Origin of the sequence: Halomonas sp. LBP4, assembly GCF_003202205.1 — a bacterium.
Classification (GTDB): Bacteria; Pseudomonadota; Gammaproteobacteria; order Pseudomonadales; family Halomonadaceae; genus Halomonas; species Halomonas flagellata.
In genome coordinates this window covers 1-112715 of sequence record NZ_PDOG01000007.1, presented here as the reverse complement: position 1 = coordinate 112715, position 112715 = coordinate 1, and the positions used below count along the sequence as shown (strand labels likewise).

Sequence of the window (112715 nt, the reverse complement as noted above, 5' to 3'; positions counted from 1 at the left end):
GTCGTTGCCATCAGTACCAGCTCACCGTGCGTTCGGCTTCCTCGGTCAGGGCCACGAAGCCATCCACGTCGACCACCTGCACCGACGCCTCACAGCGCCCCTCGAGACCGCGTGCCACCAGGTCCTCGCGCAGCGCGAACAGCCGCCCCTGCAAGCCGTCGAAGTAGCGCACCAGTTGGGGCAGTGCCCCCTGGACCCCGTCCTCGATCAGCAGCAGTCGATCCTCCGGGGCCATGGACACCAGCGCCTGCTGGTAGACCCGGCTGGTGGCCGGGGAGCGATTCAGAATGTGCAGCAGCATGCGGGGATCCTCGGTACAGCGGATGGCATCGCCGGGAGCGCGGTCAGAAGGTCAGCACCAGGCGGTGGGCTCCCGGCTGGGCGGCGATGGCCTCGGCGGACAGCAGGCGCACGGGGAGCATCAGGTCCGCCGCGGTGAGGCCAAAGCGCTCGAGGGCGGCCTCTTCCACCAGCAGCGTCTCGATATCATACATCGCCAGCATCTCCAGGGTCGCGCTGGTGCCCTTCTGGCCGAGGGGGCCGACCTGCTGGTCCCGGAGCAAGGCGGTCACGCCCTCGCCCATGAACAGCAGCGAGACCCCGCGGCCGAAGGCGGCCGCGACCAGGGCCGCATCGAGCCCCTCGCGCAGCCAGTTCGTGCCGTGGGAACCGTGACGCAGGATCACCAGCAGGTCGGACGGGAATGGCGCGCTCATGGTCACTTCCTCGACTCGGTAGGGGCTCAGGGGCCGAAGGTGACCAGGCGGTCACAGCTCAGCCCGAGGTCGACCAGCTGGCCCAGCCCGGTCAGCTCGAAGGGGGCCTCGACGCTGTGGCCCTGCTTGCCATGACGCGCCGCCTCGCGCGCGTCGAGCAGCCCGCGGCGCAGGGCGGCGGCGATGCAGACCTGCAGCGCGGTGCCGTGCTCGGTGCTCAGCGCCACCCAGGCATCGACCAGATGGGGCTCGTCCTGGGGAGGGGCGGCCAGCCGGGCCGCGTTGTGCACGCCGTCATGGTAGAAGAACACCGTCTCGAGGCGGTGCCCCCTGTCCACCAGGGCGCGGGCGAAACGCAGCGCGGAGTGGGAGGCCTGGCAGCTGTACGGGGCGCCCAGCAGCAGGATGGCATAGCGCATGGAGGGTCTCCGGAAACGGTCTGGCCCCACCGGGAGGCGGGGCCAGCAGGATCCAGCCGAGCGGGTATCAGTCGCTGCTCATGATGCCGAGCAGGGACAGCAGGCTGACGAACAGGTTGTAGATCGACACATAGAGCGTGATGGTGGCGAGGATGTAGTTGGTCTCGCCCGCCCGGTGCACGATCTCGCTGGTCTGGTAGAGAATCGCCGCCGAAGCGAACAGCACGAAGCCGGCGGAGACCATCAGCATCAGGGTCGGGATCTGGAATACCAGCCCCGCCACCATGGCCAGGATCAGCACGATGGCACCGGCCAGCAGGAAGTTGCCCAGGAAGCTGAAGTCCTTCTTGGTCACCAGCGCCACGGCGGAGAGGCCGATGAAGGTCAGGCCGGTCATCGCCAGGGCGTTCATGATCAGCGCCGCGCCGTTGGGCAGGGCCAGATAGGCGCTGAGGATCGGCCCCAGGGTGAAGCCCATGAAGCCGGTGAAGGCGAAGGTGGAGAGCAGCCCCATCGCCGAGTTGGCGGTCTTGTGTACCAGGAACATCAGGCCGTAGGCGCCGATGAGGAACACCAGGATGTTCATCCGCTCGATGCCCATGGCCATGGCGGCACCGGCAGTCACAGCGGAGAACAGCAGTGTCATGGCCAACAGGCCGTAGGTGTTGCGCAGCACCTTGCTGGTGCTGATCGCCTGTGTCTGCTGCTGCGTCAGCTGAGTGTCTTGGTAAGCCATCGATCCAGAACTCCCTGAGTGTTGTTGATCTGGGCACGCGACCTAGCATGCCCACTCGACGTTCCCGGCGCAAGCCCTTGTCTATCCATGCCTCAACGGTGATTCCTCCCTTGCGCCGACGAGAACCCGCCGCGCCACCTCGGCGACCGTGCGGCAGACCTCGTCGCCGGCGGCCTCCAGCGCCGCCCGGTCCACCCAGTATAGCTCGCTGGCGTCGTCGGCCGCCGCCTCGTTCCCGCCCCGCCACGCCATGCGGATCACCACGACGACGTAATGAGCCCGTAGCCGCCCCTCCCGGTCATGGTCGAGGACATCGATGGCCGTGAGCACCTCGCGTGGCGTGGCCTGCACCCCGGTCTCCTCGCGCAACTCGCGAACGACCGCCTCCTGCAGGCTCTCGCCGGCTTCGACCTTGCCACCGGGCAGTGCCAGGCGACCGGCATTGGGCGGATTGCGCCGGCGGACCATCAGGAGTCGCCCCTCGCGCACCAGCGCCGCCGAGACGGCGGCAACGGGGCGGATGGGTGCTGAAGGGTCGCGGTTCATGCTGCCTCCCGGGGCTCGTTCACCTCATTCTGGCCCATATCGATCGGACCCGCTAACGCCTTGATCCCAAGGGGCTCTTGACCCGACCTCGAAAACTGGTAATATGCCCACCCGTGAGCCGGAGGGATGGCAGAGCGGTTGAATGCACCGGTCTTGAAAACCGGCGAAGGTGAGAGCCTTCCCTGGGTTCGAATCCCAGTCCCTCCGCCATTATGCTTCATGAATCAAGCGCCTACGGGCGCTTTTTTCATGGTACCCACACCCTGCCCCCTTTCACGTCAGCAGCTCGCGGGCATCGACCAGCGTCAGGCGTCCGGTGCAGAAGGCTCCGGTGTCGATGTAATGGACGTTGCCCAGGGTCAGCGGCCGCTCCACGATGGTGTGGCCGACGACGACGGCGTCGATGCCCGCCACCGGCGTCTCGTCGCCCCGCTGGATGCGGGAGCGCCCCCAGACCAGCGCTTCCGGGTCGGCCTCCTCGATACGCGACCAGTCGGCCGGTGGCTCGGCGTGAACCATGCCGACGCGCTCCCCGCCGATCGTGACCTCCCGCGCATGGGGCAGGTGGCGCAGCGCCGCCTCCAGGACCCTCCGCGCCTCGCTCGCGCCGCTCTCGACGACCCAGCCACCGCCATTGATCATCCACAGCGCCCAGGCGTTGCTGCCCTCGCCTTCCTGCAGCGCATTCCGGGCCAGCTCCTCATGATTGCCGCGCACGGCGTGAAACCACGGCTGGAAGACGAGCAGCAGGCAATCGAGCGAATCGGCACCGCGGTCGACGAGGTCGCCGACGGAGAACAGGCGGTCATCCGCCCTGCTGAAGGCGACACGCCGCAGCGCCTCCCCCAGCAACCGGTACTGACCGTGAATGTCACCCACGAAGAAATCGCGGCCCCGGGTGTTCGCTTCGTGCATCATCAGCATGACACGACCTCCTCGGAGCCTGTCAGACGTAACGCTGACCTACTGCGATACCCGGGCTTTCGGCCAATTTCATTCGATCTGATTCGTTAAATAGCCCGCTATTCGCCTCATCAGATCGATAAACTTGTCTCGAAATCCGTGTCTCTCGCGACGATCGGTCAAATCCGACAGGCCCCTTGCGACATTGTACACCGACCATCGGCGGCCGAGCCCCCATCCATCACCCCTCGATACCGCCGACTATGTCATCATGGCAGGCACTATTTTCCAGACGGTCGGGTGACGTAGACAGATGGCATTGAAGGCAATGATTCACAGGGTCCAGTTCCAGATCGCCGACATGGACCGGCATTACTATGCAGACCACACGCTGACCGTAGCTCGCCATCCCTCGGAAACCGATGAGCGCATGATGGTGCGACTGCTGGCATTTGCGCTCCACGCCGATGACTCCCTGGCCTTCGGCCGGGGAGTGAGCACCGATGACGAACCCGACCTGTGGCAGAAGAACCTGACCGGCGACATCGACCTCTGGATCCAGTTGGGGCAGCCCGACGAGAAGGCCATTCGCCGCGCCTGTGGCCGGGCCGGCCGCGTGATCCTCTACACCTACAGCGGCCACGGCGCCACGATCTGGTGGGAGCAGATCGCCGGCAAGTGTGCCACCCTCGACAACCTCGCGGTCGTCGACATTGCCCCGGCATCGGTGCAGGCCCTCGCATCGCTGGCGACGAAGAGCATGACGCTGAGCTGCACGGTGCAGGATGACGCCGTCTGGCTGACCAGCCCGGAAGCGTCGGTGGAGATCGAGCTCGCCGTACGCAAGCACCCGCGGACACCTCGTTGAAGGCGACCCGCAGCCTGCTGGCGCCGGCTCAGTAGAGGCGCAGCCCCACCCGGGTGATCCTGTCGCCCTCGACTTCGCTGACCACCCAGTGGATGCCGTGCCAGTCGACGTCGTCGCCCACCACCGGGTGACCACCGACCCGCAGCGAGATGAACTGGTCCAGGGTCATCTCCTTCTCGCCCGGGCTCAGGGTCAGGCCGTAGACATCGGCGATATCCTGCATCCGGGCGTCGCCGTCGAAGGTAAAGGTGCCGAAGAAGGCACGCTCCCGCTTGAGCTTGGCCTCGCCATTGAACAGCCGGTTGAGGGCCGGCAGGTCATCGGTGCGGCCGATCACGCAGATCACGTCGCCGAGCTGCAGCCGGGTGCTGCCCTTGGGGTGCAGCATGGCATGCTCGCGGAACAGCGCCGAGATCAGGGCCCCGGAAGGGAAGCGCAGCAGGCGGATCGGCACGTCCTCGAGGTCGGAATTCTCGACCTCGTAGACGAACATTTCGTAGTCGTTCTCCGGCAGCACGCCGAGCGGGCCGCGCAGGTTCGGCGTCACGCTGCGAGGCACCTCGACCTTCATCCAGCGGGCCATCCAGGACAGCGTCCCCCCCTGGATCAGCAGCGACATCAGCACCACCGCGAAGGCGACGTTGAAATAGAGCGAGGCATTCTCCACGCCCCCGATCACCGGGAAGATCGCCAGCACGATGGGCACCGCCCCGCGCAGCCCCACCCAGGCGATGAATCCCACCTCACGCCAGCGGAACTTGAAGAACGGCTTGATGGTGATCAGTACCGCCAGCGGGCGCGCCACGAAGATCAGTGCCAGGGCCACCAGCAAGGCCGGAAGGGCATACTCGAGCATCTCGCTGGGAGTGACCAGCAGGCCCAGCACCAGGAACAGGCCGATCTGGCTGAGCCAGGCCAGGCCGTCGTGCACCGGCAGGATGAAATTGAGGTGCCGCCCGGGCTGGTTGCCGATCATCAGGCCGGCGAGGTAGATCGCCAGGAAGCCGCTGCCGCCCAGCACACTGGTCAGGCCGAAGACGCAGAACCCCAGGGCCAGGGCCAGCAGCGAGTAGAGGCCGGGGGCCAGGTCGACCCAGCGCAGCAGCTTGGCGATCAACCAGCCGCCCCCCAGCCCGATGACCAACCCGAAGCCGAACTGCTGCACCAGGAACAGGCTGGTGCTCATCATGTCACCGATCTCCCCGACCAGCAGTTCGACCAGCATGATGGTCAGGAAGATGGCCATGGGATCGTTGGTGCCGGACTCGATCTCCAGGGTGGCACCGACGCGCTCGTTGAGGTTGATGCCGCGCCCACTGAGCATCGAGAACACGGCGGCGGCGTCGGTCGAGCCGACGATGGCCCCCACCAGCAGCCCCTGCACCAGGGTCAGGTCGAAGATCCACATCGCGATCGCCCCGACCACGGCGCTGGTGATGAACACCCCGAAGGTGGCCAGCGAGAGCGCCGGCCGGAAGCCGACCCGGAAGGTCTTCAGCCGGGTGCGCAGCCCGCCGTCGAGGAGGATCATGGCCAGTGCCAGGTGGCCGATCAGGAAGGCGAGCGAATAGTCGTCGAACTGGATGCCGAGCAGCCCCTCTTCTCCGGCCAGCATGCCGAGCCCCAGGAAGATCAACAGCAGCGGCAGCCCCACCAGGGTGGAGAGCCGGCTGGCGAGCACGCTCAAGGCAATCAGGAAACCGCTGAGCAGAAAGAGGGAATTGATGACATCCATGGCGTCCTGCCCTGATAACTGGAAGCGCGATTATCGCACGCCCCCCCGTTGCCCGTCGCGATGACGAGCCGTCGCGCCTCGAACTGGCCACGGCAAAGCGCCAGGGGCTAAACTGGCGCCGCGCCACGGGCGCACCTGTCGTGTCCAGCCGTTGGAGCCCCCTCAATGACCACTCGCGCTCGCCGCCTGCCGAGCTGGGGATTCGTCCTGCCATGCCTCGTGGCGCTGGCCCTGCTGTCCTCGCCGTCCGCCGGGGGCGGCGGCGAGCCATTGCCGGCTCCCCCCCTGGGCCATCCGCCCCTGGGCACCGAGGTGATGGTGCCCGTGCTGGGCGATGCCCCGCCGGCGCCGTCGGCGGAGACGGTCGGTGGCAGTAGCGAGGGCATGACGACGACCGGACCTGCCGCGCCGCCGCCTGAAGTGCGGCGTCGCGGGGCGGGAGAAGCGCCCATGGCGACACCGCCCGGACGGCTCGACGAGGATCCCGGTCCTCCGGTACCCAGCACCGCCCAGGCTCCGGCCGAGCCCATCGCGCCGCCGCCGGTCACGGAGCTGGACGTGATGCTCGACTGGTACCCGAGCCCCCAGCATGCCGCCCTGATCGTCGCACGCGACAAGGGCATGTTCGCGCGGCGTGGCCTCGAGGTAAGACTGTCGACACCGGCCGACCCCAACGTACCGACCAGGCTGCTCGCCGCCTCACGGGTGGATCTCGCCCTGACCCGCCAGCCACTGCTGCACCTGAAGGTCGATCAGGGCCTGCCGCTGATCCGGGTCGCGACCCTGGTCGACGGCTCACTGGCCGCGCTGGTCGTCCGTGACGGCCTGGGCATCGACTCGCCTGCCGACCTGGCGGGACGGCGCATCGGCCATGCCGACGAGGACAGCCGGGAAATCCTGCTCGCTATGCTGCTGCGTCCCCATGGCGTCAAGCGAGCCGAGGTGGAGATGCGTGACGTCAATTTCGGCCTGGCCCGTGCGATGAGCGAGGACCGGGTGGATGGCGTGATCGGCGCCATGCGCCATCTACTGCCCCGTCAGCTCGGCGACGAGGGAGTCGCCACCCGCCTGATGCGTGTGGAGGAGCACGGCGTGCCGTTGCACGATGGCCTGATCCTGCTCGCCAACCGCGATCGGCTCAACGGACAGCGCGAGGCCATCCGTCACCTGGTGGAAGCGCTGGAGGAAGCCACCGCCTGGATCCTGGAGCACCCCGCCGAGGCCTGGGCCCGGTTGCTGGCCACCGAGCCGGGACTGGAGACACCGGCCAACCTGGCGGCCTGGCCGGACATCCTGCTGCACCTCAGCGCAAGCCCTGCGGCCGTCGACCATGGCCGCTATGCGCGCTTCGAGAAGTTCCTGCACGAGGCCGGCCTGGTCGAGCACCTGACCCCGGTGGAGCGCCTGGTCCTCGACCCGGGTACCTTCTGAGGCCGGATCAGGCCGGTACGGCCAGGAAGTCGTCCACCGCCTGGCGAAACGCCTCGGGCTGCTCGGCATGCAGCCAATGCCCGGCGTCCAGGGTCACCACACGGGCCTCGGGCAACACCTCGCGAAGCTCGGGCAGCATCGCATCGGTGACGTAGGGCGAGTTCGCTCCCCGCAGCACCAGGGTCGGTCCGGTGTAGGCCCCTTCACCGGCCGGTGCTCCCATGATCGCCTCGTAGTCCTCCTGGATCTCGTCGAGCCCCAGACGCAGCTGCAGGCCGCCCTCCTCGGCCCGTTCGAGATTGGTGGCCAGGAAGAGTCGCACGCCGCGCTCCTCGACATGCTCGGCGAGCAGCTCATCGGCCTCGCGGCGATTGGCGGGCCGGCCCTCGGAGACCCGGCGCAGCGCGGCGAAGACGGCGTCGTGGTCATGGCCATAGGCGCGTGGCGCGATGTCGGCAACGATCAGCGAGGCCACCCGTTCCGGGGCGAGTCGTGCCAGGCTGATCGCTACCTTGCCGCCCATGGAGTGACCCAGCAGGTGGGCCCGCGCGATGCCGAGGCGGTCCAGCAGTGCGATCAGATCGGCGGCCATCGCGTCATAGCCCATGCCCACCGCATGGGGAGAACGGCCGTGGTTGCGCAGGTCCACCGTGATCACCCGGCGCCCCTCCTGCCATGCCTTCACGTGGGAGCGCCAGTTGTCGGCGCTGCCGAACAGGCCATGGACGACCACCAGCGGAATGCCCGCTCCTCCGGTATCCACATGATTGAGTGCGATGGGCATGGCAATCTCCTCGGCTGCGGTGGCTTCTGGGGCGAGCAGGGCGCGCATTATACGGCCTCGTGGCGCGCCTGGCCATGTCCGCGTCGGCCCCAGACGACCGCGCCGCCCTCCAGGGGCGGCGCGGGTCGCTCATCCGTTCCGACCGTCAGACCTGGCGGGCCTCGTGGGCCGCCCCCACCGAGCGCTCCTTCATCGCCTCGTGGACGTCCTGCAGGCTTGCCGGGTCATCGATGGTCGAGGGCACGCCGTACTCCTTCCCATCGGCGATGTTGCGCAGCAGCTTGCGCAGGATCTTGCCGGAGCGGGTCTTGGGCAGCCGGTCGACCACCAGCACCTGCTTGAAGCAGGCGATGGGGCCGATCTTCTCGCGTACCAGGGCGATCAGCGCTTCCTCCAGGGCCACCTCGTCACCGTCGAAACCATCCTTGGGGATCACCAGCCCCACCGGGATCTGCCCCTTGAGGGCATCATGGATGCCGATCACCGCGCACTCGGCGACCGCCGGGTGCGCGCCGACCACCTCCTCCATCTCGCCGGTGGAGAGGCGATGGCCGGCAATATTGATGACGTCATCGGTGCGCCCCATGATGAAGAGATAGCCGTCCTCGTCGAAGTAGCCGCCATCACCGGTGAGGTAGTAGCCCGGGAAGGCCGCCATGTAGGCGCTGTGGAAGCGCTGCGGGTCGCGCCATACCCCCACCAGGCAGCCCGGAGGCAAGGGTTGCTTGATCACCACGCTGCCCTGCTCCAAGGCCGCGGCCTGCTCGCCCTCGCGGTCGAGGATCTGCACGTCGAAGCCGGGTACCGGCACCGTGGCCGAACCGGCCTTGGTGGGCATGGGTTCGAGGCCGTGCAGATTGGCGGCGATGGGCCAGCCGGTCTCGGTCTGCCACCAGTGGTCGATCACCGGCACGTCGAGCAGGTCGTCGAGCCAGTGGAAGGTCGGCGGGTCGAGCCGCTCACCGGCGAGGAACAGCGCCTCGAGGCAGGAGATATCGTGCTGCGCTAGCCGCTTGCCGTCCGGGTCCTCCTTCTTGATGGCGCGGAAGGCGGTCGGCGCGGTGAAGAAGCTCTTCACCCGATACTCGCTGATCAAGCGCCAGAAGGCGCCGGCATCCGGGGTCTTCACCGGCTTGCCCTCGTAGACCACGGTGGTACAGCCGCGCAGCAACGGGGCATAGACGATGTAGGAGTGCCCGACCACCCAGCCCACGTCGGAGGCCGAGAAGAACACCTCCCCCGGGGCCATGTCGTAGATGGTCTCCATGGAGTAGTGCAGCGCCACCGCGTAGCCCGCGGTGTCGCGCACCACCCCCTTGGGTTTGCCGGTGGTGCCCGAGGTGTAGAGCACGTAGAGCGGGTCACCTCCCTTCACCGGCACACAGTCGGCCGGCGTGGCGGCGGCCACCAGTGCCTCCCAGTCATGATCACGCCCGGTCAGCTCGGCAGTCAGCTCTTCGCGCTGCAGTACCACGCAGGCCTCCGGCTTGTGGGCGCTCTGCTCGATGGCGGTGTCGATGATCGGCTTGTAGGGAATGACCCGGTCGACCTCGACGCCGCAGGAGGCGGCCACCACCACCCGGGGCTCGGCATCCTCGATGCGCACCGCCAGCTCGTGGGGGGCGAAGCCGCCGAACACCACCGAATGCACCGCACCGAGACGGGCACAGGCATACATCGCCACCAGGGCCTCGGGCACCATGGGCATGTAGATCACCACCCGGTCGCCCTTCTCCACACCGAGCCCCTTGAGCGCTCCGGCGAAGCGGGCCACCTGGTCGCGCATCTCGGCATAGGTGATCACCCGCTTGCCGGCGGTGACCGGCGAATCCCAGAAGATCGCCGGCTGGTCACCACGGCCCTGCTCCACATGGTGGTCCAGGGCCGCGTGGCAAATATTGATCTCGCCATCGACGAACCAGCGGGCATGTCCTGCCTCGTCGTACTCGAGGATGGTCGTGGGCGGCGTGAACCAGGGAAGCCGGCGAGCCTGTTCGGCCCAGAAGGCTTCGGGCTGCTCGATGGAGCGGTGGAATTCGCGATGATAGGTGCTCATGTGCGTCCTGTCTGCAATCGGATGACGGCGGGAATTGTTGACACTCTAGAGGAGTTTTTCGCTGACGCCCTCATACCATCGGCTAATCTGCGACAAAAGATGAAGATCTTCGCCCTTTATTGTCGACAACGAGTCAGGGGAAAGCACAAACTGTCGGCGTTGGCCATTGAACCATCGTGAAAACGGGGCCCTGCTCCGGCTTGCTGTGAGCTATGCTTGAGCAATGATTAAAATAGGAAATGCCTGGTTGCCGGGAAAGACCAGGGCGGAGTCAGTCAGGGAGGGCCGGGCAAACGTCAGCAACGCCTCAACTGCCGGCGACGGCCGGGTTGCAGGGCATAGAGCCGGGGCCACAGGGCCTGTCAACGCAGGGGGGATCACCATGAGCACCTCTAACAGCGTCGCCTCTCGCCTGCTCGATGGAGGAGATCCGGTCATCGACCAGGCAACCACACTGCTCAAGGCCATGGCCAATGACAATCGCTTGCGGATCCTGTGCCTGCTCGACGGCAATGAATTGTCGGTGACGGAGCTCAACCAACGGCTCAGCCTGAGCCAGTCGGCCCTCTCTCAGCACCTGGCGATCCTGCGCCGCGAGGGCCTGGTCAGCACCCGACGCGCCTCCCAGACCATCTACTACTCGCTGCACGGCGAGAGTGCCCGCACCGTGATCGAGGCACTCGGGCGGCTGGGCTTCGACACGACGCCATGAGGGGGCCCGTCAGCGCTTCTGCCAGCGACCGGCTTCCAGCACCTCGAGGCCGCGCTCGACCGCCCGCTCCACGCCGCGAGAGACCGCCAGGCCGAGGCGCTCGCTCAGCTTGCGCTTCGGCTCCAGTTTCAGGCTGATCACCCGGGCATCCTTCATCCGCTCGGCCAGATAGGCCTCGCTGGTGCCCAAGGCGTCGACCAGCCCCTGCTCGAGCGCCTCACTGCCATACCACACCTCGCCGGTGGCCACCGCCTCGATATCGAGATGCCGGCGGCGCTCGGCCACATGGCGCTTGAACAGGGAATGAATGGTCTCCAGGTCCTCGCGAAACTTCGCGCGCCCCTCCTCGGTATTCTCGCCGAAGACCGTCAGGGTGCGCTTGTAGCGTCCGGCGGTGAGCAGTTCCACGTCGATGTCGTGACGCTTGAGCAGGCGGTGGACATTGGGCAACTGGGCGACCACACCGATGGAGCCGAGCACCGCGAAGGGTGCCGCCCGCAGCTGATCGGCGGCGCAGGCCATCAGGTATCCGCCGCTGGCGGCCACCTTGTCGACGCAGACGGTGGTCCGCAACTTCGCCGCGCGCAGGCGGTCGAGCTCGGCGGCGGCCAGGCCATAGGCATGCACCAACCCCCCGGCCGACTCCAGGCGTATCACCACCTCGTCACCCTCCCCGGCGGTATCGAGCAGCGCCGAGACTTCCTCGCCGAGGCGCCCGGTCGCACTGGCCCGGATGTCACCATGAAAATCGAGTACCCACACCGTCTGCCGCGGCTCCCCTCGCCCCTTGCGACCACGCCGGCTGCGGAACTTGTCATCCCGGCGAAAGCCCTTGAGCAGGCGCTTGCGTTCGCCGGGCTCGCTGGCGGCCATGGCCAGGCGGCGGCGTCGGTATTCGCGGTTCGCGTTGAGTTCCTCGATGCGCAGCCGGGTGCGTTCACCCACTTCGCCACGGGCCTTCACGGCCACGGCCACCACCAGGCCGCCAATCACCACCAGGCTCAGCACCTGGGCCAGGAACATGCCGAAATCCGTCAACCACTCGTTCACCGGGCTCTCCTCGCGTCGCGGTTCTCGTCGTCTCCCAGCCAAGCATGAAGCGGGAACGGGAGCAATACTTGATTGAAACGATCGTTTTAAATATCCTCGGGCATCTCGACGACGGCGCCCGCGCCCTTCCCCCGATCCACGGCCCTACCGACCAAGGACCCGACATGACCCCTTCCACCCTCGACAAGCTGCAGACTCGTTTCGACCCCCAGGCCGCCAGCGGCATGGACGAGGTCTTCCAGTTCCACTTCAGCGATGCCGGCAGCCACTACCTGGTGGTGAAGGATGGCAGCCTCGCCGTCGAGGAGGGCGAGCACGACGCCCCTTCCGTGACCCTGAGCATGAGCACCGATACCCTCAAGGGGGTCATGAACGGCGAAATCAACGGCATGACCGCCTTCATGACCGGCAAGCTGAAGGCCACAGGGAACGTCATGCTGGCGACCCGGCTGGGCAGCCTCTTTCCCGCCGACTGAGCACCCCGCCGCACGGGCGGCCCATCGTCATGGCGCCACCCGTACCTCATTGAGGTGCGTCTCGATCAGCGCCCGCGAGATCGAGTAGAGCGGCGGCAACTGCGGGAGACGCCGCGGGCTGAACCAGGCCGCATCGGAGATCTCGACCCCGTCGATGCGGATGCGACGGCTCGCCGCCTCGGCAAAATAGCCCAGCATCAGCGCGTGGGGAAAGGGCCAGGCCTGGCTCTTGAAGTAGCGCACCCGCCCCACCGTCAGCCCCACCTCCTCGAAGATCTCGCGCCGCACCGCCTCCTCGGCGGACTCCCCCGGCTCGATGAAGCCGGCCAGGGTCGAGTATCGCCCGGGTGCAAACCGCGGGCTGCGGGCCAGTAGCAGCGATTCGCCGTGGGTGACCAGGGTGATGATGCAAGGCGAGATGCGCGGGTAGTTGCGGTGGCCACAGCGTTCGCAGTGCATGGCGAACTCGGCGTCCAGCCGGGCGGCAGGAGCTCCGCAGCGACCGCAGAAGCGGTGATCGCGCAACCAGGCCCCCACCTGCAGGGCCGTGGAGAGCAGGGCGAACCAGGATTCCGGCAGTCGGCCGAGCCAGTCACGCCCGTCGGGCCATGCCGGGTCCGCCCTGTCCTCGAGGCTGAGCGCGACCGGGGCGTCGTGCCAGTAGCAGAGCGGCTGCATCTCGGGGGTCCAGGGGCACGGTGGCTGCAGGATGCCCCCGTCCGGTGCCGGGGCGATGCGCCCCTCGGCGAGACGGATGACATGGCCGCTGCCGACGCCGGCAGGGAGGTCGCGACGCAGCATCAGCTCGCGTCCTCACCCTCGGCGAGCCGGTCCCAGCGGCACTCGCCGGCGGCCTCGCGGATACGCGCCAGCTTGGCCTGATGAGCCGCCAGCTCGGGTTCGCTCGGACGCAGCACCCGCAGCCGACCCGGCTCCAGGGCGAGGCGCCGGATGACCAGGCCCGTGCTGCCATTCGTCGTTCCCTCACCGCTGGCGGAGGCATCGAGCGAAAGCGCCGTCTGGCCACCGGTCATCGCCAGATAGACATCCGCGAGGATCTCGGCATCGAGCAGGGCGCCGTGGAGCACCCGGTGACCGTTGTCGATCTCGTAGCGCTTGCACAGCGCATCGAGGTTATTGCGCTGGCCGGGGTGCTTGTCCCGGGCCATCTGCAGGGTGTCGAGGATCCGGCAATGCTCGGCGACCGGACCCAGCCGCGGCTCGCCGCGCCGGCGGTTGAGCATCTCGAACTCGTGATCCATGAAGCCCACGTCGAAGGGGGCGTTGTGGATCACCAGTTCCGCCCCCTTGATGAAGGCCCAGAAATCGTCGGCGATCGCGGCGAAGATCGGCTCGTCGGCGACCCGCTCGTTGGTGATGCCGTGCACCGCCACGGCCTCGGCCTCGATCTCCCGCTCGGGGTTGATGTACTGGTGATAGCTGTTGCCGGTGAGGCGGCGGTTGACCATCTCGACCGCCCCTATCTCGACCAGCCGGTGACCGTCACGCGGGTCGATGCCGGTGGTCTCGGTATCCAGGATGATCTGGCGCATGGTGGGGTCTCGTCAGCTCGGCTTGCAAGGGTGTGAAAGGTGGTTCAGGCGCGCGCCCGGTGCCGGTCGATGGCCTCGTTGGCCAGGGCATCGGCGCGCTCGTTGCCCGGGTGGCCGCTGTGGCCCTTGACCCAGTGCCACTCGATCCGGTGGCGGTGGGTCTCCTCATGGAGCTCACGCCACAGCTCGGCATTCTTTACCGGCGTGCGGCTGGCGGTCTTCCAGCCGCGCTTGATCCAGCCGTGGATCCACTCGGTGATGCCGCGGCGCAGGTACTCGGAGTCGGTCCACAGCGCCACCTCGCAGGGACGCTTGAGCTCGCGCAGGGCCATGATCGCCGCCATCAGCTCCATGCGATTGTTGGTGGTGGTGGCCTCGAAGCCGTTGAGCACCTTCTCGTGGCTCCCGCTCACCAGCAGTGCGCCCCAGCCACCGGGACCCGGGTTGCCGCGGCAGGCACCGTCGGTATAGATGGTAACCCGTGGAAGTGCCTCGGTCTGGCGTGTTTCAGTCACCCTCGGTCATCCTTTCCTTTTGCTGCTCGAGCCGCGTGGCGCCGCCCAGTGCCGAACCGCCCAGCGGCCGGGCGAAGGTCAGGCGGGAGCCTTGGGCCTGGGCCAGGTGCGGCTTGCGGCGTGCGTGAATCATGTAACTGTCGCCCAATGGCAGGTTGTGACGCCGCCCGAGGGTCTCCAGCATGGCGTTGCTCGGCAGGCTGCCGGGCAGATGAAAGCCACAGTAGTCTACCCGCTCGATCTCGAAGTCGACAAATGTCAGCCAGTCCTTGAGTCGCCCCGGCGTGCGCCAGTGACCTCGCCAGGGCAACCGGCGCCGCTGCCCCGGCCAGACCCGGGATAGACCGGCCGGGCCGAGCGGTGCCCAGCCAAAGATGATCAATCGGCCGTCATCGGCGGTGACCCGGGCCGCCTCCTGCAGCATGTGATGGGGGTCGGGCAGCACCTCCAGCAGATGGTGGATCACCACCAGGCTGAGGCTGTCGTCGCGCAGCGGCAGGGCATCGGGCGGACAGACGAGGGTCGCCGCCTGCTCGGCCAGCTCCCGGGTCGGTGCCCAGCGCATGGCGTGTCGCACCGGACACATGTCGGCCAGGGCACTGGCCATGCCCAGCTCCAGACTATGCGCGCCGAACAGCCGCTCGCACACCGGCCCCAGGCAGGCGCGCTCGGCCTGCCAGACGGCCTGCCCGGCCGGGCTCACCCAATAGCGGCGGCCATCCCGTACCAGCCGGGCCAGGTCGGTAGCGGGTGACGAAGTTGACATGGTGTGCGCTTCCCTCCAAGATGCGTGGCTTTGCAACCCGTTCCGATTCACGGCAGCGTCTGACCATGACGAGAGCCGGCGAGGTTCTTGTGCGTCGCCCGGCGGGCGGCAGACCTGGTCGGCAGCGGTGAGTCATGTCCAGATCAGGACTCCATGCCCATGCTGAGCGTGACACCGATCCCCGCCTTTAGCGACAACTATATCTGGCTGTTGCGCCAGGATTCGACCCCGGAAGTCTGCGTGGTCGACCCGGGTGATGCGGCGCCCGTCATCGACCTGCTCGAGCGCGAGGGGCGGACTCTCTCCACGGTGCTGATCACCCATCACCACCATGATCATACCGGAGGTCTGCCCGAGCTGATCGAGCGCTATTCCCCCCGGGTGATCGGCCCGGACAACCCGAGCCTTGCCGGCATCGACGAGACCGTGGGCGACGGCGACGAGATCCGGGTCATGGGGCGGCTACTCGAGGTGCATGCCGTGCCCGGCCATACCCTGGATCATATCGCCTACTTCACCGCGGGGATTCCGCCACTGCTGTTCTGCGGCGACACCCTCTTCAGCGCCGGCTGCGGTCGGCTGTTCGAGGGCACGCCCGACCAGATGCATGCGTCGCTGGCACGCCTCGCCACCCTGCCCGACGACACCCTGGTGTTCGCCGCCCACGAGTACACCCTGGCCAACCTGAACTTCGCCCGGGCCGCCGATCCGGAGAACCCGGACGTGGAGCAGGCCGTGGAGGAGTGCCGCCGGGCCAGGGAGCTCGACCGCCCGACCCTGCCCAGCTCCCTGGGCCGGGAGAAACGCATCAATCCTTTCCTGCGCTGTGATGCCGACAGCGTTCGCCGAGCCGCCTCGGCCCATGGCGACACCGACACCAGCGAGGCGACCTTCGCCACCCTGCGTGCCTGGAAAGACCACTTCTGAACGACACGACACGCTACGGACGCCTGCCGAGGGCCCGGCCAACCGCCGGGCCCTCCTGCGACCAGGAGGCCACGGATAGATGACCTACCACACCACGCGCCGACGACTTCTCGGTTTGACCAGCACCCTTGCCCTGCTCGGCTCGCTGATAGCGGCCGGCACCGCCTCTCAGGCCTCGGCCCTCCCGGCTGCCAGTGGCGGGGGAAACGGCGGCTTCGTCGCCGGCGCGCCTTTCTGGGAGGCCCTGGCCCTCGAGCCGCGGGATGCCTGGAGCCGTCTGCGCGACAGCTTCCAGTGGCAGGACGAGCGCTACAACGAGCGGGTCCGGCACTGGATCGACCACTACCGTGCCAACCCCCGGAACATCATCGAGATCACCGAGCGCGCCCGCCCCTGGCTGGCCTGGATCACCGAGCAGATCGAGTCCCGCGGCCTGCCCGGCGAGATCGCCCTGATTCCCTTCGTCGAGAGCTCCTTCGACCCCCTGGCACGCAGCCATCGCGGCGCGGCCGGTCTCTGGCAGTTCATGCCCGGCACCGCCGACGCCCTGGGCCTGCGCCGCAACGGCACCTATGACGGCCGACTCGACGTGGTCAGCTCGACCAAGGCGGCACTGGACTACATCGAACTCCAGGCCGAGCAGTGGTACGACGGCGACATCGAGCTCTCGCTGGCCGCCTACAACGCCGGCGCCGGCACCGTGAACCGGGCCCGCAACGCCGCCCTCTCCCGTGGCGAGCGCGGTGACTACTGGAGCCTGCGGCTGCCCCGCGAGACCATGAACTACCTGCCCAAGCTCAAGGCCATCGCTGCGATCATCAACGATCCTGACGAGTACCAGGTCGCCCTTCCCGACATCGAGGACGCCCCGGCCTTCGCCAAAATTCCGCTGACCCGCTCGATGGACCTGACCGAAGCCGCTCGCCTCGCCGGCGTGAGCCGCGACGAATTGGCCGAGCTCAACCCGGGACTGATCAACGGCAGCGCCAATCCCCGCCATGCGCGGGTGCTGCTGGTCCCTGCCGATCGCGAGGAGGCAATGATCGCCCGGCTGGAGCGCCCTGCCGCGGCCCCCGACCCGAGCGGCCAGCCCGTCGGCGACGACCGCTACGTGGTGCGCAGCGGCGACAATCTCTCGGTCATCGCCTCGCGTCATGGACTCAGCGTCGGCGAGATCCGTCAGCACAACGGCCTGAACGGTGACGTCATTCACGCCGGCCAGGTGCTCGAGATGCCACAGCGCAGCCTGGCCGCCCGCTGAGCCGGCCAGGGGGGAATCTTCGCTGATCACGGAGGTTTACAAGATAACGGTAGCCTGACACCTTATTGATGAACCTGCCCCGGCCATCCGGGGAGTGGACCCGACCAAGGATGTCATCGATGTCGACCGTCGTACGCTGTCTCCTGCTCAGCGCCCTGGCCAGCGGCTGGCTGATAAGTTCGGCGGCGCTGGCTGCCGACGCCGAGGAAGTCCCCACCGTCCACGGCCTGGCGCTCTACGACGAGCCGGCCCTCGCCCCGGGCTTCGAGCACTTTCCCTACGTCGAACCCGATGCGCCCAAGGGCGGCACCATGACCCGTGCCGCCGTCGGCAGCAGTTTCGACTCCACCAATCCCTTCATCATCCGCGGCACGCCGGCCATCGGCCTGTCCCAGATCTACGACACCCTGCTCGAGGGCAATCCCGACGAGCCCTTCAGCGCCTATGGCCTGCTCGCCGAGGGCATCCGCCTCGACCCGGAGCGTCACTGGATCGAGTTCGACCTGCGCCCCGAGGCCCGCTTCCACGATGGCGAACCGGTGACCGCCGACGACGTGGCGTTCAGCTTCGAGCTGCTGACCGAACAGGGCAATCCCTTCTACGGCGCCTACTATGCCGCTGTCGAGAGCGTCGTGGCGCTCGACGCCCATACCGTTCGCTTCGAGTTCGCCAACAATCACTCCCGCGAACTGCCGCTGATCGTCGGTCAGCTGCCCGTCCTGCCACGCCACTATTGGCAGGAGCGCGACTTCACCGCCCCGACGCTGGACCGCCACCCTGGCTCCGGCCCCTACCGCATCGCCGAGGTGGAACCCGGGAGACGCATCGTCTACCAGCGGGTCGAGGACTACTGGGGGCGGGACCTGGCAGTCAATCGTGGCCGCCACAACATCGACCGGCTGGTCTACGACTACTACCGCGACCGCGACATCGCCTGGGAAGCCTTCAAGGCCGGCGTGATGGATTACCGCACCGATGCCCGGGCCGCCACCTGGGCCATCGGCTACGACTTCCCCGCCTACCACGACGGCCTGGTCGAGCGCATCACCGTACCCGACGGCCAACCCGCCCCCATGCAGGCCTTCGTCTTCAACCTGCGCCGCGACAAGTTCCAGGATCCGCGGGTCCGCGAGGCGCTCTCCCTGACCTTCGACTTTCCCTGGCTGAACGCCAACCTCTTCTACGACACCTACCGGCGTACCGAGAGCTTCTTCCAGAACTCCGAGATGGCCGCCCGGGGGCTGCCCAGCGAGGCGGAGCTCGAACTGCTCGAGCCCCACCGCGAGGCGCTGCCCGAGCGGGTCTTCGAGGCCGAGGTACCCATCGACCACCCGCAGGACCTGCGTGAGCGACTGCGCCTGGCGCTGGAGCTGCTGCGCGAGGCCGGCTACGAGGTCGAGGATGGCGTGCTGGTGCACACCGACACCGGCCGTCCGCTCTCCCTCGAGGTCCTGCTGTTCGATACCGGCATGGAGCGGGTGGTCCAGCCGATGCTGCGCAACATGGCGCGCCTCGGCGTGCAGGGCAGCATCCGCATCGTCGACATCAACCAGTACCTCAACCGTCTGCGCAGCTTCGACTTCGACATGGTCATCGGTCAGTTCCCGCAATCCAACAACCCCGGCAACGAGCAACGCGAGTTCTGGACCAGCGACTTCGCCGAGAGTCCCCAGAGCCGCAACCTCATGGGGCTCGCCAACCCGGTGGTCGACGACCTGGTCGAACGACTGATTCGCGCCGACAGCCGCGAGGAGCTCAATACCATCACCCGCGCCCTGGATCGCGTGCTGCTGTGGGGCTTCTACCTGATTCCCCAGTATCATTCCGGGGAGACCCGCATCGCGGTATGGGACAAGTTCGCCTGGCCCGAACCCTTTCCCGAGTACGGCATGGACCTCGCCGCCTGGTGGGTCGATGCCGAGCGCGAGGCCGAACTCAACCGTCGGCTACGCGGTCGCTGACACCACCCTTGCCGACAAGGACGCCCCGTGACCCGCTATATCCTGCGCCGTCTGCTGTTGATGATTCCCACCCTGCTGGGGATCATGCTGCTCAACTTCATCATCGTGCAGGCCGCCCCCGGCGGCCCCATCGACCAGATGCTGGCCCGCTTCGAAGGCATCGACAGCATGGTCAGCACGCGGCTGGATGCCGGTGGCGGCGATGTCGTGGTGCGCGACGAATCCCGGGGTTCCCGCGGCATCGACCCGCGCTTCATCGAGCAGCTCGAGCAGCAGTTCGGCTTCGACCAGCCGGCCCACCTGCGTTTCGCCGGCATGATCCGCGACTACGTCACCTTCGATTTCGGCAACAGCTTCTTCCGCGACCGCCCCGTGGTCGAGCTGATGATCGAACGGCTCCCCGTGTCGATCTCGCTGGGCCTCTGGACCACCCTGCTGGTCTACCTGATCTCGATTCCGCTGGGCATCCGCAAGGCGCTGCGCCACGGCTCGCGCTTCGATGTCTGGACCTCGGGGCTGGTGATCGTCGGCTACGCGATCCCCGGCTTCCTGTTCGCGATCCTGCTCATCGTGCTGTTCGCCGGCGGCAGCTACTGGGACCTCTTCCCGCTGCGCGGACTGACCTCGCCGGACTTCGCCGAGCTCTCGGCCTGGGGCAAGGTCAAGGACTACTTCTGGCACATCACCCTGCCGGTGGTGGCCATGACCATCGGCAGCTTCGCCACCCTGACCATGCTGACCAAGAACAGCTTCCTCGACGAGATCCACAAGCAGTACGTGCTCACCGCCCGCGCCAAGGGCGCGAGCGACCGCCAGACCCTCTACGGCCACGTGTTCCGCAACGCCATGCTGATCATCATCGCCGGCCTGCCCGGGGCGCTGGTGACCATCTTCTTCACCGGGTCGCTGCTGATCGAGGTCATCTTCTCGCTGGAAGGGCTGGGGCTGCTCGGCTTCGAGGCGGTGATGCAACGCGACTACCCGGTGATCTTCGGCACGCTGTTCCTCTACACCCTGATCGGCCTGCTCCTGAAGCTGATCTCCGACCTCACCTATGTGTGGGTGGATCCTCGTATCGATTTCGAGACCCGGGAGTCCTGAGACGATGACCTTCGCGTTTTCCTCCAAGCTCTCCCCCATCGCCCGGCGGCGGCTGTCGGTGTTCCGCCACAACCGGCGCGCCTGGGTGTCGCTGTGGATCTTCCTGGCGCTGTTCGGCCTGAGCCTCGCCGCCGAGCTGATCGCCAACGACAAGCCGCTCGTCATGAAGATCGACGGCCAGTGGTATACGCCCTTGCTGGTCGACTACCCGGAAACCGAGTTCGGCGGTTTCCTGCCCACCCGCACCGACTACCACGACCCCTTCATCCAGGCGCGGATCGACGAACACGGCTGGGCCCTGTGGCCGCCGATCCCGTTCTCCTACCAGACCCTGGACATGCAGATGATGCAGCCCTCTCCGGCGCCCCCCGACGGCCGCCACTGGCTGGGTACCGACGACCAGGGCCGCGACGTTCTGGCCCGCGTCATCTACGGCTTCCGACTGTCGGTGGCCTTCGCCCTGGTGCTCACCGCCGGCTCCCTGGTGATGGGCGTGGCCATCGGCGGCGTTCAGGGCTACTTCGGCGGCAAGACCGACCTGATCGGCCAGCGCCTCACCGAGATCTGGTCGGGGCTGCCGGTGCTCTTCCTGCTGATCATCCTGGCGAGTTTCGTGCAGCCCGGCTTCTGGTGGTTGCTGGGGATCATGCTGCTGTTCTCCTGGCTGGGGCTGGTCGATGTGGTGCGCGCCGAGTTCCTGCGCGCACGCAACCTGGAGTACGTGCGCGCCGCCAAGGCCATGGGGCTGACCCCGCGGCTGATCATGTGGCGCCACGTCTTGCCCAACGCCATGGTCGCCACCCTCACCTTCATCCCCTTTCTCTTCACCGGGGCGATCACCACCCTCACGGCACTCGACTTCCTCGGCTTCGGCCTGCCGCCGGGGTCGCCGTCGCTGGGCGAACTGGTCGCCCAGGGCAAGAACAACCTCCATGCCCCCTGGCTCGGCATCACCGCCTTCGTCAGCCTGTCGCTGATGCTCTCGCTGCTGGTATTCATCGGCGAGGGACTGCGCGACGCCTTCGATCCGCGCCATATCCAGTACGCCGCCCCCAGCGCCCCGACGCCAAGGACTCCGCCCCATGCCTGACACCCTGCTGCGCCTCGACGAACTGAGCATCGCCTTCGACGACGCCATGGTGGTCGATCGCCTCTCGCTGGAGGTACGCCGCGGCGAGACCCTGGCCCTGGTGGGCGAGTCCGGCTCCGGCAAGTCGGTCAGCGCCCTCGGGGCGATGAACCTGCTGCCGGCCAACGCCCGGGTCGAGGGCGGCCGCTGGCTGGGGACGACCGACCTGACGCGCCTCAAGCGACGCGACTGGCAGTCGCTGCGGGGCGCCCGGGTCGGCTTCGTCTTCCAGGAGCCGATGACCTCGCTCAACCCCCTGCACACCGTGGCCAAGCAGATCGGCGAGACACTGCGGCTGCACCAGGGATTGACCGGCAGGGCCGCCCGCGCCCGGGCCAGGGAACTGCTTACCCAGGTCAAGCTGCCGCGCCCCGACGAGCTGCTCGACGCCTGGCCCCACCAGCTCTCCGGCGGCCAGCGCCAGCGGGTGATGATCGCCATGGCCATCGCCAACGACCCGGAGCTGCTGATCGCCGATGAGCCCACCACGGCGCTCGACGTCACCGTGCAGCAGGAGATCCTCGCCCTGCTCGCCGAACTGCGCGACCGTCACGGCATGGGCATGCTGTTCATCACCCACGACCTCAACCTGGTACGGCGCCATGCCGACCGGGTCTGCGTGCTCTACGAGGGACGGGAGCAGGAGACCGGGCCGGTCGAGGAGGTGTTCCGCACGCCGGGCAGCGATTACACCCGCCTCCTGCTCGATGCCGAGCCGCGGGGGCGCCCGGTCGCGCTGGCCACGCGCCAGCCACTGCTCGAGGCCAGTCGCCTGAGCGTCGCCTTCCAGCGGCCCAGGCGGCTCTTCGCTTGCCGACCGGCGCCCTTCGTCGCCGTGCAGCCCCTGTCGCTCACCCTGGCCCGCGGCGAGACCCTGGGCATCGTCGGCGAATCCGGCTCCGGCAAGACCACCCTCGCCCTCGCCCTGCTGCGGCTGGCCACGAGCGAGGGCGAGATCCGCTTCGGCGAGGCCCGTCTCGACCGGCTCACCGGCAACGACCTGCGACAACAGCGCCGGCGTCTCCAGGTGGTCTTCCAGGACCCCTACGGCTCGTTGTCGCCACGCCTGCCGGTCTCCGAGATCATCAGCGAGGGACTGCGCTTCCACTACCCGGAGCTCGACGAGGCCGAGGTGACACGCCGTGTCCAGGTCTCACTGAAGGAGGTCGGGCTACCGCTGGACTGCGCCTCGCGCTATCCCCACGAATTCTCCGGTGGCCAGCGCCAGCGCATCGCGGTCGCCCGCGCCATCATCCTCGAGCCCGAGGTGGTGGTGCTCGACGAGCCCACCTCGGCGCTGGATCGCACCGTACAGAAGCAACTCGTCGAGCTGCTGCGCGACCTCCAGCAGCGGCGCGGCCTGAGTTACCTGTTCATCAGCCATGACCTGGCCGTGATCCGGGCGATGGCGCATCGCGTGATGGTGCTCAAGGAGGGCGAGGTCGTGGAGCAGGGAGATTGCCTGGAGGTCCTCGGACAGCCCAGGACCGACTACACCCGGGCGCTGGTCGAGGCCGCCGGGCTCGCCGCTTTCGTTGCCTCATCGCCCGCCACCTGAGGAGCTGGTCCCGATGCGTCCGACCCTCATCCCCCTGATCTGGGCCCTGCTGCTTTCGTTGCTGGCCAGCCCCTCGCTGCAGGCGGATTCGTCGACGCTGCCCCTCGACACGGATTGGCAATACCGCTGGGGCGACTCCCCCTTCGATGGCGCCGGCACGCCCCTCTGGACGCGTCAGGAAGCCCCCGCCGAGTGGCATCCCATTGCCTTCCCCTCCAACCCCCCGGGGCGCGAGGGACGGCACCATGCCTGGTTCCGCATCCCGCTTCCCGACGGCGACTGGCGCGATCCGGTGCTCTATATCTACAGCGTCGACCTGATCGTGCAGGCCTACCTGGGCTCGGAGCTCATCTACCAGTACGGCCACTTCGACGAGCGAGGTGAAGGACGTTTCGAAGGCTGGCCCTGGCACATGATCGAACTGCCGGAGGCGTTCGCCGGCCAGCGTCTCCACTTCCGCGTCTTCTCCGACTACACCGATATCGGGCTATGGGGCGAGGTCAAGCTGATGGAGCGCCCCGACCTCATCCTCTACATCCTGGGGCAATCCGCCCAGGCCCTGGTGGTCAGCGGCTTCTCGCTGCTGATCGCCCTGCTCGCCTTCATCCTCGCCGTGCTCCAGGCCAACCGGCGCAGCTTCGCCGGCATCGGCCTCTTCTCGCTGGCCTCGGGGATGATGATCCTCGCCGAGAGCCAGGCCAGCCAGTTGCTGCTCGAGGCCCCGATGCTGTGGGACACCCTCGCCGCCGGCGCCTACTTCATGCTGCCGGTGGCCATGGCGCTGCTGCTGGAACACTGGTTCGCTCGCCCGCGGCTGATGCGGCGCCTGTGGCAGGGGCACCTGCTCTATGCCGTGGTCGCCCTGGGGCTGTCGCTGGCTGGCGTTCTCGATCTCTCCAGCACCTACCCGCCCTTCGATGCCCTGCTGCTGGTCAGCCTGACGATCATGTTCGGCGCCATCGTCATCCAGTGGGGCGCCCTGGTGTCGGAGCAGAAGGTGATCATCGCCGCCTACGCCCTCTTCGGGCTGCTGCTGGTCGCCGACATGGCGGTGGCCCATGGCCTGCTGCCCTGGCAACGGGTCCCCGTCAGCCTCGGCGCCCTGGCCTTCTCGCTCGCCCTGGTGGCGATCTCGGTGGCCGACTACGCTCGCACCCAGCGCGAGATCCGGCGCCTCAACCGCGACCTGCAGCAGGAGGTCGCCGCCCGGACCCGTGAGCTGGAAGCCATGGTGGAGAGGCTCAGGGAGTTCTCGTACCAGGACCCGCTCACCGGCCTGAAGAACCGGCGTCACTTCGACGAGATCCTCACCCACGAGGCGGCCGCCGCACGCCGCCACGGCACCCCGCTGGCGCTGGTGATGGTCGACATCGATCACTTCAAGCGCTTCAACGACCACCATGGCCATGAGGCGGGGGATGCGGTGCTGGCCGCCGTGGGCGAGCTGCTGCGGGAGCACTTCCGCGACGCCGATGTGGTCTGCCGCCTGGGGGGCGAGGAGTTCGTGGTGATCATGCCCGGCGCCACCGCGGCCAGGGCCGAGGCGCGCATTCGGGGACTGTTGCACGGCATCCGCGAGTGCCGCTTCCGGCACCGCAGTATCGAGCTCGACGGCATCACCCTCTCGTGCGGCATCGCCGCCTGGCCCGAGCATGCCGAGGACCCACTGGCGCTGACCCGGCTGGCCGACGAGGCGCTCTATCGCGCCAAGCACCGCGGGCGTGACCGCAGCGAGACCTACGCGGTGTCGTGAACACCGGCTCAGAACTGGGCCACTTCCGCCTCGGTGAGTTCACGCCACTCCCCGGGCGCCAGTCGCTCATCGAGCACCAGCGGGCCGATCGACTCCCGGTGCAGGGCCTCCACATGATGGCCGATGGCGGCAAACATGCGCTTCACCTGGTGGTACTTGCCCTCGTGGAGGGTCAGCTCGGCCTCGGTGGCGGAGCGCATGACCAGCTCGGCGGGACGCGTGGTCTTCTCCTCGCCCTCGAGCTCGATCCCTTCGGCGAAGCGCGTCACCGCGTGGGCCAGGGCATCGCCGACCAGGGGTTCGGCCAGGCTCACCCGGTAGACCTTGGCGCAGCGGCGACGCGGCGAGGTGACCCGATGGGACCACTGGCCGTCGTCGGTGAGCAGCACCAGGCCGGTGGTGTCCACATCCAGGCGCCCCACCGTCTGCAGCCGCTCGACATGGGGCAGGTCGATCAGCTCCCTGACCAGCGGATAGAGCCCCCGGCGAGCACTGCACTCGACTCCCGACGGCTTGTTGAGCATCACGTAGCGCAGCCCCACCAGCGCCAGGCGCTCGCCGTTCCAGGTCACCACACTCCGTTCGTCGACCTGGGTCGCGGGGTTCTTGACCACCTCGCCATCCACGCGGACCTCCTCGCGATGCATCGCCTTCTTGGCCAGGCTGCGGGTCAGCGCGGTGGTCTCGGTAAGAAATCGGTCCAGCCGCATCAGAAGCCGACTCCGTCGGCGAGGCCGAAGTGGTCGGCGTCGCGCCAGGCGGGGAACTTCTCGCGGAAGGCGTCGAGCTCGCCCCGGTCGAGGCTCGCGGTCCGCACGAAGGGCGTGTCCCTCGGCTCGTCGATCACCGCCTCGCCCTTGAAGTCGACCAGCATGGAGTCGCCGGCATAGGCGAGCGCCTTGGCATCCTCGCCGACCCGGTTGACGCCGATCACCGGGCAGAGGTTCTCGATGGCCCGCGCCTGCAGCAGGATGCGCCAGGGGTGACGCCGCGGTGCCGGCCAGTTGGCCACGCAGAGCAGCAGGTCATACTCGAAATGCTCGCCGGGCGCCGGCTGCTGGCGCAGCCAGACCGGGAAGCGCAGGTCGTAGCAAACGCTGAGCAGGACGCGAAAGCCCTTGAGCTCGACGATCACCCGTTCGTGACCCATGGCGTAGCGCTCGTGCTCGCCGGCCATGCGGAACAGATGGCGCTTGTCGTAATGCACCAGGCTGCCATCGGGCCGTGCCCAGATCAGCCGGTTGAAGTAGTCGCCGTTCTCCACCACGGCGACGCTACCGGTGACCACGCAGCCACGCTCGCATGCCTGGTCCTTCAACCAGGCCACGGTAGCGCTCTCCTCCATGGGCTCGGCCATCTCCCGGGAGTTCATGGTGAAGCCGGTGGCGAACATCTCCGGCAGCACGATCAGGTCGGTGTCGTCGCCCCCCAGCTCGCCCAGGGTTTCTTCCAGCATCCGGCAGTTGGCGTCGGGATCTTCCCAGCGCAGATCGCACTGCACCAGGGTGGTTCTCAATTCGCTCATGCAGGGGACTCCCGTCCAGGTGAAGTGGCATGGCATCAGCGTAACCCAGCGTCGGCCCGGCGTCAGCCGGCATGGTAGCCAGGCCAATAGCCTGCTAAGTTAGCGCTTTTCTGCCGTCGAGGCCTGCATGACCACCACCACCGCTCCCGCCCAGGAAACCGGCAAGGGGGTTGCCTTCGGGCTGACCGCCTACGTCCTGTGGGGCTGCTTCCCGCTGTTCTTCGCGCTGTTCGAGGGCGTGCCGGCATTCGAGGTCCTGATCCATCGGGTGATCTGGTCCTGCGTCTTCCTGGTCGGGCTGGTCACCCTGCTCGGCCGCTGGTCCCCCATCCGCCAGGCGCTGCGCAAGCCGCATCGGCTGGGTCGGGTGCTGGGCGGTGCCCTGCTGATCGCGCTGAACTGGGGGCTCTACATCTACGCCGTGGAGACCCGCCAGGTGTTCCAGGCGAGCCTCGGCTACTTCATGACCCCGCTGGTCAACGTCGCCCTCGGCATGCTGGTGCTGCGCGAGGTCATGCACCGGCTGCAGGCCGTGGCCGTGGGGCTCGCCGCCCTGGCCATCGTCATCCAGCTGGTACTGCTCGGCGAGCTGCCCTGGATCAGCCTGGCCCTGGCGCTCTCCTTCGGCACCTATGGCCTGCTGCGCAAGCAGGTGCCGCTGGATGGCCTCTCGGGGCTGTTCGTCGAGACCCTGCTGCTGCTGCCGCTGGGGCTCCTGGCCCTGACCTGGCTCGACCGGACCGGCCTCTCCCATTTCCTCGGGGCCACGGACGTCACCCTGCTGCTGGTCGCCAGCGGCGTGGTCACCGCCCTGCCGCTGCTGGCCTTCGCCGGTGCGGCGCGCCGGCTGCGCCTGGCCACCCTGGGCTTTTTGATGTACCTCAACCCCAGCATCCAGTTCTTCATCGCCCTGCTGGTGTTCCGCGAGCCACTCTCGCCGGTCCAGCTCGGCACCTTCCTGCTGATCTGGGTCGGGCTGGCCCTCTACTCCTGGTCGGCCTGGCGCTCCGGCTGATAGCCGATTCGGAAGCCCCCCCAGTGACGGCCATTGACGAACACCGGCACCGAGAGGTCGTGCATGATCTCGCCGGTATCGCGCTTGTAGGTCTGCAGCAGCAGGGTGTCCTGATGCGCCCCGCAACGCCGTCCGGTGGGGTCGTCGAAGATACGCTTGCTGCGGCTGAACTGCAGGTCGTGCTCGGGGTCGCCGGTCGGCGGCTGGCTGACCTTCAGGTTGTGGGTCGGCACGTAGCCGTTGCGATCGCAGCTGATGGCGTAGGCGAGGCTGAGACGCTCCAGCAGGGGCTCCTGGATGGCCGGCAGGTGCTGGTCGGTGAAGGCGTCGAAGCCGGTACGGTACTTGGGGGGCTGGGTGTCCGGCAAGGGATCGTAGCGGGGCTCGAACAGTGCGGCCAGGGTCAGCTCACCACGCTCGACGGCCTTCTCCAGCAAGCGGCCGAGCTGGTCGGCGGCCTCCCGCGCCGCCCGGAACACCTGCTGGTGGCGTCCCTCGAGCCGCTGCTGGGCCAGGGAGGCATCCACGGCCTCGGCCGCCGCCATCAGGGCGCGCGCCTGGCTGGCCAGGTCGTGCATGTCGCGATTGCCCTCGTCGACCTCGCGCTCGAGCGACGACAGGGTCCCGGCGACGCGACGGCTGTGGCGGCGGGTGTCTTCCATCGCCTCGGCGATGCCGGCGATCTCGCCCTCGACGCGATCGAAGTCCCCGGTCATCGCCGTGAGCTGCTCGCCCACCTGCTGCATCTCGGTGGCACGATCGCCCACTCGGCCCATCAGGTGGCCGATGGTATCCACCACCTGGTGGCTGCTGTCGCCGATGTCCCCCACCAGCGACTCCACGCTGCGCGTCGCCTCGGCGGTCCGCCGTGCCAGCTCGCGCACCTCGCCGGCGACCACGGCGAAGCCCCGCCCATGCTCGCCGGCACGCGCCGCCTCGATGGAGGCGTTCAACGACAGCAGGTTGGTCTGCTCGGCGATCTCCTCGATCAGCGAGGTCACGCTGCGCACGCTGTCGGCCTTCTGCTCCAGCGCCGCGAGCAGCCCCAGGGCCTCACGCGAGCGTTCTGCCAGGGCCTGCATGTCCACCACCACCCGGTCGAGGGCCTCGCGGCTCTCGTGGCTGGAGGCCCGGGAGCGGCTGGCCACCGAGGCCAGTTCGGCGGTGCCACTGGCGACCTGCTCGATGGCGCTGGTGATGGCGCTCATGCTCGAGGAGGCCTCGCGCACCACCCCCTCCTGACGCGCCAGGCGCTGGTCCATGCGATCGGCGTGGTGCGACACCTCGGCCGAGGCGATGGCCGTACTGCCGGCCCGCTCCACCAGGTCGTGGGCCATGCGGCGCAGCGACAGATAGTCGCGCACCGGCGGCAGCCAGCCGCGCAGCCCGCCCTGTTTCAGGGCATCGGCACCGGCGGCATGCACGGCCGACATGCCCGTGATGAACAGCAGCCCACCGGACAACCAGGCAAACCCCAGGGCGAGATAGAACGGCCAGTCGGCGCTCAGGAAGAACAGCGGCAGGAGAGCCGCTGCGGCCGTCACCAGGGCGGCCAAAGACATCAGGATACGCATCGCGGTCAAGACTCGATCAGAGTGGGATGATTCGTTATTGGAACGCTCTTCGAGGATGAAGCATAACGCCTTGACGCGCGGGGCTATCCTGCACTTTGGCCTGACACACCAAGGTCGCACTCAAGCTATCTCCCGATCGGCCGATATTGGCGCTCCCTGCCCGGGCAAGGGCAACCAAGACTCAACCCGGCCCCCAAAATCGTTTAGTCTGGTAGCCTTTCAGCGGCCCGCGTGGCCGGGTGTTCCTTCGACGACGACGAGACCGGATGCTCAAGCGCTATCTGCCGATCCTCACCTGGCTGCCCCATTACAACCGCCGGCTATGCGGTGCCGACCTGCTCGCCGGCATCATCGTCACCATCATGGTGATTCCCCAGTCGCTGGCCTACGCCATCCTCGCCGGCCTGCCCGCGGTGGTAGGCCTCTATGCCAGCATCCTGCCGCTGCTCGCCTACACCCTGCTCGGCACCAGCAGCACCCTGGCGGTGGGGCCGGTGGCGATCATCGCCCTGATGACCGGCGCCGCCCTGGCCGGGGTCGCCACCCCGGGCAGCCCGGAGTACCTCCAGGCCGCCCTGGTCCTCTCGCTGCTCTCGGGCGGCATGCTCACCCTCATGGGGCTGATGAGGATGGGCTTCTTCACCAACTTCCTGAGCCACCCGGTGATCGCCGGCTTCCTCTCCGCCTCGGGCATCCTGATCGCCGCCAGCCAGGCGGCCCACCTGCTCGGCATCGAGGCCAACGGCTATACCGTGGCCAAGCTCGGGCTGAGCCTGGCCGGCAACCTCGCCGGCACCCACTGGCCGACGCTCGCCATCGCTGCCGGCAGCCTGGCCTTCCTGGTGGCGGTGCGCCATGCAGGCAAGACGGTGCTGCAACGCCTGGGGCTGCCCGAGGGCATCGCCGCCCTGCTTGCCAAGGCCGGCCCGGTCCTCGCCGTGGTGGTCACCACCCTGCTCACCTGGCAGCTCGACCTGGCGAGCAAGGGCGTGGCGGTGGTCGGCGACATCCCGCGGGGCCTGCCGCCGCTGACCCTGCCGGGCTTCGATCTCTCGCTGTGGCGCACCCTGCTGGTGCCGGCGCTGCTGATCAGCCTGGTGGGCTTCGTGGAGTCGGTCTCCATGGCGCAGATGCTCGCCGCCAAGCGGCGCCAGCGCATCTCGCCCAACCAGGAGCTGATCGGCCTGGGCGGCGCCAACCTCGCCGCCGCCTTCACCGCCGGCATGCCGGTCACCGGCGGGCTGTCGCGTACCGTGATCAACTTCGAGGCCGGCGCCCAGACGCCCATGGCCGGCTTCTTCGCGGCCCTCGGCATCGGCCTGGTGACCCTGGCCCTGACCCCGCTGCTCCATCACCTGCCCATCGCCACCCTGGCCGCCACCATCACGGTGGCGATCCTCACCCTGGTCGACATCCCCATGATCCGCCAGACCTGGCGCTACTCGAAGAGCGACTTCTCGGCCATGGCGGCGACCATCCTGCTGACCCTGGTGGAAGGCGTGGAGGCCGGGATCGTCGCCGGCGTGCTGCTCTCCATCGGGCTCTTCCTCTACCGCACCAGCCGACCCCACAGCGCCCTGGTCGGCCGCATCCCGGGTACCGAGCACTTCCGCAACATCGAGCGCCACGACACCGAGACGGCCAGCCATGTCGCGCTGCTGCGCATCGACGAGAGCCTCTACTTCGCCAACGCCCGCTACCTCGAGGACACCGTCTATGCCCTGGTGGCGAGCCGGCCGGAGCTGGAACACGTGGTGCTGATCTGCTCGGCGGTCAACCTCATCGACGCCTCGGCACTGGAGAGCCTGGACGCCATCAACGCCCGCCTCAAGGACTCCGGGGTCACCCTGCACCTGGCCGAGGTCAAGGGGCCGGTGATGGACCAGCTGAAGAACAGCGACTTCCTCGACGACCTCACCGGGCGGGTCTTCCTCAGCACCTATGCCGCCTGGTGCGAGCTGCGCCGGCAGGAGGAGTGAAAACGGCCGCGGAGCGTCTCCACCTTAGAGCCGCGCCTGCTCCTTCACCTTGTCGACGATATGCGCGCCGATGGGGATCGCCGACGTGGCCGCCGGCGACGGGGCGTTGCAGACATTGACGGTGCGCCGGGTGTTGACGAACAGGAAGTCGTCGATGAGCTTGCCGCCGCGGGATACCGCCTGGGCGCGCACCCCGGCCGGCCAGGGCTCGAGATCCTCGAGGGTCAGGCTCGGGCAATACTTGCGCACCTGCTCCAGATAGCTCCGCTTGAACAGCGAATTCTTCATTTCCGACAGGCCCGGCCTCAGGCTCCGGCCGAGGGCCTTGAGAATGCCCGGGTTGCTGAACATCCGCGCCATGTCGGTCAGCGAGACATCGTTCTTGTGATAGCCCTCGCGCTTGAGCGCCAGCACGGCATTGGGGCCGATGGTCACGCCGCCGTCGATCATGCGGGTCAGGTGCACGCCGAGGAAGGGCATGGCCGGGTCGGGAATCGGGTAGATCAGGTGGTTGACGATGCGATCGAGCTTCGCGGGCAGCCGATAGTACTCGCCCCGGAAGGGACAGATGGTGAAGCCGGGGTTCCGGCCCAGCATGCGGACCACCCGGTCGGCCATCAGGCCGGCGCAGGTGACCAGGTAGCGGGCGCTGAACTCCCCCCGGGAGGTATGCACCACCACCTCGCCGTGGCGCTCGTCCAGGCCGGTGACCCGATGCCCGTAGCGCAACTGCCCGCCGCGGCGCTCGAACTCCTCCGCCATCGCCTCGGTGACCCGGGCGAAGTCAACGATGCCGCTCGACGGCACGAAGATGGCACCCAGCCCGGTGATATGGGGTTCCCGCTCGCGCAGTGCCTCGGCGTCGAGCCATTCGCGCTCCAGGCCGTTGGCGGCGATGCGCTCCCAGAGCGCCTCCATGCGCTGCAACTCGAGGTCGTTGGTAGCCACCAGCAGCTTGCCGCAGATGTCGAGCTCGATGCCGTGGGCCTGGCAGAACTCGCGAGTGGTACGGTTGCCCTCGCGGCAGAAGCGAGCCTTGAGGCTGCCCGGCCTGTAGTAGACCCCGGCATGGATCACGCCGCTGTTGTGACCGGACTGGTGGCGCGCCGGCCCCTCCTCCTTCTCCAGCAGCAGCAGGCGGCGCTCGGGGAAGGCCTCGGCGAGTTGCATGGCGGTGGACATGCCGAGGATGCCGCCACCGATGATGATGAAGTCGAACACGGCACACCTCGAGGTTCGGGATCAGGGGATATTGGCAGAATATCCATCATCCCGCCGAGTTTCCATTATCCTGAAGAAGTGGTCACGATTATCGCGAGTACCGACAATCGGGTATCATGGCAGGCGAATCAAGGAATGGCGACATCATGGAGAGCTCCCCCCGACAGAACCTGGGCATCAGCGCCTATCACTGGCTCAAGCGCGACATCATCCGCGGGACCTTCCAGCCCGGCGAGAAGCTGCTGATGAGCCGGCTCAAGGAGCGCTACGACCTGGGCATCGGCCCTCTGCGGGAGGCCCTCTCGCAACTGGTGGCCGAGCGACTGGTGGTCGCCATCAGCCAGCGCGGCTACCGGGTGGCGCCGATGTCCCTGGCCGAGCTGGCCGACCTCTACGATGCCCGTGCGCAGATCGAGGCGATGATGCTGCGCCTGGCCATCGAGCGTGGCGACGACGCCTGGGAGGCCGGCATCCTCGGCCGCGCCCATACGCTGGCCAAGGTGATGGAGGTGAACGGTCCCGACGAGCTGCTGGACATCTGGGATGCCCGCCACAAGGACTTCCACACCGCCATCGTCGGTGGCTGCAACTCCCCCCACCTGCTGCAGGTGCGCGAGACCCTGTTCAACCAGGTCGAGCGCTATCGGCATCTCTGGCTGCGCGAGACGGTTTTCTCCGACGAGGCCCTGGAGCGCAAGCGCCAGGAGCACGCGGCGCTGGTGGAGGTCATCCTGGCCCGCAACGCCGATCGCGCCGCCGAGATGATGCGCGAGCACCTGATGACCCCCGTCCCCATCATCACCGAGGTGATGCACCGCCGCGGCCTGGCCTGAGGCCACCGGTTGACGTCACTCGCCTGCCAACGACGTCGGTTGTCATACGCACGTCACCCCCGAGTATGAAACTGCTCGACAGGCACCGCCAGGCCAACCGGCGGTGTTACACTCAGAACGAGACCCGGTGCGCCATCGAGAGGCGGCGCCAGCCCCTGGAGACATACCCATGCCTCATCTGTTGCGATTTTCCCGTGATCTCGAAGCCCGCCTCGAGCGCCTCAGCCGGCAGACCGGGCTGAGCAAGGCCGCGCTGATCGAGCGCTGCGTCAACGACGGCGTGGCGGCCCTCGAGGCCCAGCTGCTGCTGGAGACCGCCGGTGCTGCCCGAGCGGAACGCAGCATCGATCAATTGCTGCGCGAGAGCGGCCTCGGCGCCTGAGCCCGCGCGTCACACGACTCACGCGAAGGCGGCGCGAAAGCGTCGGTAGTCGGCCAGTGCGCGTTCGCGGGCCACCGCCACCAGGCGCACCTCCTGACCCGGCAGGCACTGGGCGAGTCGACCGGCCGCCAGCGGGGTCAGCGCCCCCAGGCGCGGATAGCCGCCGATGGTCTGGCGGTCGTTGAGCAGCGCGATGGGCTGGCCGTCGGGCGGCACCTGGACCGCGCCCAGGCCGATGCCCTCGGAGATCATGCTGGTCACTCGGCAATGCAGCAGCGGGCCGGTCAGGCGCACCCCCATGCGGTCGGCGCGGTCGTCCACTCGCCAGGCGGCATTGAAGGCATCGAACAGGCTCGCCCCGCGGAACTCCCCGATCTGCGCCCCCGGCAGCAGCGCCAGCCGCGCGGCGCCCCGGTAGTCGGGGCGCTCGGCCTCCGGCGCCTCTCGCGGCGGCACCGCCCGGCCGGCCTCCTCTCCGACCCTCAGCGAGTCGCCCGCGGCCAGCTTGTGCCCCAGGCCATCATGGCCCCCCAGCCCCTCGCGCACCACGCAGGCCACGCTGCCCAGCACCGGTTCGGCCCGAAAGCCACCGACCACCGCCAGGTAGGCGCGCAGGCCATTGAGCGGCTGCGCGAAGGCCAGCACCTGCCCCTCACGGATCGCGACCGGCCGCCAACCCGGCAGCGCCTCGCCGTCGAGGGTCGCCCCGAGGTCCGCTCCGGCGACCGCCACCGTCAGGCCGCGCTCGGCGACCAGCTCGATACCCCCGACGGTGATCTCCAGCGCCGCGGCCCCCCAGGGGTTGCCGACCAGCCGGTTGGCCCAGGCCCAGGCGTGTGGGTCGGCCGGACCGCCCTGGGTCACTCCCAGCTGGCGCACCCCGAAGCGGCCGGCATCCTGCAGCAGCGCCAGGGGGCCGGCACGCCTCACGCTCAGGCCGGAAACCGCAGCCGTCATCGCTCTGCCTCCATCGGGTGGGGGTCGCCCCCCTGGCGCTCGAATTCGGCCCGGTCGACGGGCACGAAACGCACCCGGTCCCCCAGGCGCAACAGGCTGAAGCCCTCGCGCCCGCGATCGAAGAGCCGGGCCGAGGTACGCCCGATCAGGTTCCAGCCACCGGGGGTGACCGCCGGATAGACCGCGGTCTGCCGCCCCGCCACCGCCACGCTGCCCAGCGGTACCCGCTGACGTGGCGTGTCCAGCCTCGGGCACTCGAGCCGCTCGTCGAGCAGCCCCATGAAGGCGAACCCGGGCGCGAAGCCCAGGGCGAAGACCCGATAGAGCCGCTCGCTATGGCAGTCGATCACCGCCGCCACCGACAGGCCGGCGCGCTCGGCCAGCAGGGCAAGCTCCGGCCCGACGCTCTCGTCGTACCAGGTGGGCAGCTCGCGGATCTCGCCACCCACGGTGTCGGCATCCGGCGTGAGTCCGGCGAGCACCTCCCCGAGGCGACGCCGGGCCAGCTCGGGATCGAGCTTGAGCGGGTCGAAGACCACCAGCAGCGTGGTATAGGACGGCACCAGGTCCACCAGGTCGGCACCGAGGGCCGCCTCGCACTGCCGCGTCAGGGCGGTGAGCCAGGGCAGGTTGGCCTCGTCGATGGCATCGAACAGCCTGATCAGCCAGGCATCCAGGCCGGCGGCCTCGAGGCGGGGCAACGGCGTCGCGACCTGCCCGGTCATGACGGCGGCTCGAGCCGATCCAGCGCCTCGCGGATCGCCTTCACCGCGGCGATGGACTCCGGGTTGTCGCCATGCACGCAGAGCGTATCCGCCACCAGCACCAGCTCGCTGCCGTCGCTGGCCGTGATCGCTTCCCCGCTGGCGATGCGGCACGCCTGGTCGACGATCACCGCCGGGTCGTGGTGCACCGCCCCCGGCTCGCGACGTGGGACCAGCCGCCCCTGGCCATCGTAGGCGCGGTCGGCGAAGGCCTCGAACCACAGCGTCACGCCCTGCTGTTCGGCCAGCTCGCGCATCGCCGCGGTGTCGCGGGTCGCCATCGCCATCAGCGGCAGCCGGGCATCGTAGGCGAGGACCGCCCGCATCACCGCCGAGAGGATCCCGGGGTCGCGGGCCATGTCGTTGTAGAGCGCCCCATGGGGCTTGACGTAGCCCACCTCGAGCCCCTCGGCCCGGGCGATACCGGCCAGGGCGCCGACCTGGTAGAGCACCAGGTTCTCGACCTCTCCCGCGGAGCAGGCCAGGGAGCGGCGGCCGAAACCGACCAGGTCCGGGTAGGCCGGGTGCGCCCCCACGGTGACGCCGTGCTCCCTGGCCAGGCGGACCGTCCGGCGCATCACGTCGGGGTCGGAGGCGTGGAAGCCGCAGGCGACGTTGGCCAGGTCCACACAAGGCATCACCTCGTGGTCGAGCCCCATCACCCAGGGGCCGAAGCTCTCTCCCATGTCGGCGTTGAGCAGCAGTCGTGGCATGGCGATCTCCTGACAAGCGGTCGAGCCGTTGAAAGCGATTTATCGATAAATTGACAATAAAACAGAGGCATTTAGGATAAAAAACATTGATATAACGTGTAACACGCATGCGGGTCTAGCGACATGCGTGCCCGAGTGAAAAGGCCACTATGCTCAGGATGGACCCGAGGGGGCGGTGCCGCGAGGGTATTGCCTCTCCTCAGCCGACAACAAGATTTCAGAAGGAGACTTCACCATGACTGCCAGGACACCGCTGCTGGCCGGCCTGACTTCGGTTGCCGCCCTGAGCCTCGGCCTGACCACCCTGAGCGTCTCGGCCCAGGCCGCCACCGAGTGGGACATGCCGACGCCCTACGGCGACCGGACCTTCCATACCGTGAATATCCGCGAGTTCGCCGACGACGTGCGCGAGCGCACCGACGGCGAGCTCGACATCACCGTGCACGCCAACGGTTCGCTGATCGGCCATCCCGAGATCAAGAACTCGGTGCGTCGCGGCATCGTGCCCATCGGCGAGCTGATCATGTCGCGGCTGGCCAACGAGAACCCGATCTACGAGGTGGACTCGGTGCCCTATCTGGCGGCCAGCTACGAGGAGGCCTGGGCGCTATGGGAAGCCTCCCGCGAGATCATCGCCGAGGAGCTCGCCCAGCAGGGCCTGCGGATCCTCTTCGCCGTGCCCTGGCCGCCCCAGGGCATCTACACCCAGCAGGCGGTGGAAGGCCCGGATGACCTGCGCAACCTCAGCATGCGCGCCTACAACACCGCCAGCGAGCGGCTGGCCCAGCTCGTCGGCGCCGTGCCCACCCAGGTCGAGGTGCCCGACATTCCCACCGCCTTCAGCACCGGGCGTGTCGATGCCATGGTCACCTCCCCGGCCACCGGCGCCGATACCAAGGCCTGGGACTACCTGAGCCACTTCAACCATGCCCAGCTGTGGCTGCCCAAGAACATGGTGATCGTCAGCGAGCAGGCCTTCTCGCGCCTCGACGAGGCCACGCGGGAGGCGGTGCTCGAGGCCGCCGCGGCCGCCGAGGAGCGCGGCTGGGAGATGAGCCGCCAGGAGACCGACGACGCCCTCGCGGTGCTGCGCGAGCACGGCATCGAGGTCAGCGAGCCGCCCCCCGAGCTGGCCGAGCTGCTCGCCGAGATCGGCGAGACCATGACCGAGGAGTGGTCCGAGCGTGCCGGCGATCAGGGCGCCGCCATCCTCGAGGCCTACGAAGCCGCCCGTCCCTGATTCCGCTCCGAGCACCCCGGTGCCCACCACCGGGGGGGCTCCGGCCCTCGCACAGGGTGAAGTCCCATGCGTTACCGACTCCGTCCGCTCTACGACCTGGGCGGCTACCTGGCCGCCGCCTGCCTCTGCCTGATCTGCGGCCTGATCACCGCCCAGATCCTCGGGCGCATCATCGATCTCATCGCCACCCAGGTGGGCGGCGATCGCATCGGCCTGGCCATTCCCGGCCTCGCCGAGATCTCCGGCTTCCTGCTGGTCGGCGCCACCTTCCTCGGGCTGGCCTACACCTTCGTCCACGGCGGCCATATCCGCGTGACCCTGCTGATCGGCCGGCTTCCGCCCGCCACCCGGGTCTTCGTCGAGGCCTTCTGCCTGAGCGTGGCCCTGGCACTCTGCCTCTACCTCGCCTGGAACCTCTACTGGCTGCTCGAGGACAGCATCGCCTTCAACGAGACCTCCTACGGCCTGCTGCGCATTCCGCTGTGGATCCCCCAGTCGGCCATGCTCGCCGGCGTGGTGCTGTTCTGCCTGGCACTGCTCGAGACCTGGCTCGCCACGCTGCGTACCGCCGCTACCCGGCCTTCGGCCTTCACCATCGACGACAGCGGCCACGAGTGAGCCCCGGAGACCGACCATGCTCCTGATGATGACGATCCTCTTCGCGGCCCTGCTGCTGCTGCTCGGCAGCGGTGTCTGGGTGGCCTTCTCGCTGCTCGGGCTCGGCTGGCTGGGGCTCTCCCAGTTCACCTCTATCCCCACCGGCGACGTCATGGCCTCTAACATCTGGGGCTCCAGCTACAGCTGGGAGCTCACCGCCCTGCCGATGTTCATCTGGATGGGCGAGATCCTGTTCCGCTCGAAACTCGCCGACGACATGTTCACCGGCCTGTCGCCCTGGATGCAGCGCATCCCCGGGCGGCTGCTGCATACCAATGTGGTGGGCTGCGGGCTGTTCGCCGCCGTCTCCGGCTCCTCGGCGGCCACCTGCGCCACCATGGGCAGGATGACCATCCCCGAGCTCACCCGCCGCGGCTACGACGAGCGCCTGGTCATCGGCACCCTGGCCGGCTCGGCCACCCTGGGGCTGCTGATCCCGCCGTCGATCATCCTGATCGTCTTCGGGGTGGCCACCGACCAGTCCATCGCCCGCCTGTTCGTGGCCGGCATCTTGCCCGGCCTGCTGCTGGTCTCGCTGTTCGCCGCCTACCTGATGCTCTGGGCCTGGCGCTTTCCCGACCGCGTACCACCCGCCGAGGCCGGCCTGCCGCTCGGCGAGAAGCTGCGCCGGGCCCGCCGGCTGATTCCCATGCTGGCACTGATCGTCGGCGTCATCGGTTCCATCTACACCGGCCTGGCCTCGCCCACCGAGGCCGCCGCCGTGGGTGTGGTGCTCTCGCTGCTGCTGGCCAGGATCCAGGGCTGCATGACCGGGCCGGTGTTCCGCGACGCCCTGCTCGGCGCGGTGCGCACCTCGACCATGATCGCCTTCATCCTCGCCGGGGCGAGCTTCCTCACCGCCGCCATGGGCTTCACCGGCCTGCCCCGGGAGCTCGCGGCCTGGATCGCCACCCTGGGCCTCTCGCCCTTCATGCTGCTGGCGGCGCTGACGGTCTTCTTCATCCTGCTGGGCTGCTTCCTGGACGGCATCTCGGTGGTGGTGCTGACCACCTCGATCATGTTGCCCATGGTGGAAGCCGCCGGCATCGACCTGATCTGGTTCGGCATCTACCTGGTGATCGTGGTGGAGATGTCGCAGATCACCCCGCCGGTGGGCTTCAACCTCTTCGTGCTGCAGGGCATGACCGGCCGCAATATCCTCGCCATCGCCTGGGCGGCCATGCCGTTCTTCTTCCTGATGATGCTCGGCGTGGTGCTGATCAGCCTCTTCCCCGGCATCGTCACCTGGCTACCGGACGCCATGGGCAACCGGTGATGCGCAAGGAGTCCCCGATGACCGGCCACTACACGCCGCGCGGGCCCGCCGCCGTCTCGGCCAGCACCGCTCGGGGGTCGCGGGGATAGAAGCGCTCCGGCTGGCGCTCCACATGGGGAAAGAAGCGGGTGTCCTTGTAGGGCATCTTCATGAAGCCCGACACACCGAGCCCCTCGATCAGGTCCACCGCGGCGAGGATGTCCTCGAGGCGGCGCCGGAACTCCGCTTCCCGGGAGGGGTCGAGCAGCCGGTAATAGCTGTGGATCTTGAGGTGCTCGGGTAGCGCCTCGAAGATGATCATGCCGGTGTGGTGGATGTCGTTGAGCGCCTCCAGCGAGGCGATGATCGCCTCGGGCAGCACCAGGAACTCCTCCGGGTCGGGCCCGTCCTCGAAGTAGCTGTGCAGCCGGCTGCGATCCTCGAGCTCGGGCACCGCGCTGACCTCGTAGGCCAGGCGCATGCCCGGCTCGACGACGAAGGGGCGGTCCGGCCCCTCGCGGTCCAGGTGCAGGGTATCGCGGGCGTTGAACAGGCAGCTCTTGAAGATGCCCTGGCGATAGATCGCCCGGGCCAGGTGCACCATGTTGTTCACCGCGGCGACGAAGGCCGGCTTGAGCGACGGGTCGTGCAGGTTGAGCGAGGTGTCGATATAGACCCCGTCGACCTCCCAGCGCACCGCCAGCCCGCCCACCACCGGGTAGCGACCCAGCCGGCTCACCGCGGCGAGGAAGGCCTTCTCGGTCTCGCCCATGCCCTGCATGAAGTTCCTGTAGTAGCGGTCGAGCTGGACGTCGTTGACGTCGTTGAGCGTCTCGCGACCGCCCTCCTCGCGCAGGAATGCCTTGCGCGAGCTGTAGACCACGGTGTCGATCTCGCGGCTCGCCGGTCGCCCCCAGACCGGCACCAGCGCGGTCGGCGGTGGCTCGGGCAGGTCGAGCATCACCAGCCGCGCGAGCCTGGGCATCTCGCGGATGAAGTGATCGCCGGCCTTCAGGCGCACCCGCGGATCCGGGTCGAGCATGCCGTCGAGCATGCGGGCGAACTCCATGGGCAGCCCCAGGGAGGTCGCGGGAATGGCCCGGTGGCCGAAGCGGCAGGACTGGGCCGAGGCCAGGGCGTAGAGGGTGCCGGCGGCGCCCTGCTCGTCGAAGCGGGGCGACGACAGGGCGCCGTTCAACTGCTCCTCGCCGATGAAATAGACATCGCCCAGGCGGGCGTTGGTCTGCTGCAGGTTGTCCGACATCAGTTCCATGACGTTGGCCGCCACGAACTGCTGGTTGGCATCGAGCTGGGCGAACACCGAGGAGCCCCAGTCGATCAAGGCGATGCGCTCGGTGGCGGCGTCGAACACCAGGTTGGAGGGCTTGATGTCGCCGTGCACCACCGGCCTGCCCGCCGGGCCCGACTCGCGCCGGAGCCCGCGCAGGATATCCGCCAGCTGGTCGGCGATGCGCACCACCAGGCGCGGCGACAGCCGCCCCTCGCGCAGCGAGACCTCCTCCAGGTTGATCCCCGGCGCCCGCTGCATCACCAGGATCGACTGGTGGCGCACGCGCTGGTAGGCGATCAGCTTGGGCACCCGGGGGTGGTCGACCTGCTCCAGCATGAAGGCCTCCTCCTCGAGGCGGTCCTGCAGGTGCTGGGGCAGGTTGACCCGGGTGAACTTGAAGACGTACTCGTCGCCCAGCGCCGTCACCCCGGCGAAGACGAAGCCGTAGGCCCCCTTGCCGATCAGCTCGATGTCCCGGTAGCCCAGCTGCTCGAGCTGGGCCTGACACAGCGCCACCCACTCCTTGAGCTTGCGGGCGTCGTCGTGACTGAGCAGGTAGATCGACTGCTCTTCCGGGATATAGAACTGCTGCAGCGGGGCATGGGTCATGGAACTTCACCACTCGAGACGAACGGGGCGGCGGAAAACTGGCGCCGAGGTCGCCCCTATGGGGTCAGACCCCGGCGGTGCCGGATCCGCTGGCGAAGTGCACCATGACCGCCATGGTGAAGAGGCCGGGGTCTGACCCCATAGGGCCCCGTGCCAGCGGTGCTATCCAAGATGGAGCAGCATCGTCTCCGGCGCTTCCAGGTACCCCTTCCAGGCGTTGCAGAAGCGGGCAATGGTGCCGCCGTCGATGATGCGATGATCGCCGGCCCAGGTGACGGTCATGATCGCCCGCCGGGTCACCTCGCCATGCGCGTCGAAGCGCGGCAGCCACTGGCTCTTGCCGATGGCGACGATCGCCACCTCGGGCGCATTGATGATCGGCGCGGCATAGGTCCCGCCCAGGGCACCGATGTTGGAGATGCTGATGGTTCCCCCCTTGAGGTCGGCCTGGGCCACCTTGCCTTCGCGGGCATCGCCGGTCAGGCGCTGGATCTCGCGGGCCACGTCCAGCAGGGTGCGCCGCTCCACGCCCTTGACGTTGGGCACGATCAGCCCCGCGCGGCTGTCCACCGCCATGCCGACATTGACCGACGACTGGTAGTGGATCTCGGTGACCGCCTCATCGAGCCGGGCGTTGAGGATCGGCTCCTCGCGCACCGCCAGCGCCATGGCCTTCATGAAGAAGGGCATCAGCGTCAGGCGTGTGTTCCCCGCTTCGGCCGCGGTCTTGAGTCGCTCGCGCAACGCCAGCAACGCGGTGACATCGATCTCCTCGCCATACTGGAAGTGCGGAATGGTCGTGGCCGCCTCGACCATGCGCCGCGCCATGACCGCGCGGATGCCGCGCAGCGGCTCCACCCGGACCTCGCCGCCCGCCGGCATCTCGCGGGCGGCCTCGTCGGCTGCCGGACGCGCCGCCCCGGCCGTTTCGGGCCGCCCCGGCTCGACACCGCCCGCGTCGAGCGCGCGCAACACGTCCTCCTTGAGCACCCGGCCATCCTTGCCCGAGCCGGGCACCGCCTCCAGCGCCAGGCCGTGCTCGCGTAGCAGGCGACGCACCGCGGGGCTGGCGGGAATGCGACCATAGGGGCCGCGCCCGCCGGTGGCCACCGGCGCGGCCGTCACGGGCGCGGGCGCGGCGCGTTCCGCCGGACGCCCGGTCGACGCCGGCGGTTCCGCCGAGGCACCTTCGCCCTCCCCGGCCCGCGCCGGCACATAGGCGAACAGCGGCGCATGCACGCGGGCGATCTCGCCCTTGGGCACATGCAGCCGGCTGATGGTGCCCGCCTCGGGGGCGGTGATCTCCACCAGCGCCTTGTCGGTCATGACGTCGACCAGCGGCTGATCCTCCTCGATGGCGTCGCCCTCGGCGACCCGCCACTCGACCACCTCGCACTCCACGATCCCCTCGCCGATATCGGGGAGGATGAAATCCTTGGCGGCGGCAACGGGCGCAGACGACGGTTCCGCCCCGGCAGGCGTCGGCTTCCCCACGGCAGCGGTCTGCCGCTCGTCCTGGGCTTTCGCGGCTTCCACTTCACCTTCGCTCTCGTAGGCAAACAGCGGCTCGTGCACCTTGGCGATCTCGCCCCTGGGTACGTAGAGCCGGGTGACCCGCCCCGCCTCCGGGGCGGTGATTTCCACCAGCGCCTTGTCGGTCATCACCTCGACCACGGGCTGGTCCTCCTCGATGGCGTCGCCCTCGGCGACCCGCCATTCGACCACTTCGCATTCCACGATACCTTCGCCGATATCGGGCAGCATGAAGTCACTCATCTCGTCCTCTCCTGTCCGGATATCGGTCGTCAATAGGCCAGGGTGGCCTTGATCGCCTCGAAGATCTTCAGATGGTCCGGCATGTACTCCTTCTCCAGGGTCAGCGGGAAGGGGGTATCGAGGCCGGTCACCCGGGCAATGGGCGACTCCAGGTACAGGAAGCAGCGCTCCTGGACGGTAGCGGCGATCTCGCCGGCGAAGCCGCCGGTCAGCGGCGCCTCGTGGGTGATCACCAGGCGGCCGGTCTTGAGCACCGACTCGACGACGGTGTCCTCGTCCCAGGGCAGGATGGAGCGCAGGTCGATCACCTCGCAGGAGATGCCCTCCCTCTCGGCGAGTTCCACGGCGCGGTCGATCACCTCCATCTGCGCGCCCCAGCCGAGCAGGGTGATGTCGGCGCCCTCCTTGGTCACCTCGGCCTCGCCGATGGGCAGCTGGTAGTCCTCCTCGGGCACCTCGCCGGTGGAGGCACGGTAGAGCCGCTTGGGCTCGAAGTACAGCACCGGGTCGGGGTCGCGGATCGCCGAGAGCAGCAGTCCCTTGGCCTGGTAGGGGTTGCGCGGCACCACGACCTTGAGGCCCGGGGTGTGGGCGAAGTAGGCCTCCGGCGACTGGGAGTGATAGTGGCCGCCGGCGATCCCGCCGCCATAGGGCGCACGGATGGTCAGGCCACCGACATTGAACAGGTCACCGGAGCGGTAGCGGAACTTGGCCGTCTCGTTGACGATCTGGTCGAAGGCCGGAAAGATGTAGTCGGCGAACTGGATCTCGGCCACCGGCACCGATCCCTGGGCGGCCAGGCCATTGGCGAAGCCGATGATCCCCTGCTCGACCAGCGGCGTATTGAAGCAGCGCGCCCTGCCGTACTTCTCCTGCAGATGACTGGTGGCACGGAAGACGCCGCCGAAGAAGCCCACGTCCTCGCCGAAGCAGATCACCTTCTCATCCTCGGCCATGGCGATGTCCAGGGCGTTGTTGATCGCCTGCAGCATGTTCATCTTCGGCATCTCACTCCCCTCCCTTCACGGCGGCGTCATCGCCGGCGACCACGTCGGGGTCGAGCGACCGCGCCCCTCGCGGGTAGGCGTCCGGGTACTGGCGGATATGGGTCTTGAGGTGATCGAGCTGACGCTGCAGCGCCGGGGTGACGTCGGCGTAGACGTCGGTGACCAGGCTGTCCAGCGGCGGCGGCGGGCGCTTCTCGGCGCGCTTCATGGTCTCCAGCACCTCGCGGCGCAGCCGCTCCTGGAGTTCCTTCTCCTCGTCCTCGCTCCACCAGTCGCGATCATTCAGCCAGTGCCGCATGCGCAGGATGGGGTCCTTCTCGCGCCAGGCCTCCTCCTCCTTCTTCGAGCGGTAGCCCGAGGGGTCGTCCGACGAGGAGTGGGCCGCCAGGCGGTAGGTCATGGCCTCGATCAGCACCGGCTGGTTATCCTCCACGGCGATGCGCCGGGCCTCCCGGGTGGCCTGGTAGACCGCCAGGATGTCGTTGCCGTCGACACGGATCACGTGCATGCGATAGCCGAAGGCCCGCGGCGCCACGCCGTCGGCGGCGAACTGCTCGACGGCGGGGGTGGAGATGGCGTAGCCGTTGTTGCGGCAGAAGAAGATCACCGGGACCTTGTGCACCGCCGCCATGTTGAGGGCGGCATGGAAGTCGCCCTCCGAGGCCGCCCCCTCGCCGAAGAATACCGTGGTGCAGTGGCCGTCGCCGGCCAGCTTCTGCCCGTAGGCGTAGCCGGTGGCCTGGGGAATCTGGGTGGCCAGCGGCGAGGAGATGGTCATGTAGTGGAGCTTGCGCGACCCGTAGTGGATCGGCATCTGGCGCCCCTTGCCGTAGTCCAGCTCGTTGCCGAACAGCTGGTTCATGAACTCGTCGAAGGTGAAGCCGCGGTAGGCCAGGGCGCCCTGCTCGCGGTACTGGGCCATGATCATGTCGGCGTCGTCCAGCGCCGCCGTGGCGCCGATCACCGCGGCCTCCTCCCCGGTGCACTGCATGTAGAAGCTCAGCCGCCCCTGGCGCTGGGCGGCCATCATGCGCTCGTCGAGCACCCGGGTGAAGACCATCGCCTGGTAGATGCGTCGCGCCTTGTCGCGCTCGAGGTCGGGCGCCTCGGCGCCCTCGAACAGGGTGCCGTCCTGCTGCAGCAGGCGAAAGGTGGGGATCGTGAACTCGTCGCCGGCCAGGAAGTCCGGCGAATGGATGTCTTGTGTCGTTGTCATCGTCCTGGTCCTTGGGTGGTGGCAGGAGCGCTACCGCCCCTTGTGAGGGCAGTGTCGACTCTAATGTAGCCAGGCGCCAGAGGTTTGCCCCAGCGCACCGCCAACGCCTAACAGTTGACGTTAACGTAAGATGCCATCAAACGCCTCCATCTTGCTAGTCCCGAGGCGAAATCCAAGTGAAAACACTGGCAACGACCGTGTCCCGGCTAACGCAGGTGACGCAGCAGCCGCTCGAAGGCGCTGTCGGCGGTGAGCGCCAGCAGCCCGATCGGCAGCGCCCCCTGGACGATATAGGCGGTGTTGCCGTTGACGATGCCGGAGATGATGGGGTCGCCGAGGTTGCTCGCCCCCACGGTGGCCCCGAGCGCGGCGGTGGCGATGTTGATGGTCACCGAGGTGCGCACCCCGGCCAGGATCACCGGTGCGGCCAGCGGCAGCTCCACCTGTCGCAGTACCTGCCCCTTGCTCATGCCCATGCCGCGAGCCGCTTCCTGCACCGCCGGGTCGATGCCCTGGAGCCCGGCCAGGCTGTTGCGCACGATGGGCAGCAGGCCGTAGAGCACCAGGGCGACGATGATCGGCAGGGTGCCGAAACCGAGCACCGGCACCGCCAGCGCCAAGACCGCCACCGGCGGAAAGGTCTGGCCCATGGAGGCGAGCTGGGCGACCAGCGGCAGGAAATCGCGGCCGAACGGGCGGGTGACCAGCACCGCCGCCCCCACCCCGGCCAGGCCCGCCAGCAGCGAGGCCACCCCCACCACCAGCAGGTGGCGGCCGAGCAGGGTCAGGAAGTCGGTACGCCGGTAGATCACCTCGCGCGAGTCCGGCTCGAGCCAGCGGAACCCGGCCTCCAGCTCGGCCATGCCCAGGCTCGCCAGCAACAGCAAACCGAGCCACACGAGGGGCAACCACCAGTGCCGCAGCGCGGCGGCGAGGCCGAATGCCAGCGCCCTCTCACTCATGCGGCCGCGCCCCCACCAGGCGCCGCAGCGAGAGTTCCCCCACCGGCATGTCCTCGTCGTCGACCACCGTGAGCCGGTCGGCGTGCTCGCGGAACATCACCGCCAGCGCCTGGCGCAGGGAGGCCTCGCGATGCACCCGGGCCCTGGCGATCAGCCGCGGCGAGAGCGGCAGCATCCGTGCGCCGACCCGGGTCAGCGCCGCCTCCTTGAAGCCGCGGTCGTCGCCGCCCAGCAGCGAGGCGACGAAGGCGTCGGCGGGCTCGCGCACCAGGTCGAGCGGCACCCCCTGCTGGACGATGCGTCCCGCATCCATCACCACCAGTCGGTCGGCCAGTCGCAGCGCCTCGTCCATGTCGTGGGTGACGAAGACGATGGTCTTGTGCAGCCGCGACTGGAGGTCACGCAGCTCCTCCTGCAGCGCGTCCCGGGTGATGGGGTCCAGCGCCCCGAAGGGCTCGTCCATCAGCAGGATCTCGGGGTCGGCGGCCAGGGCGCGGGCGACGCCGACGCGCTGGGCCTGGCCACCGGAGAGCTGGTGGGGATACTTGTCGGCGAAGCTCTCCATCGGCAGCCCCAGCAGTGTCATCAGTTCCTCGACCCGCGCCTGGATCCTGGCCCGGGGCCACTTCAGCAACCGCGGCACCAGGCCGATGTTGCGGGCCACCGTCCAGTGGGGAAAGAGGCCGGTGCTCTGAATGACATAGCCGATGCGCCGGCGCAGGGTCTGTTCGTCGAAGTTGCGCACCGGCTGGCCATCGAGGTGGATCTCGCCGGCGCTGTGCTCGATGAGGCGGTTGATCATGCGCAGGGTGGTCGACTTGCCGCAGCCGGAGGTGCCCACCAGGGCACAGAACTCGCCCCGCTCGACGCGCAGCGAGATACCGTCCACGGCCGTCTCGCTGCCGAAGCGCTTGGTCACGTCGAACAGCTCGATCATCTCGTCCCCCCGGGGTGCAGTCGTTCGGTCAGCGCCCCCAGCAGCGCGTCCGCCACCAGCGCCATGACGAGGATCGGCAGGGCCCCCAGCAGCACCAGGTCCATGGCGGCCTGGCCCAGCCCCTGGAAGATGAAGCCGCCCAGGCCGCCGGCCCCGATCAGCGCCGCCACGGCCGTAAGGCCGATGGCCTGCACCGTGGTGATGCGCAGCCCCTCGAGCATCACCGGCAGCGCCAGGGGCAGGCGCACCTGCAGGAACACCTGGCGAGGGCTCATGCCCATCCCCCGGGCCGACTCGATCACCGCCGGGTCCACGCCCTCCAGCGCCACGAAGGTGTTGCGTACCATGGGCAGCAGGCTGTAGCCGACCAGGGCAAGGAAGGCCGGCGCCCAGCCGATGCCGCGGACGCCCAGGGCCGCCAGCCACCCAACATTGGCCGCCAGCCAGGCCAGCGGCGCCAGCAGCAGGCCGAACAGCGCCAGGCTGGGGATGGTCTGCAGGAAGTTGAGCACGCCGAAGCCGGCCTTCTGCAGGCCGGCATGCCGGCGCATGAGAAGCGCCAGCGCGACCCCGATCACCAGGCTCGCCCCCACCGCCGCCCCGACCAGGCCGAGGTGGTACCCCACCGCCGCGGCGAACTGGTCGCTGCGCCCCCGATACTCCTGCAGCAGCGCCAGGGGCTCCAGCCAGGACGCCAGGGCCAGCCACCAGGCGAGCAGCACCGGCACCAGCAGCCCCCAGCCCGCGAGCCGCGGCAGGCGCAACCGGGCACGCAGCTCGATCAGCGCCAGCAGCAGCAGGAACAGCAGCACCCAGAAGGCGCCGCCGAGGCCCAGCCGCGCCTGGGGCTGGGCCGGGTCGACGAGCCGCGTCACCGCGAGACCCAGCCAGGCCGGCATCGCCATCAGCAGCAGCACGGCCAGGGCCAGCACCAGGCGCAGCCGCCCCGTGGTGGGACGCCAGGCCAGGGCCGCCACCGCCAGCAGCGGCAGGCAGCCGGCAAGCGCCCCGGTCCAGCCGACCACCTCATGGGCGCGGAAGCCGCTACCGGGCACGATGCGGTTGGGCGCCACGCTGACCGCCTCGAGCCCCAGCCAGGCGGCCAGGGCGACCAGCATCAGCAGTGGCAGCACCCGATTGGGTCGCAGCACCTCCCGGCGCATGGCGTCGCTCAATCGTCCAGGTCGTCGAGGAAGTCCGCCGCCACCCGACGCGGATCGCGGCCGTCGACCGCCACCTCGCCGTTGAGGCGCTGCAGGGTCTCGAGGTCCAGGGCCTCGAAGAGCGGGGCCAGCAGCGACTCGATCTCCGGGTGGGCCGCCAGCACGCTCTCGCGCACCACCGGGGCGGGCTGGTAGACCGGCTGCACGCCCAGGCTGTCCTCCAGCACCACCAGGCCCAGGGCGCCGAGGCCGCCGTCGGTGCCGTAGGTCATGGCCGCGTTGACCCCGCTGGTCTGCTGGGCGGCGGCACGCATGGTGGCGGCGGTGTTGCCGCCGGAGAGCACCAGCAGCTGCGCGTCGGAGAGCTCGAAGCCATAGGCCTGCTGGAAGGCGGGCAGCGCCTGCTCGGACTCGACGAACTCGGCGCTGGCGGCGAACTTGAACTCCCCGCCATCGGCCAGGTAGTCGGCCAGGTCCTCGAGGGTCGCGAGCCCATGTTCCCGGGCCAGGTCGCCGCGCACGCTCATCGCCCAGGTGTTGTTGGCACTGGCCGGCGTCAGCCACACCAGGCCGTTGTCGGCGTCGCGTTCGCGCACCGTCTCGTAGGCCCGCTCGGCATCGTGCCAGACGTCGCTGTCGGTCATGTCGAAGAAGAAGGCCCCGTTCCCGGTGTATTCCGGGTAGAGGTCGATCTCGCCGGCCAGCAGCGCCTGGCGCACGATGCTGGTGCCACCCAGCTGCAGGCGATCCTGCACCTCGATGCCGCCGGCCTCGAGCCGCTGCAGGATCAGCTGGCCGAGCACCGAGCCCTCGGTATCGATCTTCGAGGAGACCGTGACCGGATCATCGGCCCGAACCGTGGCTAGCGTCAGGAAGGTGCCGGCGACCAGCGCCGCGAGTCCGTTCAGGGTGCGGTTCATGCGTACCACCCGTATGCTGGTGACTGTAGCCGGAGTATAAGGCCTGTATAGCTTGACTGTCAGACAGCGGACTCAACGTGGAACCCCCGATCATGATCCCGTCGCCCCTCGACCTGCTCGATCGCTGCCATGACCCGCTGGTCCGGGACCTGGCCTGGGTCCTGCTGGCCCCCGACCTGCTCGACATGCCCTGGACCGGGCGACCGACCCGCGCCGAGCTGGGACTCGCCGACGACGCGGCCCTGGCCGGCTGGCTCGACGCGCTCGAGGCGAACCCCGACGCACTGGCGCACCGTATCGGCGCGACGCTCAGGGGCCGCATGGGCCTCTACCACGAATGCCTCTGGCAGTTCCTGCTGGAAACCGCACCGGGCACCCGGCTGCTGGCCCACAACCTGCGCATCCATCGGGACAAGGTGACGCTGGGCGAGCTCGACCTGCTCTATCGTCATCGCGGGGATCCGACACCGGTCCACCTGGAAGTCGCCATCAAGTTCTATCTCGGCCTGCCGGAGGGCCCCGGGGCGCCCTCCGACCAGGCACGCTGGATCGGCCCCGGCGGTGCCGACAGCCTCGCTACCAAGCGCGAGCACCTGCATCAGCATCAACTGCGCCTGACCGAGACCATCGAGGCCAGGGAGGCCATCCGCGCGCTGATGCAGCCCGACATGTCCGGCACCAGCCGGGCGCCGGCGCTCCATCGACGGCTGGCCATCCCCGGGGTGCTCTTCTACCCCTGGCACACCCACCTGCCGCCACCCGAAGAAGCCACCGTCGATCACCTGCGCGGCACCTGGCTGTTCTGGCGCGACTGGCGGCGGTTCCGCGACGGCCTGCCCCGCGGCACCCGCGGTGCCTGGCTGCGCAAGCCCCACTGGTTCGCCCTGCCCCGTCCCGGCGACCTGCTGCCACTGCGCGAGCTCGAGTCGCAGCTGGCACAGCACTTCGGCCAGCCCGCCCCACCGGTGCAGATCATGCTCGGACGAAGGGGCGGCGGCAAGCAGCGCCTCTTCCTGGTCGACGACGACTGGCCGCGGCAGATTCCGCTTCCCCCGAACCGCGATGCCCGCCCCGCTCATCCGGTAGCGCCTTCGTCTGGCCCAAGTAGCCGTTCGAGCAGTGCCGACTGACGGGGTATCAGCCCGACCCGCAATCCGAGCGGCCGGTAGACGCGATTCATCACGCCGAGCGAGACGTTCCCCTTGTCCCCCTCCATGTCCGACAGGGTGCGGCGACTGACGCCGACGAGGCGCGCATAGTCCTCCTGGGAGAACCCCAGTACCTCGCGGCGCAGGGTTCGAAGCAGCTGCCCTTCGCTGATTTCGCCGTCGAACAGCTGTCGCGTCAGGGCCACCAGCCTGGCTTCGCGCTCGTCCGGCGTATGCTCGCGACGCTTCATGCCAGCCTCCAGCGACCGAGCCGCTCATCCAGCGCTCGCAACCCGACGGCCGGCATGGTCAGGATACGCTCGGGCACCCCTCGGTCCTGCAAGCGATCCCTGAGGCCCACGAGTCCTGCCGCCGTGGCCATGAGCTCATCCAGCATCCGAGCGGGGGACGCCAGGTCGGCCAGTGCCTCGCTGATGGCCTGCCAGTCGAACTCGCCGCCTTCCTCGAAGGGAGAGCCCCAGCGCGTGGTTCTCGTCACGCCCTCCGGGTCGGCCTTCATGGGAGCAAAATCGAAGACGGGAGAGTGCCAGATACCTTCCGGTCGCTTCAGCAACGCCGCGTTGCGTCCATGATTATCCGAGTTGCCGAAGGCAACATTCAGCAGGTCGCGCTTGACCCATTCGATGACGAAGGCTTCCCTGTCGAACGTCTCGCCAAGCTCCACCACGCGGTACTGGGCATCGAGCAGCTCGACCAGCCGCCGAATCACGGTAAAGTGGTTCAAGTGGGTGCCGGGGGCGGCCCCGACCAGGGCATAGATGGATTCCAGTCCGCAACGAACCAGCCCCCCCGGACGCATCTCGACGTCGAAGCGGGGCAACCACAGCGACGGGTAACGCTCTCCCTCGATCAGGCGCATGGCAGCCGTATCGATGGTGTCGACACCGAGAGAAGCCAACTCCTGATAGTAGTGATACTCGGTGCGCAGGATGTCACAGTCATCCTGGCTGCGGCGGCCGCGGGGAAACTTCACCAGGTAATGCGGATCCGGTTGTCGGGGATCATCCTGCCAGGTGTCGATCCACACCTGCTCGCCCTGGCCCAGGCGCAGCAGTAGCTTCGGGGCCTCGCCACCGGCTCCGGTGGCACCGCCACTGGCCGCCCCCATCTGCTGAGCATATTCGAGGAAGTCCGCATGCCGCTCGACGACATCGGCCAGGCTGAAGCGCCGTTGAGGCAACCGGGAACCGGCAGGAGCCTCCGGCACGGCTTCCTTGATGCGCAGGTTGCCGACCGGGGCGATGGTGCCGTACCTCAGCAGCGCCATGTCCTGCTGGCCGACCGGTACGTCCTGGAGCCCGAGATGCTCGACCCAGTAACGGCGGCTGGCGCCGGCCGGCATGATATCCTCGAGAAAGCCGAACCAGCGCGGAGCCTGGTGCTTCATCATCAGCTCCACCGGCAGCGTCAAGCTGCAGGCATGCTCATCGTCACGGAACATCCACTCCAGTGCATGGTCCTGCAGGTAACCCAGCCGGACCCGGCCGCGGGTGCCCCGCTCCGGCTCGGGGAACTCCAGCACGGCGGCATCCTGCCAGCGATGTGCGAGATAGAGTTGTAGCGTCAGTTGCATGGCCGGCCATCGATGTGAGTTATTCTGCTCATATTATAGCCTTCGCGGCAATATTGAGAAAAATAATTCCCCAAAACTACGCATCCGAGTTTTTTTGAGCGGAATATTGCTCCCCCTTCCAGGCTATCCCTCTTCCCTGGCAGACGGCCTGACAGCAAAACGCCCGGCCCATCCTGTCGATGGCGCCGGGCGTCGTGGCCAAGGCGGCAGGGGGCGGGTCAGTCGGCGGGCTGCTCGTAGACCCAGGTCGTGCCCTCGCGGGCGTCCTTGAGGATGATGCCGAGCGCGGCCAGCTCGTCGCGGATGCCATCGGCCGTGGCGAAGTCCTTCGCCTTCTTGGCCTCGGCACGGGCCGCGATCCTCGCCTCGATCTCGGCCTCACTCAGCGGCAGCTCCCCCGCCCCGCCCTTGAGGAAGGCCGCCGGGTCCTGGGTGAGCAGCCCCAGCACCCCACCCAGGCGCTTGAGCTCATGGGCCAGGGCCGGCGCCTGCCCGGGAGCCTCCTTCTTGGCCCGGTTCAGTTCGCGAGCCAGGTCGAAGAGCACCGAGAGCGCTTCCGCCGTATTGAAGTCGTCGTCCATGGCCGCGGTGAAGCGCGCCTCGAAACGACCGTCCACCCCGTCCTCGGCCGCTGCGGCGCCCTCGAGCGCCAGCCCTTCGAGCGAGACGCCTTCAAGGGAGTTGTAGAAGCGCTCCAGTGACTTGCGCGCCTCCGAGAGCGACTCCGGGGCGTAGTTGATCGGACTGCGGTAGTGGCTCGCCACCAGCAGGTAGCGCACCACCTCCGGGTCGTGCACCTCGAGCACCTCGCGGATGGTGAAGAAGTTGCCCAGCGACTTGGACATCTTCTCCTGGTCCACCCGCACCGCCCCGGCGTGCATCCAGGTGTTGACGTAGGGCTTGCCGGTGGCCGCCTCGCTCTGGGCGATCTCGTTCTCATGGTGGGGGAAGGTCAGGTCCGGCCCGCCGCCATGGATGTCGAAGGTCTCGCCCAGGCAGCAGGTCGACATCGCCGAGCACTCGATGTGCCAGCCCGGACGCCCCTCGCCCCAGGGCGATGGCCAGCTGGCCTCCCCCGGCTTGGCCGCCTTCCACAGCACGAAGTCGAGCGGGTCCTCCTTGTGCTCGTCGACCTCGACCCTGGCGCCGGCGCGCATCTCGTCGAGGTCGCGGTTGTTGAGCTTGCCGTAGCCCTCGAACCGGCGCACCCGGTAGTAGACGTCGCCGTTGTCCGCGGCATAGGCGTAGTCCTTGGCGATCAGCGTCTCGATCATGGCGACGATCTCGCCGATATGGCCGGTGGCGCGGGGCTCGTGATCCGGGCGCAGCACGAAGAGCCGCGCCTCGTCCTCGTGCATGGCGGCGATCATGCGCTCGGTGAGCGAATCGATCGACTCGCCGTTCTCGTCGGCGCGCCTGAGGATCTTGTCGTCGATGTCGGTGATGTTGCGCACATAGGTGACATCGAAGCCGCGCCAGCGCAGGTAGCGGGTGATGACATCGAAGGCCACCATCACCCGGGCGTGGCCCAGGTGGCAGTAGTCGTAGACGGTCATGCCGCAGACGTACATGCGAATCCGGCCCGGCTCGATGGGCGTGAAGGCTTCCTTGCGACGCGTCAGCGTGTTGTAGATCTGCATGTCACCCCTTCTTCTGGCCTTGCTCTTTTTTCTGGGCTTCTTGCTTCTGAACCTTGGCCCAGCTGTCCTTCAGCCCCACGGTGCGGTTGAACACCAGCCTGTCGCCCCGGCTGGCGTGGCGGTCGGCGCAGAAATAGCCCACCCGCTCGAACTGGAAGCGCGATTCGGGCCTGGCGTCGGCCAGGCTCGGCTCGCCGATCGCCCGGCACACCACCAGCGACTCGGGATTGAGGTGGTCGAGGAAATCGGCGTCCTTGTCACGGTCGGGCTGCTCGACCTGGAAGAGATTGTCGTAGAGGCGCACCTCCATGGGCACGCCATGGGCGGCGCTGACCCAGTGGATCACGCCCTTCACCTTGCGGCCTTCGGGGTTCCTGCCGAGGGTGTCGAAATCCACCGAGCAGTGAAGCTCCTCGATCTCGCCGGCCTCGTTCTTGATCACCTCGTCGCAGCGGATGACATAGCTGTTGCGCAGGCGCACCTCCTTGCCCGGCGCCAGGCGGAAGAACTTCTTCGGCGGCTCCTCCATGAAATCGTCCTGGTCGATATAGAGCTCGCGGGTGAAGGGCACCTCGCGCACGCCCATGTCCTCCCGGGCCGGGTGCCCGGGCACCTCATAGACCTCCTCGAAGTCCTCGGCCACGTTGGTCAGCACCACCTTGAGGGGCTTGAGCACGGCCATGGCGCGGGGGGCGTTGTCCTCGAGGTCGGCGCGGATGGCGTGGTAGAGCATGGCGATATCGACCAGGCCGCCGTCGGCACGCGTCACACCGATCATCTCGCAGAACTTGCGGATCGACGCCGGGGTATAGCCGCGGCGACGCATGCCCGAGATGGTCGGCAGGCGCGGGTCGTCCCAGCCGTCGACGATGCCTTCGTCCACCAGCAGCTTGAGCTTGCGCTTGGAGGTCAGGGTGTAGTTGAGGTTGAGCCGGGCGAACTCGATCTGGCGCGGCGTCACCGGTACCGGCAGGTTGTCGAGGAACCACTCGTAGAGCGGGCGGTGGTCCTCGAACTCCAGGGTACAGATCGAGTGGGTCACGCCCTCGATGGCATCCGACTGGCCATGGGTGAAGTCATAGGAGGGATAGATCTTCCACTTGTCGCCGGTCTGGTGATGGTGGGCATGGCGGATGCGGTAGAGGATGGGGTCACGCAGGTTGATGTTCGGCGAGGCCATGTCGATCCTGGCCCGCAGCACCTTCTCGCCCTCGGCGAACTCGCCGATGCGCATGCGCTCGAGCAGGTCGAGACTCTCCTCGGGCGAGCGATCGCGATAGGGGCTGGGGCGCCCCGCTTCGGTCAGGGTGCCACGGTACTCGCGGATCTCGTCGGCCGAGAGGTCGTCGACATAGGCCTTGCCCTCGCGCACCAGGTGCTGGGCCCAGGCGTAGAGCTGGTCGAAATAGTCCGAGGCGAAGCGCACCGGGCCGGCCCACTCGAACCCCAGCCAGGCGACGTCCTGCTTGATGGCATCGATGTAGGCCTGCTCCTCCTTCGCCGGATTGGTGTCGTCGAAGCGCAGGTGACAGTCACCCCCGAACTGCTCGGCGAGCCCGAAATTCAGGCAGATCGACTTGGCATGGCCGATGTGCAGGAAGCCATTGGGCTCCGGCGGGAAGCGCGTGACGATCTTGCCGGCGCGGCCGGCCTCGATCTCCTCGCGAATCTGGTTGCGGATGAAGTTCGGCGCGCTGGTGGTATCGGTGGTCATGTTGAGAAGAACAGCCTCTGGTTAAAAGGTGCAGGCGTGGAGAGCCCTGAGCGGTTTGGCCGTGCTCACAGCGAGGGGCGCCGGGGCCATTTCCCGAGGGTATCGCAATATCTATATCGCTCGAGGCTGATCCGGCGACAGGTCTACGAGGGGGCGCTGTGAACCCCTCCCTGGGCGCTACCGACGCCATCCCTGGCGTAGGCCCCCTCTACGACCTGCCCCCGGCGCCTCTCGCTTCGGGCTCGCTTCGCGCATCGAAGCAAAACCGGTATTATAGCGCCACGCCCATGGGCAACGCCAAGGCAACGCCCCTCTATCGTACAGGAACTTATCGATGATCATTCTGCAGACCAATTTCGGTGACATCACCATCGCCCTGAACCACGAGAAGGCACCGAAGACCGCAGCCAATTTCGAGCAGTACGTGCGCGACGGGCACTACGACAACACCCTCTTTCACCGCGTGATCGACGGCTTCATGGTCCAGGGTGGCGGTTTCGACACCGACTTCAACCAGAAGCCGACCCGGGACCCGATCGAGAACGAGGCCGACAACGGCCTGACCAACGCCACCGGCACCCTGGCCATGGCACGCACCCAGGACCCGCACTCGGCCACCGCCCAGTTCTTCATCAACGTGGGCGACAACGATTTCCTCAACCACAGCGGCAAGTCGATCCAGGGCTGGGGCTACTGCGTGTTCGGGGAGGTGGTCGAGGGCATGGACGTGGTCGAGAAGATCAAGGCCGTGCCCACCACCCGTCGCGGCATGCACGCCGACGTGCCCGCCGACGACGTCATCATCCAGCGCGCCTACTTCAAGGACGAGGCCGACGCCTGAGCCTTTTCGCCGACCGGTCGCACGCCCGCCTCCCGCGGGCGTGTTGCGTTACGCCCCGGGTCACCGAGTACCACGCGAGAGCCCATCATGACCACCCTGCTGATATCCGACCTGCACCTGCACCCCGGCGCGCCCGACGTCACCGAGGGCTTTCTTCGCTGGCTCGAGGCGCGCGCCGACGGCGTCGATGCCCTCTATGTCCTCGGCGACTTCTTCGAGGCCTGGATCGGTGACGACCTGCTCGACCTCGGCGACGCCGACCCCACCGGCAACGCCGCCCTGGCGCAACGGGTGGCGAAGGCCCTGCGCCGCCTGGCCGATGGCGGCACCGAGATCCGGCTGATGCACGGCAACCGCGATTTCCTGCTCGGCGAGCGCTTCGCCCGCGACGCCGGGGCCTCGCTGCTCCCCGACCCCGCCGTGGTCGAACTCGGCGGCCAGCGGGTGCTGCTGATGCACGGCGACAGCCTCTGCACCCGTGACGAGGCCTACATGGCCTTCCGGGCCCAGGCCAGGAATCCCCAGTGGCAGCAGCAGATCCTGGCCATGCCGATCCAGGACCGCCTCACCCTGGCACAGTCGCTGCGCCAGCAATCCGGCGAGGCCACCTCCAACAAGGCCGACGACATCATGGACGTCACCCCCGAGGAGGTGGAGAAGGTCATGGCCGAGCACGGCGTGACCAGCCTGATCCATGGCCACACCCACCGTCCCGCCGTTCACCGGCTCGAGGTCGACGGCCAGCCCGCCCGACGCTACGTGCTCGGCGACTGGCAACCCGGCCAGGGCTGGGAGATCGTGGTCGAGGACGGCGGCGAGCCCGAGCTGCGGGAGTTCAGTCTCTAGAGGCGCACAGGCACCTCTGCAGCTCGGTTTCCAGCTCCTCTGCCTGGGGCAGACTCCCCGCCTCGCCGATCACCTCCAGCCGCGAATCCTGCCGCCAGGCGCTGGCGGTCAGGCTCACCGCCCCGGCGGCGCGGTTGTAGAGCTTCCAGCCCGCCTCGCTATGCAGCACGCCCTTGACCCGCAACCCGCGAGGCAGTTCTCCCAGAAGCGCCGTGACCCGGTCGAGGTCGAAGACGTCGTCGGGGTGCCAGCGCCACCCCAGGGTGGCATAGCCCAGCGAACCGCCCTCCTCGCGCACGGGCTTGCCCGGGGTCGGCTCGTCGGCACCGAAGTCCTCCAGCAACAGGCTGCCGGCCGCCGCCTCGCGTAGCCGGCGATGCGCCTCGCTGTCGGGTGACGCCCGATGAGGTGGCTCGCCTCCCGCCGCCTCGATGAGCAGGGACAGGGGCAGCTCGCCGTGGGGCGCCGGCCGGACCCACTTCTTGGCTGGCCAGCTCTCGCCCAGCAGGGCCTCGGCGGCCGCGAGCTGCTCCGGCGTCGCCAGGTCCGTCATGGTCAGGGCCACGGCATCGGCCATCTCCAGCTGGTCGCGGAAGGTCTCGTGTTCCCGGGCCCGGGGATCGTCCAGGCGTCGCGGGTCGAGCACGGCGATGATGTCGCGGACCTCCAGCACCCCGGCGAAGGCCTCCCCGCGCAATACCTCAAGCAACCCGGCCGGGTGACCGAGCCCCGAGGGCTCGATGATCAAGCGGTCGGGACGATGGCGATGCAGCAGGTTGACCAGGGTCGCCTGCATCACGAAGGCGAGCTGACAGCAGAGGCATCCCCCCGGCAACCCCTTGACCACCAGGTCATCGCGCTCGGCAAACATCGCCTGGTCGATGCCCACCTGGCCGAACTCGTTGATCAGCACCGCCCAGCGTTCTCCCGGGGGCTTCTGCTCGATCAGGCGATGGATCAGGGTGCTCTTGCCGCTGCCGAGGAAACCGGTGATCAGGTGAACGGGAAGATTGGCGATCGGAGTCAGCATGGCACGGATCCTGGCAAAACCTTGAATGTTACAAGATAACATTATTGCCGTCAGGCGTCACCGCCGGAGCGATGGTCCGCTGGTCGGCTAGCACGTCGGGGCCGGGGTGGTGTCGGGGGCTTATGGAAGATAACGGTATAAATAGCAGCCACGTAAAGAGTGGTCACGAAAGAGGGGCGCCGTGGCGCCCCTCCGTTACCGAACGGCCAGTGTCGCTCAGAGACGCTCGATATCGGCCTTGTCACGCAGGTCGTCGAGCAGCCCCTGGATGGCCGCCTGGGCCCGCAGCCGCTCGGCCATGCGCGCCACGAAGAGCTCGGTCTCGCTGTCGACCTCACCCGGTTCGACGCGATCCAGGGCGAGCAGCACCACCCGGTCGCCGGCGACGGCATGCCCATAGACCGGCTCATCGCCCTCGGGCGCCGGCAGGCGGAAGGCGGCCTGCAGCACGGCCTCGGGCAGGCCGTCGGCATCCTGACGACTGACGCCCTCGGCCTGCTGCCACGCGATCTCGGTTGCCTCACCGGTCCGCAGCTGCTCGACGCGCTCGGCGGCGAGCTCGATCAACGCCTCGCGCCGCAGTTGCGACTCGACACCGGCCCGCACCCTGTCACGCACCTCGTCGAGGTCCAGCACCGTGGCCTCGCGATGGTCGGCTACCCGCAGCACCAGGCGGCGATCCTCGTCGAGCTCGATCACCTCGCTGTTGTAGCCCTCCTCGAGGACGTCGGCGGTGAACGCCTCGGCCATCACCCCCGGCTCGGCGAGCACGCCCTCGGCCCCATCGCGGGAAACCCAGTCGCTCTCGTGCAGCTCCAGGCCGATGTCGTCGGCCACGCTCTGCAGATCATCGGCGGCGAAGCTCTCGTCGATCAGGCGCTGGACACGCTCGTTGAACTCGCCGGCAACACGGGATAGCGCTGCCTCACGCCGCAAATCATCGCGCACCTGCTCGAAAGGGGGGCGCTCCAGCGCCGTGACCTTGAGCAGGTGCAGGCCGTTGTCGGTCTCGACGATATCGGAGACCTGGCCCTCGTCCAGGGCGAAGGCGGCGTCCTCGAAGGCCTCGCCGAAGAAGCCACGGCTGATCACGCCGAGATCCCCGCCCTGCTCGGCCGAGACGGTATCATCCGAGACCTCCGCAGCCAGGTCGGCGAACGCCTCGCCCTCGGCCAGGCGCTCGCGCACGGCCTCGAGCTCGGCCACGGCCTCCTCGCGGGAGCGCTCGCCGTTGAAGGTGAGCATGATATGCGAGACACGACGGTCGGCATCGCGACCGCGCTCCCGCCACAACTCGCGCAGCGCCTGCTCCTCGATCTCGATCTCGTCGGCCATCTGCTGGCGGTCGATGATCACGTACTCCAGGCGAACCTGCTCGGGACGCTGGTAGTTCTCGACATTGGCCTCGTAGTGGCGCTGCATCGCCTCTTCGCTGACCTCCAGCTCGTCGTCGAGATCGGCGGCGGAGAGGGCATGGTAGCGGAAGCTGCGGGTCTGACGCTGCAGCGCCCCCAGCCTCTCCTGCTCGGCGGGCAGGGTGAAGTCGCTGAAGGCCAGCCCCTGCTGCAGCTGCTGGCGCTTCATGTCGACACGCAACTCCTCGCGAAAGGAGAGCGGCGTATAGCCGGCGCTGGCGAGGCGATTACGGAACAGCTCGCTGGAGAAGCGGCCGTCCTGGTCCTGGAACTCCGGCAAGGTGACGATCAGCTGGTCGAGCTGTTCCTCCGAGAGGTGCAGCCCGCCCTCCTCGGCATACTGGGTCAACAGACGATCCGTGATCAACTGGTCGAGCATCTGGTTCCGCAGGGCCCGCTCCTGTTCCGGCGGCACCTGGCCGCTGCGGATGGCACGCTGCACCTCCAACTCGAGTTGGTGGCGGGTGATCGGTTCGCCGTTGACCTTGACGATGTCATCGCCACCACCGCCGAACAGCCCCACCAGGGACTCCACGCCGAACAGCGCCATGGTCACGACCACGGCACCGATGATGATCTTGGCGCCCCAGCTCCTGGAGCGATCTCGAATACTTTGCAGCATGCAGGCCTCGGCTGATGAAGTTGGCAAGGACGCGCCACATTATACGCATCCCGGGGATGCTCGCGGCCATCCGGGCACCGGCAGCGCGGTGCCGCTGAAACGAAGACAGGCGCACCGCCGGGGCGATGCGCCTGTAGGAAGATCAACCGTCAGTGGTGCGGAGCCACCCATCCACTCAGTTGACGGAATCCTTGAGCGCCTTGCCGGCCTTGAAGCTCGGCACCTTGGCAGCACTGATTTCGATCGGCTGGCCGGTCTGCGGGTTGCGGCCGGTGCGGGCGGCACGCTCCTTCACGGCGAAGGTACCGAAGCCCACCAGAGAGACGCTCTCGCCCTTCTTGAGGCTCTCGGCCACGGTCTCGACCATGGCGTCCAGAGCACGGGAAGCGGCTGCCTTGGGAATGTCGGCAGATGCAGCGATGGCTTCGATCAGCTCGGATTTGTTCACACTTCACCCCTTGACTGTTTCAGAAAATGACTCTAATCGACGCGACTTTTGGCTGAATAACGCGATCAAAGCATGGCGCAATTTATAGCAATGCGATGAAACACCTGTCAAGCAACCTCGCGCGCCAAACCCCATCATGTCGGGCTTTTCACGCCGACATGATGGACTTTTTATCGTTAATGCGTGCTGATCATCGAGTGTGAAGAGGCTGCGTCGTCTGGCCGCGATTCCTCGCTTGCTGCATCCGGCTTCTCTACCAGCGCCACCTCCATGACCTCGTCGATCCAGCGAACAGGCCTGATGTCGAGTGCTTCCTTGATATTGTCCGGCACCTCCTTGAGATCCCGGCGATTCTCTTCGGGCACAAGCACGATCTTTATACCACCGCGCCGCGCGGCCAGCAATTTCTCCTTCAGGCCGCCGATCGGCAGCACCTCGCCGCGCAGGTTGACCTCGCCGGTCATGGCCACGTCGCAGCGAACCGGGCGCACGGTGTAGGCCGAGATCATGGCCGTGACCATGGCGATGCCGGCACTGGGCCCGTCCTTGGGCGTGGCGCCCTCGGGCACGTGAATGTGCAGGTCCTCCTTCTCGAAGCGCTCCGGGTCGATGCCGAGCGCCAGGGCCCGGGCCCGCACCACGGTATGGGCCGCGCTCACCGACTCCTTCATGACATCGCCCAGCGAGCCGGTCTTGTTGATGCGGCCCTTGCCGGGGGTGACCACCGACTCGATGCTGAGCAGCTCGCCGCCCACCGAGGTCCAGGCCAGGCCGGTCACGCGCCCCACCTGGTCCTCCTGGTCGGCCAGGCCATAGCTGTAGCGGCGCACCCCGGCGTAGGGCTCGATATCCGCCGCCGCCAGCACCACCGGGGCCTGGGCGCCCTCCTTCGCCTCGCGCTCGAGACGCTCGCGCAGCACCTTGCGGCACACCTTGGCGATCTGTCGCTCGAGCTCGCGCACCCCGGCCTCGCGGCTGTAGTAACGAATCAGCTCGAGCAGCGCCTCGTCGGAGAAGGCCAGCTCCTCGTCCTTGAGGCCGTTGGCCTTGAGCTGCTTGGGCACCAGGTAGCGCCGGGCGATGGCCAGCTTCTCGTCCTCGGTGTAACCCGGCAGCCGGATCACCTCCATGCGGTCGAGCAGCGGCCCGGGAATGTTCATCGAGTTGGCGGTGCAGATGAACAGGGTCTCGGACAGGTCGTAGTCCAGCTCCAGGTAGTGGTCGCTGAAGGTATTGTTCTGCTCCGGATCGAGCACCTCGAGCAGCGCCGAGGCCGGGTCGCCACGATGGTCCATGCCGATCTTGTCGACCTCGTCGAGCAGGAACAGCGGGTTCTTGACGCCGGCCCTGGCCATGCGCTGGATCAGCTTGCCGGGCAGCGAGCCGATATAGGTGCGGCGGTGGCCGCGGATCTCGGACTCGTCGCGCACCCCGCCGAGCGCCAGGCGCACGTACTTGCGGTTGGTGGCCCGGGCGATGGACTGCCCCAGCGACGTCTTGCCGACCCCCGGCGGCCCCACCAGGCAGAGCACCGGGCCCTTGAGCTTCTTGACCCGCTTGTGCACAGCAAGGTACTCGAGGATCCGCGCCTTGACCTCGTCGAGGCCGTAGTGGTCCTCGTCGAGCACCTGCTGGGCATGGACCAGGTCGTGCCTGACCCGGGTGCGCTTCTTCCACGGCACCGACACCAGCCAGTCGAGATAGGAGCGCACCACCGTGGCCTCGGCCGAGGACGGCGACATCATCCTCAGCTTGCCGAGTTCCTGGTTCGCCTTGTCGGCCGCCTCCTTGGGCATGCCGGACTCCTTGATCGCCTGCTCGTACTTGTCGGCCTCGTTGGGCATGTTCTCGAGCTCGCCCATCTCCTTCTGGATGGCCTTCATCTGCTCGTTGAGGTAGTACTCGCGCTGGGACTTCTCCATCTGGTCCTTGACCCGCGAGCGGATGCGCTTCTCGACCTGCAGCAGGTCGATCTCGGACTCGATCAGCGCCATCAGGTGCTCGATGCGATCGCGCACCCGATCCATCTCCAGCAGCTGCTGCTTGTCGTCGATCTTCAGCGACAGATGGGCGCAGATGGTGTCGACCAGGCGACTCGGGTCCTCGATGCCGGAGAGCGAGTTGAGCACCTCGTTGGGCACCTTCCGGGACATCTTGACGTACTGCTCGAACTGGTTGAGCAGCACGCGCACCAGGGCCTCCTGCTCCCGGGCGGTGAGCGGTTCACTCTCGCGCAGCGACACTTCGGCCCGGCTGTAGCCGTCGTCGACCACGACGATCTCGCCGACATCGGCACGCGACGTCCCTTCGATCAGCACCTTGACGGTCCCGTCGGGCAGCTTGAGCAGTTGCATGATCTCGGCCACGGTGCCGATGGAGAACAGATCCTCCCCGTCCGGATCGTCCTTGCTGGCCTCGCGCTGGGCGACCAGAAGGACACGCTTGTCGGCGGCCATGGCCGCCTCGAGGGCCAGGATCGACTTCTCCCGGCCGACGAACAACGGAATGACCATCTGCGGGTAGACGACCACGTCCCGCAGCGGCAAAAGGGGCAGACTCAGGGTCTGTTCGGCGTTCTGCTGCATCGCAGACGTTCCTCAAACGAAATCGGGTGGATACGAACTCTTCGGATACTGGGGGAGTGGGGGCGACGCAGCGGCTTTGCAAGGCGTCTGGCGCCCGGGCGCCGGAAAAAGGAAACGGGAGCCAATCCATCACCAGAGGTGCCGGGAAGGCGCCGACAAGGGCGCCCCGCTCGGCACGTCACGGATGAATTCGCTCCCGCATCAGGCCGCTGGGCAGGCCCGGGCCTAACCGCTGGTACCGTCGCTGCGCGGCTCTTCCTGCTGCGAGTAGATCAGCAGCGGCTCGCTCTCGTCGGCGATCACCGAGGCATCGATCACCACCTTGCTCACCCCCTCCAGCGAGGGGATCTCGTACATGGTGTCGAGCAGCACCGACTCGAGGATCGAGCGCAGGCCGCGGGCACCGGTCTTGCGCGCCATGGCCTTGCCGGCCACCGCACGCAGGGCATCGTCGCGGAACTCCAGCTCGACCCCCTCCATCTCGAACAGCCTGGCGTACTGCTTGATCAGCGAGTTCTTGGGCTCGGTGAGGATCTGGATCAGGGCATCCTCGGTGAGCTCGGTGAGGGTCGCGATGACCGGCAGGCGACCGACGAACTCGGGGATCAGGCCGAACTTGACCAGGTCCTCGGGCTCCACGTCGGCCAGCAGGGCCCCGACGCCCTTGGCCTCGTCCTTGCTCTTGACGGTGGCGTTGAAGCCGATGCCGCCCTTCTCGGCGCGATCGCGGATCACCTTGTCCAGCCCGGCGAAGGCACCGCCGACGATGAACAGGATGTTGCCGGTGTCGACCTGCAGGAACTCCTGCTGCGGGTGCTTGCGCCCTCCCTGGGGGGGCACCGAGGCGGTGGTGCCCTCGATCAGCTTGAGCAGCGCCTGCTGCACCCCCTCGCCCGAGACGTCGCGGGTGATGGAGGGGTTGTCCGACTTGCGCGAGATCTTGTCGATCTCGTCGATGTAGACGATGCCGCGCTGGGCCTTCTCCACATCGTAGTCGCACTTCTGCAGCAGCTTCTGGATGATGTTCTCGACATCCTCGCCGACATAGCCCGCCTCGGTGAGGGTGGTGGCATCGGCGATGGTGAAGGGCACGTTGAGCAGCCGCGCCAGGGTCTCGGCCAGCAGGGTCTTGCCGCTGCCGGTGGGGCCGATCAGCAGGATGTTCGACTTGCCGAGCTCGACGTCGTCACCCTTCACGTCGGAGCGCAGGCGCTTGTAGTGGTTGTAGACCGCCACGGACAGCACCATCTTGGCGCGGTCCTGGCCGATCACGTAATCATCGAGGGTGTGACGAATCTCGCGGGGAACCGGCAGACGCTCCTCGTCGCTCTCGGCATCGGCATCGAGAACTTCCTCGCGAATGATGTCGTTGCACAGGTCGACACACTCATCGCAGATATAGACGGACGGGCCGGCAATCAGCTTGCGCACCTCGTTCTGGTTCTTGCCGCAGAACGAGCAGTAGAGCAGCTTGCCGCCTTCGTCCTTGCCTTTGCCGTCGGCCATTCGCGTACCTCTCTCGCTTCGGCGGCCAGCTGCCGCCGTGTTCTCGACGGCGGCCAGTGGCCGCCGGGAATCATGTCAATCGCGCGTGCATCGAGCGTGCGTGGATAGGTTTCACGCTATCAGGATGTCGGCCGCTTATCCAGCACGGCATCGATCAGGCCATACTCGGCGGCCTGGCCGCCGTCCATGAAGTTGTCGCGGTCGGTATCCCGGGCGATGGTCTCGAAGTCCTGGCCGGTGTGGTGCGCCAGGATCTGGTTGAGCCTGTCGCGGATACCGAGGATCTCGCGGGTATGGATCTCGATGTCCGAGGCCTGGCCCTGGTAGCCGCCCAGCGGCTGGTGGATCATCATCCGCGAGTTGGGCAGGCAGAACCGCTTGCCCGCCGCCCCCCCGGCCAGCAGCAGCGCGCCCATGCTCGCCGCCTGACCGATGCAGACGGTGGAGACGTCGGGCTTGACGAACTGCATGGTGTCGTAGATCGACATGCCGGCGGTGACGCCCCCGCCCGGGGAGTTGATGTAGAGGTGGATGTCCTTGTCCGGGTTCTCGGACTCCAGGAACAGCAGCTGCGCCACGATCAGGTTGGCCATGTAATCTTCCACCGGACCCACCAGGAAGATCACACGCTCCTTGAGCAGGCGGGAATAGATGTCATAAGCCCGCTCGCCGCGCGCGCTCTGCTCGACCACCATCGGCACCAGGCCGCCGGTGTTGCGAATATCGAACTCGTTGCTCATTTGTGTGATGTCCTTGCATCCGATGAATGGAAGCGTAACGTCCCGCCGGCAGCGCCGGCGGGGAAGAAGCCCGGGGAGAGGGTGATCAGGCCTTGCTCTCCTCGCCGTTCTCCTCGGCTTCCTCGGTTGCCTCGCTCTCTTCGGCCTCGTCGCTCTCGGCCTGCTGCTGGGCAGCGGCCAGCACCTCCTGGTAGCTCATCTCCACATCCTTGACGGTGGCCTGCTCGAGCAGCTGGTCGACGGCCTTCTCTTCGAGGATAGCGGACTTGACCTGGGTCTTGAGCTGATCGTTGCCGAGATAGTGCTCGACCACCTGCTCCGGCTCCTGGTACTGCTCGGCCAGCTCCTCGACCTTGGCCTTGATCTCGTCGTCGGAGGCGTCGAGCTCGTGGGACTTGATCACCTCGGCCAGCAACAGGCCGACCTGCACGCGGCTCTTCGCCTGCTCGGCGAACAGCTCATCGGGCAGCTGGGAGACGTCGAAGTCCTCGCCCAGGCCGAACTGCTGGGCCGCCTGGCGCTTGAGGCCGTCGGTCTCCTGCTGCACCAGCGACTGGGGCACCGGGATGTCGTTGGCCTTCTGGAGCGCCTCGAGCACCTGCTGCTTGACGCGGTTTTCCACCGCCTGGCTCGCCTCGCGGGTCATGTTGCTGGTGACCTCGGTGCGGAACTTCTCCAGGTCGCCGTCCTCGACACCGAACTTCTTGACGAACTCGGCATCCACCTCCGGCAGGGTCTGGGCACTGACCTGGTGCACCTTGACCTTGAAGGTCGCTTCCTGGCCCGCCAGGTTCTCGGCCTGGTAGTCCTCGGGGAAGGTGACCTTGAGTTCCTTCTCCTCACCGGCGCTGGCGCCGACCAGCTGCTCCTCGAAACCGGGAATGAAGCTGCCGGACCCCAGCACCAGGCTATGCCCTTCGGCGCTGCCGCCCTCGAAGGGCTCGTCGCCCAGGAAGCCCTGGAAGTCGATGGTCACCTGGTCGCCATCCTCGGCGGCACGCTCCACCGCTTCCCAGGCGGCGTTCTGCTTGCGCAGGGTCTCGACCATCTCGTCGACATCCGCCTCGGTCACCTCGACCACCGGACGCTCGACTTCGGTGCCCTCGATGGAAGCCAGCTCTATCTCTGGGTAGACCTCCAGAGTGGCGGTGAATTCCAGATCCTTGCCCGATTCGTTGACGGTGGCTTCGATCTGCGGGAAGCCGGCAGGGTTGAGGTTCTCCTCGGTGATGGCACGCACATAGCGCTCGCGCATCACCTCGCCCACCACCTCGTTGCGCACGTCGTGGCCGTAGCGCTGACGAATCACCGACATCGGCACCTTGCCCTTGCGGAAGCCGTCCATGCGAACGTTCTTGGCGGCGTCCTTGAGACGGGCGGCGACGGCCTCGTCGATCTCGGCGGCCGGCACCTGCACGGTGATGCGGCGTTCGATCTGGGAGGTCGTATCGACGGAAACTTGCATGAATTGTCCTCTACCGACTGGGGGCGTTCTGATGAAAGCGTGAATAGGGTCAAGGGGGAGATTCTAAGAATCCCGCCCGGTACTGGCAAGCACCATACCCGGCAAATGGGGGCACGGGGGCGCATTGCAAGGCATACCGGCGAAAAAGATCGGGGCGAAATGGCGCCACCGGCGGCGACTCGAAGGGGCCAAAGGACAGCAAACAGAAAAGCCGGAGTGCCGAAGGGCAGCAAACAGAAAAGCCGGAGTGCCGAAGGGCAGCCCGTACTCGGATGAACCAGAAAAAAGATGATCGGCTATGGTACAGAAAAGACGAGGAACCGGGACCTGTCAAGGGGTGGGGTGGATGATGGGGATCGAACCCACGACCACCGGAGCCACAATCCGGGGCTCTACCACTGAGCTACATCCACCACTGCCTTGATTGCCTGATACGACAACTGCCCGCGTCGGAATGGGGTGGATGATGGGGATCGAACCCACGACCACCGGAGCCACAATCCGGGGCTCTACCACTGAGCTACATCCACCATTTCGACACTGCTCGACCGAGACTCGCCGCCACCGCAGGTGGCGCGCCCAGCAGGACTCGAACCTGCAACCTACGGCTTAGAAGGCCGTTGCTCTATCCGATTGAGCTATAGGCGCATTCTACGTTCCAGGCCACATGACCGCAACCTCTGAATGAAAAATAAAGCAATTCAATCAACAAGTTGTGGTCGGGGTGGAGGGATTCGAACCCCCGACATCCTGCTCCCAAAGCAGGCGCGCTACCAGACTGCGCTACACCCCGCCGGTGATCAGGCGGCCCTGGCGCCGCCGCAGGGGCCTCGCCAAGCGCTGCGTATTCTACGGAACTTTCCCCCGGGGTCAAGTGCAAACGGCGTCACGCCGGGCCTCGACGCTTTGCCTCGGCGTCCTGTCATGCGAAAATCGGCTGCCTTCTGCTCACGCGGACATCGCAGCCGTCCGCGCCGCCCACCGTTCACCACCAGGGGAAGTTCGATGACAGCCCAACTGATCGATGGCAAGGCCATTGCCGCCCGAGTCCGCCAGCAGGTCGCCCGCCAGGTGCAGGTGCGCCACGACGCCGGTGCTCGTACCCCGGGCCTGGCCGTGGTGCTGGTGGGCGAGGACCCCGCCTCCGCCGTCTACGTGCGCAACAAGCAAAACGCCTGCGTGGAGGCGGGTATCGAGTCCTTCCGCCACCAGCTGCCGGCCACGACCTCCCAGCAGGAGCTCGAGGTCCTGGTCGACCGCCTCAACGCCGACCCGCGGATCGACGGCATCCTGGTCCAGCTGCCGCTGCCCGAACACCTGGATGCCCGGCCGATCCTCGAGCGCATCCTTCCCCACAAGGATGTCGACGGCTTCCACCCCTACAACCTGGGGCGCCTGGCCCAGCGTCTGCCGATGCTGCGCCCCTGCACCCCCAAGGGAGTGATAACCCTGCTGCAGGAGAGTGGCCTCAAGGTGCGCGGCCTGGACGCCACCGTGGTGGGCGCCTCCAACATCGTCGGTCGTCCCATGGCGCTGGAGCTGATGCTCGCCGGCTGCACCACCACCGTCTGCCACCGCTTCACCCGCCACCTCGAGGAGCATGTCCGGCGCGCCGAGCTGCTGGTGGTGGCGGTGGGCCAGCCGGGGCTGGTCAAGGGCGAATGGGTGAGGGACGGCGCCATCGTCATCGACGTGGGCATCAACCGCGAGGAGGACGGCCGCCTGGTGGGCGACGTGGAGTTCGAGCCGGCGGCCGAGCGCGCCAGTTGGATCACCCCGGTGCCCGGCGGGGTCGGCCCCATGACCGTGGCCTCGCTGCTCGAGAACACCCTGGTCGCGGCGGAACTGCACGACGCCATGGCGGCCGGCCACCAGCCCGCCTGAGCCGGCCGGCACATGCACACCGGCGCGCAGTCGGCTAGAATGCGCACCCCACTTTCCCGAGACGTCCACCCACCGGAACGCGAGGCCATCGATGAGCGACAAGATGAACGTGGAAAGCTTCAACCTGGATCACACCAAGGTGAAGGCCCCCTATGTCCGCCTGGCCGACATCAAGACCGGCCTGAACGGCGACCGTATCCACAAGTACGACATGCGGATCTGCCAGCCCAACCGGGAGCACATGGAGATGCCGGCGCTGCACTCCCTGGAGCACCTGATGGCGGAGCTGTCGCGCAACCATTCCGATCGCATCGTCGACATCAGCCCCATGGGCTGCCAGACCGGCTTCTACGTGGCGCTGATCAACCACGACGACTACGACGACGTGCTGACCCTGCTGCAGAAGACCCTCGAGGACGTGCTGGTCGCCGACGAGGTGCCGGCCTGCAACGAGATGCAGTGCGGCTGGGCCGCCAGCCACAGCCTGGAAGGCGCCAAGGCCATCGCGCAGGGCTTCCTCGACAAGCGCCACGAGTGGACGGACGTCTTCGCATGAAACGGATCGGCATCATCGGCGCCATGGCCCAGGAGGTCGAGCACCTCGCCTCCCTGCTGGAAGACCGGCGTACCCGCTCCCATGTCGGCTGCACCTTCCACCAGGGACACCTCCGCGGGGTCGAAGTGGTGATCCTGCAATCCGGTATCGGCAAGGTGAACGCCGCCGTCGGCACCACCCTGCTGCTCGATCTCTACCGGCCCGAGGCGATCATCAACACCGGCTCGGCCGGTGGCTTCGGGGAAGGCCTCGAGATCGGCGATATCGTGGTCTCCAGCGAGGTACGCCACCACGACGTCGACGCCGTGGTATTCGGCTACGAGCACGGCCAGGTGCCCCGGATGCCCGCCGCCTACCTGCCGGACGACCGCCTGGTGACGGTCGCACGGGAGTGCGTCGAGTCCCTCGGCGAGGTGCACGTGGTCGAGGGCCTGATCGCCACCGGCGACGTCTTCATGGCCTGCCCCGAGCTGGTCTCGAGGACCCGCACGCGCTTTCCCACCATGCTCGCCGCCGAGATGGAGGCCGCGGCCATCGCCCAGACTTGCCACCTCTATGGCTGCCCCTTCGTGGTGATCCGCTCGCTCTCCGACATCGCCGGCGGCGGCGACAACCACCTCTCCTTCGAGCAGTTCCTGGAAAAGGCCGCCGATCACTCGGCCCGCATGGTCGAAGCGATGGTCGCGCGCCTGGCCAGCCCGGTTGCCCAGGCGAGCCCGCAGCCGGTCGCCGGCCAGGTATAGGGCATAGGCAGTGGGAGGCCCTCCGGGATCAGACCCGGGCCTCCCCGCGAATATCCCGACGATGGCAGCACGTTCGCCGAAAAAGCGCCGAGGCCGCCCCTATGGGGTCAGACCCCGGCGGTGTCGACTCCGCTCGCCAAGTGCATGGTGACAGGCCTGGTAACTCGGCCGGGGTCTGACCCCATAGGGCCTCCCAGCGCTGGTAAGCCACCAGCAGCTCAGTCGCGCAGCTTCCACTCCAGGGTCTCGCCGGCCATCAGCGGCACGATGCGCTGGTCGCCGGCGTAGGGCAGCGATTCGGGCAGGGTCCAGGGCTCGCGCACCAGGGTGACGCGGTCGGCGTTGCGCGCCACGCCGTAGAAGTCCGGGCCGAAGTGGCTGGCGAAGCCCTCGAGACGCTCCAGGGCACCGGCCTGCTCGAACGCCGTGGCGTAGAGCTCGATGGCCGCCGGGGCGGTATAGGCACCGGCACAGCCGCAGGCACTCTCCTTGTCGCCTCGGGCATGGGGGGCGCTGTCGGTGCCGAGGAAGAACTTGGGGTTCCCCGAGGTGGCCGCCGCCAGCAGCGCCTCGCGATGGCGTTCGCGCTTGAGGATCGGCAGGCAGTAGTAGTGCGGGCGAATGCCCCCCACCAGCATGTGGTTGCGGTTGAACAGCAGATGGTGGGCGGTGATGGTGGCCCCCACAGTGGCCGGGGCCGCGGCGACGAACTCGGCGGCATCGGCCGTGGTGATATGCTCGAACACCACCCTGAGGTCCGGATGGCGCTCCAGCAGCGGCTTCATGACCCGCTCGATGAACACCGCCTCGCGATCGAAGATGTCGATCTCGGCGCTGGTCACCTCGCCATGCACCAGCAGCGGCATGCCCAGGCGCGCCATGGCGGCAACGGCCGCGTCGCAGTGGGCCAGGTCGGTGACGCCGGAGTCGGAATTGGTGGTGGCCCCGGCGGGATAGAGCTTCACCGCCTGCACGAGGCCGCTGGCCGCGGCCCGCTCGATCTCCTCGGCCGGCGTGTTGTCGGTGAGGTAGAGCGTCATCAGCGGCTCGAAGCGGCTGCCCTCGGGCAGGGCCGCCAGGATCCGGTCGCGGTACGCCCGGGCCTGCTCGGTGCTGGTCACCGGCGGCTTGAGGTTGGGCATGATGATGGCACGCCCCATCTGACGGGCGGTGGCGGCCACCACCGCGGCGAGTGCCTCGCCGTCGCGCAGGTGCAGGTGCCAGTCGTCGGGGCGGGTCAGGGAGATCGAAGTCACGGCGCGTCCTGTATCGGCAAGTGGATCGTCGGTCGCGCCAGTATACCGCAAGGGGCAGCGGCCGGGCGCCACGGGTTGCGATGCCCCTTCACCACCGGGAAAATTGCCGTATCATGCCGGCAGATCCATCGAGGGAGACAACATGCCGAAGGTGCGTCACTACGCCGACCTGGTCGCCACTCTGGCCGGGCTCATGTGGCTGGCAGTGTTCTGGTCGGTCAGCGCCTCCGCCCGGATCGGCAGCCTCGAGCCCACCCTGGCCGCGGTGCTGGCGCTCGGCAGCATGATCCTGGTGAGCTTCGTGCACCGCCCCATCCGGGTCCTGCTGGGTCGCTACCACGTGCGCAAGCGGCGTACCGAGATGTGGATGCACATCCTTGCCCTGCCGCTCACCCTGGCCTTCCTCATCGCCATCGTCATCGAGACCCTGTTCACCCCGCTCGACGGTGCCCAGAAGATGCTGCTGTTCAACGTGCTCGCCACCTCCGGCTGGGGCGTCTTCGTGCTGACCCTGCTGGGCAAGTGGCTCATCCACCGCTTCAACGCCCGCCGACAGGGCCGCGCCTGATTCAGAAACGGTCGGCGCGAAAGGGCGTCATCTCCACCACGGGCGGCTCCCCTTCCATCATCTCGGCCAACAGGCGCCCCGTGGCCGGGCCCAGGGTGAACCCCTGGTGGCCGTGGCCGAAGGCGAACCACAGGCCATCATGGCGCGGTGCCGGGCCGATCACTGGTTTCATGTCCGGCAGACAGGGCCGCGCCCCCTTCCAGGGCTCGTCGTCGAGGCGTTTTCCCAGGGCAGGATAGAGCCGGCGGGCCACCCGCTCGGCGGCATCCAGCTGGCCATGGCGTGGCGGGGCATCCAGGCGCTCGAGCTCGGCCCCGGTGGTCAGGCGGATGCCCGCGCGCATGGGAGCCAGGATATAGCCCTCTTCGGCATCCAGCAGCCAGTGGCGCAACCACTGCCCGTCACGGGCGTCGTAATGCATGTGATAGCCGCGCTTGACGAAGGTCGGCAGCCGATAGCCCAGCGATGTCAGCCAGTCACCGGCCCAGGGGCCGAGCGCCACCACGACATCCTGCGCCTCGTGGGCACCCGCCTCGGTATCCACCCGCCAGCCCTGGCGGGTCTGGCTCACGCCCCGGATGCCGGCCTCGAGGAATTGCCCCCCCGCACGCTCGAAGTCCGCCGCATAGGCGGCGACGAGCGCCCCGGGGTCGGCCACTCCCCAGGCATTGGTCCAGTGAATGCCCCCTTCCGGCCCCTCGGCCAGTCGGGGCTCACGGCGCTGCAGCTCCGCGGCATCCATCAGGTCGTAGGTGACACCAAAGCGCTCGGCCGCATCCCGCGCCTCCTCCGCCCGGGCCTCCAGGCCCGCGCGGGTGCGATACACCTCCAGCCAGCCCTCCTTGCGCACCAGGTCGCCGGCACCGGCCGCCTCGATCATCGGCTCGTGCTCCTGGGTCGACAGGGCAATCAACGAGGCGTACTCGGGAATGATGCGCGCATGGCGAGGCGGAGCGGAATGGCGCCAGTAGCTGAACAGCGGGCCTGCCGATGCCAGTATGCCGCGCAGGCTGTAGCGGATGTCGACGCGGCGATTGGGCAGCACGGAAAGCAGCTTGCGCAGGTCGCGCGGGAAGGGATAGGGGCGTACCGCCTCGCGCTGAATCAAACCACCGTTACCGAACGAGGTTTCCCGCCCCGGCGGGTGACGGTCCACCAGCAGCACCGACCGGCCGCGGCGAACCAGGTGCCAGGCGATGGAAACACCGACCATGCCGGCTCCCAGTACGATGGTCTCGCGAGACATGCCACTTCTCCAGGTATCCAGACAAGCACTCCGACAGCCGGAGCGTGTCGGAGCCGAGCCGCCATTCTAGCAGGCTGTCGGATTCGACCCATGATCGAGACCGGGTTTCGCCGTAGGTCAGCGTTACCTCCGACGGGCTACCCGGCGCGGCGCCGCGCACCTCGGCGCAGCCAACCCCACACCGGCCATGGCATCAACGATGGTCGGCGGCATTCTGGACCTGGAGCTTGGTACGAATGAAGTCGGAATGACTGACGTGCAGCAGGTCGGCCAGGCGGCGAATGCGGTGCTCCTCAAGCGCATGCGACTCGCCATCGGCCAGCGACAGCATCCACATCGTGCGGACCAGCTCACAGCGCTGCTCATAGCCGTAGTGCTGCTTGGCGAGGCTGACGAACTGGTAGTGATCGACGGCCTGCTCGGCCTCCTCCCTGGCCAGGGACATCAACTCGTCGAGGGCCGCATCTTCCAGTGCGAAGCGCTGCTGCAACTGCCGACGCAGCAGGGCCAGCTCGCTGTCGTCGAGATGGTAGTCGGCCCGCGCCACCTCGAAGAGCAGCGCCGCCGTGGCCAATTCCAGGGTGGGGGCCGGACCGCCGGCGGTGTCGGGTTCGGCCAGGGCCTGCTGGAAGAAACGCTGGATACTCTCGAGCATATCGGGCTCCCTGCAAGAACATGCTGCTCTGACACGTGGCGGTCGCGGGCGTTCACGTAAGTGTTGGGGTCAGACCCCTCAGCCAACTTTGGGGTCTGACCCCACAGGATACTTCACCGTTCACCCTTCCATCGCCACTATGCGAAAGTAACCCTTGGCCATTCGACGTTCAGCGACCGGAGACCTCATGCCCCGCTACCCCGACCATCTGCTAGGCGACGGCCCGACCAACCCCTTCCCGGGGGTGCGTGTGCTCGAGCGTCGCCTGGGCCGCGAGATTCCCCACCAGCTGGGCTCCAACGAGGGCCTCGACATGCCCCACCGCGCCCTGCGCGCCCACTTCGGCGATGCCATGGCCGCCCATGTCTACAGTTACGGCGACGCCGAGGCCCTGGGCATTCGCCAGCGCCTGGCCGACCAGCAGCACATCCCCCTCGAGGCGCTGCTGGTCGATGCCGGGGCCGACAGCCTGATCGCCCTGGCCCTGCGCGCCGTGGCCGAGCCCGGCCTGAGCGTGGTCGGCACCGCCGGCACCTACCCCACCTTCGGCTACTTCGCCCGCGGCCAGGGCTGCCGCCTGGTGGAAGTGCCCTACGACGAGGGGCCGGGCCGCCTCGCCCCGGACCTCGAGGCCCTGGCGCGCGCCGCCCACGAGCACGACGCCCGGCTCGTCTACCTGGCCAACCCCGACAACCCCAGCGGGCACCTGCACGATGACGACGCCGTGCGTGACCTGCGCGCCGAGCTGCCCGACGACTGCTGGCTGCTGCTCGACGAGGCCTACCATGACTTCCGCGACGACGCCGAGAGCCCCTTCGCCCGCGAGGTGCTCCCCGGCGTGATTCGCCTGCGCACCCTCTCCAAGGCCCATGGCCTCGCCGGCCTGCGCGTCGGCTACGCCATCGCCGAGCCGGAGACGCTGGCGGTGATGATGAAGGTGCGCATCCACTATGCGGTCTCGACGCTCTCCCAGGCCGCCGCCGAGGTGGTGCTCGACCACCCCGAGGAGAGCCGGGCCCATGTCGCCGCCGTGCTCGAACGCCGCGAGCGTCTGGCGGCGCACTTCCGCGCCCTGGGCGCCGACGTCCTGCCCAGCGCCACCAACTTCATCGGCCTGCGGCTGCCCGATGCCGAACTCGCCGGACGCATCCATGGCGAGCTACTCGATGCCGGACGCCTGATCGCCCGGCCCGCCGACCCGGCGCTGGGGCATGTGCTGCGCATCACCGCCGTCGAGGATGCCCTGGTCCCCGGCCGGCTGGCGATCCTCGAGAAGGCCCTCGAGACGCGCTGACCCCCTGCTCCTTCCCCGTTTCTGCGGTACGGTGCAGGTCATCGACGGCGGCTGGCTCAGCTGAGTGCCGCCGCGGACCAGACCCCAGACAATCCCAAGGAACCTACGCCATGAAACTGCTGCGCTTCGGCCCCAAGGGCCACGAGAAACCCGGACTGCTCGACGCCGACGGCGTGATCCGCGACCTCTCGGCCCATGTCCCCGATATCGACGGCCCCCACCTCGGCCGCGATCGCCTGACGGTGCTGGCCGGGCTCGACCCGAGCCGGCTGCCCGCGGTAGCCGCCGACACGCGGCTCGGCCCCTGCGTCGGCCGGGTCGGCAAGTTCATCGGCATCGGGCTGAACTACTCCGACCACGCCGCCGAGACCGGCGCCGAGGTGCCCGCCGAACCGGTGGTCTTCAACAAGTGGACCAGCGCCATCTGCGGCCCCGACGACGACGTGATCCTTCCCCTCGGCTCGCGGAAGACCGACTGGGAAGTCGAGCTCGGCGTGGTGATCGGCAAGGCCGGGCGCCACATCGACGAGGCCGAGGCCATGGACCACGTGGCCGGCTACTGCGTGGTCAACGACGTCTCCGAGCGGGAGTACCAGCTCGAGCGCAGCGGCACCTGGGACAAGGGCAAGGGCTGCGACACCTTCGGCCCCCTGGGCCCCTGGCTGGTCACGCCCGACGAGGTCGCCGACCCGCACCAGCTGGCCATGTGGCTCGAGGTCGACGGCCACCGCTACCAGGACGGCAGCAGCCGCACCATGGTCTTCCGCATCCCCTTCCTGATCAGCTACCTGAGCCGCTTCATGAGCCTGCAGCCGGGCGACGTCATCTCCACCGGCACCCCGCCCGGCGTGGGCATGGGCCAGCAGCCGCCGGTCTATCTCAAGCCCGGCCAGCGCATGCGCCTGGGCATCGAGGGGTTGGGCGAGCAGTGCCAGTCGGTGGTCGCCGACGAGCCCGGCTGAGCCGCACCTTGTCCATCGCCCCCTGTGGGAGCCGCGCTCTGCGGCGCTGGGCGGTCGTCTGCCCCGTTGGCGGCCACCGCCAAGGCGCCTGCCGGCGGCGTGGGACTGTGCGAGTAGGCGCAGCCTGTGTCACTGTTCGACTATATCGCCAGCATCACCATGCACCCCGGCCGCCGGCGCGGCACCGCTACCCCGAGGGAGCCGCCTGGCAGGAGGAAACCTGATGGCCTCACACGACATCACCGCCTTTCTCGATGACCTGGCGGGCCTGCTCGGCAAGCGTGGCCTTCTGCGCGACCCCGACGCCATGGCCCGCTATATCAGCGACTGGGCCGGCGACCGACTGGGCATGCCGCTGGCCGTGGCGCGCCCCGCCTCCACCGAGGAAGTCGCCGAGGTGGTAACCCTGTGCCGGCGGAACGGCATCCGCATGGTGCCCCAGGGCGGCCACACCGGCCTGGTGGCCGGCGCCCTGCCCGAGGCCGACGGCGGCGAGCTGGTGATCAGCCTCGAACGCCTGAACCGCATCCGCGAGATCGACCCGGTCAACTTCACCATGAGCGTGGACGCCGGCTGCGTGCTCGACACCGTCAAGCAGGCCGCCGCCGAGCACGACTGCGACTTCCCCCTCTCGCTCGGTGCCCAGGGCAGCTGCCAGATCGGCGGCAACATCGCCACCAACGCCGGCGGGCTCAATGTGCTGCGCCACGGCATGATGCGCCAGCTGGTGCTCGGCCTCGAGGTGGTACTGCCCGACGGCCGGATCTGGAACGGCCTCCACGCCCTGCACAAGGACAACCGCGGCTACGCCCTGGACCAGCTGCTGCTCGGCAGCGAGGGCACCCTGGGCATCGTCACCGGCGCGGTGCTCAGGCTCTGCCCCCGGCCCGAGCAGTCGCGCACCGCCCTGCTCGGCCTGCCGTCGGTGGAGGCGGTGGTCGCCCTCTACGGCCTGGCCCGGCGCGGCTGCAGCGACCTGCTCACCGCCTTCGAGCTGATCCCGAGACGCTGCATCGAGCTGGCCATGGAGGCCACGCCGTCGCTGCGCGACCCGATGGACGCCGCCCACCCCTGGTACGTGCTGATGGAGGTGGACGCCACCGGCCCGGTGGATCTCGACGCCATGGTCGAGCAGCTGGTGGAGAGGGGCCTGGAGGGCGGCCTGATCCTCGACGGCGTGCTGGCCGCCAGCGAGGCCCAGGCGCAGCAGCTGTGGCAGTTCCGCGAGAGCATGCTCGAGGGCCAGCGCCGCCGCGGCGAACACCTGCGCACCGACATCTCGGTGCCGATCTCGGCGATCCCCGCCTTCGTCGAGGCCGCCGGCCGGGCGGTCACGACCGCCTCGCCCCACGCCGAGATCATCGCCTACGGCCATGTGGGCGACGGCAACCTGCACTTCAACGTCCTGCCCCCCGCCGACATGGCCGAGGCCGACAAGCGCGACCACCTGCATGACCTGGAGGAACGCATCTTCGCCGTACTCGACGGCTTCGACGGCAGCATCAGCGCCGAGCACGGCATCGGCCGCACCAAGCAGGCCGCCTACCTGGCCCGCCTCTCCCCGGTGGAGCACGAGCTCGCCGAGGGCATCAAGGCACTGTTCGACCCCGAGGGGCTGATGAATCCCGGGCGCATCCTGCCGCCCCGCTGAAGACCGCCGGGAAAACGTCTTCCGGCGCTGGCGGCCGCCGCCCAGGGGGAATGGCGCCTCACCGCCCGGGGCGCTCCAGGGCGGCGCGGGAACGGCCCTCCACCGCGGCCGCCCCCTCCCGGGCCGCCACCTCGGGCGGACGGAGCCGGGTCTCCAGCCGGCGCTCGTAGAGGCCCTTGGCCACCAGGGTGCCCAGCACCAGGCCGCCGCCGACGAAGGCCAGCGGCGCCGGCCGCTCGCCCAGCAGCCACCAGACCCAGAGCGTGCCCACCACCACCTCGAGCAGCAGCAGCAGGCCGACCTCCGCCGCCGGCAGATAGAGCGGCCCGCGCTGGAGCAGGGTCACCCCGGCCGGCACGATGAACAGGCAGAGCAGCACCACCAGCAGCAGGCGGTCGGGCGGCGGCAACGACAGGCCGCTGGTCGAGGTCACCACCAGCCCGCCCCCCACCGCGACGATCAATCCCGAGAAAGTCAGCATGGGGCTCATGTCGATCCCCGGCCGGGTGCGGCAGAGGGTGAAGTTGATCGCCAGGGTGGTGGCGGCCATCAGCGCGAAGCCGTTGCCCACCCAAGAGCCGACGCCGGCGTCGTCGACCACGATCAGCGAGATGCCGACCATGCACGCCCCGATGGCCAGCCAGGTCCGCCGCGGCAGGCGCTCCTTGAGGAAGACCCGCGACAGCGCCGCGGCGATCAGCGGCGAGCCGGCCAGAATCATCAGCACGTTGCCGCCCTTGGTGTACTGGTTGCCCAGCACGAAGCCGCAAGTGGTCAGGCCGAACAGCAGCGACACCGCGATGCCGGTCCAGCCGCAGCGCCGGTAGGCATGCCAGGTGCCCTGGCCATGCCGCGCCACCACGATCAGCAGGAATCCCAGCGCCGAGAGCAGGCCACGCCACATCAGGATCTCGGCGTCGGGCAGCCCCACCACCTTGATCAGCAGGGCATCGGGCGACATGATCAACGCCCCGCCGCCGGTCAGCAGCAGCCCCTGCTGTCGGTACGAGAGCGCCCGGAATGCGTTCAAAGGGTCCTCCCCGGGTCGTCGGGCGGCACCGCCTCAGCGATCCCCCCGCTCCAGCACGCGGATGATCTCGGGCACCGCCAGCGCCTGGTCCTCGATGCCCGCGTAGAGGTCGCGCACGGCGCTGGCCACGCCGCGCGCCACGCCGAGCTCGTCGGTCATGGCATGATAGTAGCCGATGTCCTTGCTGGCATTGGCCACGCTGAAGCGGAAGCCGGAGGGGTCGCCGGCCTCGATGAAGGGGCGCAGCCGCTCGAACACCACGCCAGCGCCGCCCCCCTTGCCCAGCACGTCCAGCAGGGCGCCGTCGTCGATGCCGGCGCGCCGCGAGGCCACCGCCGCCTCGGCCAGCACCGCCGAGAAGCCCAGCGACACATAGTTGTGCAGCAGCTTCAGGGTATGCCCGGCGCCCACCGCCCCGGCGTGGGTGATGTGTTCGGCGAAGCTCTCGAGCAGCGGACGCAGCTCGGCGAAGAGCGCCTCCGGCGCCCCCACGATCAGGTTCAGTCGCCCCTCGGCCGCCTCCTTCGGGGTGCGGGTCATGGCCGCATCCATAAAGCGCCCCCCGGCCTCCTGTACCCGGGCCGCCACCCGTTCGGTCGAGCTGGGCAGCGCCGTGGAGCAGTCGACCACCACGCCGCCCTCGCCCAGCCCCTCCAGCACACCGCCGGGCTCGAACAGCACCGCCTCGACCTGGGGCGAGCCGGTCACGCAGAGGATGATCACCTCGGCATCCTCGGCTACCTCGCGCCCCGAGGCCTTCGACACGGCACCGGCGGCCAGCAGGTCCTCCACCGGCTGGTTGCCGGGGTGGTCCAGGAAACAGAGACGGTGGCCGGCAGCCAGGATGTTGCGGGCGATACCGTGGCCCATCAGGCCCACGCCGATCATGCCGACACGTCGGCTCCGCTCATTGGCAGGGTTCATCATTGACCTCCACTAGACAAGATAACGGTATAAATAGACGAGTCCCGGCACTCCAGCACCGGAAGGAATCAGGCGCCTCCTCGGCCGAGCGCAGCCACTTTTAGGGAAGCGCTGATTTATGTCGCGAGCGAGAGAGGCTGGTCGCCGCCGGAGCGCAAGAACCGGAGTTTACGCGGTGTTAAATGAGGATACTGAGCACCGCCGGCGGCCAGGATGTCGAGCGCAGCAATAAATCAGGGTTTCCTTAGCTCAGCCATGGCGAATCGCCACCGTCTTGATACGGGTATAGCCTCTCAGCCCCTCGAAGCCCTTCTCGCGGCCGTGACCGGAACGGCCGACCCCGCCGAAGGGCAGCTCGATGCCGCCGGCGGCGCCGTAGTTGTTGACGAACACCTGGCCACTGCGGATGCCCTTGGCCAGGCGCAGTTGCCGCCCGCCGTCACGGGTCCAGACCCCGGCACACAGGCCGAAGTCGGTGGCATTGGCCAGCGCCAGGGCCTCGGCCTCGTCGGCGAAGACCTGCACCGCCAGCACCGGGCCGAACAGCTCCTCGTGCAGCACCTCGTGGCCGGCGGGGATATCGGCCAGCACCCGCGGCACCACGAAGTGCCCGCCGGCGGGCGCCGTGTCGGCCAGCCGGCCCCGGGCCGCCACCCGGATACCGTCGGCCTGGGCTCGCTCCAGCCGCGCCTCGAGCTGCGCCTTCTGGCGGGCATTGATCAGCGGGCCGCAGTCGGCGTCGGCCTCGCCGGCATCGCAGCGCAGCGCCGAGAAGCGCTCGGCGAGCCGCGCCAGCACCGCTTCGGCGCAGTCACGCTGCACCAGCAGGCGGCTACCCGCGGAGCAGGTCTGGCCGGCGTTCTGGATGATGCCGCGCACCACCGCCTCCAGGGCCGTGTCCAGGTCGGCATCGGCGAACAGCAGCTGGGGCGACTTGCCGCCCAGCTCCATGGTCACCGGCACATGGTGCTCCGCCGCCGCCCGGGCGACCCGGGTGCCGGTCTCGGGCGAGCCGGTGAAGGAGAGATGCTGGATCCCCGGGTGCGCCGCCAGCGCCGCCCCCGCCTCGCTGCCCAGGCCCGGCACCACGTTGAGCACGCCGGGCGGCAGGCCGTGCGCCACGGCCAGCTCGGCCAGGCGCAGCACGCTCAGGCAGGCATCCTCGGCGGGCTTGAGCACCACCGTATTGCCCGCCGCCAGCGCCGCCGCCACGCAGCGGCCGAAGATCTGCGCCGGGTAGTTCCAGGGAATGATCTGGGCGCAGACCCCGTAGGGCTCGCGCAGGGTCATCACCGCGAAGTCGTTGTCGAAGGGAAGGGTCTCGCCGTGCAGCTTGTCCGCGGCCCCGCCATAGAAGCGGAAGTAGCGGGCACAGGCGGTGATATCGCCGCGGGCCTGGGTCATCGGCTTGCCGGTGTCCGCACACTCCAGGGCGGCGAGCCGGTCGTGATCGGCCTCGATGGCTGTGGCGAAGGCCAGCAACCACTCGCTGCGTCGGCGCGCGGGCCAGCTCGCCCAGTCGCCGAGCCGGCCGGCAAAGGCCCGGCCGGCGGCACCGACGGCGTCATCGACCTCTTCGGGCCGGCAGCGGGCGATGCGGGTGATGGACTCCCCACATGACGGGGCCTCCACCTCCAGGGTCGCCTGGGTCGCGACCCACTCGCCGCCGATCAGTGCCTGGCTCGGCGGCATCTCGGGTAGGGATTGCATAGTGTCTTTCCTTGTCATTGTCATCAGTAGAGCAGGTCGACCAGCCCCAGCGAGATCCAGGGCATATAGGTGATCGCCATCAGACAGGCCAGGATCACCAGCACGAAGCGAAGCAGCCAGGGGAGCATCTGATCGATGGAGATCTTGGCCACCGCGCAGGCGGCGAAGAGATTGACGCCCAGCGGGGGCGTAATCATCCCCAGGGCCAGGTTGACCACCATCACGAGTCCGAAGTGCACCGGCTGGATACCGAACTGCATGGCGATGGGCGTGAGGATCGGCGCCAGCACCAGGATCGCCGCCGACGTCTCGATGAACATCCCCACCACCAGCAGCAGGCCGTTGACGGCCAGCAGGAAGGCCCAGGGGCTATCGAACACCGCGGTGACCCAGGCGGCGATCTCCCTGGGCAGGCCGGAGCGGCTGATCAGGAAGCTGAACAGCGCCGCCGCGGCGATGATCAGCATCACCGCCGCGGTGGAGATCACGCTCTGGCGCAGGATCGGCCCCAGGTCGACGAGCCGCAGCTCGCGGTAGAGCAGCCCGCCCACCGCCAGGGCGTAGAAGACCGCCACCGCCGAGGCCTCGGTGGGGGTGAAGACGCCGCCGTAGATGCCGCCGATCACCACCACCGGCATCAGCATGGCGGCCCAGGCGCGCCGGAAGGCGACGGTAAACTGCGTCCGATCCTCACGGTCCTGCAGGCCGTAGCCACGCACCTTGCAGAACAGGTAGAGGAACAGCAGCAGGGCCCCGGCGACCAGCACCCCGGGCCCGATGCCGGCGATGAACAGCTGGCCGATCGAGGTGTCGGTGCTGACCCCGAACAGGATCAGCGGGATCGACGGCGGGATCAGCACGCCGAGCTCCGCCGAGGAGGCCTGGATCGAGGCGGCCAGCGGACGCGGGTAGCCGTGGTTGACCATCGCCGGGATCAGGATGGCGCCGATGGCGAAGGTGGTGGCCACGCTGGACCCCGACACCGCGGCGAACATCATGCAGGTCAGCACGCAGGTCATCGCCAGGCCACCCTGCAGGCCACCGACGATGGACTTGGCGAGGTCCACCAGCCGCGCCGAGATGCCCCCGGCGGCCATCAGGTTACCGGCGAGGATGAAGAAGGGAATGGCCATCAGCGGGAAGTGATCGATGCCGATGAACACCTGCTGCGGCACCATCAGCAGCGGCAGGCGCGAGAAGAACTCGATGCCGATGATCGAGGCCAGCATGATCGAGATGGCGATGGGCACGCCCACCGCGAAGAGGATGATCAGCGAGAGGCCGATGACGAGGTTCATGGGCGGCCTCCCGGCTCATCGGTGAAAACGGCGTCGCCCTGCCCCATCGGCTGGGCCTCGCCATCGGGGGTGACGTCACTGTTCTCGGGGCCGAGTTGCTCCTGGCCCAGCGCCTGGGCGGCCAGCCGCGCCATCACCGCCAGCATGGCGAAGGCACTGCCCACGGGGATCGCCGCATAGGCCCAGGACATCGACACCTGCAGCGCCGAGAGGGTCTGGCCGCTGACGCGCAGTGTCATCTGGACGCCGTAGACCACCAGCACGCCCAGCACCAGCAGGCAGCAGGCGCCGACGGCGAACTCCAGGGCCAGCAGCCCACGCCGGGGGACCAGCTTGTAGATCAGCTCGACCGCCATCATGTAGCCACCGCGGAAGGTAGCGGCCGCCCCCATGAAGACACACCAGATCATGGTGGTGCGGGACAGCACCTCCGACCAGGTCGAGGGGGTGTTGAAGATGAAACGGGTCAGCACCTGATAGAAGCCCAGCGAGACCGACACGACCAGCATCGCCAGGGCGATCGCCATGGCCAGCCGGGTCGTCAGGTCTTCCAGGCGGAGAAACCGGGATACCATCGGGACGTCCTTTGTGGTGGTGGGGCACCCGGCCGGGCGGCCGGGTGCCGGGTCGGAGGATCAGCAGCTGCTGGCGCGGATGCGGTCGAGCATCTCGCTGCCGTACTGCTCGGTATATATCTCGTAGGCGGGCTCGACGGCCTGCTGGAAGGGCGCCGTGTCGACGTCGGTCTTGACGGTCATGCCCTTCTCGCGCAGCAGCTCGATGCCCTCCTCCTCCAGGCGGGACACCTCCTCGCGGGTGGCCTCGGCGGAGGCGCGGGCGGCCTCGTTGAACCACTCGCGTTGCTCCTCGCTCAGCCCGTCCAGCAGGATCGGCGAGCCGAGCACGGCGGCCGGCGAGTAGACGTGGCCGGTCAGCGAGAGGTGGTCCTGCACTTCCCAGAAGTTGGTGGCCACGATCACCGTGATGGGGTTCTCCTGGCCATCCACGGTGCCCTGCTGCAGGGCCGTGAAAAGCTCCGGGAAGGCCATCGGGGTGGGACTCGCGCCCAGCTGGCGGAAGGCCTCCTGGTGCACCTGGTTCTCCATGGTGCGCACCTTCAGCCCCTTGGCATCTTCGGGGGAATTCACCTCGCGCTGGCTGTTGGTCAGGTGGCGAAAGCCATTCTCGGACCAGGCCAGGCCGACCAGCTCATGCTCGCCCATCTTGGCGAGCAGGTCCTGGCCAACCTCGCCATCGAGCACGCAGCGCGCCTGGCCGTAATCCTCGAACAGGAACGGCAGGTCGAGCACGTAGGTCTCGGGCACGAAATTGCCCAGCGGGCCGGTGGAGGTGATCACCACGTCCACCGTGCCGATCTGCAGGCCCTCGATCATGGCGCGCTCGCCGCCCAGGGAACCGGATGGGTGCTCGTTGACGATGAACTCGCCGTCGGACAGCCGCTCCAGGGTCTCCTTGAAGGCATCGGCCCCCACCGAGTAGTGGGAGCTGTCCGACAGGGTGTGGCCGAGGGTGACCTCGGTGGCGGCCTGGGCATTGAGGGCCGTCATGGCGAGTGCGGCGGTCGTGGCACCGGTGATGGCCGTGGCCAGGGTACGGCGGGCGAAAGTGGCTTTCATTGTTGTCACCTCAGTTGGCATTGACACGCTTGGGAAGAATCCCGGGGTGCGTAGGCCCGGGATCAGGCACGTTCGTCCAGGAAGGCCTCGACGATCTCGTGGAAGTCCTTGTCGCTCTGGAAGCCCAGCCGGCGGGCTCGTTCATTGGTGAATCGCGCCGGCCAGCTGCCGACGATGGCCTCGATGCGCGCATCGGGCTCATGACGGACACGGGCCAGCGCCTCGTCGCCCGCCACCTCGCGCAACGCCTCGAGCATCTCGGCGACGCTCACGGTGATCCCCGGCAGCATGAAGGCCCGGAAGGGCCCCAGGGCCTCGCCGGGCACCTCGGCACCGTGGATCAGGGCGTCGACCACCCTGCCCGGCGACATCACGAACAGCTCCTGGTCGGTGGGCACCGGGCAGACGGCCTCCTCGCCGTTCAGCGGCTCGCGCAGGATGCTCGAGGCGAAGCTCGACGCCGCGGCATTGGGGCGGCCAGGGCGAATCACGATGGTCGGCAGGCGCAGCACCAGGCCATCGACCAGGCCGCGCCGGCTGTAGTCGTTGACCAGCAGCTCGCTCATGGCCTTCTGGGCGCCATAGGAGTTCTGGGGGTGCAGCGCGGTCATGTCGTCGAGCACGGCCGGCATCTCGCCGCCATAGGCCGCCACGGAGCTGGCCATGACCAGACGGGTCGCGGCGAGCCCGTGGGCGCGGCAGCCCTCGAGCAGCGCCCGGGTGGCGTCGAAGTTGACCCGCATGCCCAGGTCGAGGTCCGCCTCCGCCGCCGAGCTGACCACCGCCGCCAGGTGGTAGATGACGTCGGGCCGGGCCTCCAGCACCGGGTCCAGCGCCCCGGGGGCGCTGATGTCCCGCGCCAGGGACACCACCTCGACGCCCTCCCGATCGATGGCGGGCGGCTCGGTCTGGTCGACCAGCGTCAGGCGGCGGATCGCGACGCCCTTGAGCTCCCCGCGGTCGAGGAGTTGGTGCACGAGGCGCTGGCCGAGAAAGCCGGCCGCGCCGGTGATGACGATATGCATGGTGGTCTCGCTTCCTGTTGTCGTTGCTGTGTGCCGACGCCGCCGGGGCGGGCCTGGGTGTCCTTGCCCCTCCGCGGTGCCCTCCGCTTCCGGGGCGTGCCTGGGTGTCCTTACCCCTCCGGGGTCTGACCCCGTGCCCGACGGAAGTCCGTGACATCCGCCCCCTCGGCGACCTCGACCTCCCGGGGGTCAGACCCCCTGGGTGCCCTCCGCTGCCGTAGCCTCCAGGACCAGCCCCCGCAGGGGAAGGACGCCTCCCCTCACGGCCGCCGCCTCCGGGGTCAGCCCCCCGCAGGGGAAGGACGCCAACCCTGGCGGCTACCGCCCATGGGGTCTGACCCCGTGCCCGGCGAAAGCCGGCGACATCGGCCCTCCCCGGCGACCCCGCGTCCCGGGGGTCAGACCCCCGTGGGGGAAGGACGCCGACCCTGGCGGCTACCGTCTCCGGGGTCAGCCCCCCTGGGCGCCCTCCTCCTCGGGCCTTAGCCCATACGCCCGGCCCCAGCCGAGCCCCTCGCGGGTGCCGCCGGCCGGGCGGTACTCGCAGCCCACCCAGCCGTCGTAACCCAGCGCCGACAGGCGCTCGAAGATGGCCGGGTAGTGGACCTCGCCGACATCCGGCTCGTGGCGCCCCGGCACCCCGGCGACCTGCACATGGCCGATCCGCGCGAACTGCCGCTCCAGGTGCCGGATCAGGTCGCCCTCCATGATCTGGCAGTGATAGAGGTCGAACTGCAGTCGCAGGTTGTCGGCCCCCACCGCCTCCAGCACCGCCATGGCGTGCGCCTGGCGCGAGAGAAAGTAGCGCGGCATGTCGCGGGTGTTGATCGGCTCGATCAGCACCTCGCGGCCGACCTTGGCCGCCTCGGCGGCGGCGAAGCGCAGGTTGTCGATATAGGTCGCCTGATGCGCCGCGCGGGTCGCGGCATCGGCCCCCGCCGGCAGCAGCCCGGCCATGGCATGCACCCGCGGGCAGCCCAGCACCTCGGCGTAGCGCAGCGCCTCCACCACCGAGTCACGGAATTCCGCCTCGCGGCCGGGCAGGCTGGCGATGCCCCGCTCGCCCGCCGCCCAGTCGCCGGGCGGCAGATTGAACAGCACCTGCTCGAGGCCGGCATCATCCAGCGCCGCCCGCAGGGTCTCGGGGGCATGGGCGTAGGGGAACAGGTACTCGACCCCGCGGAAGCCGGCATCGGCCGCGGCCGCGAAGCGATCGAGGAAGTCGTGTTCGGTGAACAGCATGCTGAGGTTGGCGGCCAGTCGAATCATCGTCGGGTCCTGTTCGAATGGGGGTCAGTCGCGCGGGAAACGCGCCTCGAGTTCGGCGACTTGCTCGGGGGTCAGGGTGCGCGGGTTCTGGCCGCGCAGCAGCAGGTAGAGCCTGGCGGTCTCCTCGAGCTCCTCGGTGGCGTAGACCGCCGCTTCCAGCGACTTGCCGGCGACCACCGGGCCGTGGTTGGCCAGCAGCACCGCGCTGTGCTGGCCGGCCAGGCCGCTCACCGCATCGCCGAGGCTCGGGTCGCCGGGCACGTGGTAGGGCACCAGCGGCAGCCGGCCGACCCGCATCACGTAGTAGGCGGTCAGCGGCGGGATGCAGTCGCAGGGGTCGACCTCGGGCAGGCAGGAGACGGCGACGGAGTGGGTCGAGTGCAGGTGCACGATCGCCCCGGACTGCGGCCGCTGTTCGTACATCGCCGTGTGCAGGAAGCTCTCCTTGGTCGGCTTGTCGCCGTCGAGCAGTCGCCCGTCGCGATCGAGGCGCGAGATGCGCGCCGGATCGAGCCGTCCCAGGCAGGCATTGGTCGGCGTCATCAGCCAGCCGCCGTCGCCGGTGCGCACGCTAATGTTGCCGCTGGAGCCCATGGTCAGGCCGCGGTCGAACAGCGACTTGCCCAGGGTCGCGATCTGTTCGCGCAGGGCGTTCTCGTCATGCACGCTCATGGCGTTTCCTCCGTTGGCAGCACCTCGAAGGCACGGGTGAAGAAGTCCTCGCCGCCGAAGTTGCCGGACTTGAGCGCCAGCGACAGCGGCGCCGCTCGCCCCGGCAGCGGCGTCTGGGTCCAGGGCACGCCGGGGTCGATCTGCTCGCCGATGCGCAGCTGGCGGATGCCGAGCGCCGAGACCACCGCCCCGGAGCTCTCGCCGCCGGCCACCACCAGCCGCCCCACGCCCTCCTCCACCAGGGTGGCGGCCAGTTGGCCCAGCGCCTCCTCCACCAGGCGACCGGCGCGTTCCACGCCCAGCGCCGCCTGGGCCGCCTCGACCCGCTGCGGATCGGCGGAGGCGTAGACCAGCACCGGCCCGCCGGCGTCGAGCCGCTCCCGGGCGAAGGCCAGGGCCGCCGCCAGGTGATCGTCGCCCTCGGCCAGCGCCAGCGGGTCCAGGGCGAAGCCGGGATGACGCTCGAGGAAGTGCCGCACCTGGCCGAGGGTCGCCCGGGAACAGCTGCCCGACAGCACCAGGGCGCGGCCCGAGGCCGGCGCCAGGCGGCCGGGCTCGGCCACCTCGGCCAGCCAGCCGCGGCGGCGGTACTGCGCGGGAAGCGCCTGGCCCAGGCCGGAGCCCCCGGTGACCAGCGGCATGTCCACCACCGCCTCGGCCAGCACCTCGAGATCCGCTTCGTCCAGGGTGTCGCAGATCACATGGCGCACCCCCTGCTCCGCCAGCGCGTCGAGATGCCGGCGGGTCGCCTCAGCGCCACGGGCCAGCACCGGTCGCGCCGCCAGCCCCACCGGGTGGGGGGTCTGGCGCGACAGCACCCGCACCAGGTCGGCATCGCACATGGGGTTGAGCGGATGATCCTGCATGCCGCTGTCGTTGAGCAGCCGGTCACCGACGAAGAGATGGCCCTGGTAGACGGTGCGGCCGTTGACCGGGAAGGCCGGCACCATCACCGTCTGGCTTGCCCCCAGTCGCTCGATCAACGCATCGCTGACCGGGCCGATATTGCCGGCATCGGTGGAATCGAAGGTCGAGCAGTACTTGAAGAAGAGCTGCCGGGCGCCACGGGCCTGCAGCCACTCCAGCGCCGCCAGCGAATCGGCCACCGCCTGCTCCGCCGGGACGGAGCGCGACTTCAGCGCCACCACGATGGCGTCGACGTTTGCCAGTAGCTCGGCGTCCCGGGGCGACTGGGCGGCATCGGGCACGCCGATCGTCTGCACGCAGCGCATGCCGCCGCGCACCAGGTTGTTGGCGAGGTCGGTGGCCCCGGTGAAGTCATCGGCGATGGCGCCGAGCACGATGGCCATGGTCATGCCCCTCCGTCGTCGTTGGCCGCCTCGGGCAGGGGGATGCCGGAGAGCCGCTGGTAGACCTTGATCACCGCCGCGTCGTCCTCGCGACCGAAGCCGGCGCCCTTGGCCGCGGTGAACTGCTGCAGGGCACTGGCGGTCACCGGGGTCGGCATGGCCAGCTCGCGGCCGGTGTCGTGGACGATGTTGAGGTCCTTGACGAAGATGTCGACGGCGGACAGCGGCGTGTAGTCGCCCTTGAGGATGTGCGGCACCCGGTTCTCGAACATCCAGGAGTTGCCCGCCGAATGGGTGATCACCTCATAGACGGTGTCCGGATCCAGCCCCATGCGAATGCCCAGCGCCATGGCTTCCGCCGCGGTGGCGATATGCACGCCGGCCAGCAGCTGGTTGACCAGCTTCATGCTCGAGCCGATGCCGGCCTCGTCACCCAGGCGATAGACGGTGGCGGCCATGGCGTCGAGGGCGGGGGCGGCCTTGTCGAAGGCTGCCGGGGTGCCCGAGGCCATGACCGACAGCTGCCCGGCCCGCGCCTTGGCGGCCCCGCCGCTGATCGGCGCATCGAGCATCTCGAGCCCGGCCTCGGCCAGCCGCTCGCCGAACCGGCGCGCGATGCTGGGCGCCACCGTGGCGCACTGCAGGACCACGCGGCCCGGCGCGAGGGCGCCCACCAGGCCCTGGTCCCCGAACAGCACCTGCTCGACCTGATCGGCATTGACGACCACCAGGAGCACGATGTCGCAGTGCGTGGCCAGTTCCGCGGGGGTGGAAGCACAGCGCCCCCCCTCGGCCTCGAAGGCGTTGCGCGCCTGGGCAGACACATCACAGCCCGTCACCGCCAGGCCCTGCTCGAGCAGCGCGGTGGCCGTGCCCCTGCCCATGGCCCCTAGACCGATGACCCCGATGCGGGGCGTGCTTGCGGAAATGTCGCTCACCTGTCGATCTCCCGATGGTCGTGTGATTCGTTATGGTAGCGCTGTCATGTTAGCGCTAACATAGTTCTAAACGAGAGACTTCCCAGCAGCAAGCCTAGTGTGCAAGGATAAGACTAATGTCTAACCAACCCAACACCAGGACGCGGCGCCGTCGTGGCTCGGCCCAGCCGACCCTGAAGGAGGTCGCCGAGGCGGCGGGCGTTTCCTCCATCACCGCCTCACGTGCCCTGAACACGCCCGAGCGGGTCAGCGAGGCCGCCCGCGCCCGGGTGCTGCAGGCCGTGGAGCGGCTCGGCTATGTGCCCAACCTGGTGGCCGGCAGCCTGGCGTCGGCCAGCTCGCGCTTCATCGCGGTGATCGTGCCGTCGCTGGCCAATGCGGTCTTCATCGAGGTGATCCACGGGCTGCAGGAGACCTTCGAGGCCCAGGGCTACCAGATCCTGCTCGGCAACACCGACTACGACCCGCAGCGGGAGTACCAGCTGATCCGCACCTTCTTCGGCTGGTCCTGCTCGGCGCTGGTGACCGCCGGGCTGCGCCACAGCGGGCCCTGCCGCACCCTGCTCGAGGGCTGGGAGCAGCCGATCATGGAGGTGATGGAACTGGGCCAGGCGCTGGATCTCAACGTCGGCCTCGACCATCGCGACGCCGGCCGCTGCATGGCCCGCCACCTGCTCGAACGCGGCCACCGCGCCATCGTCTACGTCGGCGCCGGCATGGCCGACGACTACCGCGCCGGGTTACGCTATGACGGCCATCGCGAGGTCCTCGAGGGCCAGGGGCTCGCCGCGCCCTGCCTGGACATCGGCCGGCCGGGCGGGCTCGACGCCGGCGCCCGGGGGCTGGAACTCGCCCTCGAGCACCATCCCGGCATCGCCGCCATCCACTTCGCCAACGACGACCTGGCCACCGGCGCCCTCCTCCACGCCCAGCGCCGCGGCCTGCAGGTGCCCGGCCAGATCGCCATCGCCGGCTTCAACGGCCTGCCGCTGGGCCAGCACGTCACCCCGCGGCTGACCACCATCCAGTCCCCGCGCCACACCATCGGCCGGCTGGCCGCCGAGGAGGTGCTGCGCCGCCTCGCCGGCAAGGCAGTGCGCCGGCGCCAGCACGACGTCGGCTTCACCCTGCTCGAGGGCGAGAGCACCTGAGCCCATAACGTACGACGCCGCGGCAAATGCCGCGGCGCCGTGTCGATCCTGGCTGCCGGGGGAGATGTCTCAGGCTTCGTACGAAAAGTCGACGAGCGATAGCCAGACAAGGCAAAAACCGACGACAAATCGTCAGGACAGACGATTTGGGCAGCACCGCTGCTCGAAGAGCGAGCGACAGGGATGTCGCGAGTCCAAAGCGGAGTTTACGTGGTGTAAATGAGTACTTTGAGCCGGTTTTTAACGCAGTATGGCTGAGCGCAGGCACTTTTCGTACATAGCCTAGGCCGTGGCCTCGTGCAGGGTTGCCCCCACGGCGTCGGCCAGGCGGTGCATCGAATCGATGGACAGGGTGTGATCGACCAGGAACATCAGGCTGGTCTCGCCGAGCCGGCGCGCCACCGGCAGCCGCTCGGCGGGCCGGTAGTCGGTGTCGTCGAAGGCGCGCTCCAGGTAGATCTCGCCGCAGCCGCCGTGGAGGCAGGTCACTCCCCGGGCCTCGACCGCCGCGATGATGGCATCGCGATCCCAGCCCGGAGCCAGCGCCCCGGGGTCCAGAAAGGCATGGAACTTGTAGAAGGCGTGCCCCGCCTCGGCGGGCGGCAACGGCACCCGCAGCCCCGGCAAGCGAGCGAGCCGCTCGGCCAGCACCGCGGCGTTCTCGCGCCGCCGCGCCAGCCAGCCCGGCAGCTTGCGCAGCTGCACCCGGCCGATCGCGGACTGCATCTCGGTGAGTCGCCAGTTGGTGCCGAAACTCTCGTGCAGCCAGCGAAAGCCCGGCGGGTGCTCGGCGTGTACCGCCTCCCAGGACTTGCCGTGGTCCTTGTAGCTCCAGGCGCGCTGCCAGGCTTTCTCGTCACGCAGCAGCAGCATGCCGCCCTCGCCGCCGGTGGAGATGATCTTGTCGGTGCAGAAGGAGAAGGCCGCGGCATCGCCGACACTGCCCACGAGGCGGCCGCGCCAGGTGGCGCCATGGGCCTGGGCGCAGTCCTCGATCAACCACAGGCCGCCCTCGTCGGCCAGCGCCCTCAGCGCATCCAGGTCGCAGGGCCAGCCGGCCAGGTGCACGGCGATGATCGCCCGGGTACGCGGCGTGAGCACCGCGCGCACGCTCTCGGCGGTCAGGTTGCCGGAATCGGGATCGACATCGGCGAACACCGGCCGCGCGCCCCGGGCCACCACGCAGGAGACCGAGGCCATGAAGCTGCGCGGCGTCACCACCACCTCGTCGCCGGGGCCGACGCCCAGGGCCAGCAGCGCCAGCTCCAGGGCCAGGGTACCGTTGGCCAGCACGACGGCATGGGGCACGTCGTGGAAGGCGGCGAACTCCCGCTCGAAGGAGATCCCCTCCTCGCCGCTCCAGTAGTTGACCCACCCGGAGCGCAGCACCCGGCTCACCGCCGCCAGCTCGTCCTCCTCGAAACGCGGCCACTCGCTCATCGACTTCTCCTGACGACGATTACACGATCTCGAGCATCACAGGTCGCTGGCATCGTCGAGCGAGCCGGCCACGTCGCCGGGCAGGGTGACGGAGGGCAGCAGCAGCGAGATCACGTTGTTCCAGCGGGCCAGCGGTGCGGCCGTCACATAGACCACATCCTGGGGTTCCAGCGGGAAGCGGGTGCCCAGCATCAGCCGCGTCGCATCGCTGATGTCGAGCTGGTAGACGGTAGCGAGTTTCTCGCTTCCCGGCGGCTTCCCACGGACGACGAAGATGCCGGAAGGCTGGGCACGGCTCTCGTTGACGCCACCCGCCCGAGCCAGGGCATCGGTCAAGGTGATGCGCTCATTCCCCAGGGGAAGCGCGCCCGGACGCAGCACCTGGCCCAGCACCACGACGTTCTGGTTCTCGGTACTGGGAACATGCACGACATCACCGTCGCGGAGCAGGCGATTCTCGGTCAGGTCTCCCTGGCGCAGCATGGCATAGAGGGAAATACGCTCTTCCCGGCCATCCCGGTGGAGGACCACGTTATGCCAATCGGCATTGTCCGAGGCACCCCCGGCTTGACTGATCGCATCGATCACGGTCAACGGTTCGATAGTGATCGGCAAGGTTCCGGGCATCTCCACGGCGCCGCTGACGTAGACCTTCTGCGAGCGGAAGGCCGCCACGTTCACCTCGACCTGTGGGTCGGCGATCACCTCCGAGAGGCGCCGCGTGATCAGGCCACGCAGCTCCTCCAGCGTCATGCCCGCCACACGCACGCGCCCGACATAGGGGTAGAACATGGAGCCATCGGGGCGAATACGGTTGCCGGCCTCGGCGGCCGGACGGTCTGCGCCCGCCGGTATCGTCAGCTCCGGGTGGTCGTAGACGATCACGCTGACCACATCCCCCGGGCCCAGGAGATAGTCGTAATTCTCGAGTTCCTGCCGCAGTGGCATCGGTGTAGGACGCGACAGGGGCTCCACGGCCTCCACCTGCATCTGCCCCACCAGCGCCGGGGTGATCGGCTGGATATCCACCCGGGAGTCCAGCGACTCCTCGAGCTTGCCCTCGTCGATGTGGCCACCCGGCGCAAAGGCGCAGCCGCCGATGATCGCGAATGCCAACAGCAGCGAGAAGAGCCGGGCAAGGCGCCACGCCCCTGCCGGGCTACCTCCCCCCTCATCATCTGCAGCTTCATCTGCAGCTTGCCCGTACCCGGATAACTCGGCTTGCTGAAGCATCTTCCCATCCCCCCTGCTGTCCCCGGGACACACAACCGCCCCCGACTCGCTGGCAGTCAACCGAGGCCCTCATCGCTGCCATTGCATCTTCACGAGCCAAGGCGCCACGGATATCGCCGGGCTGCCCGTTTCGAACTCGTCACGAAGATACCGACTGAATTGTTATGAGGCCGAACTGACTGATACATTCAGCTTACATAGTTACAGAAAGGACACATTCTGATTCTGGTAGGGAGCGCCAGCTGAGAAGATTCATGGAAAAACACCACGTCATATCGTCTTTCTAGTGTCAGGAAGATGAGAGACGCCATACTGCAGCCCCATCAACGACTGAGCCCGCCAGCGGCGGGCTCATGAAGGGCCAGGGAAAATGCTGGAACGGCGACCCACGGGATGTCTGGCTGCCGACGCCGGCGGCCCCGGCGGCGGCGACCCCGCTCGCCAGGAGCAAGGTGACGGGCCACGCCTCGGCCGGGGTCTGACCCGATAGGGGGCGGTCTCGGCGCCTGAACCGGGCATCGAGATCAGGACGCCGCGCCCACTGGGGCAAACAGCAGCGCCAGGTCCTCCTCGTCGAACAGCGGGCCGGCGGCGACGACCCCGCTCGCCAAACGCACCATCGCGGGCCACTGACTCGGCTGGGGCCTGACCCGTTAGGGGCGGCCTCGGCGCTGGCTTCGGCGACCATGCCGCTAACGCCGGGCGGCCCCGGGGGTCAGACCCCGGCGGCGGCGACCCCGCTCGCCAAGTGCGCCATGACGGGCCAATGACTCGGCCGGGGTCTGACCCGTTAGGGGCGGCCTCTGCGCTGGCTTCGGCGACCATGCCGCTAACGCCGGGAGGCCCCGGGGGTCAGACCCCGGCGGCGGCGACCCCGCTCGCCAAGTGCGCCATGACGGGCCAATGACTCGGCCGGGGTCTGACCCGTTAGGGGCGGCCTCAACGCCTGAACCGGGCCCGCCCTCCACGCCTGGCACCCGTCAGCCGACAAGCCAACGCTGTTTCATGTCGTCATGAATCCACCGCCGGTAATGAGCGTCGAGCAGGCGCCGGTTGCTGATCGAGCGATCGCTCGGCGGAGCCAAGCTCCTGCCAAGCGGAGAACCTACCTCCCTGTGGGAGCCACGCTTTGCGGGGCGATGGCGGCGCGCAGCGCCACTGGGCGGCTGTCGGCCACGCTGGCGGCTACCGCCGAGGCGCCTATCGGCGCCAATCGCTCGGCGGAGCCACACACACAGGGGACGAGCCACGTCGATCATTGCTCCCCTCCCTTGGTAGCACCCGCCAGCCGGGCAGTCCGTTCGATATCAGGAGGCGAGAGAAACTTCCCGGCGACCGTCTCGGGCTTGAAGTCATCCAGCCAGGCCTCATCGATGAGCGGCTTCTCGCCCGCCACGGCGGCCCGCATGCCCTCGGCCAGGGCGGCTTCGTCGTGCTCGACGATGCTGGACGTCAGCGGCCCCTTGAGGATCTCGCGGATACCGCCGGGACAGTCCACCGACAGCACCGGCGTGCCGCAGGCCAGCGCCTCGAAGAGCACGATGCCCATGCCCTCGAAGCGCGAGCTCAGCACGAAGAGCCGAGCGTGGTGCATCCACGGGTAGGGGTTGTCGCGCTGCCCGGCGAAGCGGACCCGCCCGGCGATGCCGAGCTCATCGGCCAGCGCCCCGAGCCGCCCGCGCTCCTGGCCGTCGCCCACCAGCACCAGCGGCATTGCCAGCCCCGACCGCGCATAGGCCCGCAGCAGCAATGCCTGGTCCTTGGCCGGCACCAGGCGTGCCACCGTCACGAGATAGGGCTCGTCGGGCAGGTCCGGCTCATCAGCCCGCATCAGCCGGCGAATGGCGCCGAACGGGCATGGGTTGACGATGACCTCGACCGACGCCGGCGCAAAGCCCAGTGCTCGCTGTGCCTCGGCCACGTTCTCGGCCACGCCGCCCGATACCGCCACCAGGTGCTTGTGCTGGTACAGGCACCTGGCGAACAGCCGCGGCTTCCAGCCTTGCTCGCCCCGGTAGATGAGGTTTTCCAGCACGAAGCGCGCCCGCTCGTCGCGAAAGTGCCAGATCAGCTCGAAGGTACCGACGCCGCGGAACACGATGCGATCCACCCGCCCGTGCCGACGCTCGAAGCGCCACAGCCAGGCGCGGAACAGCCACCCGCCCAGGTAACCCGTCCACACGAAGTAGGAGCGCCGGATGATCGGGTTGAGAAACCAGCGCGCCAGCCACTCGATCAGCAGCCCCACCAGGGTCAGGCGCAGCGCCCAGTGCAATGAGAACTGGTGCAGTTGCACCTCGGAATGCTCGGGCGCCAACGGCTTGCGCACGCGCCGAAAGGTCAGCAGGTGGCTCTCGTGCCCCGTCTCGGCAAAGGCATCGGCCAGATTGACCGCCACGCGCTCCATGCCGCCCATCTTCAGCGAGCGAACCACCACCAATGTACGCAAGGACGCCTCCTCCCCTGTCCGATGTATTGGCCGCGGCCAGGCCGCCTGCCGTCATGTCCCGCGGCTACTCGAGACGCCATGACGATGACACAACGCCAGCGCCAGCAACACCACCTGCATATAGGCGTAGAAGGTCGTCATCATTTCGTGATGGATCGCCGCCTCGGTGAGGCTGTAGATGGCGAACCCCGCGGTGAACACCAGGGCGACCTGCGCCCAGGCATTGCTCCTGTCACGACGGTAAAGCCGCCAGTGGTAGATGGCCGGCGCCACCAGGTAGCCCAGCAGGGCGATCAGCCCCAGCACGCCCCCGGTGGCCGCCATCTCGAAGTACTGGCTATGGGCATGGCCGCGGCCGACGCCCAGCACCCAGTCGGTGAGCACGCCCTGCTCGACCAGCTCGGCGATCTGGGCCTCGCGCTCATCGTAGCTCAGCCCCACCAGGGGGCGTGCCAGGAAGGCATGGCTGGCCGCCGTCCACAGTTGCAGCCGCCCGCCGCTGGACACCGCCGCCTCGATATCGCCCTGGGCGATATTGGTAAACTCATCGACCGTGTAGGCAACCCGGCGCTCTACGCTCGGTAGCGTGGCATAGCTGACCAGCGCCAGCGTCACCATCGCCACTAAGGAGGCCGTGATCGCCTTCCAGCCCAGGCGGTCGGCATTGAGCAGCAGCAGCAGGATCAGCAGCAGCGGCACCGCCAGAATGGCGCCGCGGGCCAGCGTCAGCAGGCAGGTGATCACCCCGGCCAGCGCCGCCGCCAGCAACCACGCCTTGCGGTGGCTCCCGCGGATCAGGCTCGCCGCCAGGAAGGCCATGGCACAGCTGAGATACCCCAGGTTGATGCTGAACAGGAAGCCATCGGCCCGGCCGGCTCCCTGCAGCTGGGTCTGGTAGAGCGCCACGGCCAGGGCGCCGAGGGTGCCGATGACCAGGCCCCACTCCAGGTAGCCGCGCACCTGGCGCGTATCCAGCGGTGTCAGCAGATGGCGCAGCATCAGGTAGATGGGCACCACAGCGACCATATGAAAACCGGGGCTGAGGTAGCGGGACGAGTAGTCGTCGATCACGAAGATCGGCACTCGCGACAGCAGCAGCAGGCTCAGCACCCCCACCACCGCCCAGTCGAACCTCGTCACGGCCAGACTGGCGCGGTTGGCCACCAGGTAGCCGGTGGAGTAGAGCATCAGCACCGCCACCACGGCGTGGCTGCGCAGCGGCGTGGCGATCAGCGTGACCAGCACCAGCAACAGCGCCCACTGGTTCACCTTCAAGGCCCGCTCGCGGGAAAACAGTCCGTTCGTTGCCATCGTGCTTCCCTTATCGCACCCAGTTGATGTTCTGCTTGATCTCGCGGGCCGGATTGCCGGCCACGATGGTACCGGCCCCCACGTCCCGGGTGACCACGCTGCCATTGCCGGCCACGGCGTTGTCGCCGACCTGCACGCCCTTGAGTACCGTCACGCTGTCGGCCAGCCACACATGATCGCCGATGGTGATGGAACGCGGTGGGTTGATGCAGCGCCCCTCCTGCACGATGTCATGGCCATCGCCGGTCATCACCTTCACCTGCCGCGAGAACATGCCGTCGCGGCCCACGATCAGCCGGGTAGCCGTCCCGCGGCTCGAGAGGTAGCAGCCGGCGCCGATCACGGTATCGGCCCCGATATGCAGTTCGCAGCCCTCGCCCAGCAGCTGCAGCTTCACGCCACGCAGGTTCGCCCCGGGCTCGATGACCAGCCGGTTCCCGCTGCCCTTGATCACGAGGTAGCATTCCCGGATCCGCGCAGCGGCCGAGGCTTCCACGCGGTTCCCCGCCGCCACCCGCACCTTGTTACGCAGTCTCAGACGCCACAGCGGCAGAGCCCCCTGCTGTTCACTCATTGCCTTCGGCCTTCTTCATCGTCATTTTCCAGGAGCCCATAACGCGACAGGCGCCCTGAAAGGCGCCTGTCGCTATCATACCACCAGCCATCACCTCAGTGGGCACACCTCGCACCCACCCCTGTGGGAGCCACGCTCCGCGGGGCGATGGCGGCGCGAAGCGGCGCTATCCACCGAGGCGCCTGCGGCGCCAATCGCTCGGCGGAGCCGAGTCCTACCTGGAGGGGAATCTTCCACGCCGTAGGAGTCACGCGACGCGGGGGCGAATGCCGTCGTAGCACCCGCTGCGCCGCGCCTGCTCAAGATCGTAGGCATTCTGCAGGCGCAGCCAGTAGCCCTCGCTGGTGCCGAGGAACCGCGACAGGCGGATGTCGGTATCCGCCGTGATGGCCCGCGCGCCGCGAGTGATTTCGCCGATCCGCGTGGCCGGCACGCCGATAGCATTGGCCAAGGCATTCTTGGTAAGCCCCAGGGGCTCAATGAAATCCTCGAGCAGGATCTCACCGGGATGGATGTTGGGCAGTTGGTCGGTCATATCGCCTCCGATTAGTGGTAGTCGACGATCTCGACATCGTGGGCATTGCCGTCTTCGAAGCGAAAGCACAAGCGCCACTGGTCGTTGATGCGAATGCTGTGCCACCCGCTGCGGTCACCCTGGAGGGCCTCGAGCCGATTGCCAGGCGGTATGCGCAGATCATCGAGGGTGGCGGCGGCATCGAGCTGGCGTAGCTTCTTCAAGGCGCTGCGTTGCATGTCGTGTGGCAGCTTTCGCGATATCTTGCCCCGGGCAATGGTTTCGGCCTGCTTGTCCTTGAAGGACTTGATCATGTCGCACCCCGGGTTCGCATGCATCAAATATAACGCAATACGTCATATGCTGCAAGACGTCATATCGGACAGAAAACACCCGCCTCGTCCACCGGCAGGCGCATGGCGCCCCAGCCCTTCTCCTGACCGGACTTGAGGACGTCGCATCCCCACCCATTACGCCTATTCGGAATTTAATGCATACGTAACCATAACTTATACTAAAGTATATTATCTTTTTTATCAGCATGTTATGCAAAAGCCATGCAGGGAATTTCCCGCATGATGTTGCATACGTATGCATTTTTGCCTAGAACACCCCTGTGGCCTGTAGGTCGCGGTGCCCAACACGCACTCCACAACGACAACACCACCAGCTAAAGGGCTGGATCAACCTCAGGAGTTCAGCATGAAGCGTCTCTCTATCCAGACTTTCACTCTGTCCGCCCTCGCCGGCGCCATTGCCCTGGCAGCCTCCGCAACGGCACATGCCGAGCCCGAACGCGTAATCGATGTGAGCCTCCCGCTTGGCCCCGAATCACAGCAGGGCATCGGGGTACTCAAGTTCGGCGAAGAGTTGGAGCGGCTCTCGAACGGACGGCTGGTCATCGAACCCCACTACGACAACGCCCTGGGCGCCGAACGTGAGGTCGTCGAAGGCATGGGGTTCGGGATCATCGATGCCGGTATCTCCTCCACCGGCCCGATGGGAGGGTTCGTCGACCAGTTCATGCTCTTCGACCTGCCCTATGTCTTCGAGAACCACGAGCACGCCTACGCCTTCCTGGACAGCGAGCACGGTGAATATCTCGCACAGCTGGCCGAAGAGCACATGAACGTCAAGTTCCTGGCCTGGATGGAAAACGGCTTTCGCCACAATACCAACTCGGTACGCGAGCTGAACCATCCCGACGATCTGGAGGGTATCAACCACCGTACTCAGGAGAGTCGCGTCCAGGTCGACACCTGGGAAGCCCTCGGCGCCAACGCCACGCCCATGGCCTGGACCGAGGTCTACACCGCCCTCCAGCAGGGGGTCATGGACAGCCAGGAGAATCCCCTGCCGACCATCTACGACGTCAACTTCTACGAGGTTCAGGACTACCTGAACATGACCCAGCACGTCTACTCGCCGGCGCCGCTGATGATGAGCCTGGATCTTTTCAACTCCTTCGGCGAGGAGGACCAGGCGATCATCATGGAAGCGGCCCAGATCGCCCTGCCCGTCCAGCGGGAAGCCAGCCAGGAGCTGGAGCAGCGCTACCTCGGGGAGCTCGAGGAGCTGGGCATGACCGTGACCCACCCCGACCTCGCCCCCTTCCGCGAGGCGGCCCGTCCCGTCATCGACGAATGGGGCCCCACCGTCGGCAAGGATCTGGTCGACGCTGCCATCAACTTCGAGTACTGAGCCCCCACGGCGCCCGCAGGCGGCGAAGCCCCTGCGGGCGTCACGCTGACGCATGAGGCAGCCATGAAGACATACCTACTGCTGGCCAACAGAGCCATCGATCAGTTCAACCGACTGGTCGGCTGGGGGCTGGCCGCACTCTTGCTGGTGATGACCGTGCTCATCTTCTGGCAGGTATTCGCCCGATTCGTGGTGGGCAAGCCGCTGTTCTTCTCCGACGAGATCGCCCGCTTCGCCATGCTCTGGCTCACCTTCATCGGGGCGGGTTACGCCTATCGCAAGGGGGCGCTGATCTCCGTGGACATCGTGCTGGAGTATGCCGGCAAGACGCTGGGTTGCCTGCTGCGGATCGCCATCATCCTGTGCTCGGCCCTCTTCGCCTTCATCATGGTCAAGTACGGCCTCGACCTGGTGGATCGCGTCTCGAGCCAGACCGCCCCCAGCACCCGCATATCCATGATGTGGCCCTACATGGCCATTCCCGCTGGCGGCATCGTCATCATGATCAACAGCCTGGGACTGCTGATCGATGAAGCGCTCGGCACCTCGTCCAGCCCGCAACAGGAGGTGAACTGATCATGGCACTGCTCCTGTTCCTGCTGCTGATCTCGCTGTTCATCATCGGCGTGCCCATCGCCTTCTCGCTCGGCCTGGCCTCCGCCGTGACCGTGTGGCATGGCGACCTGATGCCGATGCTGATCGTCGCCCAGCAGCTCATCGCCTCGGTGAACTCCTTCCCCCTGATGGCGATCCCCTTCTTCATCCTGGCGGGCTACCTGATGCAGGGTGGCGGCATCTCCCAGCGTCTCGTCGACTTCTCCAACACCCTGGTCGGCAGCATGACGGGGGGCCTGGCGATGGTGGCCATCGTCACCTCGCTGTTCTTCGCGGCCATCTCCGGCTCGGGCGCCGCCACCACTGCGGCCATTGGCTCGATCCTGATTCCGGCGATGCTCTCCAAGGGCTACCCCGGCGGCTATGCCGCCGCCAACCAGGCCGCCTCCGGCGCCCTCGGCGTGATCATCCCGCCCAGCATCCCGCTGATCCTCTACGGCATCGCCGCCAACGTCTCGGTAGGCGACATGTTCATCGCCGGCATCCTGCCGGGCATCCTGGTCACCCTGACCCTGCTCGTTTTCGCCTACTTCTTCGCCAAGGCCAACGGCCTGGGCGGCAACGAAAAGAGCTCCCCGAAGGACGTCCTCAAGGCCGGTCGCAAGGCCATTCTGGCCATCCTCATGCCGGTCATCATCCTGGGCGGTATCTACGGCGGCATCTTCACCCCGACCGAAGCCGCGGTGATCGCGGTGGCCTACTCCTTCCTGGTCGGCTTCGTGATCTATCGGGAAATCAAGCTGCACAGCCTGGTCGGCATCCTCAAGCAGGCCGCGGTCACCACCGCCGTGGTGCTCAGCATCATCGGCGCCGCGGGGCTCTATGGCCGCATCCTGCAGCGGCTGAGGGTGCCGGACATGCTCTCCCAGTTCGTGATCTCGGCGATCGACAGCCCGCTGCTGTTCATCATCTTGGCCAACCTCCTGCTGCTGGTGGCCGGCATGTTCATCGAGGCGGCCGCCGCGATCCTGATCTTCGTGCCGATCCTGCTGCCCATTGCGATCAGCTTCGGCTTCGACCCGGTCCACTTCGGCATCATCATGGTGGTCAACCTGGCCATGGGCATGTTCACCCCGCCGGTCGGCCTCAACCTCTTCGTGGCCTCCCAGATCACCCATATCGGCATCGCCCGCCTCACCTGGGCCGTCATGCCCTTCGTCGGCATCGTGCTCATCAACCTGCTGATCATCAGCCTGCTGCCCTTCCTGTCCACCTGGCTGCCTTCGCTGTAAGCCCCGTCAAGGAGAGAACCCCATGACCGTCGTAGAAAGCCTGGCACCGCGCCACGGCCTCAGAGTATTGATCACCGCCGGCGCCAATGGCATCGGCCTGGCCATCGCCAAGGCCTTCCGGGAGGCGGGTGCCCGCGTGCACGTTTGCGATATCGACACCCAGGCCCTGGCCGCCCTGCCCGAGGACATCACCCATACCCTGGCCGATGTCAGCCAGGAAGCGGACGTCGATCGGCTGTTCCAGGATGCCGCCGCCCTGGGCGGGCTCGACGTGGTAGTCAACAACGCCGGGATTGCCGGGCCCACCGCCGGGATCGACGAGATCGACCAGGACGCCTGGACCCGCACCATCGACATCAACCTCAACGGCCAGTACCGGGTCGCCCACCGTGCTGCCCCGCTACTCCGCGAGAGCCAGGGGTTGCTGATCAACCTGGCCTCGGTGGCCGGCCGTCTGGGCTTTGCCTATCGCACCCCCTACGCCGCCAGCAAATGGGCCGTCGTTGGCCTGACCAAGAGCCTGGCCTGCGAACTCGGGCCCGACGGCGTGCGGGTCAACGCCATCCTGCCCGGCATCGTGCGCGGCCCACGCATCGAGAAGGTCATCGAGGATCGCGCCGCCAAGCGTGGTATCCGCTATACCGAGATGGAGCAGGAAAACCTCTCCAAGATCTCCATGCGCCGCATGGTGGAGCCCACCGACATCGCGGCCATGGCCCTGTTCCTGTCGGCGTCGGGCGGCGCCAATATCTCGGGCCAGGCCCTGAGTGTCTGCGCCAACGTCGAATCCCTGTGACCGCCCAAGGAGTCACCTCATGACAGCTCGCATAAGTATCCTCGGCGCCGGCTTGATCGGCCGTGCCTGGGCCATCGTCTTCGCCCGGGCCGGCATGCCCGTGTCCCTCTACGACGTGGAGGCCGATGCCCTGGACAAGGCCCGGGAGGCCATCCGCCAGTCCCTCGACGACCTCCAGCAGGCCGGCCTGATCGAGGACGTGGACGCCCCCCTGTCGCGCATCCACACGGAGAGCGATCTGGCGCGCGCCATGGCCGGCGCAGAGTACATCCAGGAGTGCGGCCCCGAGAACGTCGAGGCCAAGCGGCGCATCTACACCGACCTGGAGGCGGTGGCGGCCGAGGACGCCGTGCTGGCCAGTTCCACCTCGGGCATCGCCGCCTCGCAGTTCACCGCGCATCTGCGTCACCCGGAACGCTGTCTGGTCGCGCATCCGGTGAACCCGCCCTACCTGATCCCGCTGGTCGAGGTCGCGCCATCACCGGCCACTTCCGAGGCGGCCGTGAACCGCACCATGCAACTCATGGAGCAGGCCCAGCAGGCCCCGATCCTGGTCCGTAAGGAAATTCAGGGCTTCATCCTCAACCGCCTGCAAGGCGCTCTGCTCAACGAGGCGTTGCGCCTGTTTCGCGACGGTTACGTCTCCGCCGAGGACCTCGACAAGACCGTCAAGCACGGACTCGGTTTGCGCTGGTCCTTCATGGGGCCCTTCGAGACCATCGATCTCAATGCGCCATCCGGCGTGGTCGACTACGGCCATCGCTATGGTCCCCTGTACCGCGACGTCGATCGCCAGCGCGGTGACGACGATCCCTGGGATCCCGCCACGCTGGCCGCTCTGGACAAGGAGCGCCGGGAACGGCTCCCTTCCGCAGGCCTCGCCGAACGCCAGGCATGGCGCGACCGGCGTCTCATGGCGCTGATGGTCCATCAGCGCAACATTGATCCCTCTTGAACCTGCCAACCTTAGGAGAAACCTCTCATGGCGACCCAACGTAAGGTCATCATCACCTGCGCCGTAACCGGCGCCATCCACACACCCTCCATGTCACCGCACCTGCCGGTGACCCCCGAGGAGATTGCCGAGGCTGGCATCGCTGCCGCCGAGGCAGGCGCGGCCATTCTTCATCTCCACGCACGCGACCCCGAGAACGGCAAGCCCACCCAGGATCCCGCCGTCTTCGAGCGCTTCCTGCCGCGTATCAAGGGCGCCACCGATGCCGTCATCAACCTGACGACTGGCGGCAGCCCGCACATGACCGTGGAAGAGCGCATGCGGCCGGCCATGGAGTTCAAGCCGGAGCTTGCCTCGATGAACATGGGGTCGATCAACTTCGGCCTGTTTCCCATGCTCAACCGCTACGATAGCTTCCAGCACGAGTGGGAGCGTGCCCACCTGGAGAACAGCCGTGACCTGGTGTTCAAGAACACCTTCGCCGATATCGAGAAGGCCATGACCCTCGGCGCGGAAAATGGTACCCGCTTCGAATGCGAGTGCTACGATATCGGTCATCTCTACAACCTGCGCAATCTCATGGATCGCGGCATCATCGGAGGACGCGTTTTCGTGCAGAGTGTGTTCGGCATCCTCGGCGGTATCGGCCCTCACCCTGAGGATGTGATGCATATGCGCCGCACCGCCAACCGGCTGTTCGGCGACGAGTACGAGTGGTCCGTTCTCGGCGCCGGCAGCCACCAGATGCGCATCGCCGCCCAGTCCGCTGCCATGGGTGGCCATGTTCGCGTCGGCCTCGAAGACTCACTGTGGCTTTCACCCGGTAAACTCGCCGAAAGCAACGCCAGCCAGGTGGCCAAGGTCCGCGAGATTCTCGAGGGCCTCTCCTTCGAGGTGGCGACCCCCGACGAGGCACGCGAGATGCTGCAGCTGAAGGGCGCCGACCGGGTCAGCTTCTAAGGAACGCGGAATCGATGAAAAGAAAATCCGTTACTTCACGCGATGTCGCCCGGTTGGCCGGCGTCTCGCAATCTGCCGTCAGCCGTACCTTCTCGCCCAATGCCAAGGTCTCGGAGGGTACGCGCAGAAAGGTAATGGACGCCTCCCGTGAGCTGGGCTATCGCCCCAACACGATTGCCCGCTCGCTCATCACCCGCTCGAGTCGCACCATCGCGGTGGTGACCTACAGCCTGGAAAACCCCTTCTACAGCTTCATGCTGGAGAAGGCCTCACGCTTCTTCCAAGCGCAGGGCTATCACCTGCTGATGTTCTTTGCCCCACCGAGTGGCGACTTTGACGTGGTTCTCGATGACATCATTCGCAGTCAGGTCGAGGGCGTGCTGCTGCTGGCCATTACCATGACCCAGCGGCAGGCCGGACTGGTGGACGACTTCGGGATCCCGGTCGTCGTCATCAACCGCACGGTGGACTATGCCGGGATCAGTCAGGTCGGCAGCGACAACGTTCAGGGCGGCTACTGGGCGGGGCGCTACCTGGCCTCCCTGGGGCATCAGCACATCGCCTTTCTAGGCGGTCTGCCGGACTCTTCAACACACCAGCAGCGTCAGGCAGGCTTCCTCGAAGGGCTGCATTCCATGGGCCAGGCCTGCGCGGCGATCGAGATCGGCAACTATCGCTACGAGGATGCCTGCCAGGCGACCCGCCGCCTGTTCAGCTCACCCACGCCCCCAGATGCCCTCTTCGCGGCTAATGACCTGATGGCGCTTGCTGCCATGGAGATCCTGCGGCACGAATTCGCCCTTGAGGTGCCAAACGACGTATCGATCATCGGCTTCGACGACGTGCCCATGGCGGCCTGGCCCAGCCACTCCCTGACCACTGTCAAGCAACCTGTCGACATGATGATCCAGAAAGCCACCGAACTGCTGATGAAACAAGTGGCCCAGGAGGACATGCCCCCCGAGCACCTCATCCTCCCCGTCACGCCCATGCTGCGCGGCAGCACTCGTCGGCCACTACGGTGTCGCGGCTGAAGGCCCAGTGGCTTGGCGCAGCCAAGCTCGCACAAGCTGGCATCTGCACGTCCCGACAGGAGCCCCCACCCGGCGGTGGAATTACCACCCTTGTGGGGGCCACGCGTCCTGACAGGAGCTCCCACCCGGCGGTGGAATTACCACCCTTGTGGGGGCCACGCGTCCTGACAGGAGCTCCCACCCGGCGGTGGAATTACCACCCTGTGGGAGCCACGCTCCGCGGGGCGATTGCGGCGCGAAGCGGCGCCGGGCGGTTATCTGCAACCTCAGCGACAACCGCCGAGGCGCCTGCGGCGCCAATGGCTCCCTGACGGTGTCAGCTTTCCCATGAGCATGTAACGATTTAACAGGTATATCCAACCGCTATTCCAAACCGATAACACGACTGAGGTTGCTATAAGCCTCAGCGTGTTTCTCGTCACTCATCGCAGCCAGATTTCTCAGTTTCCAGCGTACTGCCGGAAGTTGATCCACACCGTCAAGGCCTAATAGGCCCCAGTCGGGTGCTCGGCTTTTAAAGGTCAGAAGGAATTCCCGTTCCCGGTCAGTGAGAGATGCATTGATGGTCTCCACCAACTGCTCTCGCGCTGCCTCAAGGTCGGACAGGGGCACATCTTGCTGAGCCATATCCTTGAACTCCCCCTCATACAGGCCAGAGATATCCTTGAGGCGAGGGTGGAGCAATTCTGCAATGGGGCGGTTATGACTGACCATGTAGACGATCAACGCCTTGCGTAAGTCTTCCGTCAGCCCCTCGTTATCCAGCAGCCACTTTACGTCAAACAAATCCCGGGGATGCTGTCGATCCAGAGCCGCACAGATCTTTCCGGCGTACAGGTCCGCAAACGCGACGACCTGGATTTCCGCATAACCAAACGCCTCCTCCACCACTTCACTGGTGGCCATGACGTTGGGCTCAAAGACGGTTCCGCGTAGCACAGGAGATAGTTCTATCTTGATTTGTACGCCATCTTTGATAACCGTAAGGCGCAGCGCATCATCCTTTTCCCGGAAGGATTCCACGACCTCGGCACCTGTAACGCCGACCTTGATTGCCTCACTCAGCGCTTCCAGGTTGGCCCGTATCGTAGCCAGGGCTTCTGCTCGCTCCATCATCGGCAGGAATACCAGATCGATGTCGACGGACAACCGTGGAAAGTTCCGTACGAACAAGTTGATTGCCGTGCCGCCCTTCAGTGCAAAGCAATCATGCTTGGCCACAAAAGGCATGAGCTGCAGCAACAGCTGAACCTGCCGTTGGTATCCGTCTCGTCTACTCATCCTGATTCTCACATATCTCTTGGTACGGTGATCTGCCAGTTCTTCTCCAGTCGGCCATGGGGGGCGACAACCCGCTTCCCGGCCCCCAGGTCATAGGCCTCTACCGTGAGCCGTTTGAACCAGGCATGTGCCTGCCGTTCGGCCAGCCATAGGAAGAGTCGCTTGACCTTCACGTTCTTGCAGGTTTTGAGCAAGGCATCCAGCTTTCGGGGCGACAGGTTGTGCAGCCCCTGCATTAGTTCATCTGCATGCTCAAAGCTCACTGCCTTGGGCACATCCATCAACACTTCCAGGATAGCTTTCTCGGGGGCGGAAAATGCTACCGGCGGAAGGCCTTCACGCCAGTCTTCCTCTCTGAAGAACCGAGCTTCCGTCATCACCTCATCGGGCCACAGACGCCGGGTACCGTGCCACTCGAATTCGGCATCGACGGGTAACCTGGTCAGCCAGCGTGGCAGGCGCTCTGTGGAGTAAAGGTGGATACGCGGCACTGATGACAACGCCAAGTACTGCACCAGACCCGCCATGCCCAATGCCGTCAGCCCGCCCACATGCACTGGTTGCTCGGACATTCTCTGTAACGACGCAACCACCCCCAGCCAACTTACCTTGGCGTCCAGTCGGGCGAAGACTCCAGGAGAAAGGGGCAGCAGTGTCCCGCTACGGACCGCGTTGTCCACAAAGTGCAGGCTCAAACCCTGGGTGATCAGCCACTGCTTGGTGGCCACCATCCCCAAAGGCAGCAACTCCCTGAGCTGTTGTCGGGCGACTGAGTTGAGCATGGTTTGATAGCTCCTCATAACACGTCAATTATTGCCGTATTTTTAAGAATAATCAAACCTCTCAGCCATCCAGGTTTAATATTTCAACAATACGCGTCGCCAGGTGCCGTGATTTTACTATTTTATAAACCACCTTCTGGTATGCACGCCGGGATCGGATCGCCAGTGCTGCCATCGAGTCGCGGCTAAGGTCACGCTTGCGGGGGCGATAGCGGCGCGAAACGGCGCCAGGCGGTTACCCGCAACCTCAGGGACAACCGCCGAGGCGCCTGCGGCGCCAATCGCGCAGAAAATCTGCGCTCCCACAGGGCAGGCATGATCCACTCGGGTGGCCACCGCCGCGCCTGCGGCGCCAATGACTCGGCGCAGCCAAGCTCCCCGGCGATAATCTACCACCCCGCAGGAGCTCACTCCCTGGCCGTCAACGAATCCCCCCGCCCCACGGCGTAGTACAGCAGGCCGGCCTGCTGCATCAGGGCCGGGTCGTAGAGGTTGCGCCCGTCTACCACCACCGGCAGCGTCAGCTGCTGCTTGAGCCAGGCGAAGTCGACCGTGCGGAACTCCTTCCACTCGGTGCAGATCGCCAGCGCATCGGCGCCCTTCACCGCCTGGATACGGTCGGCCACCAGCACCAGGTCGTCGCACTCGCCGTAAAGCCGCCGGCACTCCTTCATGGCCTCGGGGTCGTAGGCCTGCACCCGGGCCCCCGCCGCCCATAGCGCTTCCATCAGGTCGCGGCTGGGGGCGTCGCGCATGTCATCGGTGTTGGGCTTGAAGGCCAGCCCCCACAGCGCGATCACCTTGCCCTCGAGCTTGCCGTCGAAGGCCTGGCGCAGCTTGGCGAACATGCTCTGCTTCTGGCGCTGGTTCACCGCCTCCACGGCGTTGAGCAGTTCGGCCGAATAGTCCAGCTGCTCGGCGGTGTGGGCCAGCGCCCGCAGGTCCTTGGGAAAGCAGGAGCCGCCATAGCCGCACCCCGGGTAGATGAACTGGTAGCCGATGCGCGGGTCGCTGCCGATGCCGCGGCGCACCTGCTCCACGTCGGCGCCCAGCCGCTCGGCCAGGTTGGCGATCTCGTTCATGAAGCTGATCTTGGTGGCCAGCATGGCGTTGGCGGCATACTTGGTCAGCTCCGCCGCCCGCACGTCCATGAACATCAGCTTTTCCTGCAGGCGGATGTAGGGCGCGTAGCACTCGCGCATCAGCTCCCTCACCCGCTCGGAATCGGTGCCGACCACGATCCGCGGCCCGTGGGCGAAGTCGTCGATCGCCGAGCCCTCCTTGAGGAACTCGGGGTTGGAGCACACATCGAAGCCCACTTCCACGCCACGCGACGCCAGCCCCCGGGCGATGGTCTCGCGCACCCGGTCGGCGGTACCCACCGGCACCGTCGACTTGTTGACGACCACCTTGTAGTCGTACATCTGCTCGCCGATGGTGTTGGCCACCGCCAGCACATGGCGCAGGTCGGCGCTGCCGTCCCCGTCCGGCGGCGTGCCCACGGCGATGAACTGCAGCACGCCGAAGGCCACCGCGTCGGTGGGATCGGTGGTGAACAGCAGGCGTTCGGCCTCGACATTGGCCTTCACCAGCGTCTCGAGCCCCGGCTCGAAGATGGGGATCTCGCCGGCCTCCAGCCGGGTGATCCTGGCCTCATCCACGTCCATGCACAGCACCTCATGGCCCACATCGGCCAGACAGGCGCCCGTCACCAAGCCTACATAGCCGGTGCCAAATACGGTGATCCTCATATCCCTGCTCCTGCAATCGCTACTGGTTCCTGCCCCTATTGTAGGGGCCACGCTCCGCAGGGCGATTAGTTGACCCTGTGGGAGCCACGCTTTGCGGGGCGATAGCGGCGCGCAGCGCCGCCACGCGGTGATCCGCAGCGTCAGCGGTTTCCACCGAGGCTCCGCATACGCACCGAGGCACTGGCCCCCATCACTTAAAATGTAACCCTACTGTGAACAACGCCGGCACCAAAGACCTCAGTCCCAGCACCTGAATCCGGCAATTCTCATCACCCAGAACCGCCATCGCCGCGGGCAAGGCCGCGGCGATGGGAAAAGGGGGCGGGTGTTGCTCACCGCTGCAGGCGGCGAAGTGCTGCTGGTCGGGTGCTACCTTATGCCGCAACGAGCTTCCTGACGCGAAGGTTCTTGCGGTGCTGCTCGGCATGCCAAAGCTCATACTGGGTCTGCTGGGCAAGCCAACTCTCCGCCGACGTATCAAACGCTATAGAGAGCCTGATAGCCATTTCAGGGCTGATACCAGCCTTGCCGTTCAGTATCGCACTCAGGGTCTTACGGCTTACGCCAAGCGCTTCTGCTGCGGCGGTCACAGACAAACCAAGGGGCTCCAGGCATAGTTCCTTGATAATTTCACCTGGGTGAGGGGGATTGTGCATCAACATGGATAGTACCTCAGTGATAATCTTCGTATTTCACTGAAGTTGACCGCATCCATTGGCCCCCTTCAGATCAAGCCATGATCCGCCGTGGAATCAGTGCTTGTCTTCGGCACGGAAGGCCTGGACTTCCGCGGTCGTCAGCCCAGTCGCTTCAGCGATCTGCTCATCGGTGAGCACCCCCAGCTTGATCAGGTTGCGAGCCATCTCCTGCTTCGCCTCGAGGCGGCCTTCCTCGCGGCCTTTCTCGCGGCCTTCCTCGCGGCCTTCCTCGCGGCCTTCCAGACGCTCCTTCTTCACCAGGTTCTCCAGGTTCTCTGCCAGCATGTCTCTATCCTCCACCAAGCTATCCAGCCGCTCCAGGTTGACGCCGGCCCCGAGTCGCTTCAGGTGACGTTTCAGCCAGCGGGTGATGACTGGGTCAATCCGCGCCTTGAGAGGGTCCGCCTGGATGATCGCCACAATCCGATCGACGGCTTGCTGTAGCGCTTCCCAGCTCGAGGCGGCATTCTCGATACTGAAGATCCCACTCAAGGGCGTTTGCCGCTCGGCAAGCTCATCGTCAGTATAGCGTCCCTCGTCGATCAGGTAATAGCGCAGGTGCGGCTGGTAGATCCGCAGGAAGCTCGGCGGTTCCGGCTGCACCATGTCGTACACGTCCTGCCGGGCGGTCCAGCGCTCCGAGCCGTTGTAGAGCACGATGGGCAGCACAGGCGGAAGCCCTTTGCCCGGCGTGGTGACCCGGGTCTTGAGCAGGTGGTCGTAGAAGCACGCCACGTAGTGCATCAGTCGGATCGGCATGGTGCCGTCTACCGTCGACTGGAACTCCAGCAGGATATACAGGAAGACCCGCTGGGTGATGCCGTTCCAGGTGATCTCCACCGACCACACCACGTCCTCGAACTTCTCCTCGAACAGCGGGGTGATGTAGTTGCCGCTATGGTTCGTCAGTGACGAGAAGTCCATCAGCTCGGCGATCTCGGCAGGCGCAAAGCCCTCGATCAGCTGCTGGACGAACTCTGGGTAGCTGAACAGCTCCTTGTAGCCGGTGTCGTGGTGGTTGCTGGCCATGTGGGCTCTGCTCATCAAGTACTATACATACATACAGAGTATGGGAAGCCACGCCTCGCGGCAATGAGCAGCACAACGCGACCAGAGACCCAATGCGCCACCCTCCAGTGGCATAGGATGGCGGCAGGTCGCCCTACCCTCACGCGACATGATCCAGCGCCCGCTGAAACGCCGTGTGGCGGGGGTAGCGCTGTCGAACCCGACACAGCAGCGCCCGGCCAACGGCCGCTTTCCCCATGGCACTGGCCGTTTCCACACAGACGGCAATGCAGGTCGCGGCACGATCGTAGGCATTACGGTGCCGGTTGGACACGATCGCGTGGCAACGCTCCGTTGCCGTGTCACAGAGCCACTCCAGCCATGCCGGTGGCTCCTGGACCGACAGAGGGTAGCGTTGCCCGGCGTCCACGAGGGCATGACTGAGCCGATCGGCGGCAGGCAGGGCTTCGCGATCGTGAGACGAGGCGCCTGCCAGCGGCGACTCATCAAGGTAGTGGCTGCCGGCATCCGCCAGCCGCTGCCAAACCGCATGCGAGGCCGGCCCGATCGCCGACGCCGGACGCCCCGTCAGAACCGTGGGCAGGCAAGCAAACAGCGCCCAGCGTGGACTATCACCCAATGACCACCCGACCGCCTGGTCACGCGCGGAGACGAGCGCCTTGGCCCGCTGCCCTTCCCCCACCAGCCACCAGGCCATCACGGCCAGAGGGGCCCACCGCTCGAACCGTGACGGGGTCATGAGGTCGCGGTCGTGATCACTGACGGCGGCATGGGCTTCCGAGCCCGCAAGGGCCGCAGGCACGGGGGGCTTGCCTGTTCTGGCGGCTTCGCTTAACCACAGCGCCGCCTCACGCAACCTCTGCTCTCGGAGCTCTGCTTCTTTGAAAGCCTCATACAGGGTCAACAGCCGATGGCCAACGGGATTGGCCAGCAACGCCTCGAAGGCGATGGCCTCCCCATCAAGCACGCTGTGCGCGGGGAAGACCGTCAGGATGCTATCCGCCAGGGCGCGCCAGATGCCGGCACCACGTGGAAAGTGGTGCCGTGCTTCCCGCCAGATGGCGGCCGCCTGGTCGGGATCGCGTTGACGCACCGCGGCCCGCACCCAGTCCAGCCACAGCCGCGGCATCCTGGCACCCGCTTGCCGTGCCATGCGGGCGATGCCGGCGATCCCCTGCCGGCGCGCCAGGGCCTCGCGCAGCCACATCTCTTCGAGGCTCGACCGGGGGTTCCCCAGCCCCTGCACCAGCGCGTCGAGGAACCCCTCCCAGCCGGTCAGCGGCTCCAGCTCAACGCCGGCAATCTCGCGCAGGGTGCAATAGCGCGACTCGGGCCGCGAGACAATGCCGGAAAAGCGCACCTCCCCGGCCGCCTGCAGCATCGTGGCCACTTGCTGCTCCGGGGGCGTGGTCAGCAGCACCGCGCGGAGGTAGCGGGCCGCATGCTCCCGTGCCACGGCATCATCCACCTCTTCCAGGCAGGGGCAGTGGCCGTAGTCGTTCTCGATATCAAGCATCTGCCAGATCGAGGCATAGGTATCACGAGCGGCTTGCGCGTTCCCCTGGCGCAGGCACTCGGCGGCCTCATCCAACAGGCCGAACACCTCCGGCATCAGCGCCTGGAAAGGGCCACAGGTTTCCTCGTCATCCCACCAGTCCTGCAGTTCCGCCTCCGCAATCTCATGCAGCTCTGCCTGCAGGCGAGCCAGGCGCACGCCCAGGGCCCGAAGATCCGAGGGCAAGGCATCGGAAGCCCCCGGTTCGGCACAGTGGTGCCGGAGCCGATCGAGAAACGCCTGCCGTTGACGAGGGTGCTCCTCCTCCGCCAAGGCAATCAGCAACCGGCGCAGGTCCTCAGCTGGCATATCGGCCAGCAGCATCTTCATTTCCGCATGGAATGCATGTCGGCTCAGAGGGGGCATTGCCTTTCCTGATAACAGTCACGTAAGCGGCCGGTGAACCCATCTACCGCAGAGCCCCAAATTCCGTGACGGTAGGTGTCCACCTATCAATAAGTGGACACCTATCATGACCGA

At 67.7% G+C, this 112715-nt stretch carries 104 protein-coding genes and 5 tRNA genes (1 of these 109 running past the window's edge); 37 read left to right on the top strand and 72 right to left on the bottom strand.

Annotated elements, in window-relative coordinates; translation table 11 throughout:
• The 6 genes from CR157_RS19060 to CR157_RS19035 all read right to left on the bottom strand — a co-directional run.
• Positions 1-11: the 5' portion of a TusE/DsrC/DsvC family sulfur relay protein gene (locus CR157_RS19060; RefSeq protein WP_110285122.1), read on the bottom strand. The gene continues 343 nt to the left of window position 1, outside the view; 11 of the gene's 354 nt are visible here — the first part of the coding sequence; its start codon is at positions 9-11; its stop codon lies off the left edge, out of view.
• Positions 11-301, bottom strand: coding sequence for a sulfurtransferase complex subunit TusB (gene tusB / locus CR157_RS19055; RefSeq protein ID WP_110285121.1), 291 nt, complete (start codon positions 299-301; stop codon positions 11-13). Before tusB ends, CR157_RS19060 begins: the two co-directional genes overlap by 1 nt.
• A 43-nt stretch (positions 302-344) precedes the next feature.
• Positions 345-716: a DsrE family protein gene (locus CR157_RS19050; RefSeq protein ID WP_110285120.1), complete on the bottom strand. Its 372-nt coding sequence runs from the start codon at positions 714-716 to the stop codon at positions 345-347.
• Between the two features lie 26 nt (positions 717-742).
• Entirely contained in the window at positions 743-1135 is a 393-nt protein-coding gene (gene tusD, locus CR157_RS19045; RefSeq protein ID WP_110285119.1) for a sulfurtransferase complex subunit TusD, read from the bottom strand.
• A 67-nt stretch (positions 1136-1202) separates the two neighbouring features.
• Positions 1203-1871, bottom strand: coding sequence for a Bax inhibitor-1/YccA family protein (locus CR157_RS19040; protein WP_110285118.1), 669 nt, complete (start codon positions 1869-1871; stop codon positions 1203-1205).
• 81 nt (positions 1872-1952) lie between these two features.
• Positions 1953-2417, bottom strand: a complete 465-nt coding sequence (locus CR157_RS19035) for an NUDIX hydrolase (RefSeq protein ID WP_110285117.1) — start codon at positions 2415-2417, stop codon at positions 1953-1955.
• A gap of 120 nt (positions 2418-2537) precedes the next feature.
• On the opposite strand from CR157_RS19035, the gene CR157_RS19030 reads away from it, so the two are divergent.
• A tRNA-Ser gene (locus CR157_RS19030) sits at positions 2538-2627 on the top strand.
• Between the two features lie 63 nt (positions 2628-2690).
• Here CR157_RS19030 and CR157_RS19025 read toward each other — a convergent pair.
• Entirely contained in the window at positions 2691-3341 is a 651-nt protein-coding gene (locus CR157_RS19025; protein WP_110285116.1) for a metallophosphoesterase, read from the bottom strand.
• 292 nt (positions 3342-3633) lie between these two features.
• Between CR157_RS19025 and CR157_RS19020 the strand changes: the two genes are divergently transcribed.
• On the top strand, positions 3634-4188 hold the full coding sequence (locus CR157_RS19020; RefSeq protein WP_110285115.1) for a YaeQ family protein: 555 nt from the start codon (positions 3634-3636) through the stop codon (positions 4186-4188).
• A 28-nt stretch (positions 4189-4216) separates the two neighbouring features.
• Here the strand turns inward: CR157_RS19020 and CR157_RS19015 are convergent, their stop codons facing one another.
• On the bottom strand, positions 4217-5923 hold the full coding sequence (locus CR157_RS19015) for a potassium/proton antiporter (protein ID WP_110285114.1): 1707 nt from the start codon (positions 5921-5923) through the stop codon (positions 4217-4219).
• A gap of 165 nt (positions 5924-6088) precedes the next feature.
• On the opposite strand from CR157_RS19015, the gene CR157_RS19010 reads away from it, so the two are divergent.
• Positions 6089-7354, top strand: a complete 1266-nt coding sequence (locus tag CR157_RS19010; protein WP_110285113.1) for an ABC transporter substrate-binding protein — start codon at positions 6089-6091, stop codon at positions 7352-7354.
• 7 nt (positions 7355-7361) lie between these two features.
• On the opposite strand, the gene CR157_RS19005 is transcribed toward CR157_RS19010, so the two are convergent.
• Positions 7362-8138, bottom strand: a complete 777-nt coding sequence (locus CR157_RS19005; protein ID WP_110285175.1) for an alpha/beta fold hydrolase — start codon at positions 8136-8138, stop codon at positions 7362-7364.
• 145 nt (positions 8139-8283) lie between these two features.
• Positions 8284-10194, bottom strand: coding sequence for a propionyl-CoA synthetase (locus CR157_RS19000; RefSeq protein ID WP_110285112.1), 1911 nt, complete (start codon positions 10192-10194; stop codon positions 8284-8286).
• A gap of 382 nt (positions 10195-10576) precedes the next feature.
• On the opposite strand from CR157_RS19000, the gene CR157_RS18995 reads away from it, so the two are divergent.
• Positions 10577-10906, top strand: a complete 330-nt coding sequence (locus CR157_RS18995; RefSeq protein WP_110285111.1) for an ArsR/SmtB family transcription factor — start codon at positions 10577-10579, stop codon at positions 10904-10906.
• 9 nt (positions 10907-10915) lie between these two features.
• On the opposite strand, the gene sohB is transcribed toward CR157_RS18995, so the two are convergent.
• Positions 10916-11956 carry a protease SohB gene (sohB, locus tag CR157_RS18990; RefSeq protein WP_110285110.1) on the bottom strand — a complete coding sequence of 347 codons (1041 nt, stop codon included), beginning with the start codon at positions 11954-11956 and terminating at the stop codon, positions 10916-10918.
• Between the two features lie 164 nt (positions 11957-12120).
• Between sohB and CR157_RS18985 the strand changes: the two genes are divergently transcribed.
• Positions 12121-12432, top strand: coding sequence for an SCP2 sterol-binding domain-containing protein (locus tag CR157_RS18985; protein ID WP_110285109.1), 312 nt, complete (start codon positions 12121-12123; stop codon positions 12430-12432).
• Between the two features lie 27 nt (positions 12433-12459).
• On the opposite strand, the gene nudC is transcribed toward CR157_RS18985, so the two are convergent.
• Genes nudC through CR157_RS18965 form a run of 4 tightly spaced genes read right to left on the bottom strand, consistent with a single transcriptional unit; the run spans position 12460 to position 15266 of the window.
• Complete coding sequence (gene nudC, locus CR157_RS18980) at positions 12460-13233, bottom strand: NAD(+) diphosphatase (RefSeq protein WP_110285108.1); 774 nt, start codon at positions 13231-13233, stop codon at positions 12460-12462.
• Positions 13233-13985 carry a DNA polymerase III subunit epsilon gene (gene dnaQ / locus CR157_RS18975; protein ID WP_110285107.1) on the bottom strand — a complete coding sequence of 251 codons (753 nt, stop codon included), beginning with the start codon at positions 13983-13985 and terminating at the stop codon, positions 13233-13235. The genes nudC and dnaQ overlap by 1 nt, the downstream gene beginning before the upstream one ends.
• Before the next feature lie 44 nt (positions 13986-14029).
• Positions 14030-14500, bottom strand: a complete 471-nt coding sequence (gene rnhA, locus CR157_RS18970) for a ribonuclease HI (RefSeq protein ID WP_110285106.1) — start codon at positions 14498-14500, stop codon at positions 14030-14032.
• Positions 14493-15266 (bottom strand): class I SAM-dependent methyltransferase, encoded by a 774-nt coding sequence (locus CR157_RS18965; RefSeq protein WP_110285105.1) that lies wholly within the window; start codon positions 15264-15266, stop codon positions 14493-14495. The genes rnhA and CR157_RS18965 overlap by 8 nt, the downstream gene beginning before the upstream one ends.
• A 159-nt stretch (positions 15267-15425) precedes the next feature.
• Between CR157_RS18965 and gloB the strand changes: the two genes are divergently transcribed.
• From gloB to CR157_RS18930, 7 genes are all read left to right on the top strand, one after another.
• Positions 15426-16193 carry a hydroxyacylglutathione hydrolase gene (gene gloB, locus CR157_RS18960; RefSeq protein ID WP_110285104.1) on the top strand — a complete coding sequence of 256 codons (768 nt, stop codon included), beginning with the start codon at positions 15426-15428 and terminating at the stop codon, positions 16191-16193.
• A 79-nt stretch (positions 16194-16272) separates the two neighbouring features.
• Positions 16273-17454: a transglycosylase SLT domain-containing protein gene (locus CR157_RS18955; protein ID WP_110285103.1), complete on the top strand. Its 1182-nt coding sequence runs from the start codon at positions 16273-16275 to the stop codon at positions 17452-17454.
• A gap of 119 nt (positions 17455-17573) precedes the next feature.
• Positions 17574-19415: an extracellular solute-binding protein gene (locus CR157_RS18950; RefSeq protein ID WP_110285102.1), complete on the top strand. Its 1842-nt coding sequence runs from the start codon at positions 17574-17576 to the stop codon at positions 19413-19415.
• Between the two features lie 27 nt (positions 19416-19442).
• The gene (locus CR157_RS18945; protein WP_110285101.1) at positions 19443-20516 is read left to right on the top strand and encodes a microcin C ABC transporter permease YejB; all 1074 of its coding nucleotides are present in this window, start codon (positions 19443-19445) and stop codon (positions 20514-20516) included.
• A 4-nt stretch (positions 20517-20520) separates the two neighbouring features.
• Positions 20521-21606: an ABC transporter permease gene (locus CR157_RS18940; protein WP_110285100.1), complete on the top strand. Its 1086-nt coding sequence runs from the start codon at positions 20521-20523 to the stop codon at positions 21604-21606.
• Positions 21599-23203, top strand: coding sequence for an ABC transporter ATP-binding protein (locus CR157_RS18935; RefSeq protein WP_110285099.1), 1605 nt, complete (start codon positions 21599-21601; stop codon positions 23201-23203). Before CR157_RS18940 ends, CR157_RS18935 begins: the two co-directional genes overlap by 8 nt.
• A 13-nt stretch (positions 23204-23216) precedes the next feature.
• Positions 23217-24956, top strand: a complete 1740-nt coding sequence (locus CR157_RS18930) for a GGDEF domain-containing protein (RefSeq protein WP_110285098.1) — start codon at positions 23217-23219, stop codon at positions 24954-24956.
• A gap of 8 nt (positions 24957-24964) precedes the next feature.
• On the opposite strand, the gene CR157_RS18925 is transcribed toward CR157_RS18930, so the two are convergent.
• Both CR157_RS18925 and CR157_RS18920 read right to left on the bottom strand, forming a co-directional pair.
• A complete protein-coding gene (locus CR157_RS18925) occupies positions 24965-25666 on the bottom strand; it encodes a pseudouridine synthase (RefSeq protein WP_110285097.1) in 702 nt (233 codons plus the stop codon).
• Positions 25666-26481 carry an amidohydrolase gene (locus tag CR157_RS18920; RefSeq protein ID WP_110285096.1) on the bottom strand — a complete coding sequence of 272 codons (816 nt, stop codon included), beginning with the start codon at positions 26479-26481 and terminating at the stop codon, positions 25666-25668. The genes CR157_RS18925 and CR157_RS18920 overlap by 1 nt, the downstream gene beginning before the upstream one ends.
• 127 nt (positions 26482-26608) lie before the next feature.
• Here CR157_RS18920 and rarD point away from each other — a divergent pair, with 127 nt between their 5' ends.
• Complete coding sequence (gene rarD / locus CR157_RS18915; RefSeq protein ID WP_110285095.1) at positions 26609-27496, top strand: EamA family transporter RarD; 888 nt, start codon at positions 26609-26611, stop codon at positions 27494-27496.
• Here rarD and CR157_RS18910 read toward each other — a convergent pair.
• Positions 27466-29070 carry a methyl-accepting chemotaxis protein gene (locus tag CR157_RS18910; protein ID WP_110285094.1) on the bottom strand — a complete coding sequence of 535 codons (1605 nt, stop codon included), beginning with the start codon at positions 29068-29070 and terminating at the stop codon, positions 27466-27468. The genes rarD and CR157_RS18910 overlap by 31 nt on opposite strands.
• Positions 29071-29336: 266 nt before the next feature.
• Here CR157_RS18910 and CR157_RS18905 point away from each other — a divergent pair, with 266 nt between their 5' ends.
• Entirely contained in the window at positions 29337-31049 is a 1713-nt protein-coding gene (locus CR157_RS18905) for a SulP family inorganic anion transporter (protein WP_110285093.1), read from the top strand.
• Positions 31050-31073: 24 nt separating this feature from the next.
• Here CR157_RS18905 and lhgO read toward each other — a convergent pair whose 3' ends face one another.
• Positions 31074-32270, bottom strand: coding sequence for an L-2-hydroxyglutarate oxidase (gene lhgO / locus CR157_RS18900; protein ID WP_110285092.1), 1197 nt, complete (start codon positions 32268-32270; stop codon positions 31074-31076).
• A 146-nt stretch (positions 32271-32416) separates the two neighbouring features.
• Here lhgO and csiR point away from each other — a divergent pair, with 146 nt between their 5' ends.
• Positions 32417-33103, top strand: a complete 687-nt coding sequence (gene csiR, locus CR157_RS18895) for a DNA-binding transcriptional regulator CsiR (protein WP_110285091.1) — start codon at positions 32417-32419, stop codon at positions 33101-33103.
• A 169-nt stretch (positions 33104-33272) separates the two neighbouring features.
• Complete coding sequence (locus CR157_RS18890) at positions 33273-33485, top strand: hypothetical protein (protein WP_110285090.1); 213 nt, start codon at positions 33273-33275, stop codon at positions 33483-33485.
• 18 nt (positions 33486-33503) lie between these two features.
• Here CR157_RS18890 and CR157_RS18885 read toward each other — a convergent pair whose 3' ends face one another.
• The 3 genes from CR157_RS18885 to CR157_RS18875 are packed head-to-tail and all read right to left on the bottom strand — an operon-like array spanning position 33504 to position 35919.
• Positions 33504-34442: a biotin-dependent carboxyltransferase family protein gene (locus tag CR157_RS18885; protein WP_110285089.1), complete on the bottom strand. Its 939-nt coding sequence runs from the start codon at positions 34440-34442 to the stop codon at positions 33504-33506.
• A complete protein-coding gene (gene pxpB / locus CR157_RS18880; RefSeq protein WP_110285088.1) occupies positions 34439-35167 on the bottom strand; it encodes a 5-oxoprolinase subunit PxpB in 729 nt (242 codons plus the stop codon). The genes CR157_RS18885 and pxpB overlap by 4 nt, the downstream gene beginning before the upstream one ends.
• Positions 35164-35919, bottom strand: a complete 756-nt coding sequence (locus CR157_RS18875) for a 5-oxoprolinase subunit PxpA (protein WP_110285087.1) — start codon at positions 35917-35919, stop codon at positions 35164-35166. Before CR157_RS18875 ends, pxpB begins: the two co-directional genes overlap by 4 nt.
• Before the next feature lie 235 nt (positions 35920-36154).
• Between CR157_RS18875 and CR157_RS18870 the strand changes: the two genes are divergently transcribed.
• From CR157_RS18870 to CR157_RS18860, 3 genes are all read left to right on the top strand, one after another.
• Positions 36155-37159, top strand: a complete 1005-nt coding sequence (locus tag CR157_RS18870; protein ID WP_110285086.1) for a TRAP transporter substrate-binding protein — start codon at positions 36155-36157, stop codon at positions 37157-37159.
• Between the two features lie 66 nt (positions 37160-37225).
• Positions 37226-37777: a TRAP transporter small permease gene (locus CR157_RS18865; RefSeq protein ID WP_110285085.1), complete on the top strand. Its 552-nt coding sequence runs from the start codon at positions 37226-37228 to the stop codon at positions 37775-37777.
• A 16-nt stretch (positions 37778-37793) separates the two neighbouring features.
• Positions 37794-39092: a TRAP transporter large permease gene (locus CR157_RS18860; RefSeq protein WP_110285084.1), complete on the top strand. Its 1299-nt coding sequence runs from the start codon at positions 37794-37796 to the stop codon at positions 39090-39092.
• A gap of 28 nt (positions 39093-39120) precedes the next feature.
• Here the strand turns inward: CR157_RS18860 and CR157_RS18855 are convergent, their stop codons facing one another.
• The 8 genes from CR157_RS18855 to osmF all read right to left on the bottom strand — a co-directional run bounded on the left by CR157_RS18855 (position 39121) and on the right by osmF (position 48952).
• On the bottom strand, positions 39121-40971 hold the full coding sequence (locus CR157_RS18855; protein WP_110285083.1) for a protein kinase domain-containing protein: 1851 nt from the start codon (positions 40969-40971) through the stop codon (positions 39121-39123).
• A gap of 162 nt (positions 40972-41133) precedes the next feature.
• On the bottom strand, positions 41134-42747 hold the full coding sequence (locus tag CR157_RS18850) for a dihydrolipoyllysine-residue acetyltransferase (protein WP_110285082.1): 1614 nt from the start codon (positions 42745-42747) through the stop codon (positions 41134-41136).
• A gap of 29 nt (positions 42748-42776) precedes the next feature.
• Complete coding sequence (locus tag CR157_RS18845; RefSeq protein WP_110285081.1) at positions 42777-43754, bottom strand: alpha-ketoacid dehydrogenase subunit beta; 978 nt, start codon at positions 43752-43754, stop codon at positions 42777-42779.
• A 1-nt stretch (position 43755) separates the two neighbouring features.
• The gene (locus CR157_RS18840; protein ID WP_110285080.1) at positions 43756-44970 is read right to left on the bottom strand and encodes a thiamine pyrophosphate-dependent dehydrogenase E1 component subunit alpha; all 1215 of its coding nucleotides are present in this window, start codon (positions 44968-44970) and stop codon (positions 43756-43758) included.
• Between the two features lie 206 nt (positions 44971-45176).
• On the bottom strand, positions 45177-45932 hold the full coding sequence (locus tag CR157_RS18835; protein WP_240567524.1) for an ABC transporter permease: 756 nt from the start codon (positions 45930-45932) through the stop codon (positions 45177-45179).
• The gene (locus tag CR157_RS18830) at positions 45925-46869 is read right to left on the bottom strand and encodes an ABC transporter ATP-binding protein (RefSeq protein ID WP_110285079.1); all 945 of its coding nucleotides are present in this window, start codon (positions 46867-46869) and stop codon (positions 45925-45927) included. Before CR157_RS18830 ends, CR157_RS18835 begins: the two co-directional genes overlap by 8 nt.
• Complete coding sequence (locus tag CR157_RS18825) at positions 46866-48032, bottom strand: ABC transporter permease (RefSeq protein WP_110285078.1); 1167 nt, start codon at positions 48030-48032, stop codon at positions 46866-46868. Before CR157_RS18825 ends, CR157_RS18830 begins: the two co-directional genes overlap by 4 nt.
• Positions 48033-48040: 8 nt before the next feature.
• The gene (osmF, locus tag CR157_RS18820) at positions 48041-48952 is read right to left on the bottom strand and encodes a glycine betaine ABC transporter substrate-binding protein OsmF (protein ID WP_110285077.1); all 912 of its coding nucleotides are present in this window, start codon (positions 48950-48952) and stop codon (positions 48041-48043) included.
• 92 nt (positions 48953-49044) lie between these two features.
• On the opposite strand from osmF, the gene CR157_RS18815 reads away from it, so the two are divergent.
• On the top strand, positions 49045-50082 hold the full coding sequence (locus CR157_RS18815) for a DUF1853 family protein (protein ID WP_110285076.1): 1038 nt from the start codon (positions 49045-49047) through the stop codon (positions 50080-50082).
• Here the strand turns inward: CR157_RS18815 and CR157_RS18810 are convergent.
• From CR157_RS18810 to CR157_RS18795, 4 genes are all read right to left on the bottom strand, one after another.
• Positions 50028-50351 carry a helix-turn-helix domain-containing protein gene (locus CR157_RS18810; protein WP_110285075.1) on the bottom strand — a complete coding sequence of 108 codons (324 nt, stop codon included), beginning with the start codon at positions 50349-50351 and terminating at the stop codon, positions 50028-50030. The two genes, CR157_RS18815 and CR157_RS18810, sit on opposite strands and share 55 nt — an antisense overlap.
• On the bottom strand, positions 50348-51694 hold the full coding sequence (locus CR157_RS18805) for a type II toxin-antitoxin system HipA family toxin (protein ID WP_110285074.1): 1347 nt from the start codon (positions 51692-51694) through the stop codon (positions 50348-50350). The genes CR157_RS18810 and CR157_RS18805 overlap by 4 nt, the downstream gene beginning before the upstream one ends.
• A gap of 218 nt (positions 51695-51912) precedes the next feature.
• Positions 51913-53334 carry a cysteine--tRNA ligase gene (gene cysS / locus CR157_RS18800; protein ID WP_110285073.1) on the bottom strand — a complete coding sequence of 474 codons (1422 nt, stop codon included), beginning with the start codon at positions 53332-53334 and terminating at the stop codon, positions 51913-51915.
• 1 nt (position 53335) lies between these two features.
• Complete coding sequence (locus CR157_RS18795; protein ID WP_110285072.1) at positions 53336-55048, bottom strand: glutamine--tRNA ligase/YqeY domain fusion protein; 1713 nt, start codon at positions 55046-55048, stop codon at positions 53336-53338.
• A 334-nt stretch (positions 55049-55382) separates the two neighbouring features.
• Between CR157_RS18795 and CR157_RS18790 the strand changes: the two genes are divergently transcribed.
• Both CR157_RS18790 and CR157_RS18785 read left to right on the top strand, forming a co-directional pair.
• Positions 55383-55889, top strand: a complete 507-nt coding sequence (locus CR157_RS18790) for a peptidylprolyl isomerase (protein WP_110285071.1) — start codon at positions 55383-55385, stop codon at positions 55887-55889.
• Between the two features lie 87 nt (positions 55890-55976).
• The gene (locus CR157_RS18785; protein WP_110285070.1) at positions 55977-56735 is read left to right on the top strand and encodes a UDP-2,3-diacylglucosamine diphosphatase; all 759 of its coding nucleotides are present in this window, start codon (positions 55977-55979) and stop codon (positions 56733-56735) included.
• Here the strand turns inward: CR157_RS18785 and CR157_RS18780 are convergent.
• The 11 genes from CR157_RS18780 to CR157_RS18730 all read right to left on the bottom strand — a co-directional run bounded on the left by CR157_RS18780 (position 56725) and on the right by CR157_RS18730 (position 67339).
• Entirely contained in the window at positions 56725-57765 is a 1041-nt protein-coding gene (locus CR157_RS18780) for a CobW family GTP-binding protein (RefSeq protein ID WP_110285069.1), read from the bottom strand. The genes CR157_RS18785 and CR157_RS18780 overlap by 11 nt on opposite strands.
• A 216-nt stretch (positions 57766-57981) precedes the next feature.
• Positions 57982-59802 (bottom strand): SurA N-terminal domain-containing protein, encoded by a 1821-nt coding sequence (locus CR157_RS18775; RefSeq protein ID WP_110285068.1) that lies wholly within the window; start codon positions 59800-59802, stop codon positions 57982-57984.
• 175 nt (positions 59803-59977) lie between these two features.
• A complete protein-coding gene (locus CR157_RS18770) occupies positions 59978-60250 on the bottom strand; it encodes an HU family DNA-binding protein (RefSeq protein WP_110285067.1) in 273 nt (90 codons plus the stop codon).
• 176 nt (positions 60251-60426) lie between these two features.
• Positions 60427-62835, bottom strand: coding sequence for an endopeptidase La (gene lon, locus CR157_RS18765; RefSeq protein WP_110285066.1), 2409 nt, complete (start codon positions 62833-62835; stop codon positions 60427-60429).
• Positions 62836-63060: 225 nt separating this feature from the next.
• Positions 63061-64341, bottom strand: a complete 1281-nt coding sequence (gene clpX / locus CR157_RS18760) for an ATP-dependent Clp protease ATP-binding subunit ClpX (protein WP_110285065.1) — start codon at positions 64339-64341, stop codon at positions 63061-63063.
• 119 nt (positions 64342-64460) lie between these two features.
• Positions 64461-65081, bottom strand: coding sequence for an ATP-dependent Clp endopeptidase proteolytic subunit ClpP (clpP, locus tag CR157_RS18755; RefSeq protein WP_110285064.1), 621 nt, complete (start codon positions 65079-65081; stop codon positions 64461-64463).
• Positions 65082-65166: 85 nt separating this feature from the next.
• Positions 65167-66546: a trigger factor gene (gene tig / locus CR157_RS18750; protein WP_110285063.1), complete on the bottom strand. Its 1380-nt coding sequence runs from the start codon at positions 66544-66546 to the stop codon at positions 65167-65169.
• Between the two features lie 338 nt (positions 66547-66884).
• Positions 66885-66959, bottom strand: a tRNA-His gene (locus CR157_RS18745).
• Positions 66960-67001: 42 nt separating this feature from the next.
• A tRNA-His gene (locus CR157_RS18740) sits at positions 67002-67076 on the bottom strand.
• A 41-nt stretch (positions 67077-67117) separates the two neighbouring features.
• Positions 67118-67194 (bottom strand) — tRNA-Arg (locus CR157_RS18735).
• 68 nt (positions 67195-67262) lie between these two features.
• A tRNA-Pro gene (locus CR157_RS18730) sits at positions 67263-67339 on the bottom strand.
• A gap of 212 nt (positions 67340-67551) precedes the next feature.
• Here CR157_RS18730 and folD point away from each other — a divergent pair.
• The 3 genes from folD (at position 67552) to mtnN (ending at position 69729) form a co-directional block, all read left to right on the top strand.
• The gene (gene folD, locus CR157_RS18725) at positions 67552-68430 is read left to right on the top strand and encodes a bifunctional methylenetetrahydrofolate dehydrogenase/methenyltetrahydrofolate cyclohydrolase FolD (protein WP_181422119.1); all 879 of its coding nucleotides are present in this window, start codon (positions 67552-67554) and stop codon (positions 68428-68430) included.
• Positions 68431-68521: 91 nt separating this feature from the next.
• Positions 68522-68986, top strand: coding sequence for an S-ribosylhomocysteine lyase (locus CR157_RS18720; protein ID WP_110285061.1), 465 nt, complete (start codon positions 68522-68524; stop codon positions 68984-68986).
• Positions 68983-69729, top strand: coding sequence for a 5'-methylthioadenosine/S-adenosylhomocysteine nucleosidase (gene mtnN, locus CR157_RS18715; RefSeq protein WP_110285060.1), 747 nt, complete (start codon positions 68983-68985; stop codon positions 69727-69729). Before CR157_RS18720 ends, mtnN begins: the two co-directional genes overlap by 4 nt.
• Positions 69730-69947: 218 nt before the next feature.
• On the opposite strand, the gene pyrC is transcribed toward mtnN, so the two are convergent.
• Positions 69948-70985 (bottom strand): dihydroorotase, encoded by a 1038-nt coding sequence (gene pyrC / locus CR157_RS18710; RefSeq protein ID WP_110285059.1) that lies wholly within the window; start codon positions 70983-70985, stop codon positions 69948-69950.
• A 142-nt stretch (positions 70986-71127) separates the two neighbouring features.
• Between pyrC and CR157_RS18705 the strand changes: the two genes are divergently transcribed.
• Complete coding sequence (locus CR157_RS18705; RefSeq protein ID WP_110285058.1) at positions 71128-71553, top strand: hypothetical protein; 426 nt, start codon at positions 71128-71130, stop codon at positions 71551-71553.
• 1 nt (position 71554) lies between these two features.
• Here CR157_RS18705 and CR157_RS18700 read toward each other — a convergent pair whose 3' ends face one another.
• On the bottom strand, positions 71555-72799 hold the full coding sequence (locus tag CR157_RS18700) for an NAD(P)/FAD-dependent oxidoreductase (protein ID WP_110285057.1): 1245 nt from the start codon (positions 72797-72799) through the stop codon (positions 71555-71557).
• Between the two features lie 193 nt (positions 72800-72992).
• Entirely contained in the window at positions 72993-73454 is a 462-nt protein-coding gene (locus CR157_RS18695) for a TerB family tellurite resistance protein (RefSeq protein ID WP_110285056.1), read from the bottom strand.
• Between the two features lie 187 nt (positions 73455-73641).
• Here CR157_RS18695 and CR157_RS18690 point away from each other — a divergent pair, with 187 nt between their 5' ends.
• The 3 genes from CR157_RS18690 to CR157_RS18680 all read left to right on the top strand — a co-directional run bounded on the left by CR157_RS18690 (position 73642) and on the right by CR157_RS18680 (position 77361).
• The gene (locus CR157_RS18690) at positions 73642-74748 is read left to right on the top strand and encodes a pyridoxal phosphate-dependent aminotransferase (protein ID WP_110285055.1); all 1107 of its coding nucleotides are present in this window, start codon (positions 73642-73644) and stop codon (positions 74746-74748) included.
• A gap of 110 nt (positions 74749-74858) precedes the next feature.
• A complete protein-coding gene (locus tag CR157_RS18685; protein ID WP_110285054.1) occupies positions 74859-75710 on the top strand; it encodes a fumarylacetoacetate hydrolase family protein in 852 nt (283 codons plus the stop codon).
• A 223-nt stretch (positions 75711-75933) separates the two neighbouring features.
• Entirely contained in the window at positions 75934-77361 is a 1428-nt protein-coding gene (locus CR157_RS18680) for an FAD-binding oxidoreductase (RefSeq protein WP_110285053.1), read from the top strand.
• A 58-nt stretch (positions 77362-77419) separates the two neighbouring features.
• Here CR157_RS18680 and CR157_RS18675 read toward each other — a convergent pair whose 3' ends face one another.
• From CR157_RS18675 to ltnD, 11 genes are all read right to left on the bottom strand, one after another.
• Positions 77420-78391 carry a DMT family transporter gene (locus tag CR157_RS18675; protein ID WP_258364235.1) on the bottom strand — a complete coding sequence of 324 codons (972 nt, stop codon included), beginning with the start codon at positions 78389-78391 and terminating at the stop codon, positions 77420-77422.
• Positions 78392-78424: 33 nt separating this feature from the next.
• Positions 78425-79315, bottom strand: a complete 891-nt coding sequence (locus CR157_RS18670) for an NAD(P)-dependent oxidoreductase (RefSeq protein ID WP_110285052.1) — start codon at positions 79313-79315, stop codon at positions 78425-78427.
• A 249-nt stretch (positions 79316-79564) separates the two neighbouring features.
• Complete coding sequence (locus CR157_RS18665) at positions 79565-81025, bottom strand: aldehyde dehydrogenase family protein (protein WP_219999976.1); 1461 nt, start codon at positions 81023-81025, stop codon at positions 79565-79567.
• A 23-nt stretch (positions 81026-81048) separates the two neighbouring features.
• Complete coding sequence (locus tag CR157_RS18660; protein WP_110285051.1) at positions 81049-82323, bottom strand: TRAP transporter large permease; 1275 nt, start codon at positions 82321-82323, stop codon at positions 81049-81051.
• Complete coding sequence (locus tag CR157_RS18655; protein WP_110285050.1) at positions 82320-82898, bottom strand: TRAP transporter small permease; 579 nt, start codon at positions 82896-82898, stop codon at positions 82320-82322. The genes CR157_RS18660 and CR157_RS18655 overlap by 4 nt, the downstream gene beginning before the upstream one ends.
• Positions 82899-82958: 60 nt before the next feature.
• On the bottom strand, positions 82959-83960 hold the full coding sequence (locus CR157_RS18650; protein ID WP_110285049.1) for a TRAP transporter substrate-binding protein: 1002 nt from the start codon (positions 83958-83960) through the stop codon (positions 82959-82961).
• Between the two features lie 62 nt (positions 83961-84022).
• A complete protein-coding gene (gene denD / locus CR157_RS18645; RefSeq protein ID WP_110285048.1) occupies positions 84023-84985 on the bottom strand; it encodes a D-erythronate dehydrogenase in 963 nt (320 codons plus the stop codon).
• A 450-nt stretch (positions 84986-85435) separates the two neighbouring features.
• Entirely contained in the window at positions 85436-86254 is an 819-nt protein-coding gene (gene otnI, locus CR157_RS18640) for a 2-oxo-tetronate isomerase (RefSeq protein ID WP_110285047.1), read from the bottom strand.
• Positions 86255-86278: 24 nt separating this feature from the next.
• Positions 86279-86926, bottom strand: coding sequence for a 3-oxo-tetronate 4-phosphate decarboxylase (gene otnC, locus CR157_RS18635; RefSeq protein ID WP_110285046.1), 648 nt, complete (start codon positions 86924-86926; stop codon positions 86279-86281).
• Positions 86923-88236 carry a 3-oxo-tetronate kinase gene (gene otnK / locus CR157_RS18630; protein WP_110285171.1) on the bottom strand — a complete coding sequence of 438 codons (1314 nt, stop codon included), beginning with the start codon at positions 88234-88236 and terminating at the stop codon, positions 86923-86925. The genes otnC and otnK overlap by 4 nt, the downstream gene beginning before the upstream one ends.
• A 2-nt stretch (positions 88237-88238) precedes the next feature.
• Positions 88239-89165 (bottom strand): L-threonate dehydrogenase, encoded by a 927-nt coding sequence (gene ltnD, locus CR157_RS18625; RefSeq protein ID WP_258364237.1) that lies wholly within the window; start codon positions 89163-89165, stop codon positions 88239-88241.
• A 125-nt stretch (positions 89166-89290) separates the two neighbouring features.
• Here ltnD and CR157_RS18620 point away from each other — a divergent pair, with 125 nt between their 5' ends.
• On the top strand, positions 89291-90325 hold the full coding sequence (locus CR157_RS18620; RefSeq protein WP_110285045.1) for a LacI family DNA-binding transcriptional regulator: 1035 nt from the start codon (positions 89291-89293) through the stop codon (positions 90323-90325).
• A gap of 282 nt (positions 90326-90607) precedes the next feature.
• Here CR157_RS18620 and CR157_RS18615 read toward each other — a convergent pair whose 3' ends face one another.
• The 7 genes from CR157_RS18615 to CR157_RS18585 form a co-directional block, all read right to left on the bottom strand.
• Positions 90608-91765, bottom strand: a complete 1158-nt coding sequence (locus tag CR157_RS18615; RefSeq protein WP_110285044.1) for a DegT/DnrJ/EryC1/StrS family aminotransferase — start codon at positions 91763-91765, stop codon at positions 90608-90610.
• Positions 91766-91801: 36 nt separating this feature from the next.
• A complete protein-coding gene (locus CR157_RS18610) occupies positions 91802-92998 on the bottom strand; it encodes a polysaccharide export protein (protein ID WP_110285043.1) in 1197 nt (398 codons plus the stop codon).
• 1255 nt (positions 92999-94253) lie between these two features.
• Positions 94254-95447, bottom strand: coding sequence for a glycosyltransferase (locus tag CR157_RS18605; protein WP_258364234.1), 1194 nt, complete (start codon positions 95445-95447; stop codon positions 94254-94256).
• A gap of 51 nt (positions 95448-95498) precedes the next feature.
• Positions 95499-96758, bottom strand: coding sequence for an O-antigen ligase family protein (locus tag CR157_RS18600; protein ID WP_181422118.1), 1260 nt, complete (start codon positions 96756-96758; stop codon positions 95499-95501).
• A gap of 10 nt (positions 96759-96768) precedes the next feature.
• On the bottom strand, positions 96769-97332 hold the full coding sequence (locus CR157_RS18595; RefSeq protein ID WP_110285041.1) for an acyltransferase: 564 nt from the start codon (positions 97330-97332) through the stop codon (positions 96769-96771).
• 247 nt (positions 97333-97579) lie between these two features.
• Positions 97580-97867 (bottom strand): HigA family addiction module antitoxin, encoded by a 288-nt coding sequence (locus CR157_RS18590; RefSeq protein ID WP_110285040.1) that lies wholly within the window; start codon positions 97865-97867, stop codon positions 97580-97582.
• Positions 97868-97878: 11 nt separating this feature from the next.
• Positions 97879-98160 (bottom strand): type II toxin-antitoxin system RelE/ParE family toxin, encoded by a 282-nt coding sequence (locus CR157_RS18585; protein ID WP_110285039.1) that lies wholly within the window; start codon positions 98158-98160, stop codon positions 97879-97881.
• A gap of 388 nt (positions 98161-98548) precedes the next feature.
• On the opposite strand from CR157_RS18585, the gene CR157_RS18580 reads away from it, so the two are divergent.
• The 7 genes from CR157_RS18580 (at position 98549) to CR157_RS18550 (ending at position 105139) form a co-directional block, all read left to right on the top strand.
• Complete coding sequence (locus CR157_RS18580) at positions 98549-99547, top strand: TRAP transporter substrate-binding protein (protein ID WP_110285038.1); 999 nt, start codon at positions 98549-98551, stop codon at positions 99545-99547.
• 63 nt (positions 99548-99610) lie between these two features.
• Entirely contained in the window at positions 99611-100123 is a 513-nt protein-coding gene (locus CR157_RS18575) for a TRAP transporter small permease (RefSeq protein ID WP_110285037.1), read from the top strand.
• A gap of 2 nt (positions 100124-100125) precedes the next feature.
• Positions 100126-101394, top strand: coding sequence for a TRAP transporter large permease (locus CR157_RS18570; protein ID WP_110285036.1), 1269 nt, complete (start codon positions 100126-100128; stop codon positions 101392-101394).
• 22 nt (positions 101395-101416) lie between these two features.
• Entirely contained in the window at positions 101417-102190 is a 774-nt protein-coding gene (locus CR157_RS18565; RefSeq protein ID WP_110285035.1) for an SDR family oxidoreductase, read from the top strand.
• Positions 102191-102209: 19 nt separating this feature from the next.
• Positions 102210-103145, top strand: a complete 936-nt coding sequence (locus CR157_RS18560) for a 3-hydroxyacyl-CoA dehydrogenase (RefSeq protein WP_110285034.1) — start codon at positions 102210-102212, stop codon at positions 103143-103145.
• Between the two features lie 27 nt (positions 103146-103172).
• The gene (locus CR157_RS18555) at positions 103173-104105 is read left to right on the top strand and encodes a 3-keto-5-aminohexanoate cleavage protein (protein WP_110285033.1); all 933 of its coding nucleotides are present in this window, start codon (positions 103173-103175) and stop codon (positions 104103-104105) included.
• A 14-nt stretch (positions 104106-104119) separates the two neighbouring features.
• Positions 104120-105139, top strand: coding sequence for a LacI family DNA-binding transcriptional regulator (locus CR157_RS18550; RefSeq protein ID WP_110285032.1), 1020 nt, complete (start codon positions 104120-104122; stop codon positions 105137-105139).
• Positions 105140-105502: 363 nt separating this feature from the next.
• Here CR157_RS18550 and CR157_RS18545 read toward each other — a convergent pair whose 3' ends face one another.
• From CR157_RS18545 to CR157_RS18520, 6 genes are all read right to left on the bottom strand, one after another.
• Positions 105503-106420 (bottom strand): nucleotidyl transferase AbiEii/AbiGii toxin family protein, encoded by a 918-nt coding sequence (locus tag CR157_RS18545; protein ID WP_110285168.1) that lies wholly within the window; start codon positions 106418-106420, stop codon positions 105503-105505.
• An 8-nt stretch (positions 106421-106428) separates the two neighbouring features.
• Positions 106429-107202, bottom strand: coding sequence for a type IV toxin-antitoxin system AbiEi family antitoxin (locus CR157_RS18540; protein WP_110285031.1), 774 nt, complete (start codon positions 107200-107202; stop codon positions 106429-106431).
• Between the two features lie 407 nt (positions 107203-107609).
• Entirely contained in the window at positions 107610-108953 is a 1344-nt protein-coding gene (locus CR157_RS18535) for a UDP-glucose dehydrogenase family protein (protein ID WP_110285030.1), read from the bottom strand.
• Between the two features lie 374 nt (positions 108954-109327).
• A complete protein-coding gene (locus CR157_RS18530) occupies positions 109328-109615 on the bottom strand; it encodes a HigA family addiction module antitoxin (RefSeq protein ID WP_110285029.1) in 288 nt (95 codons plus the stop codon).
• Between the two features lie 90 nt (positions 109616-109705).
• A complete protein-coding gene (locus CR157_RS18525) occupies positions 109706-110680 on the bottom strand; it encodes an Rpn family recombination-promoting nuclease/putative transposase (RefSeq protein WP_110285028.1) in 975 nt (324 codons plus the stop codon).
• Positions 110681-110819: 139 nt separating this feature from the next.
• Positions 110820-112559 carry a tetratricopeptide repeat protein gene (locus CR157_RS18520; RefSeq protein ID WP_146218735.1) on the bottom strand — a complete coding sequence of 580 codons (1740 nt, stop codon included), beginning with the start codon at positions 112557-112559 and terminating at the stop codon, positions 110820-110822.
• Positions 112560-112715 lie beyond the last annotated feature (156 nt).

Bases quoted from the DNA above. Each gene is read 5' to 3' on its own strand.
- CR157_RS18940 (WP_110285100.1), top strand. From the start codon at position 20,521: ATGACCTTCGCGTTTTCCTCCAAGCTCTCCCCCATCGCCCGGCGGCGG.
- CR157_RS18885 (WP_110285089.1), bottom strand. From the start codon at position 34,442: ATGACGGCTGCGGTTTCCGGCCTGAGCGTGAGGCGTGCCGGCCCCCTG.
- mtnN (WP_110285060.1), top strand. From the start codon at position 68,983: ATGAAACGGATCGGCATCATCGGCGCCATGGCCCAGGAGGTCGAGCAC.
- CR157_RS18565 (WP_110285035.1), top strand. From the start codon at position 101,417: ATGACCGTCGTAGAAAGCCTGGCACCGCGCCACGGCCTCAGAGTATTG.
- CR157_RS18815 (WP_110285076.1), top strand. From the start codon at position 49,045: ATGATCCCGTCGCCCCTCGACCTGCTCGATCGCTGCCATGACCCGCTG.
- CR157_RS18610 (WP_110285043.1), bottom strand. From the start codon at position 92,998: ATGCTTCAGCAAGCCGAGTTATCCGGGTACGGGCAAGCTGCAGATGAA.
- CR157_RS18905 (WP_110285093.1), top strand. From the start codon at position 29,337: ATGCTCAAGCGCTATCTGCCGATCCTCACCTGGCTGCCCCATTACAAC.
- CR157_RS18890 (WP_110285090.1), top strand. From the start codon at position 33,273: ATGCCTCATCTGTTGCGATTTTCCCGTGATCTCGAAGCCCGCCTCGAG.
- CR157_RS18690 (WP_110285055.1), top strand. From the start codon at position 73,642: ATGCCCCGCTACCCCGACCATCTGCTAGGCGACGGCCCGACCAACCCC.
- CR157_RS19025 (WP_110285116.1), bottom strand. From the start codon at position 3,341: ATGCTGATGATGCACGAAGCGAACACCCGGGGCCGCGATTTCTTCGTG.
- CR157_RS18835 (WP_240567524.1), bottom strand. From the start codon at position 45,932: ATGAGTGAGAGGGCGCTGGCATTCGGCCTCGCCGCCGCGCTGCGGCAC.
- CR157_RS18680 (WP_110285053.1), top strand. From the start codon at position 75,934: ATGGCCTCACACGACATCACCGCCTTTCTCGATGACCTGGCGGGCCTG.
- csiR (WP_110285091.1), top strand. From the start codon at position 32,417: ATGGAGAGCTCCCCCCGACAGAACCTGGGCATCAGCGCCTATCACTGG.
- CR157_RS18530 (WP_110285029.1), bottom strand. From the start codon at position 109,615: ATGTTGATGCACAATCCCCCTCACCCAGGTGAAATTATCAAGGAACTA.
- folD (WP_181422119.1), top strand. From the start codon at position 67,552: ATGACAGCCCAACTGATCGATGGCAAGGCCATTGCCGCCCGAGTCCGC.
- tusD (WP_110285119.1), bottom strand. From the start codon at position 1,135: ATGCGCTATGCCATCCTGCTGCTGGGCGCCCCGTACAGCTGCCAGGCC.
- CR157_RS18930 (WP_110285098.1), top strand. From the start codon at position 23,217: ATGCGTCCGACCCTCATCCCCCTGATCTGGGCCCTGCTGCTTTCGTTG.
- CR157_RS18910 (WP_110285094.1), bottom strand. From the start codon at position 29,070: ATGCGTATCCTGATGTCTTTGGCCGCCCTGGTGACGGCCGCAGCGGCT.
- CR157_RS18615 (WP_110285044.1), bottom strand. From the start codon at position 91,765: ATGAGCGAGTGGCCGCGTTTCGAGGAGGACGAGCTGGCGGCGGTGAGC.
- CR157_RS18830 (WP_110285079.1), bottom strand. From the start codon at position 46,869: ATGATCGAGCTGTTCGACGTGACCAAGCGCTTCGGCAGCGAGACGGCC.
- nudC (WP_110285108.1), bottom strand. From the start codon at position 13,233: ATGCTGCGTCGCGACCTCCCTGCCGGCGTCGGCAGCGGCCATGTCATC.
- clpP (WP_110285064.1), bottom strand. From the start codon at position 65,081: ATGAGCAACGAGTTCGATATTCGCAACACCGGCGGCCTGGTGCCGATG.
- CR157_RS18785 (WP_110285070.1), top strand. From the start codon at position 55,977: ATGACCACCCTGCTGATATCCGACCTGCACCTGCACCCCGGCGCGCCC.
- gloB (WP_110285104.1), top strand. From the start codon at position 15,426: ATGCTGAGCGTGACACCGATCCCCGCCTTTAGCGACAACTATATCTGG.
- otnC (WP_110285046.1), bottom strand. From the start codon at position 86,926: ATGAGCGTGCATGACGAGAACGCCCTGCGCGAACAGATCGCGACCCTG.
- CR157_RS18850 (WP_110285082.1), bottom strand. From the start codon at position 42,747: ATGAGTGACTTCATGCTGCCCGATATCGGCGAAGGTATCGTGGAATGC.
- CR157_RS18825 (WP_110285078.1), bottom strand. From the start codon at position 48,032: ATGCGCCGGGAGGTGCTGCGACCCAATCGGGTGCTGCCACTGCTGATG.
- CR157_RS19050 (WP_110285120.1), bottom strand. From the start codon at position 716: ATGAGCGCGCCATTCCCGTCCGACCTGCTGGTGATCCTGCGTCACGGT.
- CR157_RS18955 (WP_110285103.1), top strand. From the start codon at position 16,273: ATGACCTACCACACCACGCGCCGACGACTTCTCGGTTTGACCAGCACC.
- CR157_RS18695 (WP_110285056.1), bottom strand. From the start codon at position 73,454: ATGCTCGAGAGTATCCAGCGTTTCTTCCAGCAGGCCCTGGCCGAACCC.
- CR157_RS18840 (WP_110285080.1), bottom strand. From the start codon at position 44,970: ATGACAACGACACAAGACATCCATTCGCCGGACTTCCTGGCCGGCGAC.
- otnI (WP_110285047.1), bottom strand. From the start codon at position 86,254: ATGATTCGACTGGCCGCCAACCTCAGCATGCTGTTCACCGAACACGAC.
- CR157_RS18855 (WP_110285083.1), bottom strand. From the start codon at position 40,971: ATGACCCATGCCCCGCTGCAGCAGTTCTATATCCCGGAAGAGCAGTCG.
- CR157_RS18570 (WP_110285036.1), top strand. From the start codon at position 100,126: ATGGCACTGCTCCTGTTCCTGCTGCTGATCTCGCTGTTCATCATCGGC.
- CR157_RS18545 (WP_110285168.1), bottom strand. From the start codon at position 106,420: ATGAGTAGACGAGACGGATACCAACGGCAGGTTCAGCTGTTGCTGCAG.
- CR157_RS19005 (WP_110285175.1), bottom strand. From the start codon at position 8,138: ATGCCCATCGCACTCAATCATGTGGATACCGGAGGAGCGGGCATTCCG.
- CR157_RS18845 (WP_110285081.1), bottom strand. From the start codon at position 43,754: ATGCCGAAGATGAACATGCTGCAGGCGATCAACAACGCCCTGGACATC.
- CR157_RS18580 (WP_110285038.1), top strand. From the start codon at position 98,549: ATGAAGCGTCTCTCTATCCAGACTTTCACTCTGTCCGCCCTCGCCGGC.
- CR157_RS18805 (WP_110285074.1), bottom strand. From the start codon at position 51,694: ATGCAACTGACGCTACAACTCTATCTCGCACATCGCTGGCAGGATGCC.
- CR157_RS18920 (WP_110285096.1), bottom strand. From the start codon at position 26,481: ATGAGCGAATTGAGAACCACCCTGGTGCAGTGCGATCTGCGCTGGGAA.
- CR157_RS18870 (WP_110285086.1), top strand. From the start codon at position 36,155: ATGACTGCCAGGACACCGCTGCTGGCCGGCCTGACTTCGGTTGCCGCC.
- pxpB (WP_110285088.1), bottom strand. From the start codon at position 35,167: ATGACCGGGCAGGTCGCGACGCCGTTGCCCCGCCTCGAGGCCGCCGGC.
- CR157_RS18875 (WP_110285087.1), bottom strand. From the start codon at position 35,919: ATGCCACGACTGCTGCTCAACGCCGACATGGGAGAGAGCTTCGGCCCC.
- lon (WP_110285066.1), bottom strand. From the start codon at position 62,835: ATGCAGCAGAACGCCGAACAGACCCTGAGTCTGCCCCTTTTGCCGCTG.
- CR157_RS18595 (WP_110285041.1), bottom strand. From the start codon at position 97,332: ATGAGTGAACAGCAGGGGGCTCTGCCGCTGTGGCGTCTGAGACTGCGT.
- CR157_RS18950 (WP_110285102.1), top strand. From the start codon at position 17,574: ATGTCGACCGTCGTACGCTGTCTCCTGCTCAGCGCCCTGGCCAGCGGC.
- osmF (WP_110285077.1), bottom strand. From the start codon at position 48,952: ATGAACCGCACCCTGAACGGACTCGCGGCGCTGGTCGCCGGCACCTTC.
- CR157_RS18655 (WP_110285050.1), bottom strand. From the start codon at position 82,898: ATGGTATCCCGGTTTCTCCGCCTGGAAGACCTGACGACCCGGCTGGCC.
- CR157_RS18700 (WP_110285057.1), bottom strand. From the start codon at position 72,799: ATGTCTCGCGAGACCATCGTACTGGGAGCCGGCATGGTCGGTGTTTCC.
- CR157_RS18535 (WP_110285030.1), bottom strand. From the start codon at position 108,953: ATGAGGATCACCGTATTTGGCACCGGCTATGTAGGCTTGGTGACGGGC.
- CR157_RS18555 (WP_110285033.1), top strand. From the start codon at position 103,173: ATGGCGACCCAACGTAAGGTCATCATCACCTGCGCCGTAACCGGCGCC.
- CR157_RS18780 (WP_110285069.1), bottom strand. From the start codon at position 57,765: ATGCTGACTCCGATCGCCAATCTTCCCGTTCACCTGATCACCGGTTTC.
- CR157_RS18935 (WP_110285099.1), top strand. From the start codon at position 21,599: ATGCCTGACACCCTGCTGCGCCTCGACGAACTGAGCATCGCCTTCGAC.
- CR157_RS18720 (WP_110285061.1), top strand. From the start codon at position 68,522: ATGAGCGACAAGATGAACGTGGAAAGCTTCAACCTGGATCACACCAAG.
- CR157_RS18670 (WP_110285052.1), bottom strand. From the start codon at position 79,315: ATGAACCCTGCCAATGAGCGGAGCCGACGTGTCGGCATGATCGGCGTG.
- CR157_RS18865 (WP_110285085.1), top strand. From the start codon at position 37,226: ATGCGTTACCGACTCCGTCCGCTCTACGACCTGGGCGGCTACCTGGCC.
- CR157_RS18810 (WP_110285075.1), bottom strand. From the start codon at position 50,351: ATGAAGCGTCGCGAGCATACGCCGGACGAGCGCGAAGCCAGGCTGGTG.
- CR157_RS18550 (WP_110285032.1), top strand. From the start codon at position 104,120: ATGAAAAGAAAATCCGTTACTTCACGCGATGTCGCCCGGTTGGCCGGC.
- CR157_RS18685 (WP_110285054.1), top strand. From the start codon at position 74,859: ATGAAACTGCTGCGCTTCGGCCCCAAGGGCCACGAGAAACCCGGACTG.
- CR157_RS18560 (WP_110285034.1), top strand. From the start codon at position 102,210: ATGACAGCTCGCATAAGTATCCTCGGCGCCGGCTTGATCGGCCGTGCC.
- CR157_RS18525 (WP_110285028.1), bottom strand. From the start codon at position 110,680: ATGGCCAGCAACCACCACGACACCGGCTACAAGGAGCTGTTCAGCTAC.
- CR157_RS18705 (WP_110285058.1), top strand. From the start codon at position 71,128: ATGCCGAAGGTGCGTCACTACGCCGACCTGGTCGCCACTCTGGCCGGG.
- CR157_RS19040 (WP_110285118.1), bottom strand. From the start codon at position 1,871: ATGGCTTACCAAGACACTCAGCTGACGCAGCAGCAGACACAGGCGATC.
- CR157_RS18575 (WP_110285037.1), top strand. From the start codon at position 99,611: ATGAAGACATACCTACTGCTGGCCAACAGAGCCATCGATCAGTTCAAC.
- CR157_RS19015 (WP_110285114.1), bottom strand. From the start codon at position 5,923: ATGGATGTCATCAATTCCCTCTTTCTGCTCAGCGGTTTCCTGATTGCC.
- CR157_RS18985 (WP_110285109.1), top strand. From the start codon at position 12,121: ATGACCCCTTCCACCCTCGACAAGCTGCAGACTCGTTTCGACCCCCAG.
- rarD (WP_110285095.1), top strand. From the start codon at position 26,609: ATGACCACCACCACCGCTCCCGCCCAGGAAACCGGCAAGGGGGTTGCC.
- CR157_RS18540 (WP_110285031.1), bottom strand. From the start codon at position 107,202: ATGCTCAACTCAGTCGCCCGACAACAGCTCAGGGAGTTGCTGCCTTTG.
- cysS (WP_110285073.1), bottom strand. From the start codon at position 53,334: ATGCAGATCTACAACACGCTGACGCGTCGCAAGGAAGCCTTCACGCCC.
- CR157_RS18660 (WP_110285051.1), bottom strand. From the start codon at position 82,323: ATGAACCTCGTCATCGGCCTCTCGCTGATCATCCTCTTCGCGGTGGGC.
- CR157_RS18965 (WP_110285105.1), bottom strand. From the start codon at position 15,266: ATGTCAACTTCGTCACCCGCTACCGACCTGGCCCGGCTGGTACGGGAT.
- CR157_RS18585 (WP_110285039.1), bottom strand. From the start codon at position 98,160: ATGATCAAGTCCTTCAAGGACAAGCAGGCCGAAACCATTGCCCGGGGC.
- CR157_RS18860 (WP_110285084.1), top strand. From the start codon at position 37,794: ATGCTCCTGATGATGACGATCCTCTTCGCGGCCCTGCTGCTGCTGCTC.
- CR157_RS18520 (WP_146218735.1), bottom strand. From the start codon at position 112,559: ATGCTGCTGGCCGATATGCCAGCTGAGGACCTGCGCCGGTTGCTGATT.
- dnaQ (WP_110285107.1), bottom strand. From the start codon at position 13,985: ATGCGCCAGATCATCCTGGATACCGAGACCACCGGCATCGACCCGCGT.
- otnK (WP_110285171.1), bottom strand. From the start codon at position 88,236: ATGGCCATCGTGCTCGGCGCCATCGCCGATGACTTCACCGGGGCCACC.
- clpX (WP_110285065.1), bottom strand. From the start codon at position 64,341: ATGGCCGACGGCAAAGGCAAGGACGAAGGCGGCAAGCTGCTCTACTGC.
- tig (WP_110285063.1), bottom strand. From the start codon at position 66,546: ATGCAAGTTTCCGTCGATACGACCTCCCAGATCGAACGCCGCATCACC.
- CR157_RS19020 (WP_110285115.1), top strand. From the start codon at position 3,634: ATGGCATTGAAGGCAATGATTCACAGGGTCCAGTTCCAGATCGCCGAC.
- CR157_RS18650 (WP_110285049.1), bottom strand. From the start codon at position 83,960: ATGAAAGCCACTTTCGCCCGCCGTACCCTGGCCACGGCCATCACCGGT.
- CR157_RS18775 (WP_110285068.1), bottom strand. From the start codon at position 59,802: ATGCTGCAAAGTATTCGAGATCGCTCCAGGAGCTGGGGCGCCAAGATC.
- tusB (WP_110285121.1), bottom strand. From the start codon at position 301: ATGCTGCTGCACATTCTGAATCGCTCCCCGGCCACCAGCCGGGTCTAC.
- CR157_RS18620 (WP_110285045.1), top strand. From the start codon at position 89,291: ATGTCTAACCAACCCAACACCAGGACGCGGCGCCGTCGTGGCTCGGCC.
- CR157_RS19010 (WP_110285113.1), top strand. From the start codon at position 6,089: ATGACCACTCGCGCTCGCCGCCTGCCGAGCTGGGGATTCGTCCTGCCA.
- CR157_RS18665 (WP_219999976.1), bottom strand. From the start codon at position 81,025: ATGCAATCCCTACCCGAGATGCCGCCGAGCCAGGCACTGATCGGCGGC.
- CR157_RS18925 (WP_110285097.1), bottom strand. From the start codon at position 25,666: ATGCGGCTGGACCGATTTCTTACCGAGACCACCGCGCTGACCCGCAGC.
- denD (WP_110285048.1), bottom strand. From the start codon at position 84,985: ATGCATATCGTCATCACCGGCGCGGCCGGCTTTCTCGGCCAGCGCCTC.
- CR157_RS19035 (WP_110285117.1), bottom strand. From the start codon at position 2,417: ATGAACCGCGACCCTTCAGCACCCATCCGCCCCGTTGCCGCCGTCTCG.
- CR157_RS19000 (WP_110285112.1), bottom strand. From the start codon at position 10,194: ATGAGCACCTATCATCGCGAATTCCACCGCTCCATCGAGCAGCCCGAA.
- CR157_RS18790 (WP_110285071.1), top strand. From the start codon at position 55,383: ATGATCATTCTGCAGACCAATTTCGGTGACATCACCATCGCCCTGAAC.
- CR157_RS18995 (WP_110285111.1), top strand. From the start codon at position 10,577: ATGAGCACCTCTAACAGCGTCGCCTCTCGCCTGCTCGATGGAGGAGAT.
- CR157_RS18795 (WP_110285072.1), bottom strand. From the start codon at position 55,048: ATGACCACCGATACCACCAGCGCGCCGAACTTCATCCGCAACCAGATT.
- CR157_RS18600 (WP_181422118.1), bottom strand. From the start codon at position 96,758: ATGGCAACGAACGGACTGTTTTCCCGCGAGCGGGCCTTGAAGGTGAAC.
- CR157_RS18590 (WP_110285040.1), bottom strand. From the start codon at position 97,867: ATGACCGACCAACTGCCCAACATCCATCCCGGTGAGATCCTGCTCGAG.